Source organism: Thermosynechococcus sp. B1 (genome assembly GCF_030322985.1).
Classification (GTDB): domain Bacteria; phylum Cyanobacteriota; class Cyanobacteriia; order Thermosynechococcales; family Thermosynechococcaceae; genus Thermosynechococcus.
Genome location: NZ_CP096573.1, coordinates 2048908 through 2163484, shown reverse-complemented (window position 1 = coordinate 2163484; position 114577 = coordinate 2048908). Strand labels below are relative to the sequence as shown.

Genomic DNA, 114577 nt, shown 5'->3' with positions numbered 1-114577 from the left:
AGCCGCGATCGCCTGCTGCACGTCCTTGGCATTTGCCGAGAGAAATAGGGACACATTAAAGGCAGGAATGTAGGGATGGGGGGATTTGCCGCCCAAAAATGCGGCGCGGGTAATGTTCAGACCGTAGTGCTGAATTGAATAGAAGACCCGCTGACCGGTATCGGGATCGTTTCTCGAAAGAAGCACGACCTCCACGGGCTCTTGTTCGGGATAGGCACGGTTGAGATTTAAGAAGCGGCGAATAAAGGGAAATGCCACCCCCTTCGGCAAGACATCGTATTTCCTTTCCCGCTGAAATTGGCGGTACTTTTCGGTCCCCTCATTGCGAAAGACATCATCCGCCTCCCCCAAATCAAAGAGGGCACTGGAGGCCACTGCAATCACTAATTTCTGCTCAATTGGGTATCCCATTGCTGAGCATCCGATAGTGGGATTGAAGCGCAGTCCGCAATTGGGCGATCGCCCCTTGCCAATCACCCCGCTGGGGCTGGCGAATTAACTGCGCCGAAGGATACCAAGGCGATCGCGATCGCTGCCAGAGCCACCGCCAATCCGCCACAAAGGGCAACAGGATCCACAGGGGCTTCCCTAGGGCACCCGCCAAGTGTGCCACAGCCGTATCAATTGTTACCACAGCATCCAACTGCTGGATCAAAAGCGCCGTATCCAGAAAATCCCCCATATAGGGCTGGCAATCAATCACCCCCACCTCCTGTAACTGTTCAGCTTCCGCTGGCGATCGCTCCTTTTGCAGGCTATACCATTGCACCTCAAATTCCCGCAGCAGGGGTAGGACATACTCAAGGGGACAAGACCGCTGCGCCGTTGTGCGTGTTTGACTATGGCTGGCCCAAACCAGACCGATCCGAGGTTTAGAGATATTAAAGATACTGTGGGGTGGGTGGGCGGGCAAAGGGAAATAGGGCTTGAACTTAGGAAAGTGGTCTTTATCAATGCCTAAGTAGCGCGGCAGACTCAGCAGGGGGGTATGGCAATCAAAGGGGGGAGGCGTCTCCTCGGTGCTTATCACTTCAATCCCCGGCAGTGTTTGACACAGGCGCACCAAGGGCGGATAGGCAGCAAAAATGAGCCGTTGGGCACGCCGCGCCATCAAGGGCAGTAAGCGCACAAACTGAATGCAATCCCCTAGCCCCTGCTCACTATAGACAAAGAGGGTTTTCCCCTCTAGGGATTGACCTTGCCAACGGGGTTGCGCATAGGTGCGTAATCCGCCCGTGGGTTGTTGCCAGCGCCATTCGTATTCCTCCCATCCCTCTTGAAAATGTCCTAGCATGAGCAGGACAAGGGCAAAGTTGAGGCGCACATCCGCCCCATTGGGGTCTAGGGCAACGGCTTGGCGAAAGTGGTGGAGGGCCGCCTCTGGGTTTCCTGTTTCCAGAAGCGCTGTGGCCAAGCCCGCTTGGGCAGAACCGTTGCAAGGGTTGAGGTCAAGACAGCGTTGGTAGTAGCGGATGGCTCCCGTAAAATCCGCTTCGCTGAGGCAAATTTGCCCCAGTTGCAGGAGTGCCTGTGGATGTTTATTTTCCCGCAGCAAGACCTCTTGATAGCGATCGCGGGCCGCTGCAAGGTTGCCCTGTAAATGGAGGGCATAGCCCAGATTGTAGTGCGCTGCCAATAGTTCTGGATTGGCGCTGAGGGCAGCTTGAAATTGACGAATCGCTGCCCTGTAGTTCTTGAGTTCGAGATAAACGCTGCCCAGATTGTTGTGGACATCCGCTTGACCGGGTTTAAGATACAGCGACTGTTCATAGCAGGCACTGGCCTCTGTAAGTTTGCCTTGGGAGTGCAGACACAGTCCCAAGTTATACAGGGTCGTCGGTAAGTCCGGATTCAGGGAAAGGGCTTTTTGATAGCAGGCGATCGCCCGCTCAATCTCCCCTAAGTCCAAATAGGCATTCCCTAGGTTGCTGTGGGCTTCCACCCACTCTGGCTGCACCTCAAGGGCGCGTTGATAGTGGGGTACAGCAGCGGCCGGTTGCGACAGCAGATCGTGGAGAACAATCGCCAGCCGATAGTGGGCAGCAGCATGCCACGGATCAAGGGCGATCGCCTGTTCATAGGCCGCTTGCGCCCCAAGGGGTTGCCCCCGTTCCTCGGCAATCACCCCCAACAAATAGTAGGCCTCTGGCTGCGGGGAACGTTCAATGACTTGACGAGCCAACTGCTGTGCCCTGCGCCAGTGCTGTTGCTGATAAAGCTGCCAAGCCTTTTTTAAAAGCGAGGCTGTTTGCCATCCAAAGATACCCACGGCAATTGCTACGAATAGGAATTGTGTTGATTCAAATAATAAGCAACAGCGGTAGCGATCTTAGAATTGCCATCAAGATCAAGCGGTGTGGGGTCTAAAGGCGGCTGAGGTTCCGCTGCCAAAAAGTGCCAGTGGCCACCAAAAAATTCTTCATGACTGAGGATCTGATGGTAGTGATGAGCCTGCAATCCGGCCACTAAAATTGGCCCCTCGGCAAAATCATCACGACGAATCGTTGCCACCGGTACCCCCAAGCGACAGGCCTCCGCGTAGGTGCCATAGCCGGGCTTGGACACGACTCGACCACAGAGAGGCATCACATCCAGCGGGCGGAGTTGACGGCCACAGAGCTTCAGTAGGTTTGGCAGATCCTCTGGTGCAGCCCCATCGAAGGTGAGAAACTGCCAATCGGGAAAGTCCTTGAGGGCTTCATAGGGAATGGCCTGCAGGCTCAACCCGCCAAAGGTCAACAAAACCGTGCGATCGCGGGGAGTGGTGAGGCCAAGGCGCTGCCGCAACTCCTCTGGTTCAAAACGCGGTTCGGCTCCCGTCAGTCCCACGGGTTCTTTGTGGGGAAAAGCATTGAGGGGTTCAGCAAAGGGCAGTTGAAACAAGCGATCGCACCCGCTATAAAGATTACTCACCCAATCCGCAATCTCGCTAAAGTCATCGCCAAAGGAGCGATAGATAAAATCCCAGCCAAAGTTACTAACCATCCAACAGGGCACCCCCGCTGCATGGGCGATCGCCACCGCCAAAGGGGGAATATCCGCTAGCACCAACTGTGCCCGATTTTGCTGAATAAAATCTGCCTCGGCGTGGATCAACTCAGGGGCTGCCGCCTGAAGTTCCAAGAGCTTGGCACGGGTTGCGGGCAAATCCATTTGCAAACTATCGGCTTGCACGACCCCCAGATCAAGGGCACGGGGACGATGAATAAACTCCCCCTCCAGATTCGCCTGCAACAACCAATAGGGAGCTGCCGTCACGATCAGTGGCAAGAGATCAGGCACTTGGCGGCGAATGGCATTCACCAGCGCCGTTGTCCGCGCCACATGACCAAAGCCATGATTGGTGATTGCTACGTAGAGGGTTGGTCGAGCCACAGCAGTGTTCCTGCCAAAACCGATGCAATCTTAACATTTGTAACAACCCACCATGGAGGTTGCTAACTGCTTTTTTGCGCAAGAGGGCAACAGCGGGATTAACTAGGACATGTCCTTGGGTTTAGCCCTCTACAATGTATTGAGTTTATTCTATTTGATTAACATATAAGATAGATTTATTGTCGGTATTTATAAACTTGTGTTGCTTTTTATGAAGATATGTAACATACTGTTGACTAGGAGGCAGAGATAACCCTAGCGACAGACTAGACATTTAACATCTCTGAAGCGATATGACCTACACCACCGATACGCGTTTCAATCCCACCACCCTAGCCACAGCGGTTCAAGAGGTAACCACTCTCTTTAACTGCCTGAGCGTGGATGACAAGTTGGGACTCCTGTGGTTTATCTACACAGAAACGGGTCGTTCGATTACAGCCGCCGCCCCCGGTACGGCTCGCCTACAACTGGCGGAAGGGCTGCTCAATCAGGTCAAAGCACTCAGTTTTGATGATCAACTTCAATTCATGCGCGACTTGGTGGCCAATGTGGACACCCCTCTCACCCGTGCCTACGGTGTCTTTAGCCCCAACACCAAGCTCGCCTTCTGGTATCAACTGGCAGAACTGATGAAACAGGGGTTTGTGGTACCTGTGCCCCCCGGTTATACCCTCAGCCGCGATGCCGATCGCGTGTTTGCAGCCATCAAAGCCCTTGACTTTGGTCAGCAGATTACTGTCCTGCGGAATGCAGTGGTCGCCATGGGTGTGGATCCACTTGCCGTCTAATTGAGATGCCATGGGTTACGCAAGGGGGCAGCTCGCTCCCTTTTTTTGTCTCGATTCAAACCACTGAGGAACTGCAACCATGACCCATCTTGTTCAAGGAAGTCCTGTTCTCGGCATTGATGAACCGACGCTGATCGCCTATTTTGCTGCCCTCAATGAGGAACGCTACGAAGATGTGGCCGCCCTGTTTGCTGAGGCGGGAGTTCTCTATCCGCCCTTTGAGGATGCTGTCATTGGCCGCGGGGCGATCGCCCATTATCTCCACCTTGAAGCCGTGGGTATGCGGGCAGAACCCCTTAAAGGAGAACTACTAAGCACAGAGGGCACAGAACGTCGCTACCGCCTTGTGGGTAAAGTTACACTCCCCCTTTTTAGCGTCAATGTGGCTTGGCAATTTGGCCTCAATGCTGAGGATCAAATCACATTTGTGAAAGTGGATTTGCTGGCAACCTTGGAGGAACTCCTCAACTATCAGCCTCTACGTCAGCAGCGCTAGGGCGACCGGGAAACACCTCGGACTCTAAGGCCTCCACGCGATCGCGCAAATTGTGGAGAATGCCCGAATGACTCAGGCGCACCGCTGCCAACTGTTCCCGTAGGCGATCGTAGTTTTCGGGCAGTTGTTGGCGCAGATGAATCACTTCACGGCTGAGGGCATTCACCCGTCGCTCTAGATCCGCCAGCCGTTCAGGCAAATGCTCCGCTTGAATATAAAACTTGCAGACAATGTCAACAATTGCCGCTTCAAGGCTAGTAAATTGATGCTCCCGCTGATAGGCATACAGCCAACTGAGAACATCGGGCGGTAAATGCTCCGTAATTTCCGACTCAGAATTCACGATTCTATCCTGTGGCAGGCTGTACTTCTATTTTGTCGCTTTAGGGAGAGCAGTGGCGAGAGGGTCGAAGCATCGGAATGGACACCTGTAGTCAGGCAAGGCCACTGCCATTAAGTAAAAACTTGGGAGGCGTCAGCCAAAAAAGTTGACTATTACCAAGGGGATCGGTTTCTGGAATCAGCAGGCCAATAATGCCGGCTTTCTTGAGCTGGAGGTGTCCCAAGGCTTTACCACAGATGAGCAGTTCGGTCCAGTGACTGAGATTGGGTTCATGACCCACCGCTATAAGGGCACCCTCATGGTCTTGACGCCAGTGGCTGAGCCAATGGAGCCAATCTAGCAAACGACCGCTTGGAGCCAACAGGTCAGAAATCATCAGATCGGGGGCAACCCCCACTTCAAGGAGAATTTCTGCCGTTTGCCGTGCCCGCACCAGTGGGGAGGAGAGAATCAGTTCTGCCTCAATGCCTAGATCAAGTAACCGCCGCGCAATCTGCTGGGTTTTCTTTTCGCCTTTGGCCGTCAGGGGGCGATCGCTATCACTGCCTTCAAACACTTCCCGTTCGACCGCGATTCCGTGGCGGAAAAAAAGGACTGTTAGCTCCGTCATAAAGACCTAAAACTTGATTACTACGAACAGTGTCTTACTCCGTACCGTGGAGGACATTGTTCTTCGGATTGACGAGGTGGAGGAGCTTCTGCTTAATCTGCGTATCGTAAACGCTCCACTTGAGTTTAGCGTATTCTGGATTCTCATTGAGACCCGACAAGAAGCCCACGGGAATTTCAAAACCGCCGGCTTGGGAGCGACCCCCACCAAAGAAGCGTCCTTGGCGATCCTTACCAAAGGCCTCTTTGATAAATTCGTCGGGGTCAAGGGTAATTTTTGTTGTGCGCAGCGAACCGATAATCAGTTCCACCTCTTCGTCTTCGTCGTGGACAAGGCCATAGACAACGGCAGTGTGGACGTTCTCTTCAGTCACAAGGAAATCCGCCGCTTGGGGAATGGCATCGCGGTCTTCGTAGCGGATATAGCCCACGCCAGAAATTGAGAAATTGTTGTGAATGGAGCGGTTTTTCAGCGATCGCTCGATCACATCCATCACCTGCTTCGAGCGGTGGGACTGCAAAATGGTGTTCAGCAGTTGATAATCAATAAAACGACTCAGGAAGGCGGCTGCGAGAAAGTCCTCTTCTTTGGCTTGTTTGAGGCAATCGGTGTCAGAGCGCAGGCCATGCATCAGAGCCGTGGCACATTTCACGTGAACTGGGTTGCTACTGTCGAGGGTGAGTAGCCCCGCTTGCAGGTATTGGGTAAAGATGGTAGCCGTGGCGCGGGTCGTGGGTCGAATGTCTGTAAACTCGGCTTGAATGGCTTCTTGGAGACTGTGGTGATCAATGATGGCGATCGCCGGCAGGCCTGCCTCCTGTACCATGGGCAGCAATTGACTGGTGGTGCCTTGGTTGTCAATGAGAACGTAGCCTTGGTAACAGGTACAATCCCGCTGATCTTTATTTTTCGTACCTTGCACGGCCCAGCGCACAAGGGGCATCCCCGTCAGCCGCACTAGGGTGATATTCTCCTGATGGCTCAGGGCACCGGCGTAGGCAATATCGCACTGAATCTCAAACTGCTCAGCAATGAGTTTATAGGTCCATGCCGAAGAGAGGGCATCGGGGTCAGGAAAATCTTGGAGAATAATCAACTGCCGCGTACCGCGATGGCGTTCCAACATTTGCCGCAGCGCTTCGGCACGGGGGTCACTCAAGCGAACTTCCGCCTTGGCCAATTCTGTAGAGGTCGTCTCCGATTTCACCAGTGCGTTACCATTCAGTTCAGGATGAGTGGAACCGACGTCACTGGCAGCGGGGTCACTGAGTTCAAGTGGATAGGGAGATTGCATAGTTGTTTCAGCGTTGGATAACAGGGTTGAACCCAATGGGGAACGCGCAGAAGATAATTGTCGTCACCATACCGTCAACGACTCTATCTCGATCTTGGCAGATATTTTATCGTTTGGCATCCCCCCTTGGACAGCGGTTGCGCCAGTGGCGATCCTCCCCTGCTTGGCAGCCTTTAGCTTTTACTTTAGCGATCGCCCTTTTGGTCGCGGGAACCCACAGTGTGAAAGCGCAGCAGGTCTGGCGGGGCAGTGAATCCGTCCCCCTGCAAAGAGCCTATGCCGACTGGCAGCAAAAGCACATCCTCTATTTGGGTGAAACCCACGATAGCGTGGCCGATCATCAGGCACAACTGCAAATTTTGCAGGAATTGCAACGGCGGGGTCGCCCCCTAGCGATCGCCCTTGAAATGATTCAGCGTCCCTTTCAAGCCGCCCTCGATGCCTACATTGGCGGTGAAATTACCGAGATGGAATTGCTGGAGCAAACCCAATATGCCCAGCGCTGGGGCTTCCCTTGGTCGCTGTATGCACCGATTTTTCGCTTTGCCAAGGAGCAGCAGATTCCCCTGATTGCCCTGAATACGCCCACCGAAGTCACCCGCCAAGTGGCACGCCAAGGTCTAGAGAGCTTAGGGGAAGATGATTTTCGCTATATTCCACCCCTAGCAGATATTGACTTGAGCAACACTGCCTATCGCGATCGCCTGCAGGAGATTTTTGTTGCTGCCCATCAAGGGATGAGCCACAGGATGAATTTTGACTTCTTTTACCAAGCTCAAGTCCTTTGGGATGAAACGATGGCCAAAGTCATTGCTAAACAGCATCAGCGGCATCCCGATCGCCTGATTCTGGTGCTGACGGGGCGGGGTCATGTTTATTTTGGCGATGGCATTCCCCAACGGGTACAGCGACGGCTGGCCCCCAACCTCCGCCAAGCCATTATCCTCCTCAACCCGACAGCAACGGAAAAAGCCAAACCCCGCATTGCCGACTGGTTCTGGCAAAATGATCCCTCTCTCTAAACCTAATCAGCCAAGCCATGTTCAAGGGCAAAGCGCACGAGTTCTGTGCGGCTACTGGTACCGGTTTTCACAAAGAGGCGACTGACATACTTTTCAATATTGCGAACACTGGTATTCAGTTGGCTGGCAATTTCCTTATTCATCAGACCCTTGACCACCAGTTGCAGCACACTGGCTTCGCGGGGGGTGAGATCCAGTTGAATTGGGGGAGCCGTGGGATTGCGTTTGCCCTGTTGGACGAGCATTGCCCGCAGTTCGGCAATTTGTTGAGCTAAATTGGCCAGATTGGGTTCTCCCTCATCGCGAGCAGCCGCTTGCCGCCGCAGCAGATTTTTGATAATGGCCACCAGTTCATCGGGGTCAAAGGGTTTGGCTAGGTAGGCATCACAGCCAGCATCATAGCCTTGGATGCGATCGCGCTTCATGCCCCGCGCTGTGAGGAAGATAACGGGAATATGGTTGAGATGGGGTTGTTGGCGCACTGTTTCCAAAAAGGCATAGCCATCCATCTGCGGCATCATAATATCCGTAATAATCAGGTCGGGTACATTGGTTTCTAGATACTCCAGAGCCGCTTGACCATTGGCCACCGCTGTCACCTCAAAGCCACTGTCCTCTAAATAGGCCGTTACCGCCTCGCGCACCCCCGGCTCATCATCCACCAGCAATAATTTTGCTGTCATTGGCTGTCTCCTATGCCAGTAGGACTTAATTTACAGCCCTTTTCACACGGATGGAATACGCTCAGTCAGTGCTCATCTGTGTACCCCAGAAAAGGACTGTATTTATGCTCTAACATAATTGGCAGTACCTAGGTGGAATAATTGAATGGCGATTATTGCGCTGCGGGCATGGTACCTACCGCAGTATGAACCCCTCGAACACATCGAGCAACGTCCCCACGATCTACGGCTCAACAAAAGTAGCTTGCTGAAAACGGCACTGCGGGCAGATTTTCTCGATGACTTAGAAACGGTGCAGCGTTCGGAGTGGTTTCAACGCTATCGCCTTGGGGAAACCGTGGAATTTTATATTGAGGGGAGCGGCAGCTATACGATCGCCAACATTGATGTTCTCAGTCATGAAATCTATTTCATCAAGAGCGATCGCCTGAGTTACTTGGAACCGACCCTCTTTTTCAGTCCCGCCGATAGCCCCAGTAGTGACGAGATTCGCACCGCCCTCAAAGCATTTGTGACCAATACCCCTAGTCGCTTCCCCTTGGAACTGGTCGAAAGCCCACGCTCAGCCACGGCTCCTCTGCGTCTGGATAGTCCCGTGATCACCCAATTGCGTCGCTCGCTCCTGTTTGTTGCCGATGGCACAGCGGTTGAGAATGGCCAGTTGTCCACCATGATTGCCCTAGAACTCGGCTACGCCCTTGCCAGCAAACGCCGCAATCAAATCCTTGTCATTCAGCAGGAGCACCCCAGCCAGCGGGCGCCTCTTCCCATTGAAGTTCCCAGTCGCCAGCGCCTCATCTATAGCCATTCCCAAGAGCTAGCCGAGAAGTTGCCCACCGTGCTGCAAACGCTCCTAGAACCTTTTGATTTCCATTGATATTTGCATAGGGAAGCCCGTTTCGGGAATAACCTGACCGTTAACGAACGAGATCGTAGAGCAGGTGGGAAGGAACTCCTGCTGCCAAGAGAAGGCGCGGTAGAGTGGGCAGGACACGACAGCAATGCCGAATGAAATCATGGATCCACCGTTGCAAGGTTTCGACTTCATAGTTGGTTAAAAGTTGATCGTGGGGCGTGAAGTTACGGTTGTGGAACTGCTCCACTTGAATTTGCGCCAGCCAGCTTTCACGGGGTCGTGTCAATAACCAATAGTTAGTGACAATCATTTTGCCAAGGTAGCGTACCGTTACTTCTGTAATTCGCCGACAGTATTCATAGTAATCAGCAAGGTTTGTCGATTCATGGTTTACGCTAGGCACAGGAATCTGCTCTTGAGTTTCCGCAACCTGACTAAAGAAAGACATCAAATCTGTTAAGGCACTGTGGGAGACAGGAAGTTGAATACCAATGAGGTCAAAAATTTTCTGCTCAATCTGTTGAAGCTGGTGAGTTTGATGTGGTTCGTTAACTTTTATTTTTTGATGTAACTCAATGAGAAATTCTAATTGATTCAGTTGTGGATAGGTTAAATGATCTAGATTAATGTAACGCTCTAGGTATTCTTCCTCAATGCCCAGTGGGTGTGTGTCACGGGCAACATAGGATTGAATGGCGGGATGCTCTGCCAGTAAGCGCCGCATATAGTAGCGAGTGACTGGAGAAATATTCATAGGGGGAACCCTCACAGTTAGGACGGGACATAGCAGCAAAAGGGAGAGAGGCACGTGACATGCACGTACTTTCAGATGTGTAAGAAGTTAAGTCAATGATGAATACTTAATACTTGTTTAACAAACGCAGGGACTAGGGAAGCAAGTTAATATAACGAAATAGTTATTCAAAAAAACTAATCATCATCAGGGAAACACCAATTACTTTAGTTTTACAGGTTAATTTAAGGTATTTAAGTGAAAGACAACCCTAACTGCCTTGAATGAAACATGTTTCTGTTATAAATGCTGAGATCTGAGATCGTCAAGTATTGCTTGATACAAATAGTTTTTGCGTCACCATTCTGTAACATAGCCGCTACGTGACACTGCAAAATTTAAGAAATCGTTTACATTAGTTCATATTGAGCCTAAATTTGGTAGCTAAGGCTACAAATGTTGTCAATAAAGCTGTAATAATAATTTGATTTTTTTATATTCTGATTACAACTCTTTACATTAATTTTTATTAATTGCAGCAGCTCCATTTCTATCCACAGACGGGGATCATTCATCCCCTTGGTTGTAGGGTTGATCGGCAAAGATACAGTCAGAAAATTTCTGGGGCGATCGCGAGTGGCCTGCCAATGCAGCAATGGTATCCGCTGTTCCGAGAAATCAGCGATGATTGTCTTACCCTTGATGCTGTTTAACCTCTCATCTCGTTATTGAGCCGCCTATGCTTGCTGTTTATCCTGGAAGCTTTGATCCCATTACCCTAGGGCACTTGGACATTATTGAGCGGGGTGCTCGTCTCTTTAGTGAAGTGATTGTGGCGATCGCCCACAACCCACAAAAAAAAGCCCTCTTTAGCGTCAGCCAACGGATCAAACAAGTAGAGGCGGCTACCGTTCACTTAAAAAATGTGCGGGTGGATACCTTTGATGGCCTGACCGTTGAGTACGCGCGATCGCAACAAGCAACAGTTCTTCTGCGGGGGCTACGGGTTCTGTCGGACTTTGAATACGAGCTGCAGATGTCCCACACCAATAAAAGCCTCTGGCCAGAGATTGAGACCGTGTTCCTCACCACGTCCAATGAGTATAGTTTCTTAAGTAGTAGCTTAGTAAAAGAAATTGCCCGATTTGGCGGTAATGTTCGTCATCTAGTACCAGCCACTGTTGCAAAGGATTTAGAAGCATGCTTTACTCAAACGCCGATCCCATCTCAACGACCACTGGAGTAAATGAAGCGCTTGATGTCCCTTCCGTACCGCTGCAACTCCTGCAACAATTGGAAAAGCTGGAAGAACTCCTAATTCTCGAAGGGACGAAGATCCCGCTGACCGGCCGCAAACTCATTGATGAAGAGCAGATCCTGAATCAGCTTACCCACATTGAACAGGCGATCCCCGAATCATTGAAGGCCGCACAGCGGATTCTCAATCAGCGGGATGAGATCATTAAACACGCCCAGCACCGCGCCCAAGAAATTATCCGTGCCGCAGAGCAACGGGCTGCCCAAATTGCCGATGAACTGCGGATTCGCCAGCAGGCAGAACTCGAAGCCCAGAAAATTCGCCAGCAGGTGCAGCAAGAGGTGGAGTTTATGCGCCAGCGCGCGATCGAGGAAATCAATCTGCTACGGCAAAACACAGAAAAAGAACTAGCCCATCTGCGCCAAGTGACCCGCCATGAATGTCAAGAGCGGCAACAGGAAGCGGATGCCTATGCCGATCGCACCCTTGCGGAAATGGAACGCCAATTCAAGGAAATGCTAGCGGTGATTCAAAATGGGCGCCAATACCTCAAGCAGCACCAAGCCCACCGTCAACCCTAGGAAATACCCCAATTCAATTGTCACGCTAGCGGGCTTTCACAGGCTCTAGGGTAAAGAACGTTTGAAAAATTTGCGTATCCACCTCATTCATTTGCTGCTGCAAGTGATCGAGGAACTCGTGCATGCCTTGGCCAATAATTTCATCAATCGTCAAATAGTCCAGTTGCGATCGCAGGCGTCCCAGTTGGCGTTCCACGGGCTGGTGCCAGCTCCCTAAGGGCGTTCCTGTAATTTTGTAGAGGGATTTTTCCACCTGCAACAGACAAAAGCGGATCGCGCGGGGAAACTCGGCATCGAGAATCAAAAACTCTGCGACCCCTGCGGGTGTAATCCGATGCGAACCCCGTTTACGATACATCTCATAGGCACTGGCGGACTTGAGGAGCGCAATCCAACCCAATTCATCAATGGGTGTGCCCACATCTTCCACTGAGGGCAACAGCAGATAGTATTTCACATCAAGAATCCGCGAGGTTTTATCGGCTCGCTCCAGTAGCCGCCCCATTTGACCAAAGTGCCACGCTTCATTGTGGCTCATCGTACTATCCATCACGCCGGCAAAAAGGTGACTGGCCTGTTTCACTTGCTCCAAAAAGCTGGCAATCTCCAATTGATCCGGGGCTTTAGCCGCCTCCCGCACCATCGTATAGAAGGCATTCACCTGCTGCCACATTTCTGAGGAAATCACCTCGCGAATGGATGTGGCATTCTCCCGTGCCGCCCGCAGACAGGAGATGATCGAGTTGGCATAGGTGGTGTCAAAGGTGAGGAACTGAATCACATTTTCAGCCGTGGCCGTGCCATAGTGTTCCTGAAAAAAGGACAAATCCCCCGTTGTTAGCACTAGGGGATCCCATTGACCTGAAAGACTCGTGGGCAGATCCAGCAGCATGTTCAAGTTGACATCAACAAAACGAGCAATATTCTCTGCCCGCTCAATGTAGCGATTTAACCAATAGACCGCATCGGCAACACGACTTAACATATACTGGCAAGCATTCACTCTCTGCCCACCCTAGCAACCTTTTCCCGTCCTGAGTATATGCAGCAAACCCGTCTTAATACCCTGCTTGATCGTCTAGGCGCTGGGATTCAGGAGCAGTTAAAAAATCCGTGGCGACGGCTAGCGACACTGACTATTGCCTTTCTTTTTGGGGTGTTCTTGGGCTTGGCCATTTCCTCGAGTGCAGGTCAATTGGGCTATTTAGATATTGTGGCCTCGAGCATCGTAGCAATTATTGCTGAAGTGATTAGTGCCTTGTTCTATAGCGATCGCTGGAAACTGCGGCAAACTCTCTTTGGTCAAATTCTCAATGCCCTGAAGTTTGGTCTGCTCTATGGCTTGTTCCTCGTTGCCTTCCTTCTGGGAAGTTAGTTGCTGATTACCTCGATCAAGTTTACTGGGGACTTCTGAATGAGTATTGCTGCAATTTTAATCGCCATTCCCGACAATGAACCGCCAACAGACCTTGAAGCGCTCATCGTAGCTGCAGAGGAAGGAGACTTACCCAGTTGCATCCTAGAAACTGCATGGCACGGTCTGCAAACGACCCTAGCAAAACGTTTTGACCCAGAGGCAATGGCTGCTGCCCACATCTATCCTGCTTCTCTTTTTAGCAAACCAGCAGGGGGCAGGAATACTCATTTACTGTGATTAGCCGAGGCTGGCATTCCCTTGTCACTCCCATATTTAAGAAAAGGGCTGTAATTTGAGTACAATAGTGTGATGCCAACGGCGGCTTGCCCTGTTGGTACGGCGTTTACCCTAGGTTGATCACTGCCTACTATGGTTCAAGAGCGTAGTCTGCCCTCTTTGTCCATTCCCCAAACCACGATTACCCGTGAGCAGGGGTTAATGCTCTATGAAGATATGGTACTGGGGCGCACCTTTGAAGATAAGTGTGCCGAAATGTACTACCGAGGGCGGATGTTTGGCTTTGTCCACCTCTACAACGGTCAAGAGGCAGTCTCTACAGGTGTGATCAAGGCGATGCGTCCCGATGATTACGTCTGCAGTACCTATCGCGATCACGTTCATGCCCTGAGCGCCGGTGTTCCTGCCCGTGAAGTGATGGCTGAACTCTTTGGCAAGGCAACGGGGTGTAGCAAAGGCCGGGGCGGCTCAATGCACCTCTTTTCTGCCAAGCATAATCTCTTGGGGGGCTTTGCCTTTGTCGCTGAGGGGATTCCAGTCGCAACGGGGGCAGCATTTCAGACGATGTACCGCCGTCAGGTGATGGGCGATGCCAAAGCCGATCAGGTCACCGCCTGTTTCTTTGGCGATGGTGCCAGCAATAATGGCCAGTTCTTTGAGTGCTTGAATATGGCGGCACTCTGGAAATTACCTATTCTTTTCATTGTAGAAAATAACAAGTGGGCGATCGGTATGGCCCATGAGCGTGCCAGTTCCGAAACAGAAATCTACAAGAAGGCCAAGGTCTTTGGCATGGTAGGTGAAGAAGTGGATGGCATGGATGTGCTGGCGGTGCGTACAGTGGCTGAGGCGGCGATCGCCCGTGCCCGTGCCGGAGAAGGCCCCACCCTCATTGAAGCGTTGACCTACCGTTTCCGGGGGCACTCCCTTGCCGATCCCGATGAACTGCGCTCCAAAGAAGAGAAAGAATTTTGGCTGAAGCGCGATCCCATCAAAAAGCTGGGTGCCTACCTCGTGGAGCAGGAATTGGCCACTAGCGAAGACCTGCGTGCCATTGAGCAAAAAGTACAGGCAATTGTTGATGATGCTGTGGCCTTTGCCGAGGAAAGTCCTGAGCCTAAGCCCGAAGAACTCTACGACTACATCTTTGCAGATGAATAGGTTGGGCCGCTCCTAGCAAATAACCAAACATCTAGGAGCGTTCGAGGTATCGCACCGTTACTAAGTAAATCGCATCGCCCACACAGTAGCCTGCTAATACATCACTCACCCAGTGGGCACCTACATAAACAGAGCTGATGCCCATTAAAATCATCAGGGCGATCGCTTTCATAGGGAAAAGCCCTTTGCGACTTTAGTTGTAGGAGTATGTCAAAATGGAGTAAAGACCTAAATTCGGTGAAAAACCCGAACAGTAACTACGATAGTCACTAGAATGAAAGGAGCTTTCCCCAGAACCTTGGCATGTTGTTGACTCCTCCTTTATTTGCTTGGCTGGATGGTCTCTGGGATGGGGTATTCTCCACCCAGGGGATTATGATCATGCTGCTGATGGGCTACGCAGGGGCAATGTGGCTCTTTTTGTCCAGTGCCCCCAAAGTCTATACGATCATGGTTTCGGATCTAGAGCACGCGCGGCAGTTCTACGAGCAGGAGTTGCATTTGCCGATCGCTGATGTACCGCTGCACTACTACTACAACTATGAGCAAACCCTTGGCGTGGCTTCGATGGATCCGCTCTATGTGCCCTCGGCCTTGAGCTACAGCAGCCCCAAGCGCCCCAGCCCTAGGGATGGGTTGTGGTACCAACTCAAGAAAAATACGCAACTGCATGTCATTAGTGGTGCCAGCAAGGGGGAACGCAACCGTCAGCGCCATGTCTGTTTTGACCGTGAGTGCCTCGAGCTCCTATTGCTGCGGATTCAGCGGCGGCAGTTGCGCTACAAAATGCGCAGCGATCGCCCCCTCAATTTCCTTGTTAAGGACTACGACGGCACTGTGATTGAAATGGCAGAAATTTCAGCGCGGCCATGACAGACCTCCAAGAACTCCCTAGTCGTGGTCATCTCTTGACGGAGCAGATCAATCCCGCCAGCCAGAATCTGGATCAGCTCACTCCCTTGGAACTAGTTGATCTTTTTAATCAGGAAGATGCCCAGACGCTGCGGGCGATCGCCCAAGCCCGCGAGGCCTTAGCCCAAACCATTACCGCCACAGCAGCCCGCCTTCGCCAAGGGGGACGCCTCTTCTACATTGGTGCCGGCACCAGTGGTCGCTTGGGAGTTTTGGATGCTGCCGAATGTCCGCCCACGTTTTGTACACCGCCCCATTTGGTTCAAGGCATTCTGGCTGGCGGTGAGGCTGCCCTTGTGCGCAGTTCTGAAGGCCTTGAAGATTGCTACGAAGATGGCGCTGCCGTGGTGGGCGATCGCCAGATCACTGCCCAAGATGTCTTGATTGGGATTACCGCTGGCGGAACCACTCCCTATGTCCATGGGGCACTGGATGCAGCGCAAGCAGTAGGGGCACTTACGGTCTTTATGGCCTGTGTTCCCTCGGATCAGCTACAGCGGGCTGCCGACATTGACATTCGCCTGTTGGTGGGGCCTGAACTCCTTGCCGGATCCACCCGTTTGAAAGCCGGTACTGCCACAAAGATGGCATTGAATATCATTTCCACGGGAGTGATGGTGCAGTTGGGCAAAGTCTATGGCAACCGCATGGTGGATGTAGCCGTCAGCAACCGTAAGCTTTTGGATCGTGCCCTGCGGATTCTTACGGATCTCACGGGAATTGATCGCGCAGCAGCAGCAGACCTTCTCGAACGCAGTGGCTACCAAGTGAAGCGTGCTCTGCTCATGTACTGGACAGGACTGGACGCCCTTGCCGCTCAAGCTCTACTCGATCAACACAATGGCCAACTGCACGCGGCCAAAAGTACTGCCCTGAATCCCTAGATGCCCACTTTGAAGCCAAGACCGCGATTATTACGCGGCTCTTCAAACTGCCTGTACACCTTTGGATCGGGGCGAGTAGGCACAGGCGAAATCTCTAGGCTGTTTTCAATCTCTGCCATATTACTCGCAGGTTGGACAGCATTGGGGTTTGCCGTAGGATCGGGGGCTGATTGCAGTGCCGATCGCAAGTCGGGGCTAACTTGAATCGTGCCAATGGCAGCGGAATTAGCAAAGACAGGTACAGCAGGCAGCATACTGGCAATTACTATCCAAGGGATTGAGGAGAAACGCATAGTAAAGAATCCTCAAGGGGGTTAGAAATTAAGCACTTAAGAACCCCTAACTGCGTTGGGAGTATTCTCTATGTTTTCTATTTTAGGGCAGCTACCTCTCCCTTGGTTGCCGCAAAGGATACCCCCTGTAGTGGCAAGATAACAATAGGACGGAGAGAGAGGGATTCGAACCCTCGGTGAGTTGCCCCACACAGCATTTCCAGTGCTGCGCCTTCGACCACTCGGCCATCTCTCCACGTTTAGGCAGTTCTACTATCCTATCAGAAGTCCTGTGTCTCTGCTGCATCCCATTGCCCAAGCCAGTTTTGCCATCATTGATCGCGAGATCGGTCCTCACCCTTTTGATGCCCCAAGCTATGCGATTTTGCGGCGAATTATCCACAGCACAGCAGATTTTGAGTTTAAGAACCTGCTGGAGATTTCGCCGGGGGCGATCGCCCACATCACACAGGCCCTGCGCTCAGGTGTGCCGATTATTACCGATGTGGCCATGGTCAGGGTCGGCATTCAAACCATGGTCAGCCGTACCTTTCAGAATCCAATTATTACCGCCCTCGACGATGGCAGCCACACCGCCCCTAGTCAAACCCGCAGCGAAGCAGGGATGATCCGCGCTTGGCAACAGTGGCCCTATGGCCTGTTTGTGGTTGGGAATGCGCCAACGGCGCTCCTTGCCCTGTGCGATCGCCTGCAACAAACCCGTGTACCGCCGGCGGGCGTCATTGGTGTCCCCGTTGGCTTTGTCAATGTTGTAGAGTCAAAAGCAGCCCTTGCCCAACTGCCCGTGCCTCAAATTCGCGTTGCCGGTCGCAAGGGGGGGTCGCCTGTGGCGGCAGCGATTGTGAATGCCCTACTGGAGTTGGCCGATAGTGAGGAGTCAGCGTGACCCCGATTCATGTAGTCGGCATTGGCCTAGAGGGGCTGGCAGGGTTGGGGGCAACAGTTCAGGAAATTATTCGCACAGCGACGCTCTTGGTGGGGAGCGATCGCCATCTTCAGTTGATTCCCCATGGAGACGCCCCCCGCTTGTCTCTACGAGACTTTAACGCCAGTTTCAAGGCGATTCAAACCCACTTGGCAACAACCCCCGACCCCCAAGTGGTCATTCTCACCAGTGGCGATCCCCTGTTTTACGGCTTGGGACGCTGGCTCCTTGAAGTTTTTACCCCGGATCAGTTGACGTTTCATCCCCACCTCAGTGCGGTGCAGTTGGCCTTTAGTCGCCTCAAGCTCCCTTGGCAGGATGCCGTGATCTACAGTGCCCATGGTCGCGATTTAGCGGGGTTGGTGCCGCTGTTGCAGCGGGGGGTGGAGAAAATTGCCATCTATACCGATGGTGAGGCTAATATTGCTGCCATTAGCCGCTTATACCAAGCATTGCACCTGCCTGTGTCCTATCGGGCGTGGGTGTGTCAGGCCTTGGGTAGTGCAGAGGAAGCCATTCTGCCGTGGGACTTAGCCCAACCGGTGACAACGCTTCCGCCGGTACATCCGCTGAATTTGGTGGTGCTCCTGCGTCAACCCCAGCACCTACCCCCTCGGGAACAGCCCGTTTTTGGCTTAGGGGATGATCAATTTTTCACCTTTGGCGATCGCCCCAGCCTGATGACAAAGCGGGAAGTGCGGGTATTGGCCTTGGCGGAACTTGCCCTCACCAGCACTGTTGAAACCGTTTGGGATATAGGCGCCGGCACCGGCAGTGTCGCTGTGGAAATCGCCCGCCTTGCTCCCCAAGCCACCATCTATGGGATCGAGAAAACGGCGATTGGCTGCCAACTGATTGAGCGCAACCGCAAGGCTTTTGGTTTGACCAATCTGATCCCAATCCAAGGGGCGGCTCCCCAGAGCCTCAGTGGCTTGCCGCAACCGGATCGCGTGTTTATTGGCGGCAGTGGTGCCCAATTACTGGCCAATCTTGACTATTGTTGGTCACACTTGAAAGCTGGCGGCCGGGTGGTGCTGGCGATCGCCACCCTTGAACACCAAGGCCAAGTTCTCCACTGGTGTCAAACCCAGCAAATCAGCCCGCAAGTGCTACACGTGCAACTCAGCCGCTCCGTTCCCTTGGGTCAAGGCCACCGCCTCCATCCCCTCAATCCAGTCACCCTCATCACCCTGAGTCAGGGGTAAAAATAGCCATCGGGATAAACCGTGGTGCGATCGCACACCGCAGCCGACAGATCAACACCCGTTGCCCGAAAAAAATTACACCGCTGTACCTGTGCTGCCGTTAAATCTGCCTGCTCTAAATTGGCCTGTTGCAGGTTGGCCCCTTGGAGATTCGCTTGTCGCAAATTGGCATAGCGCAGATCCGCCCCCTGAAGATTAGCGCCTTGCAGGTTTGCCCGTTCCAAATTGGCCGATCGGAGGTTGGTGCGGACAAGGTTGGCTCCTTCAAGATCTGCTGCCGCAAGGTTCGCTTGATACAACTGAGCATCCCCTAATTCACTGTGGCGTAGATTGGTGGCAGTCGCTTGAATTCGATTCAACTGGCAATAGGGCAGATAGGCATTCTCCAGATCACTGTCACTAAAATCGGCATCGCTGAGATTGGTGTCAAAAAGGCTCAGACCCGTCAGATCGCTGCCCCGAAAATCTCGTTCCCCCGCTGCATAGGCTGCCAATAGTTCCTCATTGCTGAATTTGGCCATAATGGTATAAAGAGCGTTGTACTGTGACTAAGTATTTCTACCTAAACCTTTTTGACTGTAGGGGGATTTATTGAAGAAGTTCATTTTATTTAATGGTTTCTTAACTTGGTGAGGCACCACAATGGGGTTTCAACCGCTTTCCTTGGCACAGCATTACCACGAACGCACCAAGTACGCCCCTGAGACCTTAGCCCAACAGGCAGCACCGCTCGATTTTAGTCGCCAGCCCAGTCCCTTCAAAACCTATCCCCTTGGTCAGTCCTTCTCCCTCAAGCCGTTTTTAGAACCTGAGCAGGGGGCAGCCCACCCCCACTGGCAGCGACTCTCACGGTTGTTGTACTGTACCTATGGCATTACTGGGGTGGTTCCCTATCCCGATCAGCCCTTTTATATGCGGGCAGCACCTTCTGCCGGGGGGCTATATCCAGCGGAAATCTATCTCCTCACTCGCAACGACACCGCCATTCCCGCTGGCATTTATAACTACCAAGTGAAAGACCATGCCCTTGTGCAGGTGTGGCAAAGCTATTCTTGGTCAGCCCTACAGGCCGCTTGTCTTTGGCATCCAGCGCTAGAAAGGACGCACATTGCGCTGATCGTGACAGCCGTCTTTTACCGTTCCGCTTGGCGTTATGGCGATCGCGCCTATCGCCGCATTTGCCTCGACATTGGGCACCTTTTGGGGAATGTGGAACTGGCCGCCAATATCCATGACTTTCGCGCTCACTTCATTGGTGGTTTTGTGGATGCCCAAATGAATGAACTGCTTTACCTTGATCCAGAACAGGAGGGAGTGTTGGCGGTGGTTGCCCTTGCCAATTTACTCGAAGTGGGTGAAAACTTGTCCACCTTCCCCGCAGTGTTGGCCTCTGCCACCTGCTATGACTATGGGGCGATCGCCAGTGGCGAGCTACTGAAGGCTTACCATCGTGCCAGTGCCCTCACCAATAGTGACATGATCTACGGCATGGCCAAAGAGACCCCCAGCCCCCCTGCCAAGGAGCCTACTGAACCCCCTGCTAGTAAATACAACTTTCCCTTTGGTCTGCGGGTGAGTCTCAGCAAAACCATCATTGACTGGGAAACCCATCTAGCCGCTCTCCAGCAAACCATTCTGCAGCGGCGCTCGACTCGTCAGTACAGTGGCCAAGGGATTGAGGTGGATCAACTGGCTGCCCTGCTCACCTTTGCCTACCATCCTCAGGACTACCGCGATCAAGGCCTAGATGAAGCCCCTAGTTTCTTTGACCCGACATTGGTGGAAACCTTTATTGCCGTGACGCGGGTCAAGGATCTGGAGGAGGGCTGCTACTACTATGCTGTGGCCGAGCATGAGTTACGCCAAATTCGCTTCAAGAACTTTCAAGAGCAGTTGCATTTCCTCTGCCTCAATCAAGACCTCGGTCGCGATGCCGCCGTGGTGATTTTCCATACCGCCAATCTGGAGCGGGCGATCGCTCGCTATGGGGAACGGGCTTATCGCTACCTCCACATGGATGCTGGCCACCTTGGACAGCGGATCAATTTGGCTGCCACCGCTTTGGGGCTAGGGGTCAGTGGCATTGGCGGTTTCTTTGATGATCAGGTCAACGATCTCTTGGGCATTCCCCCGCAAGAAGCGGTTCTGTACATTACCACCGTTGGCAAAGCAGCGTGACCCTCACCACCCGTGGCCACTACAGTATCAAGGCTCTATTGGACTTGAGTTTGTTACCCAACTATGGGCCTGCCTCCGTGCGCGCCATTGCTGAGCGGCAAAAGATTCCTGCCTCCTATCTGGAAAAACTCTTGATTGAATTGCGGCGGGCTGGCTTGGTGCGATCGCTGCGAGGCGTCTATGGGGGCTATCAACTGGCCCGTCCCCCGGCGGCCATTTCCCTGCGGGACATCCTCACTGCCGTTGGTGAATCGCCAACCCCCCTGTTTTTGCATCCTCCCCAACCAGAAGACAGCACAGCAGATTGGGTAACCCTCAGCCTCTGGCAACGTCTGCACCAAAAACTTCAAGATGCCTTGGCCAGTATTTCCCTTGAGGATTTATACTTTGATGCCCGTAGTTGGCAAGCGGCTCAAGGGGATGGGGCAACGTTTGTCATCTAGGCGATCTAGGCTAAGGGCATCCCAGAGTGGGGGGAGACACCCATGTCAGCACCAACCTACCCCAAAGCATGGCTGATCATTCGCGAACGTGGTTTGCCGAAACGGGAAGTTATTCTCAGTCCCGATCGCCAGTGGACGATTGGTCGCCAACTGGATTGCAGTATTCTCCTCAAAGATACCTACGTCTCGCGAGTGCATGCCGTCATCAACGCCTTTCTCTTTAAGGGGCAGCCCCTCTATTTCATTAGTGATTACCACAGTCGCAATGGCACGCTCCTCAATGGCCTGCCAATTCAGCACAGCACCCTCCTCCACCATGAAGATGTCATTTGTGTGGGTACCACCCTCATTGTTTTTTACTATCCAGACATGTTTAAGGACATCTCCCTCGATGAGCGCCCCAAACTGAGCAAACGTTCAACCGGCAGTCTGCCTTGGGTTGGCTAGGGGTTTGACAGCCACAGGGGATAAATTTTATGATGGAAAATTGTTGAGTTTGCACGGAACAGGTTTTGCAAGAGGCACGCATCCCCTCACCTGCACGGCAAGGAGTTTTTTAGTTTCTATGGCATACGCAATCATTGAGACCGGTGGCAAGCAACTGCGCGTTGAAGCCGGGCGCTTTTACGATGTGGAGCGGCTCCCCGTCGAGCCAGAGGGCACAATTGATCTAGAACGGGTGTTGCTGGTGCAAACCGATAGCCAAGTCCACGTCGGTCAACCCTACGTTAGTGGTGCGGTTGTCTCTGGTACGGTGATGGAGCATCGTCGCGGCCCCAAGGTGATTGTCTATAAAATGCGTCCGAAAAAGAAAACCCGCAAAAAACAAGGCCATCGCCAAGAACTGACCCGCATCATGATCAACGAGATTCGTCTCAACGGTGAATCCCTAGGAGGTTAACATGGCACACAAGAAAGGAACAGGTAGTACCCGCAACGGTCGTGACTCCAATGCCCAGCGTCTGGGGGTCAAGCACTTTGGCGGTGAAGTGGTTAAGGCCGGTCACATTCTTGTACGGCAGCGGGGGACAAAGTTTCACCCCGGCGTCAATGTCGGTCGCGGCAGTGACGATACTCTTTTTGCAACGATCGCGGGTGTGGTCACCTTTGAGCGCTATGGCAAAAATCGCAAGCGCGTGAGTGTCTATCCCCTAGCCGAGGGCTAAAACCACTCCTCGATAAACATTCAAAAATCATCTAATTGGGTCAATCCTCTGGGTTGGCCTTTTTTGTTGTCTTAGCCCATGACACCCCTAAGGAAGTGTTGACCCGAGTATTGTAAATTTCTATGAACAGCTTGCTTTAAGGTCGAGAAATTGTTAAATTAGATACAGAAATAAATCGTTCATCTCTCGCAGGACATCAGTAAACGCTTTTCAGACCGAGTTTAATTGTCAGCGTTGTACCTTCGCGAGGGACGGAAGTAGGGCAACAGATCCCGAAGGAACGCGCCTCAATCAGTCCACCTTGTAATAAAAATGGGGCGAAAATTATGACGACTCTTACTTATCGCGGCGTTCAATACAACTACGTTCCTCCAGCGATCAACAGCCAAGCAACGGATGTCGTGGCCAAGTATCGCGGTAGCACCTATCGTGTGGCTGCTCCGACAAATCCACCGGAAGACTCCTTAAAAATCATGACCTATCGGGGTGTCAAGTATCAAAAAGGCAAACAACCCGCCGGTGTTCCCGCTGCTCGCTTGGCCGATAATGTGGCTTCTGTGCCCGTGACGGCAACGGTTAACGAAATGGCTCGCTCCTTGGCGATGGCACATCATGTGATGATTAAAAGCCGTGAACAAACCCTCCTTGCCCGGATGGCAGAAGCAATCGGCATGCCGGTGGCGGCAGCCCATTACTGGAACCAAATCCAAGGGAAAATTAACCCCGTCTTTGGTGCCACCTACGATCGCTCCCCTGTGGCGCTGAGCTAAGGCAGCAATGACACTGGGTTGAAGTGTTGAGTTGAGTCAGTAGGAAAATAACGAGGGAGTCAGGTCATTCTTGGCTCCCTTTTGCTGTGGGCATTAACCCCGCCGATCCCAGGGCCCCCAAATGGCAAAGGTCATCCCCGGATGGTAGAGATTGACAAACATGGTTTGGCCGTCGGGTGAGAAGCAAACCCCTGCCAGTTCTTGATCATTGAGGGCATTGCGCGCAAAGGTGTATAGCTCTCCTTGGGGGGTGATACCAATGAGGCGATTAATGGCATCGTCGCCATCTTCGCAGCAAATGAGATCTCCCCAAGGGGCCATCGTCAAGTTATCGGGATAATCAAGAACCTCTTTGCCGGGGGACTCGACAAACAGCTCAATCGTGCCACCATCTGCTGCGGTGCGACCGGGGCGGTATCGCCAGATTTGGCCTAGCCGCTTTTCACCACCACTGGTGGCTGTAAAGTAAAACTCGCCATTGTGGTAGCAGAGGCCTTCACCGCGTACAAATTGGGCTGCCCCCTTGTCATAGCCCTCATAGCGCACGGTGTCTAGGGGAGGGTCAGGCTGGGTGATATTTACCCATTCCACCTCGAAGGGTTTGCGTAGGGGAAAATCCTGACCGGTGTTAATTTTCGGGTAGCGTTTGATTTTCAAGGCTTGGAGTTGGCCGCCAGCAGCAAGGTTGGTGGGTTCCTTGGGAATAAAGCGATAAAAGAGACTATCGCCGCGATCCTCTGTTTGATAGACGATATGCGTTTGCGGGTCGATGGCGATCGCCTCATGTTGAAAGCGCCCCATTGCCTTGAGGGGAACTGGCGTCACGGGGCCTTGGGCACTGATCGGTACTTCAAAGTTGTAGCCGTGGCGTTTTTGCACCGGACCGCGGTTGGCAGGATGTTCGGGCGTGGAAATGGTTTCCTCGCAGCTAATCCAACTGCCCCAAAGGGTTTTGCCGCCACCACAATTGCGCGAGGTACCGGCCAAAGAAACGTAATGCTTGAGGAGTTGCCGATCTTTACTCACCACGAGTGTAGTGGTACCGCCGGGGGCAATGGGGTCATACATCCGCTCCTTGGGAGCCACCACCCCCTGAAAGGCACGGGGTAGCCCCGGATACATCTCATGGTTGCGCACAAGGATGGTCGTGCCATCGGGGCCGGGGAAGGCGGCCATGCCATCATGGAGCGTCGGGACGGGGGCACCATCACTCAGGCGATCGCCCAGCTTGGAAAACACCCGATACTGAAAGCCTGCCGGCAAATCCAACAGGCCATTGGGATCCTTCACCAAGGGGCCAAATCCGCGTGTGGTCAGCAGTTCACCTTGGGCTGCCCGTTGATAGAGAAGCTGTAATCCTTGGGGAAAAAGTGCTGCCCCCATACCGGCGGCGGCAAGGGTGAGGAAGCGACGACGTTGCAAACCCATAAAAAACCCATGTAAACTGCACAACCAACGGCTAAAAGCCGACCCCTATTGTCTTACTGCAAACTTAGGAAGTTATTCAAGGGCGTTTTGTGGCCGATTGCAGATCGCTTGCTAAAATAAAGTCATAATGAGTTTGGATAAGTCAATGCGAGTGATCGATTTGCCCCTCAATGCCATTCGTCGTCCCCTGATGCGGCAAACGGATCCTGCAAAAGTCGCAGCCTTGATGGCCTCCATTGCGGAAATTGGCCAGCAGGAACCCATTGATGTCCTTGAAGTCGAAGGGCAGTACTATGGCTTTTCGGGGTGTCATCGCTACGAAGCCTGTCAACGGCTCGGACTGCCGACGATTCGGGCACGAGTCCGCCGTGCGCCCCGTTCGGTACTGAATCTGCACCTTGCCTAGGTGTCTTGTCAGATTCGCCTCAGTGTGGGATTCTAGCCAATTAGTCCCTCTAGGATAGCGATCGTGACCGGTGTACGCCTTGAAAAACTGACCAAGGTCTATCGCGACCCCCAGCGCGGGCATGATGTCACGGTGCTGCAAGGGATTGATCTGAGGGTCGGTGCGGGCGAGTTTTTGGTGCTGGTGGGGCCTTCGGGGTGTGGCAAAAGTACCCTGCTGCGGCTGATTGCGGGTTTGGATGAACCAACCACGGGCACAATTTGGGTGGGCGATCGCGTGGTCAATGGTTTACCCCCCAAAGCGCGGGACATTGCCATGGTTTTTCAAAGCTATGCCCTCTATCCCCATCTCACGGTTTATGACAACTTGGCCTTTGGCTTGCGCCGCAACTCGCAAATGAATGGCCTGTTACCCGCCCCCATTGAAGCGACCCTGACCCGCTGGACGCGATCGCTCCCCAAGGGGATGCAACTTTCTTTTCCCCGCGAGCGGGCAATTCACCAACGGGTGATGCAGATTGCGGCGATGTTGCAAATTGGTCACTTGCTCTATCGCTATCCCAAACAACTGTCGGGTGGTCAGAAGCAGCGGGTGGCCCTCGGACGAGCCATGGCCCGCAATCCCCAAGTGTTTTTGATGGATGAACCGCTTTCAAACCTTGATGCCAAGCTGCGCACCGAAACCCGCGCTCAAATTGTCCAACTTCAGCGGCAATTGGGCATCACAACCATTTATGTGACCCATGATCAAACGGAAGCGATGACGATGGGCGATCGCATTGTGGTGCTGCACCAAGGTCAAATCCAACAAATTGCCAGCCCCCTCGACCTGTATCAACGCCCTGCCAATCGCTTTGTCGCTGAGTTTATTGGCTCACCGCCAATGAATTTCTTAGCCGTGACCCTCAACCAAGGGAAGATTCAGTACCACCATTGGCAGTTGTCCCTAAGCCAGCCCTTACCCTCGGTATCCAAGGCATGGTTGGGGATTCGTCCTGAGCATTTTGTGCTGGCGACGGCCGATGCAGAGAATACGCTGCCCGTTGAAGTAGATCTGGTGGAAGCCCTTGGCCATGAAACGGGGTTGACGGTTCACCTCACTGCAACAGGAGAATTGTTGCGGGTGCGCTTGCCGGGACAACAGCCGATTCAGCGGGGCGATCGCCTGTATTTGCGCCCTGATCCCCAGCATTTCCACTTCTTTGATGAGCAAACGGGGCAGCGCCTAGAACCATGAGCCAGCGTCTGCAAGCCCGCCTCGCCATGGCCGGCATTACCCGCAAGAGTCAACTACGCCGTAAAGGATTTAGCCGCCAGCAAGCCAATGCCATTTGGTCTGGCGACCTACACCAACTGCGCCTAGAAACCCTCGAACACCTTGCCCAAGTTCTGGGGGTGACTCCCTTGGAGTTGTTTCAGTGGCTCTATGGTGAATCGGCTGCTGAGGCGGCGCTCCAACACCAAGCCCTTCAGATCCTGGAGCCGTTTCTGCGCTTCTGGCCCACTGCCGCTTATGCTGCTAGCCAAAACCCCACCGCCCCCGCCCAGCGGATTTTGCCCCTAGTAAAGCCAGTGTTTCAACTCCTCGAGCAGTGGGGGATTCGGTTGATTGGTGAGGTTGGAGCCTGTGTTCCCTTTGATCCGCACCAGCACCAAAGCGATCGCGTGCCCTTAGAGGAAGGGACACCGGTGCGCATTACCCATGCGGGCTATTGGTGGGGCGATCGCCTGCTCTTTCGGGCGGTGGTGACGCCAGTAGATACTCTTGGACAATCTGCCCCCTCAGCACATGCTCCTGAATCACCCGCTCAATAACTGCTGGCGTTGCCGAGTGATACCAGACGCCATCGGGATAGACCACTAAAATGGGGCCTTGTTGACACACCCGTAGGCAATTGGCCTTTGTGCGAAAAATACAGCCCTCTGGGCGCGGTTGATCCAAGCCCAATTCCTTGAGGCGTTTTTTCAAATACTCCCATGCTTCTAAACCCACTGCCTTGTCACAGCACAGGGGTTTGGTTTGATCAGCACATAGGAATAGATGCCGCTGAATGTGATCAATGCCGAGAGCTGCTACTTGCTGCGCTAACGAAGGAGATGTCATAGTTGGCTTTTTCTAATCTGCAACAAGGGTTTCCGGTGTTGGTAGCACCATTGAGGACGTGGGGGAGGGTTGACGCCGATTCCATTCAATGTCGGGCATTTCCTCAAAAGCCCGCCGCAGGGAGGCCTCCCAGAACTGCCGCACCTTCGACAAAAAAGGATCACCCAAGACAAATTCGGCGCGGTGACAGATCTGAAAGCTATCGGTGCGGTACATGATCAGGTCAAGGGGGGGGCCGACGGAGATATTGGATTTCATCGTTGAATCAAGGGAGAGCAGTGCATACTTTGCCGCCGCATCTACCGGCGTATCGAAGCGCAACGTGCGGTCTAAAATCGGCTTGCCATATTTTGTTTCACCAATTTGAAGAAAGGGAGTTTCGGGGGTCGCTTGCAGAAAGTTGCCCTGACTGTAGATCAGGTAGAGGTAGGGTTCCTCGCCACGAATTTGCCCCCCCACCAGAAATGTGCATTGGTAGTCAATGTTATCTTTGGCCAACCAAGGGCGATGACTATCGGTGACCTCCCGCAGCTTACCACCGACATAGCGGGCTACCTCGTACATATTGGGCAGTGAGTTGAGACTGTGCTCCAACTGACCCTTGAGATCACGGCGAATGAGCGTGAGCACTTCCTGAGTAATTGAAAGGTTACCAGCGGTACAAATGACAATCACCCGCTCCCCCGGCACCGAAAAATCAAAGAGTTTCTGATAGGTGGAAATATAATCCACCCCCGCATTGGTGCGAGAGTCTGCCGCCATCACCAGACCCGACGTGGTGAGAATTCCCAAGCAATATGTCATTTTGCCTATGCTCCGCCAATAACCAAGCACTATAGAGCATATAAGGAATTTGCAGCGATCGCTACGGACGCTGGGCATTGGAAATTGACCTGATCATCCGATAGGGTAGGGTTCGGTGTCACAGCGAAGTTTGCAGCAATGTCAGCCATTCTAGAAACCCTTGCCCTGATTCTCCTGCTGGGATTCTTTGCGGGTCAGTTGGCACGGCGACTAGGGGCACCGGCCTTGATCGGCATGATTCTCGTGGGGATTGTCCTCGGGCCTGCGGCCTTGAATCTGTTGCAAACCAATGTCCTAACGGCAGCCCCCACCTTCCGGGCCGTGGCGGTGATGGTGATTTTGATGAAGGCGGGGCTGGGCTTGGATCGCCAGAAGTTGGCACAACAGGGCACGGTGGCGCTACGCCTCGGTGTATTACCCGCACTGTGTGAAATGGTCGTTGTGGCTGGGGTGGCGATGCTGCTACTGGGATTTGATGTGCGCCAAGGGCTATTGTTGGGGGCGATCGTGGCACCGGAGTCCCCGGCTGTCATTGTGCCGGGCATGCTACGGCTAAAAAGTTTGGGCTGGGGCGTGGACAAGGGGATTAGTGATGCAATTCTCTCGGGCAGTGCTATTTCCGATGTAGTCATACTGCTGCTGTTTAGTCTGCTGATGGGGTCTGAGCATGAGGGAGGATTCCTAGGGGCTTTGCCGCCCGCCTTGGGGGTGAGTGTGCAGGCACTCCTTGAAATTGGTGGTGGCTTGATCGTGGGCTATGGCTTGGCCTGGGCGCTGGTCTTTTTGTTGGTCAAGCAAAACTGGAGTCAAAATCGGGTGCAAACAACCCTCGTGGCAGCAGCAGTGGCCTTGGGAGCAGTGGGCTTGGCCGATCGCCTGCCGTTGTTTTCCGGCTACCTTGCGGTGATGAGTGCCGGCTTCTTCTTGATTGAGATGGATGCCCCCCTAGCGCGGCAATTGCGGGGCGGCTTTGATGTGCTGTGGCAGGTGGCAGAGATTTTTCTCTTCGTGCTGTTGGGTGCCAGTGTCCAGTTGGGGGTGTTGCAAAGTTCCCTCGGTGTGGGTTTGGTGATTTTAGCGGTGGGTACCTTGATTGGGCGGGGCATCGGTTGGTATCTTTCCACCTTAGGCAGTAATTGGACACTCTCCGAACGCCTCTTTTTGCTGCCGGGGAATTCCGCAAAGGCAACGGTGCAAGCGGCGATCGGTGCTTTGCCCTTATCCGCTGGGGTGGCGGGGGGTGAAACGATGCTGGCGATCGCGGTTCTCTCGATCCTGATTACGGCTCCCTTGGGGGCATGGGCAATTCCCACGTTTGCGCCAAAACTCCTGCAAAAGGGCGAGGTGGATCCCACCAAAGTCCTGCTACAACCACGCGTAGTCCTCTTAGCACCGGTGGATGTTTCGAGTGTCACCCCCTACGTTCTCCAAAAGACGGCGGAATTAGCGCGGCGTGCTGATGCGGAAGTGATTGTGCTCCATGTGCAGGACGTACCTGACCCCAAGGCAGTGGCCACACTCGAAGCTCAAATTAAGCAGTACCTCGCAGACATTCGCTATCGTTTCATTGTGACCGCTGGCCCGATTACCGAAGCCATTTTGGATACCGCTGCCCTGTACAACGTGACGGAAATCATTCTTGGCAAACATGGTCAAAAGGGTCTCAAGCGTGTTCTCATGGGGTCTGTGTGTCAGAGTATTCTTGAGACCTCAACTCGACCCGTGTTGATTGTGGAGGAGCCACGCTCGTGATCTCGATTCATCCTCGGTTGCGCCCTGCGTTGGCCGTTAGTCTTGGAGCCATCCCCGCTGCCTTGAGTCGCTTCTTACTGGAGGCCTATTTGGAACCCTATCTTGCGGGTAATGTGCCCTTTGCTACCTTGATTGTGAATGTCACTGGCTGTTTTTTGCTGGGGGTGATTGCTCCCCTTGCCTTTGCCCGCACGTTTGTACTGCACCCCGATTTGCGCTTGCTATTGACAACGGGGTTTATTGGTTCCTACACAACCTTTTCATCCTACGAGTTGGATAACGACAAGCTCTTGGGGATCACAGATGCGGCAGTCGAGGGTTTTTACTGGCTCGGCAGTACGGGGCTGGGATTGCTGGCCTTGGAGTTGGGCAGCCGCTTAGTGCTGCGGGGGTTAGCCGATTGGGAGAAATGGGATGATCTCACCTGAAGGATTGTTGGCGATCGCCCTTGGGGCTGTGCCCGGCGCTTTGACACGCTACTACGTCGGTTTATGGAGCGATCGCCGCTTTGGCACCCTTGTCTTCGGTACCCTGAGCGTGAATCTCATGGGTGCCTTTCTTATGGGCTTTTTGAGCCATGTTTTAGTCCGTTGGGGGGCACCGCTGTGGCTTAGCTATGGCATCACCGTCGGCTTTTTGGGGTCTTTGACCACCTTTTCTACGTTTATCCTGGAGGTATCGAACCTGCGTCGTGAAGGCTACCCCCGCATTGCGTGGCTGTACTGGCTGAGTACGCCTATCCTCGGGTTTCTCTGTGTGGAAGCCGGCATTGGCCTCTCCCATTGGATGTAGATCAACGGCTAGCCGCCAATACTGGCCAGTAGCTTCGCTTCCTCCTCCTTGGAAATGAGGCGACCTTGGTTTTCGTAGTCGGGAATTTGGTCAAAGTAGAGGTAGCGATAGAGATCTGCTGCAAAGGGATCAATTTTCCGCGTCACAATCTCTAGGTACTCCTCGCGGGTGGGAATGCGCCCCAGTAGGGCACAAACTGCTGCTAGCTCTGCAGAACCAAGATAGACCCGTGCCCCTTTGCCCATGCGGTTATTAAAGTTGCGGGTGGAGGTGGAGAAAACCGTGGTGTTATCAGCAACACGGGCTTGGTTGCCCATGCACAGGGAGCAGCCCGGCATCTCCATGCGGGCGCCAGCAGCAGCAAAAATACCGTAGTAGCCCTCTTCGCGCAACTGCTGCTCATCCATGCGGGTGGGGGGTGCAATCCAGAGGCGAACCTTCACCGCCCCCTCTCCTTCCAGTACCTTGGCAGCGGCACGGTAGTGGCCAATATTGGTCATACAGGAGCCAATAAAGACCTCCTGCACTGGATCGCCGGCACATTCGGAGAGGGTTTTGATATTGTCGGGGTCATTGGGGGCAGCCACAAGGGGTTCCTTGATTTGATCTAGATCCACCTCAATCACATCGGCATACTCGGCATCCGCATCCGCCGAGAGAAGACTGGGATTAGCCAGCCATGCCTCCATCTTTTTCGCCCGCCGTAGAATCGTACGCGCATCGCCGTAGCCACGAGCCACCATATTTTTCAGGAGGGCTACATTGGAGCGCAGGTAGGTTGCCACCGTTTCTTCACTCAGTTTAATCGTGCACCCTGCGGCCGATCGCTCCGCTGTGGCATCGGTGAGTTCAAAGGCCTGCTCCAGTTGCAAGTCCGGCAGCCCCTCCATTTCCATGATCCGTCCGGAGAAAACATTCTTCTTATTCTCCTTGGCGACGGTGAGCTTACCCTGCTGAATGGCCACATAGGGAATGGCATTGACAATGTCCCGCAGCGTCACCCCCGGTTGCAACGCACCTTTGAAGCGCACCAGCACCGACTCCGGCATATCCAAAGGCATCACCCCCAAGGCTGCTGCAAAGGCGACCAAGCCAGAACCTGCTGGGAACGAAATGCCCAAGGGAAAACGGGTATGGGAATCCCCCCCCGTGCCCACGGTATCGGGCAGTAGCATGCGGTTGAGCCAAGAGTGAATAATGCCATCCCCCGGTCGCAGTGAGACGCCCCCCCGCGAGGTCATAAAGTCCGGCAGTTCTTTGTGGGTTTTGATGTCAACGGGCTTGGGATAAGCCGCCGTATGGCAGAAACTTTGCAAGACCAAATCCGCACCAAAGCCAAGGCAGGCCAGTTCCTTGAGTTCATCGCGGGTCATTGGGCCTGTCGTATCCTGGGAGCCAACCGTTGTCATCACGGGTTCACAGTAGGTGCCGGGGCGCACGCCAGGCAGACCACAGGCTTTACCGACAATCTTTTGCGCCAAGGTATAGCCCTTACTGCTCTCAACGGGGGGCTTGGGACGAGTAAAGAGGGGACTGGGTTCTTGGCCAAGGGCAGCCCGTGCTTTGTCGGTGAGGGTACGGCCAATCAGCAGGGGAATGCGCCCCCCCGCTCGCACTTCATCCAAGAGGGTCTCGGGTTTGAGGGTAAACACACTGATAACCTCCCCCGCTGCATTGGTAATTTCGCCGCGGTAGGGGTAGATCGTGATCACATCCCCCATATTCATTTGGGTAACATCGCACTCAATGGGCAGGGCGCCGGAGTCCTCCATGGTGTTGAAGAAAATGGGGGCAATTTTGCCACCGAGACAGACGCCCCCGGTGCGCTTATTGGGGACGTAGGGAATGTCGCGACCAATGTGCCAAATCACGGAGTTGGTGGCGGATTTGCGGGAGGAACCGGTGCCAACCACATCACCGACATAGGCAAGGGGGTAGCCCTTTTGCTTCAGTTCGGCAATGATTTGCAGTGCTCCCGGCAAGCGGCTTTCCAGCATCACCGTAGCGTGCAGCGGAATATCGGGGCGAGTGGTGGCATGGGGGGCAGGGGAAAGATCATCGGTGTTGGTTTCACCCGCCACTTTGAAGACAGTGACGGTAATCGCTTCTGGAAGGGGTTCACGGCAGGTAAACCAGTCACCATTAGCCCAAGATTCCATCACTTGACGGGCATAGGTATTCCCTTGGTGCATCAGGTCTTGGACATCGTGAAAGGCGTCATAGACCAAGAGGGTATGACTGAGGGCAGTGGCCGCCGCACGGGCAAGTTCTGGGTTCTCATGGCGCAGCAGCTCAATGAGGGATTGAACGTTGTAGCCCCCCAGCATTGTCCCTAGGAGTTCCACCGCTGCCACGGGGGTGATGAGGGGACTGGTGAGTTCTCCTTTGGCGATCGCCGTCAAAAAGCCGGCTTTAATGTAGGCCGCTTCATCGACACCGGGGGGCACGCGATCGCGAATTAGGTGCAGTAGGTAGTCTTCTTCGCCCGCTGGGGGGTGTTGCAGGAGATCACAAACCGCCGAGGTTTCTGCCGCCGTCAGGGGCAAGGGGGGAATTCCCAAGGCAGCACGCTCTTGGGTTTGCTGACGGTATTGGCTGAGTACGGTTGTGTCCACGCGCTGTTGACCTCAATTTGGCTCCAAGGAAAAACAAAATCATTTAGGTGCGGATCTAGATTTTAGAGTACAGATTCCCCTTTGGTGGTTTAATTGCCTGCCATGCCCCTATCGCCAGTCCCGTTGTAACTCTTCAGCAACGCGGCGGTAATCCGCTTGAGCTTCCTTCGCCTGCTTGCCCTTCCATTGGGTAATGGGAACCCCATCGAGAGCTGCCCGTTCATGGGCTTTGTAGGCGCGGATAAAGGAGTGACAGGCTGCTACCCCCAACTGCAAGAGCGTATTTTGGGCTTCGAGGGCTTCATTGACACAGCGGGGGTCAACGCGGGTGAGCAGGACGCGGTGGGGAACGTTAGACGGTTGCACCACTTGCTTCACCGTTTCAATGAGGGCGGCAAGGTCAATGGGGGCGGGGGGGGTGGGCAGCACCAGATAGTCGGCGATCGGTACCACCGCTGCTAGGGCACTGGAGGCTAAGGCCGGCGGCGTATCGACAACAATCAGGTCATAGCCAGAAAGCTGGCGTACCCTGCTGAGGAGTTTGGGGTTAAGCTCCTGGGCGAGATCGAAGCCCATGGATTGGCCACTGCGCTGAAACCACCACGTGGCTGAGGCTTGGGGATCCGTATCCACCAACAACACCCTGTACTGCTCGGCATAGGTGGCTGCTAGGTTGATTGCCGTTGTGGTTTTACCAACGCCTCCCTTACCGTTCAGGACAGCCAGCAGACGGGGTTCAGCCAAGGCTCTATCCTCCTAAAACTGCCGCAGAAAGCGCAAATCGCTGGTGTAAAAGCGGCGAATATCATCAATTTGATGCAGCACCATGGCAAACCGCTCCACACCGAATCCGGCAGCAAAGCCCGTGTAGACCTCTGGATCGTAGCCGACATTTTTGAGCACAGCGGGATCCACCATGCCACAGCCCATCACCTCTAGCCAGCGTCCCTGCCACTGCACATCCACCTCCGCCGAGGGTTCCGTAAAGGGGAAATAGCTGGCACGGAAACGAATGGGAACATCGCCAAAGAGTTCCGCCAGAAACGTCGTGACGGTACCCTTGAGGTCGGTAAAGGTCAGCCCCTCATCCACTGCCAAAATCTCAACCTGATGGAACACAGCCGCGTGGGTGGCATCCTCCGTATCCCGCCGATAACAGCGGCCGGGAGCAACAATGCGAATGGGGGGATCATTGAGTTCCATGTAGCGAATCTGCACCGAGGAGGTGTGGGTGCGCAGCAGATTGCCATCGGGCAGGTAGAAGGTGTCCTGCATGTCGCGCGCCGGGTGATCTGCAGGTGTATTCAGCGCCTCAAAGTTGTAGTAGTCAGTTTCCATTTCGGGGCCATTGGCAACGGTATAGCCGAGACCCACAAAAATATCGAGGATGCGGTCAATGGTGCTATTGAGGGGATGAATGTGCCCTTGGGGACGATAGACGCCCGGCAGGGTGACATCAAGGCTTTCAGCCGCCAGTTGGGCAGCAATTTTTTCGGCTTGCAGGGTTTCGCGGCGGGCTTCTAGTTCTTGGAGCAGTTTTTCCTTGAGGGTGTTGGCGAGGGTACCGATGGTGGGGCGATCGCTAGGGGGCAGTTTGCCCATAAGGGCGAGAATTTGTGAGAGTTCGCCTTTTTTGCCCAAGTAAGCCACGCGCAGTTGCTCTAGGGTATCGAGGGTGCGGGCTGCAGCGATCGCCTGTAGGGCTTTGGCTTCTAAATCTTTAAGTTGTTGGCTGAGCCGATCACGATCAAGGGTGGGGGTCGTCATGGCAAAATGCAGTTGCGGGGTGCACAAATGGCAACAATTTCGGTCAAGATAAAGCATTCCCACCTGTTGGGAATAAGCCTTGATTATAACGCTATGCCCGCAGTTGCGATCGCGATGGTTCTCGAATGCCGATTCCCAACCTCACCAGCCAGCCTAAACAGACGGTCAGTCAGTGGCTAGCCAGCGCACCCCAAGCCTTTCTCCGTTCACCGCGGTTTTCTACGAACCGCGAGCAACAGATGGCGATCGCTGCCTGTGGGCTGTGGTTTTGGGCACAACTCCTTTACCTGCACGATTTGTCTGCAACCCCTTGGCCGTGGCTCGAAAGTGTGGTGGAGGCCGCCGCCGTCGTCATCATTGGTGGTTTCCCAGTGCTGTGGTGGGCAAGGGGCCAGCGGGATTTTAATAAGATGGCTCAACGGTGGCCGGGGCGGTTACTCCTCAGTTTGGCACTGTACATTGCCATTGGCTTGATTCTCCCCCAAGCAGGCCGCTTTCCTTGGCAGCGGGTTCTCACCAATTTAATCTTTGCTGATCAGCCGTGGCTGAACTTGCTGATCTTTCTCGGAGGCGTCTGGGCCATGGTGCGCGTCCCTTTCCTCTTGCGGCAGCAAACCACACCGCCACCAGTGTTGTGGGCTTGGATCAGTGGAGCAGCGCTTTATTTGTTGCTCAGCCACAGTGGGTTGATTTCGCCAGCCTTCCCCAAGGCGTACACGGAAGGATTCATCATTACCCCTATCTATCTGCTCCTATGTGCTTGGGGCGATTGGCAGCGGCGACACCCCCCACGGGCGACCCCCACGGGATTGGGACTACACGACCTTCCCCTAATTGCGGTCTCGCTTTTTAGCCTCTACTGGTTCTCGACCCCCTACTTTCGCTTTGGCCCTTTTGTGGCACTGCAACTGTTTATTTTGGTGATCATTTTTGGCGGTGGGCTGGGGCGATCGCACTTTGGCTATAGCTTTGAACCCCGCTGGCGCGATGCTCGTTTATTGGCGGCAATGTTCTTGGCAGCTTTGGTAACCATGGTGCCCTTGGGGAGTCTATTGGGCTTTTTGCCCTTGGCGAAATTTAACTTGACGCCTTCGCCTTTGGCGGTGTTTGTCTATGTCACCCTCTTTGCAATGCGGGTGGGCATTTTTGAGGAGGTGCTCTTTCGCAGTGGTTTGATGATTTTCGTGCGGGATCTGTGGCAGCACTATGGGGGCGATCGCCAGCGGCCGGTGGTCATTGCTTGGGGTGCCATTCTCATTTGTTCGCTGCTTTTTGGTATTCTCCATGTAGGCAATGAGCCGAATGCCGATATTCAACTGCCCCTCATGGCCTACCGAGCGGTGTATATCATCATGGCAACCTTGGCCTCCCTCTTTTACTGCCTCACCTTTGCCTGTACCCAGCGCCTCTGGGCGGGCGTTCTCCTGCATGGTCTGGTGGATGCGATCGCCGTCGTCTTTTTTGGCGCTGCCCTTGTTGCCCCTTTCTAGCGCACCACAATCACAGGCACACCCGGCTTGACTTTCTCAAAAAGCTCCTCAATGTCGCGGTTGTACATCCGCACGCAACCGTGGGAAACCGCCTGACCAATGGAATCCGGATGGGGGGTACCGTGCAGCCCAACCCAATTGGTGCCATCACTCCAAAAGCCAATCCAACGCCGCCCCAAAGGGTTCCGCGGATGGCCGCCGGCAATCACTGCCCCGGTAAAGGGATTTTTCCAAGCGGGATCGCGAATCATCTCCCGCACTTGAAATTGACCTGTGGGGGTTTCCCACCCCGGACGACCCACGGCCACGGGATACCGGCGCAGGGGAGTTTGTCCTTGATAGAGGGTCAATTGGCGCCGTGATAGGCTGATTTCTAGGCGCAGGGGAGCGGTGACCGCTGGGGGAGGAGCAGTAGCAAGGGCAAAGGGGAGACGACCCCAAAGACTCAAACTCACCCAGCCAACAACCGCGATCGCTCGCTGGCCAGCTTTTAGGAAGCCTTGCGCTTTCATTACTCAATTCACTCCTACCACTGTGAGATTGGCATTGGGGAATAATAGATAGCTACGTTGCCACTGAAAAATTTTTCAAAATTCTAGATGAATGACCAAGTTCTCCGCTATTTACCCCTTGCAACGGGGGTTTTGGGGGGCACACTTCTCCTCATCAATCGCCTCTTGACCCCCACCCTGACCCCTTCCCAAGCCCGTGCCGATGTCGTGGGGGTGATCCTTGCGGCGGTGCTCATTTTAACGACGCTAATTTGGCAGCGGGTGCAGCCCCGACCGCCAGAAGCCGTGATTCTTGAAGGGGAAGAGGGATTTGAACTTGCCGATGATCTGGATGCTGCCCTGAAAACAGAGCTGGCCTGGCTGTCCTATACCTTGCTGAAGAATACGCCCACAAAGTCCATTGTCATTTGGCGGGCCGATCGCCCCCTCCTGCGGCGCGGTATTCTGGGGCCCAAACCAATGACGGCCACGGGTGCCATTGTCCAGCGCGCCCTGCAAACCCAACGCCCCATCTATTTAGTGAATTTAGCCCTTTACCCCGGACGCATTGAATTTGACTATTTGCCCCCCAATACCCAAGGGGTGATCTGCCAACCGGTGGATGCGCAAACGGTGATGATTCTCGGCACCAATGCCCCCCGCCGCTATACCAAACAGGATGAACAGTGGGTAGCTGCCCTTGCCGCAAAATTCGCCCAAGTGCTGGCAGAACAGTACAATAAAGCCTAGACACGCTTTGCAGCGACTTTTTTTTGACACTGAAGACCGTTGATTAGGATTTCGATATTTACTATGACTGTTGCCACTTCTGCTACCCCTGCTGTGCCCAGCGACTCGCGTCAACGGGCAGCGACTTTTTTGAAAGACCTCCAGGATCAGATTTGTCAGGCCCTAGAGGCAGCCGATGGCGGTGCCCAGTTTCAAGAGGACAGTTGGCAACGTCCCGAAGGGGGGGGCGGTCGCTCGCGGGTGATGAAAAATGGCCAGCTCCTAGAGCAGGGGGGCGTTAATTTCTCAGAGGTGTGGGGAGAGCAGTTGCCCCCCTCAATTTTGACCCAGCGGCCGGAGGCGGCGGGGCATGGCTTCTATGCCACGGGTACCTCCATGGTGCTCCATCCCCGCAATCCCTATGTGCCAACGGTGCATTTGAACTACCGCTACTTTGAAGCTGGGCCGGTGTGGTGGTTTGGCGGTGGCGCAGATTTGACCCCCTACTACCCCTTTGCTGAGGATGCGAAACACTTCCATCAGGTGCATAAGGCTGCCTGCGATCGCCACCACAGCGAGTACTACCCCGTGTTCAAACGCTGGTGTGATGAATACTTCTACCTCAAGCATCGCGGCGAAACCCGTGGCGTGGGCGGCATTTTCTTTGACTACCAAGATGGCAGCGATCGCGAGCTTTACCGCGGCCCTGATCCCCATGGCGAAGCTGCTCGCTATAGCCGCCAAGTGGGGTCTGTGGGCAATCGGTCGTGGGAAGACCTGTTTGCCTTTATTCAAAGCTGTGGCCAAGCCTTTCTAGAAGCCTACCTACCAATTGTGGAACGGCGGCGTCACCTCGAGTATGGCGATCGCGAGCGGCAATTTCAGCTCTATCGGCGCGGGCGCTATGTGGAATTCAACCTCGTCTATGACCGCGGCACCATCTTCGGCCTGCAAACCAATGGCCGCACCGAGTCTATTTTGATGTCCTTACCCCCCCTTGTCCGCTGGGAATATGGCTATACCCCGGAACCCAACAGCCGCGAAGCGGAACTGTACACCACCTTTCTCAAGCCCCAAGACTGGGTGAATTGGCCAAGCTAAATGAGGATCAGTGCCCCTGTGTTGCGCCGTGTGCTTGCCCTCCTAGGTGATCTGCGCCTAGCAATTCTCCTGTTGCTGGTGATTGCGATCGCCAGTATTGCCGGCACCGTGATTGAGCAGGGGCAATCCCTCAGCTTCTATCAGGCCAATTATCCCGAAGACCCTGCCCTGTTTGGTTTTCTCAGTTGGCGGGTGCTGCTGGCCCTAGGGCTAGATCATGTCTATCGCACCCCTTGGTATCTCACTCTGTTGGTGCTCTTTGGGGCGAGTTTAACGGCCTGTACCTTCAGTCGGCAGGTGCCTGCCCTCACCACGGCCCAACGCTGGCAGTACTACTCCCAACCGCGTCAATTCACCAAACTGGCCCTGAGCACCACGATTCCCCAAGGCTCCCTCAAGGAACTGGCCGCTGCCTTGAGCGCAAAGGGCTACCGCGTCTGGCAAACCGACAATCAACTCTATGCCCGCAAAGGCATTGTTGGTCGCATGGGCCCGATTGTGGTTCATGCCAGTATGATTCTGATTTTGCTGGGGGGGATTTTGGGGGCGCTGACGGGCTTTATGGCGCAGGAACTGATTCCCAGTGGTGAAACCTTTCATCTTCAGCACCTTGTGCAGGCGGGTCCCTTGGCGCGGGTTCCCCAACACTGGTCGGTCAGGGTAAATCGCTTTTGGATTGATTACACTGATGCGGGGGAGATTGATCAGTTCTACTCAGACCTCTCGATACTGGATGCGCAAGGCCAAGAGGTGAAGCGGGGCACGATCCATGTCAACCAGCCCTTGAAGTATGGCGGGGTCACCCTCTATCAGGCGGACTGGAGTATTGACGCCATTCGCTTTCGCCTAAACAACAGTCCCGTGCTGCAACTGCCCATGGCCCAGCTAGACACAGAAGGCAAAGGTCGTCTTTGGGGCACATGGCTGCCCACGAAACCGGATCTCTCGGAGGGGATTTCCCTGATTGCGCGGGATCTCCAAGGCACGGTGCTCATCTACAGCCCCAAGGGCGAGTTTCTCACCAGCTTGCGCACCGGCATGAGTACAGAAATCAATGGGGTCAGGCTGACATTGGTTGAACTGGTGGGCAGTACAGGGCTACAAATGAAAGCCGATCCGGGGATTCCCCTGTTTTATGCGGGCTTTGCCCTGTTGATGGCGGGGGTGATCATGAGCTATGTGTCCCACTCGCAGGTGTGGGGGCTGCAGGAAAACGATCTCCTCTATGTAGGTGGCCGCACCAATCGGGCGCAGTTGGCCTTTGAGCAGGAATTGGTGGCGATCGCCCGTCAATTGGCACCCCAAAGCCAAACCACAGAAGTGGAAGTTTAGCCCCTTGACTCTCTAGTTGACTGGAGACTTGAAGATTCTCAATAGGGAGTGCTCTAGGGGAATCTCACCATGGTTCTCAAGCTGCGCGTGCCCGACATGGCCTGTGGCGCCTGTCGTGATGCCATTATCCAAGCGATTCAAGCGGTTGACACCCGTGCCACTGTTAGCGCCAATCTCGCAACCAAAGAGCTAGAAATTGACACCCAAGCGCCAGCGGCAGACATCCGCAGTGCCATTCGCCAAGCCGGTTATACACCCCAATGATCACCCAGCTCACCTTCAGGGTGCAGGGGATGCAGTGCGCCGCTTGCGCCAATGTCATTGAAACTGCCCTGCGATCGCTACCGGGCGTCAGGGACTGTGAAATTTATTTTGCCGCCGCTCAGGCCACGGTCACCTACGATCCCCAGCAAGTGACCTGGTCAGATCTACAGGGGGCGATCGCCAAAGCCGGCTATCACGCAGAGCGACTGCCTGAAGAAGGCTTGGTAACTGACACCGCCACCGCAGAATTGACCTATCGGGCTGAGCTGCGCCGTCTCAAACGCCGACTCCTCTTTGCCGGTAGCGCCACCCTACTCCTGCTAGTGGGGAATCTACCCATGATGACGGGCTGGCATCTCCCTTGGATCCCCCCATGGCTGCACCATCCTTGGCTGCAACTGTTGCTGACAGCGCCGATTCAGTTTTGGAGTGGTGAATCCTTTTATGAGGGCGCCTGGCGAGCACTGCGCTATCGCACAGCAACGATGGACACCCTAGTGGCTCTGGGCACCAGTGTCGCCTTTTTCTACTCGCTCTTTGTGACGCTCTTTCCCCAAGCCTTCCATGCCCACATGCCAGAGGTCTATTACGAAGTCTCAGCCGTCGTCATTACCCTGATTCTCTTGGGACGCTTTCTCGAAAGTCGCGCCAAACGGGAAACTGCTGCCGCTATTCGCAAACTCCTCGCCCTGCAACCGAAAACGGCACGGGTAATTCGTAACGGAGAAGCGGTGGAGGTGCCCCTGATTGAAGTGCAAGTGGGGGATCGATTGCTGGTGCGTCCGGGCGAAAAGATTCCCGTCGATGGTGAGATTGTGGCTGGGGCCTCAACCGTCGATGAATCCATGGTAACGGGGGAAAGCTTACCAGTGGAAAAGCGCGAGGGGGATGAAGTCATTGGTGCCACCCTCAATCAAACCGGAAGTCTGCAGATCCGAGCCACGCGGGTGGGGTCGCAAACCTTTTTGGCACAAATGATTCGACTGGTGCAGCAGGCCCAAGCCTCAAAAGCCCCCATTCAAAAACTAGCGGATCGCATCACGGCTTGGTTTGTGCCGGCAGTGTTGGCGATCGCTCTCCTGACGGGGTTGCTGTGGCTGACCATTGGCCGCAATCCCACCCTTGCCCTATTGACCACCATTGGCGTTTTGATCATTGCCTGTCCCTGTGCCCTTGGCTTGGCCACCCCCACCTCAATCATGGTGGCCAGCGGCAAAGCAGCGGAGTATGGCATTTTGATTAAAGATGCCCGCAGTCTCCAGCTGGCCGATCGGGTGCAAACCGTGGTTCTCGACAAAACGGGCACCCTCACCCAGGGCCATCCCAGCGTCACCGATTTTTATCCTCAGGCGGAGGCCACAACCCTTTTGCGGCTGGCCGCCAGTGTGGAATGGCACTCGGAACATCCCTTGGCTGCCGCTGTGGTCGAGTATGCCCAAGGGCAGGGGGTATCGCCGCAAGCGGTTCGCGACTTTGGGGCCACGATTGGTCAAGGGGTACAGGGCATGGTTGAGGATCAATGGGTGCTCATTGGTACCCCCGCCTTTCTAGCAGGCCACGGCATTGCCACCGCCCCTTGGCAGCCTCAAGCTCAAACCCTTGCACAGCAGGGGAAAACGGTCATCTGGATAGCGGTGGATGCCCAAGTCAGGGGGCTGATCGCCCTTGCCGACACGCTGAAACCCGAAGCCCCAGGGGTAGTGGCTGCCCTGAAGCGCATGGGATTAGAGGTGATTCTCCTCACGGGCGATCAGGCCGTAACCGCTGCGGCCATTGCCCAGCAAGTGGGAATTGAGCATTACGTTGCCAGTGTCCGCCCCGATCAAAAGGCAGCGATCATTGCTGAACTGCAACGGCAAGGGAAGTGCGTGGCCATGGTGGGGGATGGCATGAATGATGCCCCCGCCCTCGCCCAAGCCGATGTCGGCATTGCTCTGGGCACGGGTACCGATGTAGCGATCGCCAGCAGTGACATCACCCTCATTGCCGGTCATCTTCAGGGCATTGTCACCGCCCTGCAACTCAGCCGCGCCACAATCCAAAATATTCGCCAGAATCTCTTTTTCGCCTTCCTCTATAACGTGGCTGGCATTCCCATTGCCGCTGGCATCCTTTATCCCTTAACGGGCTGGCTCCTCAATCCCATGGTGGCCGGTGCAGCCATGGCCTTTAGTTCCTTCTCCGTAGTGATGAATGCTCTGCGCCTGCGCTCTTTTCGACCAAGACTGCCAGCTCTCAGTTAATACATAGATAATTAATACATAGATAACAAAGATAACAAAAAACAACCTTAGGAACAATCGGCACCCCTACGGGATCGGATCGTCCCCAACAGCGTCACTACTTGTACACAGCGTTGGCTGCCGACAGCAGTATTACCCTTTGGTCGGAATGTAATTTGTTGCGGTGGCGTATGAGTAATAGCGACACGACCATTAAATTCATAGGTGAGCCGATAGGAACCATCAATTAGGGGCAGTGTTGTCTGACTAGGGACAATTTCGATTTTGTCAGCATCGTTCTCTAGCAAATTTTGCCACTGCCACTGAGTTACTGGCATAGTGGCTCGATTGACAGTCCACTGCACCTGATTATCATGGGTACGAAAAGCTACTGTCCAGCGTAAATTTTCTCGCCGTGCCCCTGCCTGTGCCAAACGCATTGCAGACATGGCTTCGTTAACTCCGGAACGCATGCGTTGCTCGTTGAGCAATGAAAACCAAGATACACCTGCTAAGCTCCCCAGTAGGCCAATAATTAGCACAACAACTAAAATTTCAATGAGTGTAAACCCTTGTTGGGTAAGCCTTAGCCTTGCCATATCTATCCTCCCTTAGTTACTGGGGACTTTCTGATACACTCCCCGACTCAGTACTGTTGTTGTCAGCACTGGACGCACAGCCTCATCTTGGGGACGAATTGCTGGTTTACCGCGAGGATTAGCCCGCAAATAGACGAATGTTGCTGTATTGAAATTAGAACCGCGACTCAGGACACATCCATAAAAGCTATTGGGTGGTGTCGTTGTCTCCAATGGTGTGCGCACATAAGCACCAATTCGTGGATTAGTAACCTCACCTTGACAGGCAATTGGGGTAGGATCTACTTCGCTCCAGTTACCATCAATAAAATCAGCCACAACTGGTAAATTACTCAAGTCATTACTGGGAGATGTAGCTTGAAGGTTTGCCCCCGTGTTAATATTCAGAGGCCAAGCAACAAAGTTGGTGTTTTCAGTGGGATCTACGTAACCGGGCGTTTGTGTAATGTTTGTGCCGTTAATAGTTGCATACTGTCGTAATTGATAGCGCCGTAGGCGAGCAGCACCCTGCCATTCACTACTAGTATTTGTATCTAAGTAATAAACAACTAACGTGTAAGAACGACGCGAGTTTTGAATCCGCAAGCACGTAGTATTCTCGGGCGGACAATTCGTGGGCATGACGAAAGCAGGATTGTTATCATAGGGCAAATGCTCTAAAATCCACATTGCTAAAATAGGACGGATATTTGCACCAAAATTCGGTAAGTAAGAAGTAATAGGTGTACGTGCACTACCATTTGAGTTAGCGCAAAGCCCGCTACCTTGAAGGCAATCACCATCATAGACAAAAGTTGCTTGGGATAAATCAGCAATAATAAAATTCATTGCCGACTGTAGTTCTTGTCTGACTTCGTTGAGAGATGCCTCACGCGATTCAGTTTCAATCATGTCAATGAGGATAGCTCCAAGGGAAACTGTGATCACAGAGCCAATCAACAATGAGATCAATATCTCAATAATCGTAAATCCTTGGGCTGCTCGCCGCCACTGCCGCCATTTCATAGGCACCTCAACTGATTCTTAAGAGCATTGACTAATTGAGCAAAGCGCTGTGCTAGAGTCACCTTGGACAATATCTGTCGTGATTACAGCAAGGGGCAGTTCTAAATTTCCAATTGAGGTCGTCATTGTTGCCGGCTGCTGACCAATTGGAGTTGCAGTGCTAGGAGAACCATTTGTAAATGTTGCGCGATTATAGACTCGAACCTGCATTGGATAGCCCACAATGCGGTTATTGGGGCCAAAGGTAATGCTACCCCGATAAATTTGAACAACAAACTCCCTGTTATTAAATACGCGAAGACAGCCTTCAGTTGCTGAAGTGGGTAGTGCCATCCCACCACCAGTGCAGGTAACCACTGTTGTTGGTGGAGGTTGATTTGAGAGCAGTTCGGGTTGCCCTAAACTAGCCGTGACAGAGCTAGGCGGTGGGATGACTGCGGTAGTAACATTAACCCCCTGTTCCATGAGTACTCGCATGCGATCGACCTCAGAAAGAGCAAGAGCGCTTGCTTGGGAGATACGATCGTTCTGCACCCGTGTGGCTGCTACCAACATCAAGGGCGCCACAAGCGCGGCAACCGCAACGTTAACTAGTAGGATGGCAACAATACATTCAGCAAGTGTTAAACCCTGTTCGGCACTATGTAATTGTGATTGTCTTATTTGCGTGATTTTCATTAGAACCCACCTCCATTTACGGACAACCTGTTACTGAAGGATCTACCGTACCACCGCCTCCTGGACGGGGAGCGCAGCGCAACCGCAGGATATAGGGGTCATCCGCCGGTAATTCCCTATAGTATTCGCTACGTTGGCGGGCAGGTGTAATAAAGCGCGACGCCACTGGCCCTGCCGGTGCCAGTTGCAGACCCACGTCATAGCCCCAACGACGGTTAGGCGGAGAGTAATATCTAATCCACTCAGCAGCCTGAGCCGCACAGTTAAATGCGGTATTGACATCTCGACACGCAGCCGTGTTTGGTACTTCCCACTGATCTTGATCAAAAGGACCTGTGGCTTGAGTAGAGAAGTTCAGTTGAATAAATGCTCCTTGGATCCATAGGTTATTCCAAGCTTCAATGAAGCGAGGGAAGTTATGCATCCCACCGTAGGACTGTGTGGGTCGCGAAGGCACAGTGCCACTGATGATTACCGCATTGACTTGGGTATCCGTTGCTGCGTTGCGGCTACGTTGAGAACCAAAGTCATAGTAGCTGTTGTAAGGGTTACTGGCTTGGCCCTGTTCACCATCGGGATAGCTTGTGAGGGGAGTACCATCGCGATCCACCCGTTTACCTGTTTGGTAATTAATCGCCCAAGGCGTGCCATTACGATCCACGTAAATCGGTGAACTGGGATCAAAGGGACTTTCCCGCAGCCAAACTGTATTGTTAGGTAAGTTGTCACTAGGACGGTTGGCATTCAGGAATGCAGGCTGTAAGGAGCTATTGTTACCACACGTAGGATAGATGCGGTTGTTACCAACATTACTCACAATAGCATTACTAGAGGTACCAACATTAGTTTGGGGGTAGTTTGTGCTTAGATTTTCAGGAGAGCTATTCCCCATGTTCGATACAGGGTCATTGTAGGCATTGGCAAAATAATCATTGGCAGAGCCATTGCAGAAATTGTCAGAGAGAATTGTCACCGCATCCCCGAGGATTTCTGCGGGTCGCCAAGTGTCGGAGTTAGGCCGAGCAAAGCGATTATCGAGCGTATCACGGCTATAGAAGTTGCTCCAGTTTGCGTCTAGGGTTGTGGTAAATTCCTCCAGATTGTTTGTTGTGCCGTTGGTACTGTGGAGGTTAAAGTTCCCCTGAATATACACGGGGTTATCGCTGATAAAGGAGAGACCAGCGATATTCTTCTCGGCAGGAATTCCTTGGCGGTCAAGGCGCCGGCCATTCCACAATCGAAAGCCATTGGGTCGCCGCATTGGATCCGCAAAGAAATCCACTGGTTTTGTCGAAATGCCGTTGGCGGCTCGGATGGGATCATGAGGATTGCTGGGATTAGTATTCATCCAGTTTTGACCTGTAATGGCAGGTCGGGCAATGCCATCTTCGCGCACTGCATCTTCCCGGAAGGCATAGACAATGCCCCCCATCGGCAGCCATGTATCCCCACCAATAGGAGTGCGCCGCAGCAGGTCAAGGTCAATATCCATTTCCCGCACCGCCATCTCTTCACGACCATTGAAGAGGGTGTTATCAAGGAAAGCGACATTGCGAGCATTGCCGTCAAAGCCAATGATTTGATTCAGGCGGCTGGGATAGCGGATATTACTCACTAGAGTCCCAGTAGCTGGCTCGGTAGGGGTAAGGAAATTTGTTGGATTCATACGTGGGTTTGCTTTAATATCACCCGGAGTTACAGACGGCCCCCCCGGCGGGTTGAAGATCTCCCGCAACGCTGGATATTTAATCACCGTATTAAAGGTACCGAGAATCGGTGCGGTGGGGTTGTTATGTCGGCGTGCGAGCACCACCAGTGTCGAGTTCACAGCAATGGGAGTTGTACCCCCACCCGTACGTTCTGTGCCGCCAATGTAGCGTAGGGTTGCTGTAGCTGTTGCAGGAGTGGCAATGACCACAAAGCGTCCCTCTAGGACACCAAGACCAGTGGTGGGACGGCGAATTTCAATAATATCCCCTACCTGCAGTTGTAGTCCTGTGTAGGTGATCGTTACCGTGGAATTACCATTTGGATTGGCAAGGTTTAGAGTGGGGTTATTCGGAAATCCAACAGCAGCGGTAATGGTACCTGTTTCCAGACTGTTAGTGGTCATAAGGGAAGCCGAAGCTCCTGCTGGAATTTTCTTTCCTGGTGGCGCATTACCTTCTGGGACGGGGTTGGGGTTTTTTAGAGTGACGGTGAGAACTTTACCTCGGTTATCAGTGGTGAAGTCTTCCAAAATCATCCGCCCCGCACCAGTGACATAGACACTTTTGCCCTTATCAGAGTCGCGCAGGTCAAAGTTATAGCTGGGGGCATCTTCAAGCTTGACACGAGGCACTGTATTGACAGTCACTATTCCATCGGGGTTCGGCATCTCAAACTCCTGGCCAATCACAAATCCTCGTTTGTCTTGCCCTAGGCAAAAAGCATTCCGCAAGTTGCTATACTGATTAGGAATTTCACACGTGTACCCTTGTGGATTAAGGTCATATTTCACCTGCTCCGTGAGGGCAATTAAGCGGGCAAGACGGGCATTGACATCGGCATTAGTTTCTTGCAGCGGGCGCTGACTCCAGCGAGCATTAGGGATCAGGGCGGTGATGTAGGCATTGGCATCCCAATAGCCCCCGCGATAGGAGAGGCTCTGATTAGCACTGAAGCCTTGCCGAATGACTTGCACAGTACTTGTCGTTGCACTGTCGCGTAAGGGAATCACTTCCCCATCGGCGAGGGGACTAGACCCTGGATTAGGTTGCTGCAATTGATCTAAATTGAGAATAGCAGTGTTCAGATTACTGAGCTGTTGTTCGTTCAAATCCTCATAGCGAAGACTTTCCAGCGTATCCACACTATGAGCCAGCATTCCCAACATACAGCCTGCGGTGTGGATTGTACTTTGATCGGCCAAGCTTAGAGCGCTCAAGCTGCCTCTTTGCTCTAGGAGTTGAAGCGCGCGGGCAAGGTTCGAGAAATTCCCAGCACGGGTCTTATCAGGATTGGGGTGAATTGTGGTTCCCCCTATTTCCTGTTTGGGCGGAAACGCTCCATCCACACCATCACCCGCATAGTCCACGAGGTTCCGCATCGCTTGTTGCATCTCTGGACTGTTGAAATTAGGAGGCTGAAACTCCCAACCATTGGTGCCGCGCCCAGTAAAGAAGTCAAAGAAGCGGAAATTAGGGGACAAGCCTGGAATGCCATCGTACTGGTTGAACATGATGCTGCGCAGGGCAGTTTGCGGTGTGCCGTGGTGGTGAGTAGTCGCCAAGCAGGCGATCGGCTCATAGCCCCCGCTGTTTTGCCCTGGATAAGGCTCCGTGAACGGATCGGGAATACTGGGGTAGATCGTTGTTCCCCTCGCTTTGTAGTGATAAACGGCTGTGGCCTGCACGGCCGCCAAATCATCCCGCAGTGTGCGGTGCTGATAAAACTCATTGCGGCGGCTGATATTAGCGGTATCACCCGCAGGTGGATCAAGAGGTTTGCCTAGTTCCAAGCGTTCCCCCACAATGATTCGTAGGCCTTCTTGGCGTGCCCGCCGCTCCCAGTAGCCATCTAGACCAACTTCTGTCCGTCGATCCGCTTCAGCAGATTCAGGAACAGTATTACGCAATAACAGTTGGTTAGAGGAGGGAATTTGATCACCAATGCGGCTTCCAGACGGAATCACACGATCGGCAAATTCTGCGGCTACAGCGGGATCATTTTCAAGGGCATCACGGCTAACATTGGCATAGATTGGCTTGGGGCCGTAGCGATCGTCGGCACGGTACGTATCATCCACGTATGGCTTTGAAACCTGCTGATTGGAAAATCGACCCGTACCACCACTGTCAGCAGGCCCGTAGAATTGCTGTACCCAGTTAGGATCACGGTAGCTAGCATTACTGGTGTCAGATGCACGGGAGCGACTGCGATCTTCAGTAACGATTAAGACAGGGTTGAGGGCTAGTTGAGCTGGTTGATTAACAGAGCTAACAACTGAATCCCGATTGCCGTTAAAGATTACATTTTGTCCGGGTGGATCATTGTCACCTGTAGTGAAGGGAAGTGCAGGTGATTCACGGTAGGAATGAACAGTAGTACTGCCGCTAATAGTATTGTCCCGTAAGGTGCCCGAAATAAACTGGCCTTGAAATATTGGCTCGGACGTGTTGCCGTCATTGTCAAAATCATATGTGTCGGGAACCTGGGCTGTAGTAATTTCGGAAGCAGCTCGAGTATAGATACATGAACTGGGAGCGCTCACGAGAAAGGCCGAGAAACTGCTACCACCACCCATAAAAATACTTCCCTCGGTGTGCATGGCACCATTCCAACGGAAGGCAGGCCCCGGGAAAATCTCTAAGTCGTTTCGAAACCATGCTCCCCACTTGTTCCCACGGTCGAGTTCACGTTCTTGAACAAAGTCAAGGGTGGCAAGGGCTTGACCACCATTGCGATTTTCATAAACAAAGGCGTTAACTTGGAAGTTTTTGCGCAGGCTAGCTGTGCCCACACTATCCCAACCTGCTTCTGCCGTTTGTGCTGCAACTCCACCTGCGCTGGCACATTGGCCACTCATTTCTGAAATGTTGAGGGGACGGTTGCGAGTGACTAGGGCTGCGGCCTTTTGAGCATCGCTTTGATTAATTTGGGTATTGTTGGGGCGGGTCATTAAAATGGAGTACGCCACAATTGAGTTGGGGGTCGGCTGGAAAACCCAAGCGTTATCGACATTACCGTCACCATTGATGTCAATCCGTTGTTCATCGGCAAGAGTGTAGGGATCGGGGTTTGCACCCACATTCAACATCAGGTCTCGTAGGCGATCTTCCCCTGGCACGCCACTGGGGCGACGTGGATCCCGAGTAAAGAGATACTCTAGTTTGGCCTTGGCGCGATCAATAGCAGGCGTAGCAGCATTGAGTACTTGAATATCTTGGCGTTCTCCCGCCACTTGAGTAGTGCGGTTCAGTGTCCGCAGCATCAAGGCACCCACTGTAATAGTGAGCACTAAGATAACGATAATAACGGTCGGCAACACAAACCCCCGACGCCCAAACCGCAGTTGCCGCCCCCCTAGGGGTGTCAGCCGTCGCTGTACCCACAGGCGCAACTGGTAAAGCAAATGACGAATTGCGCGAGTCAGCTTGCGATACTGCCGTTTCGAGAGGCCAAAGCGTCGGTCATTCTTTTTCATAGGGGCACCTAGTCAACGCACGGGAGCAATAACCTACCACTAGTTATGGAGCGATCAATAGATCTGAAATAGGCTAGTAATTAGTATGGTTTTTCCTTGGTAAAAAATTTCAGCCTCCAGACAATTTTTCGGATTGTTGCGCACAGCAATCATCCTTAAAGATCAAAAACACAATTGTTCAAAAGTCCAAACTAGCGATTTATGATGCCTAGGAAGAGCGATTTAGCCATGCAAAAACTTCCTCTAGGTCAGTGAAGTCCAGAAGAGCTTCTGCCAAGGCTTCAATCTCATGGACAGGGAGCTGGCGAATGCGCTCCTCAAGGCCAGCTGGTAACTCGCCAAACCGCCGTCTTAGGAGACGCAGCACAACGAGGGTCTCTCCCTGCTGCAATCCCTGCTGCAATCCCTGCTGCAATCCCTGTTGCAATCCTTGTTGCAATCCTTGTTGCAATCCCTGCTGTAATCCCTGCTGCAATACCTCTTCCCGTACCTCAGCATAGACCTCTTCCCGTACCTCAGCATAGACGTCCCGATAAAACCGCGTCCGCTTCAACTCTTCCGTGGTAAACCCCAGCATGCGCAGCACCTCCTCCCGACTCAGCTCCGTGAACTTGTACAACACAATGGTGGTGATTAACTCTATTATGACTTCTGGCCTTGGCACTGCCTCTATGCGAGTGCGCTCTGCCAGCAACCGCGCTGCTGTCGGCATTTCTACTTCGGGTAACACTGTGAGCTGCATCAGCGCTAGGCTCAATGGCAATGCCTCAAGTGACCCGAGTTCATTCAGATAGACCCGATGCAGGCGATGACTATTCACCAACACCTCATAGGGGTCAAAAGACACTTGTTCTGCTTGACGATGGGGATAAATCACCACCGCTTGCCAGTCAGAAAAGGTGTGGCGATACAGCCGCAGATAGAGAAAGATTTCCGCAAAGAAGCGTTCATAGAAGCTGTTATCGCGCTGAAACTGCACCTCACAGAAATAGACGGTTCCTGAGGGGTCAGGGGGCATGAAGACGCCATCAATGCGAAAGGCCGTTTGCTTGAGTTCCACGGAGTCAAAGCGATACCCCTGCGGCGCTTCTCTGCCCAAAAGATCAAAAAGGGTTTGGGGTAGCTGGGCAAAGAGTTGATAAAAAAGGGAGTCGCGGCGCATGGGCTAGGTGGAGTGCTCTAGCCACGCAAAAACTTCCTCTAGGGTAGTGAAGTCCAGAAGAGCTTCTGCCAAGGCTTCAATTTGATGGACAGGGAGCTGGCGAATGCGCTCCTCAAGGCCAGCTGGTAAATCACCAAACCGCCGTCTTAACTGCCGCAGCACAACGAGGGTCTCTCCCTGCTGCAATCCCTGCTGCAATCCCTGTTGCAGCCCTTGTTGCAATCCCTGTTGTAATCCCTGCTGTAATCCCTGCTGCAATACCTCTTCCCGTACCTCAGCATAGACCTCTTCCCGTACCTCAGCATAGACGTCCCGATAAAACCGCGTCCGCTTTAGTTCGTCAGTGGTAAACCCCAGCATGCGCAGCACCTCCTCCCGACTCAGCTCCGTAAACTTGTACAACACAATGGTGGTGATTAACTCTATTATGACTTCTGGCCTTGGCACTGCCTCTATGCGAGTGCGCTCTGCCAGCAACCGTGCTGCTGTCGGCATCTCTGCTTCAGTTAGCACGGTGAGTTGCATCAGCGCTAGGCTCAATGGCAACGCCTCAAGTGACCCCAGTTCATTCAAATAGACCCGATGCAGGCGATGACTATTCACCAACACCTCATAGGGGTCAAAGGACACTTGTTCTGCTTGACGATGGGGATAAATCACCACCGCTTGCCAGTCAGAAAAGGTGTGGCGATACAGCCGCAGATAGAGAAAGATTTCCGCAAAGAAGCGTTCATAGAAGCTGTTATCGCGCTGAAACTGCACCTCACAGAAATAGACGATTCCTGAGGGGTCAGGGGGCATGAAGACGCCATCAATGCGAAAGGCCGTTTGCTTGAGTTCCACGGAGTCAAAGCGATACCCCTGCGGCGCTTCTCTGCCCAAAAGATCAAAAAGGGTTTGGGGTAGCTGGGCAAAGAGTTGATAAAAAAGGGAGTCGCGGCGCATGGGCTAGGTGGAGTGCTCTAGCCACGCAAAAACTTCCTCTAGGGCAGTGAAGTCCAAGAGAGCCTCTGCCAATGCTTCGATTTGAGGGGGAGAGAGCTGGCGAATGCGCTCCTCAAGGCCAGCTGGTAAATTGCCAAAGCGCCGTCTTAACTGCCGCAACACAACGAGGGTCTCTCCCTGCTGCAATCCTTCCTGCCGCCCTTCCTGTCGCCCTTCTTCCCGTGCCTCAGCATAGACTTCTTCCCGTACCTCAGCATAGACCTCTTCCCGTACCTCAGCATAGACGTCCCGATAAAACCGCGTCCGCTTCAACTCTTCCGTCGTAAACCCCAGCATGCGCAGCACCTCCTCCCGACTCAGCTCCGTAAACTTGTACAACACAATGGTGGTGATTAACTCTATTATGACTTCTGGCCTTGGCACTGCCTCTATGCGAGTGCGTTCTGCCAGCAACCGTGCTGCTGTCGGCATTTCTGCTTCAGGTAACACTGTGAGCTGCATCAGGGCTAGGCTCAATGGCAACGCCTCAAGTGACCCCAGTTCATTCAAATAGACCCGATGCAGGCGATGACTATTCACCAACACCTCATAGGGGTCAAAGGACACTTGTTCTGCTTGACGATGGGGATAAATCACCACCGCTTGCCAGTCAGAAAAGGTGTGGCGATACAGCCGCAGATAGAGAAAGATTTCCGCAAAGAAGCGTTCATAGAAGCTGTTATCGCGCTGAAACTGCACCTCACAGAAATAGACGATTCCTGAGGGGTCAGGGGGCATGAAGACGCCATCAATGCGAAAGGCCGTTTGCTTGAGTTCCACGGAGTCAAAGCGATACCCCTGCGGCGCTTCTCTGCCCAAGAGGTCGAAGAGGGTCTGGGGCAGCTGGGCAAAGAGTTGATAAAAAAGGGAGTCGCGGCGCATGGGCTAGGTGGAGTGCTCTAGCCACGCAAAAACTTCCTCTAGGGTAGTGAAGTCCAAGAGAGCTTCTGCCAAGGCTTCAATTTGATGGACAGGGAGCTGGCGAATGCGCTCCTCAAGGCCAGCTGGTAACTCGCCAAACCGCCGTCTTAGGAGACGCAGCACAACGAGGGTCTCTCCCTGCTGCAATCCCTGTTGCAGCCCTTGTTGCAATCCCTGCTGTAATACCTCTTCCCGTACCTCAGCATAGACCTCTTCCCGTACCTCAGCATAGACGTCCCGATAAAACCGCGTCCGCTTCAGTTCCTCAGTAGTAAACCCCAGCATGCGCAGCACCTCCTCCCGACTCAGCTCCGTAAACTTGTACAACACAATGGTGGTGATTAACTCTATTATGACTTCTGGCCTTGGCACTGCCTCTGTGCGAGTGCGCTCTGCCAGCAACCGTGCTGCTGTCGGCATCTCTGCTTCAGTTAGCACGGTGAGTTGCATCAGCGCTAGGCTCAATGGCAACGCCTCAAGTGACCCCAGTTCATTCAAATAGACCCGATGCAGGCGATGACTATTCACCAACACCTCATAGGGGTCAAAGGACACTTGTTCTGCTTGACGATGGGGATAAATCACCACCGCTTGCCAGTCAGAAAAGGTGTGGCGATACAGCCGCAGATAGAGAAAGATTTCCGCAAAGAAGCGTTCATAGAAGCTGTTATCGCGCTGAAACTGCACCTCACAGAAATAGACGATTCCTGAGGGGTCAGGGGGCATGAAGACGCCATCAATGCGAAAGGCCGTTTGCTTGAGTTCCACGGAGTCAAAGCGATACCCCTGCGGCGCTTCTCTGCCCAAGAGGTCGAAGAGGGTCTGGGGCAGCTGGGCAAAGAGTTGGTAAAAAAGAGAGTCACGGCGCATGGGCTAGGTGGAGTGCTCTAGCCATGCAAACACTTCCTCTAGGGCAGTGAAGTCCAAGAGAGCTTCTGCCAAGGCTTCAATTTGATGGACAGGGAGCTGGCGAATGCGCTCCTCAAGGCCAGCTGGTAACTCGCCAAACCGCCGTCTTAACTGCCGCAGCACAACGAGGGTCTCTCCCTGCTGTAATCCCTGCTGCAATCCCTGCTGCAACCCCTGCTGTCGTCCTTCCTGTCGTCCTTCTTCTCGCCCTTGTGCTCGCCCCTCTTGTAACCCCTCTTCCCGTGCCTCAGCATACACCTCCTGATAAAACCGCGTCCGCTTCAGTTCCTCCGTGGTAAACCCCAGCATGCGCAGCACCTCCTCCCGACTCAGCTCCGTAAACTTGTACAACACAATGGTGGTGATTAACTCTATTATGACTTCTGGCCTTGGCACTGCCTCTGTGCGAGTGCGCTCTGCCAGCAACCGTGCTGCTGTCGGCATTTCTGCTTCAGGTAACACTGTGAGCTGCATCAGCGCTAGGCTCAATGGCAACCCCTCAAGTGACCCCAGTTCATTCAAATAGACCCGACGCAGGCGATGACTATTCACCAACACCTCATAGGGGTCAAAGGACACTTGTTCTGCTTGACGATGGGGATAAATCACCACCGCTTGCCAGTCAGAAAAGGTGTGGCGATACAGCCGCAGATAGAGAAAGATTTCCGCAAAGAAGCGTTCATAGAAGCTGTTATCGCGCTGAAACTGCACCTCACAGAAATAGACGATTCCTGAGGGGTCAGGGGGCATGAAGACGCCATCAATGCGAAAGGCCGTTTGCTTCAGCTCCACGGAGTCAAAGCGATACCCCTGCGGCGTGTCTATGCCCAAGAGGTCGAAGAGGGTCTGGGGCAGCTGGGCAAAGAGTTGATAAAAAAGGGAGTCGCGGCGCATCGGCTAGGTGGAGTGCTCTAGCCACGCAAAAACTTCCTCTAGGGTAGTGAAGTCCAAGAGAGCTTCTGCCAAGGCTTCAATTTGATGGACAGGGAGCTGGCGAATGCGCTCCTCAAGGCCAGCTGGTAACTCGCCAAACCGCCGTCTTAGGAGACGCAGCACAACGAGGGTCTCTCCCTGCTGCAATCCCTGTTGCAGTCCCTGCTGTAATACCTCTTCCCGTGCCTCAGCATACACTTCTTGATAAAACCGCGTCCGCTTTAGTTCCTCAGTGGTAAACCCCAGCATGCGCAGCACCTCCTCCCGACTCAGCTCCGTAAACTTGTACAACACAATGGTGGTGATTAACTCTATTATGACTTCTGGCCTTGGCACTGCCTCTGTGCGAGTACGCTCTGCCAGCAACCGCGCTGCTGCGGGCATCTCTGCCTCTGCCATCACCATCAACTGCATCAGCGCAAGATTTAGCGGTAACGCCTCAAGTGACCCCAGTTCATTCAGATACACCCGCCGCAGGCGATGACTATTTACCAACACCTCATAGGGTTCAAAGGACACTTGTTCAGCTTGGCGATGGGGATAAATAACCACCGCTTGCCAATCAGAGAAGGTGTGGCGATACAGCCGCAGATAGAGAAAGATTTCCGCAAAGAAGCGTTCATAGAAGCTGTTATCGCGCTGAAACTGCACCTCACAGAAATAGACGATTCCTGAGGGGTCAGGGGGCATGAAGACGCCATCAATGCGAAAGGCCGTTTGCTTCAGCTCCACGGAGTCAAAGCGATACCCCTGCGGCGTGTCTATGCCCAAGAGGTCGAAGAGGGTCTGGGGCAGCTGGGCAAAGAGTTGATAAAAAAGGGAGTCGCGGCGCATCGGCTAGGTGGAGTGCTCTAGCCACGCAAAAACTTCCTCTAGGGTAGTGAAGTCCAAGAGAGCTTCTGCCAAGGCTTCAATTTGATGGACAGGGAGCTGGCGAATGCGCTCCTCAAGGCCAGCTGGTAACTCGCCAAACCGCCGTCTTAGGAGGCGTAAAACAACAAGGGTCTCTCCCTGCTGCAATCCCTGCTGCAATCCCTGCTGCAACCCCTGCTGTAATCCATCCTCTCGCGCCTCAGCATACACTTCTTGATAAAACCGCGTCCGCTTTAGTTCCTCAGTGGTAAACCCCAGCATGCGCAGCACCTCCTCGCGACTCAGCTTGGTGAATTTGTACAACACAATGGTGGTGATCAACTCCATTATGACTTCTGGCCTTGGAACCGCCTCTATGCGAGTGCGCTCTGCCAGCAACCGTGCTGCTGTCGGCATTTCTGCTTCAGGTAACACTGTGAGCTGCATCAGCGCTAGGCTCAATGGCAACGCCTCAAGTGACCCCAGTTCATTCAAATAGACCCGATGCAGGCGATGACTATTCACCAACACCTCATAGGGGTCAAAGGACACTTGTTCTGCTTGACGATGGGGATAAATCACCACCGCTTGCCAGTCAGAAAAGGTGTGGCGATACAGCCGCAGATAGAGAAAGATTTCCGCAAAGAAGCGTTCATAGAAGCTGTTATCGCGCTGAAACTGCACCTCACAGAAATAGACGATTCCTGAGGGGTCAGGGGGCATGAAGACGCCATCAATGCGAAAGGCCGTTTGCTTGAGTTCGACGGACTCAAAACGATACCCCTGAGGGGTGTCTCTGCCCAAAAGGTCAAAGAGGGTCTGGGGTAGTTGGGCAAACAGTTGGTAAAAAAGAGAGTCACGGCGCATGGGCTAGGAAGAGCGATTTAGCCACGCAAACACTTCCTCTAGGTCAGTGAAGTCTAGAAGTGCTTCTGCCAATGCTTCGATTTGATCGGGGGAGAGCTGACGAATCCCTTCTTCAAGGTCATTGGGCACACTACCAAACCGCCGCCTTAACTGCCGTAGGACAACGGCTGCTTCTCCTTGCTGTAGTCCTTGTTGTAATCCTTGCTGTAATCCATCCTCTCGTGCCTCAGCATACACTTCTTGATAAAATCGCGTCCGCTTTAGTTCCTCAGTGGTAAACCCCAGCATGCGCAGCACCTCCTCGCGACTCAGCTCCGTGAACTTGTACAATATGCCGGTAGTTGCTCTTCACCAACATCTCATAGGGTTGGACACTTGTTCAGCCTGGCGATGGGAATAAAAGCAAAAATTTTTTCAGGTTGCCAGTGTAACCGTTTGCCAAGATACCCCTGCCTTCATCGCACTCAACACGCCAATGGCCTCGGCATAGGACTGGCAAGGGATTGTCTCTATCCCCAAATCGGCAGCTGTAACATTGAGGGTTGTGGTATTGTTAGTCACCGTTAGGATGGGGACGCCCCGCTGAGCCAAGGCCAGAATTCCCCGTCCACCAAGAGCAGTGGCGGGTACAATCACCGCATCCACGTCCTGTCGCCACAGGGCCTCCCTAGCAGTTGGGCTATAGCGGGGAGCACGACTCAATCCCACCAACACCGAGGGCAAAAAGGTGTAGCCAATTTCCTCAGCTAGGGCGCGGGGATGTACAGTCTCCTCTAGGGGCAATGGTTGCAGGGCTGGGGCATGGGCTGCCGGAATCTGAAAGTGCTGGACAACCAAATGACTAATGACCGCTTCTGCCCCGGCGAGGGGATCGACACCTTGGCCACTGCGATAGTGCTGTAAGGCTGCCGTACCGGGATCGTCGGGAAAGCGGGTCACAATCGCGATCGCCTCCGCCTTGGCCTCTTGAATCAGTTTTTCTGCCGCCCGCAATAAACTAGCGGGGTTCGCCAGAGTCCCCCAGGTTGCCCCCGAGGCAGCGGTTTGCAACTGCACGCCCAAGGGTTCATCTGTAATCACAGGTTCAGTCATCATTAGACCCAAGGTGGCAGCACAGGCCGCCGCTGCTTGACGATGGCGCAGTTGGAAATCCGCTTCAATCGCCGCATCCAGTAACAGGCCAATGCGATTGGGATGGGGTGGCAGCAATCCCCAACGGCCAACAGCAAATTCATCAAGGGCATAGCCTTCCACATACCAAACATTGGGCAGCGGCCAATAGAGCATTGCCCCATTGAGAACGTTGGGATGGGTGATCAGGCGATCGCACACTTGAGCCAAAGCACGAACGACGGGAATCGCATCACCCGCATAGCCGCCAATGGCAGCCCCAATGCCGGTTGGAATGATCAGAACGGCCGTCAGCACGTTAGCGACTAGCTTGGGCAGGGAGGGGAGCCGGCTGCACGGCCACAGTTACAGTTTGGCCACTACGGCGCACTTCCAGTTCCATGGTGCGACCAATGCCTGTGCTTTCCACCATTTGCTGCACTTGATCCGCTTTGGTGATGTTTTGGCCATTGATGCGACGGATCACATCTCCGGGTTGCAAACCTGCACGGGCAGCGGGAGAGTTGGGCAAGACTTGAAAAATCAAAACACCCGAACTTTCCTGCACACGCACAGGACTATTGGGATTGGCGTTGAGGCGCTGCTGCATCTCAGGGGTGAGATTGGCCATGCGAATACCAAGGAAGGGGTGATCGACACGACCATTGGCAATCAGTTGGTTGGCAATCCGCTGAGCCGTGTTGATGGGAATGGCAAATCCCAAGCCTTGGGCACCACCAATGATCGCGGTATTCATGCCAATCACCTCTCCCCGTTGATTCAACAGGGGGCCACCAGAGTTGCCGGGGTTAATGGCCGCATCGGTTTGAATGAAGCCCACCCGCTTATCGGGCACGCCAATATCACCGCTAGAGCGTCCCGTCGCACTAATGATGCCCGCAGTCACCGTATTATCGAGACCCAAGGGATTGCCGATGGCGATCGCCCACTCACCGGGGCGCAAATGATCAGAATTGCCAAGACGCACCACTGGTAAATTGTTGGCATTCACCTTGACTACGGCCACATCCGTCAGTCGGTCTTGCCCCAAAACTTGACCCTCAAATGTGCGGCCATCCTTGAGTGTCACCCGTACGCGATTGGCACCATCCACCACATGGGCATTGGTCAGAATCAGGCCATCACTGCTAATGATGAAGCCAGAGCCTAAACCCCGCTCCTCGCGGCTGCGGGGGGGCATCATTGGCCCAAAAAACTCCTGAAAGAAAGGGTCATTAAAGATGGCTGGCACGCGGGTCTGCACCGTACGGGAAGCATCAATCCGCACTACGGCAGGTCCTACTTGTTCAACAGCACGGGCAATAAAGTTAATGTCATTTCCCGCTGGTAGCGGTGCCGGTAACTGCGCCAAACTGGGGGTCACCAAGGGCGTTGACGTTGGCATTAAGTGGGTGGCAAACATGGCAGCGGCTGCCCCCAACGCCATTAACGACAGATAAGTGACCGATTTACCAAGACGCACTGTCATAGGCCATTGCCCCTTTGCTGACACTGGTTCTTGAAAAGAAGACGACCATTCAGGGAGCCAAGTTCCAGTTTCTAGCCTACCACTTCAGGAGGTTGAATTTCTCCATGTCAACGGTCTGGCGGTTGCGATAGATGGCCAAGATAATGGCTAGACCTACGGCGGCTTCGGCGGCTGCCACCGTAATCACAAACACAGCAAAAACTTGACCCTTAATTTGCTCACCATCCAGATAGTTGGCAAAACCAATCAGGTTGAGGTTGACAGCATTCAGAAGCAACTCAATGGACATGAGCACGCGCACAGCATTGCGACTGGTGACGAGGCCATAGATGCCAATACAAAATAGCAGTGCTGCCAAGATCAAAACATAGGTTAACTGCATCGTCTTTCCCTATTTTTCAGACAAGGCTACAGGTTCACGGGGACGTTCCGGCAACTCCAAGGGGGGAACCACCTCTTCCCCTAAGAGGGGTTCAGGTTCCAAGACCAGTTCGCGGCGGGCGAGAACCACTGCCCCAATCAAGGCCATCAGCAGCAAGACCGAGGCCAACTCAAAGGGCAAGAGGAAATCGCTGAAAAAGTGCTGGCCAATCGTTGTGATGCTGTCAGTCGTAGGCGGCAGGGAACTGAGTTGCCAAGGGGTTTGCAAAATCATTTTTGTCAGCAGGGCAAAGACGCCAAGGGAGACTACTGCGGCACCCCCCTGACGCAGCCAACGCCCCGGCACTGGGGTATAGGCCTCGCGCTTATTGACGAGCATGATGGCAAAGAGGATGAGAACGTTCACCGCGCCGACATAGATGAGAATTTGTGCCGCTGAGACAAAGTCAGCATTCATGAGGATATATAGCCCAGAGATGCTCAGGAACACACCCCCCAGCAAGAAGGCAGAATAGACAACGTTGTTCAGGAGCACAACGCCAAGGGCAGCAACAATCACTGCAGCGGCAAGGGCAAAGAAGGTCATCGTTTGGGTCAGGGTGGCTAAGTCCACAGCAACAACTCCTAGTTCTCAGATGATTCAGCAGTGTTGGCGATCGCCTCCGGATGCTCTCCCGCCCGTTGGGCACCCGCAGGCAAATTATGACCAGACATTACCCCCGCCGGCAGGTAGGCAAACTCGCGGATCGGGGCCACCATCGGATCTTGGGTCACTTTATAGGGAATGCGTCCCATTGCCACACTGTCGTAGTTCAGCTCATGGCGATCGTAGGTGGCCAGTTCGTACTCCTCTGTTACCGAGAGGCAATTGGTGGGGCAGTATTCCACACAGTTGGCACAGAAGATGCACACACCAAAGTCAATGCTGTAGTGCTTCAGTTCTTTCTTCTTGATCTCTTTGTTGAAGACCCAATCCACCACGGGCAGGTTAATCGGGCAGACGCGCACGCACACTTCACAGGCAATGCACTTGTCAAACTCAAAGTGAATCCGTCCCCGAAACCGTTCCGAGGGAATGAGTTTTTCGTAGGGATATTGCACCGTCACCGGCCGCCGCCGCATGTGATCAAAGGTCACGGAGAGGCCTTGACCAATGTACTTAGCGGACTGCACTGCCTCTTTGGCATAGTTGGTAATCTGATTGAGGAATTTCATGGTGTCACCTCATGGAAATGGGGAGTTTCTTAACCGCCAAAGGCTACGGGAAAGGCGAGCTTCAAGCCAGCGGTCAGCAGCAAGTTCACTAGACCCACGGGTAATAGGAATTTCCAACCAAGGTCTAGGAGTTGGTCAATGCGCACACGGGGCACAGTCCAGCGCAGCAGAATCGCCAAAAAGACAAAGAAGTAGGCCTTCATCAGGGTCATCGTGATGCCCAGCACCGCAAAGGCAATCTGCAAAAAGGGATTGCTCTCACTCACCCCAAGAAGATTGGCAATGGTTTCTAGGGGAATGGGGAAGCTCCAACCCCCGAAGTAAAGAACACTGACCAAGAGTGCCGAAAGCACAAGGTTAACGTAGGCACCAAGGTAAAAGAGGGCAAACTTCATGCCAGCGTACTCTGTTTGGTAGCCAGCCACGAGTTCTTCCTCGGCTTCCGGCAAGTCAAAGGGGAGGCGCTCACACTCTGCCAGAGCCGCAATCCAAAAGATCAAAAAGCCGATGGGCTGCCGCCAGACATTCCAACTCAGGATGCCATACTCCGACTGCTGCTCGACAATTTCCACCGTACCCAAACCATTGGACATCATGGCCACCGCCAACACCGCCAAGGCAAGGGGAATTTCATAGCTAATGGATTGTGCCGCTGCCCGCAGTCCCCCCAGTAGGGAGTATTTGTTGTTGGAGGCATAGCCTGACATCAGTAGGCCAATGGGCGCAATACTTGAGAGGGCAATCCAGAGAAAGACCCCCATCGCCAAGTTGGAGATCAGTAGGTTTTGGCCAAAGGGGACAATAATATAGGACAAAAAGACAGGAATCACGACCACCGCTGGCCCAAGGGTAAACAGCCAGCGATCAGTATTCGCAGGGAGAACATCTTCCTTAAAAATGAGTTTCAGGCCGTCGGCCAAGGGAGCCAAAATCCCCAATGGGCCAATGTATTCCGGGCCAATACGCTGTTGCACAGCGGCAGAAATTTTCCGTTCTAGCCAAACGGCCACCAGCACACCCACGGTAGCCACAATGAGCATCATTAACATTGGCAGAGGTAGCCATAGCAGCTTGGCCAGATCATGGGAGAAGCCAAGGGATTCCAATGCACGAATAAACTGCCCCTGTAAGTCAATACCAGATTCCATAGCGATTCGATCGCGCCCCACCTACAGACACGCTCTACAGTATAAGGGTTTTATTTCCGTTACGAAGATAGATCTGGGGCAAATTTTTATCACCACAGGTATTACGGATGTTTATAGTTTATACCGCCTGTCTTTGGGTCTCAGATGTCAGTAGGATCAAGGGAGAGAGCCAATTTTGAAGGAGAACAGGGTGGCGATCGCAATCCAAAATGCGGTGATTTGTACCCCAGAGGGAGAACTGCGACAGCAACAGGTACGCCTTGAGGGCGATCGCATCACTGAAGTTGCAGAAACCGTCACCATCCAACCAGAAGATACAGTGATTGATGCCACCGGCCTCACGCTCCTGCCCGGTGTGATCGACCCCCAAGTCCATTTTCGTGAACCGGGCTTAGAGCACAAAGAGGATCTATTTACTGCCAGTTGTGCCTGTGCCAAGGGGGGGGTCACCAGTTTTTTAGAAATGCCCAATACCCGTCCCCTGACCATTGATCAGGCCAGCCTAGACGATAAACTCGCCCGCGCTGCCGCCAAATGTGTTGTTAATTATGGTTTTTTCATTGGCGCTACTAAGGATAACCTTGCCGTCCTCAACACCGTCCAGCCCGTCTGTGGCATCAAGATTTTCATGGGGTCAATGCACGGCCCCCTCTTGGTGGATGAGGAGCCAATTTTAGACCGCATCTTTAGTGAGGGTAAACGCCTCATTGCTGTCCATGCCGAAGATCAGGGGCGCATCCGTGCCCGTCGCGAACAATTTGCTGGCATTAGCGATGTGGCCGTACACTCGCAAATTCAAGACGAGATTGCTGCCCTCAACGCCACCCAGTTAGCAGTGAAGCTCTCCCGTAAATACGAACGCCGCCTGCACATTCTCCATCTGTCCACAGGAATTGAAGTGGACTTTCTGCGCGAGCACAAGCTTCCTTGGATAACGGTGGAAGTTACCCCCCAGCACCTATTGCTGACCACAGAGGCCTATGCCAACATTGGCTCCCTTGCTCAAATGAACCCGCCCTTGCGCACCGCAGGAGATAATGGAAAACTCTGGCAGGGACTATTGGATGGGGTGATTGACTTTATTGCCACGGATCATGCTCCCCACACCCTAGAGGAAAAGGCGCAGCCCTATCCCCAAAGCCCTTCGGGTATGCCGGGGGTGGAAACCTCTTTGCCCCTGATGTTGACCCAAGCCATGGCCGGTCGCTGTACGGTGCCCCAAGTGGTGCGTTGGATGTCCACTGCCGTTGCTGCGGCCTACGAAATTCCCAATAAAGGCAAAATTGCCCCCGGTTACGATGCGGATCTGGTGCTCGTGGATTTGCAGACCTATCGCCCAGTGCGCCGCGAGGAACTGCTCACCAAGTGCGGCTGGAGTCCCTTTGAGGGCTGGTCATTGACGGGGTGGCCAGTTTACACCTTTGTCAATGGTGAGATTGTTTTTAGCCAAGGGCGGGTGAATACCGCTGTGGGCGGCCGCCCCCTTCAATTTGGCGGCTAACGGGGAGCGATCGCGGACTGGCATTAAATATTGCTGGCTTCCTATGAACTCGTGCTAATCTGAGGCAAAGGAATAGCGTAACTCTATTTAGACAACACAATGCGTATTCTGGTTACTGGCGGTGCTGGGTTTATTGGTTCCCATCTAGTTGATCGGCTGATGGAAGCAGGTCATGAGGTCATTTGCTTAGATAACTACTTCACTAGTACAAAGCGCAACATTCTGCGCTGGATGGGTCACCCCAATTTTGAACTAATCCGCCATGATGTCACCGATCCGATTCGCCTTGAGGTGGATCAAATCTATCACTTGGCCTGCCCCGCCTCGCCAGTTCACTACCAGTACAACCCCGTCAAAACGATTAAAACCAATGTCATGGGCACCCTCCACATGCTGGGGTTGGCCAAACGTGTAAAGGCACGGTTTCTCCTTGCTTCCACCTCAGAAGTCTATGGTGACCCGCTGGTGCATCCCCAATCTGAGTCCTACTGGGGGAATGTCAACCCCATTGGTATCCGCTCCTGTTACGACGAAGGCAAGCGGGTGGCAGAGACCCTCACCTTTGACTACCACCGCCAAAATAATGTGGATGTGCGAGTAGCACGCATTTTTAATACCTATGGCCCGAAGATGCAGGTCAACGATGGCCGAGTGGTCAGCAATTTTATTGTCCAAGCCTTGCAGGGTATTCCCCTCACGGTTTATGGCGACGGCTCGCAAACCCGCAGTTTTTGCTATGTCAGCGATTTGGTGGAAGGGTTAATTCGGCTGATGAATAGCGATCACATTGGCCCTGTGAATCTGGGCAACCCTGATGAATACACCGTGCTGGAGCTAGCCCAAAAAATCCAAGCCCTGATTAATCCGGGGGTGGAAATTCAGTTTAAGCCCCTGCCCAGTGATGACCCCCAGCGCCGTCGTCCTGACATTACCCTTGCTCGCACGGTGTTGGGCTGGCAACCGACCGTCCCCCTCCTAGAGGGATTACAGCGCACAATTCCTGACTTTGCCGAGCGACTAGGCGTGCCCTATACGCCTATGATGGTGGAAGTTTAGGGAGGCCACAGGGAATGCGGGTATGTGTGATTGGCACTGGCTATGTGGGCTTGGTGACGGGAGTGTGCTTGGCACATATTGGCCATGAGGTGACTTGCATTGACAACAACATTGATAAAGTTAAGCTGCTGCAACAGGGGGAATCCCCTATTTATGAACCCGGTCTAACGGAGTTACTCCGTGGGTGCATTGCCAGTGGCCACATTCGCTTCAGTAGTGATCTTGGCGCTGGGGTGGAGTTTGGTGAAGTGCTCTTTATCGCCGTTGGTACACCCGCCTTACCCAATGGTGAAACCGATACCCGCTATGTAGAAGCCGTTGCCCGCGGTATTGGTGCCCATTTGCATCTGGGGTACAAAGTCATTGTCAACAAATCCACGGTGCCGATTGGCTCAGGGGACTGGGTGCGGATGATTATTCTCGATGGTGTGGTTGAGCGAGACCCCGATTTAGCCGATGCCATTAAAGGCGGGGCGACCCATCCGCCGTTGGATTTTGATGTGGTCAGCAACCCTGAATTTCTGCGGGAAGGCTCAGCGGTCTATGACACGTTTAATCCCGATCGCATTGTCTTGGGCAGCAGTAGCCGCAAAGCGATTCAAATCATGCAGGAACTCTATGCGCCGATCATTGAACGTAAGTATGCGGCTGATCCCACCTTGCCCCCCGTGCCGGTGTTGGTGACGGATCTCAGTTCGGCGGAAATGATTAAGTACGCTGCCAATGCCTTTTTAGCCACTAAAATCAGCTTTATCAACGAAATTGCCAATATTTGCGATCGCGTGGGGGCGGATGTGGTTCAAGTGGCCAAGGGGATTGGCCTGGATTCCCGCATTGGCGAGAAATTTCTGCAAGCGGGCTTGGGCTGGGGGGGTTCCTGTTTTCCCAAGGATGTTTCGGCGCTCATCCACACGGCGGAAGACTACGGCTACGATGCCCAGTTGCTCAAAGCAGCCGTTCAAGTCAACCAGCGGCAACGCTTTATTGTCATTGAAAAACTGCAACAGGTACTGAAAATCCTCAAGGGTAAAACGATTGGCCTTTTGGGGTTAACGTTTAAGCCCAACACCGATGATCTGCGGGATGCCCCTGCCCTGAATTTGATCGAGGAACTGTATCGCTTGGGTGCCAAGGTCAAGGCCTATGACCCCCTCGTGTCCCAGTCGGGTCTGCGATCGGGTCTCTCCCATGTGATTGTGGAAACGGATTTGCTACACCTCGCCGATGGCTGTGATGCTTTGGTGCTGGTGACCGACTGGCCACAGTTCCAAGAGGTGGATTATGGGGAACTGGCCAAGGTGATGCACCAACCCGTGATCATTGATGGCCGCAACTTCTTGGATCGCAAGGGGCTAGAGTCACTGGGCTTTCGCTATGTGGGGATTGGCCATTAAGCATGGAACCGCCCAGCCTCATCTATGAGCAGGCCTACTGGCAACAGGGCTATTGTCGCGTTGTCGGTGTGGATGAAGTGGGTCGGGGTTGTTTGGCAGGGCCAGTGGTGGCAGCAGCCGTAATTTTACCGGTAGACTGTGTGCCTCTTCCAGAGGTGCGCGACTCCAAACAGTTGAGTGCCCGCCAGCGATCGCGCCTCTTTAGGCAGATTTATAACCACGCGATCGCCATTGGCATTGGTAGTGCCAGTGTGGCGGAAATTGATCAGGTGAATATCCTGCAAGCCACCTATCGAGCCATGGCGCGTGCCCTAGCGCGGGTTGCCCCTTGGGATCATGCCCTGATTGACGGCAAATTAACAAAAACAGCACCCTTTGAAAAGGTAACGGCCATTATCGGGGGCGATCGCCACAGCTATAGTATTGCCTGTGCCTCAATTATTGCCAAGGTACGGCGCGATCGCTTCATGGCACGCTTAGCTCGGTGTTATCCCCAGTATGGCTGGGAACGCAATGTGGGCTACGGCACCCCCCAACACCGTCAAGCCCTTGAGCAGTATGGCCTGACCCCTTGGCATCGGCGATCGTTCTTGAAATCCTAGCTTCATACCGACTTACACTTGTGTAATGCCATCACAGGAGAGTAGGCTGAAAAATGGCAAAGTATGACGTTTTTTTGAGGGTTCCATGCGGGTTTCCCTTCGCTGGCTACAGGAATTGGTGGCTGTTGATCTCGATGTGACGACTTTGGCCGATCGCCTGACGATGGCGGGGTTTGAAGTCGAAGAAATTGAAGATCGGCGCACATGGGCGCAAGGGGTTGTGGTGGGTCATATTTTGGCCTGTGAACCCCATCCCAATGCCCAAAAATTACGGGTTTGCCAAGTGGATGTGGGTCAAGGGGAACCCCGCACGATTGTCTGTGGGGCACCCAATGCCGCTGCAGGCTTGTATGTACCTGTGGCACTACCGGGGGCATATCTGGCCAAAATTGATCTGAAAATTCGACCGGCAAAACTGCGGGGCGTGAAATCTGAGGGGATGATTTGCTCCCTTGCTGAGTTGGGGCTAACCAAAGAGTCTGAGGGCATTCACCCATTCGCTGATGCAGTAACCGTCGGGGAAGATGTACGTCCTCTCCTCGGCTTGGATGATGTGATTTTGCACCTGACCTCAACTGCCAACCGTGCCGATGCCCTGAGTATGGTGGGCATTGCCCGTGAAGTGGCCGCACTTACTGGTGCTCCCCTGACGCTACCCGCCCCAAAGGCGATCGCCCCCAAAAAGTCCCGTGCTAAGGCTCCTGTACAGCTTGCAATCGCTGATCCCCAAGCCTGTCCTGCCTACTGTGGCACACTGATCACCAATGTTCAGATTGCCCCTTCGCCCCCTTGGCTCCAGCAACGGTTAGAGGCTGCCGGTTTGCGTGCCATCAATAATGTGGTGGATATCACCAACTACATCCTGCTGAAGTGGGGTCAGCCCCTCCATGCCTTTGATTGGGATCGGTTGCAAGGGGTTGCTGCCCAAACCCCAGTGAGTGTTGGCGTGCGTTTTGCCAAGGCCGGGGAAACCCTGAAAACCCTCGATGGTGAGCAGCGGGTGCTGAGTGCCGACAATCTCCTGATTACCGCCGGGGATGTGCCCGTTGCCCTTGCCGGAGTAATGGGGGGCGAAGAGACTGAAGTTTACGAGGGTACGCAGAATGTCTTCCTTGAGGCGGCACTCTTTGCTAGTCCGGTGATTCGGCGATCGGCTCGCGCCCAAGGATTACGCACGGAAGCTTCGGCTCGCTATGAACGGGGGGTGAACCCCGCAGAACTAGAGGCGGCCACCGCTGAAGCGATCGCCCTATTGACTGAGGTGGCTCAAGGGACAGTGACCTACACTACACTAGCGGATCAGCGTCCGCCCCTCGAACGTACCCTCACCCTGCGGCTGGAACAAGTGCACCGGCTCTTGGGGGCCGTGGTTGCTGATGAAGCGGAGAGCGATGAACTCGCCTATTTGGGCGCAGAGACCGTTGAAGAGCTACTCAGCCGCCTTGGCTTTCACCTCAGCCGTCAAGAAACCTTTGAGGACGAGTTAGTGGTGTGGTCGGTGACGGTGCCCCCTTACCGCTTCCGGGATATTGAGCGAGAGGTGGATCTCATTGAGGAGATTGCGCGGCTCTACGGTTACGACCGCTTTGAGGAAACCTTGCCCGCTCAATCGGAATTGGGAGCACTACCGCTGGAACTCACCCTACTGCGGGAGCTACGGGCGGCCTTTCGCGGGGCGGGTCTGACGGAATTGATGCACTATTCTTGGGTAAAAGGTGGTCAGCCCAACCAAGTCACCGTTGTGAATCCGCTAGTGGCGGAGTTTTCGTCGCTGCGTACGGATCTAATTACGGGTCTAGTACAGGCCTTCCGCTACAACCAAGAACAGGGGAATCCGCCCCTCAATGGTTTTGAAATTGGCCGTGTTTTTGGTCAAGATGAAGAGGGTCTTTGGGAAAGCGATCGCCTTGGGGGCATCATCGGTGGCGATCCGTGGCAGGGGAAATGGGTACGCCGCTCACAGCAAGCCCAACCCCTCACATGGTATGAAGCCAAGGGGATTCTCGAGAGTGTCTTTCAGCGGTTTGGTTTGCATGTAGAATATCAGAGCGATCGCCAAGAAGAACGCTTGCACCCGGGGCGGACGGCGGCCCTGTGTTTGAATGGAGAACGGCTCGGTATTTTTGGCCAGTTACACCCGCAGTATGCGGCGACCCTCGACCTGCCGGCGGCGGTGTATGTCTTTGAACTGGATCTGGAGGTACTCCTGAGCCGCCTTGAGGAACGCTATCGCCAGATTATTTTTCAGCCCTTTTCAACTTATCCCGCCAGCGATCGCGACCTCGCCTTTTTTGCGCCGGCGGATCTCACTGTGGCAGAACTCAGCCGCACCATTTGGAAAGCTGCAGGCGGGCGCGACTCCCTCCTTGAGAGTGTCGAAGTCTTTGATGAGTACAGTGGCACTGGTGTCCCCGAAGGGCAGCGCAGTTTGGCCTTTCGCCTCACCTACCGCGCCAGCGATCGCACCCTCACCGAGGCCGAGGTGAATGAACTACATCAGCGCATTCGCGACAGCCTTGTGGAAAAATACGCCGTGACCCTCCGTAGCTAAGAAAAAACCATGAACACAGTATTGACGACCGATTGGCAGCACCTTGCCGATTTAGCCCTTGCCGATGAATGCCTCAGCCGCGATCAAGCGCGGGCGGTGTTACAAGCCGCGGATACTGAACTCCTGAATCAACTGGCGGCGGCCTATCGGGTGCGCTACCACTACTGGGGGAATCGGGTACGGCTGCACTATCTGCTCAATGCCCAAAGTGGTCTCTGTCCAGAGGATTGCCACTACTGCTCACAATCAAAAATCTCCACGGCTGAGATTGAAAAGTATCCCCTGCTCTCGCAGGAAAAAATTCTTGCTGCGGCCGATCGCGCTGCCCAACTCAAGGCTGGTACCTTTTGCATGGTCATTTCCGGGCGATCGCCCAATGAGAAGGTCTTTGAGCAGGTACTTGCTGCTATTCGGGCAGTTAAGGAGCGCTATCCCCTGAAAATCTGTGCCTGCTTGGGCTTACTCACCGCTGAGCAAACGGCACGGCTGGCAGCAGCAGGCGTCGATCGCGTCAATCACAACCTAAATACCTCGGAAAACTTCCACGGCGAAATTTGCACCACTCACACCTTTAGCGATCGCGACCAGACCTTGGCCAATATCCAAGCCGCTGGAATTACAACTTGCTCTGGCGGCATTTTGGGTATGGGGGAATCCGATGACGATGTCATTGATCTTGCCCTTTCCCTGCGGCAGCGTCAGGTGACCAGTGTACCAGTGAATTTTCTGATTCCCATTCCGGGGACACCCCTTGGCCAACAGCACAACCTCAATCCGCGCCACTGTTTACGCATTCTCGTGCTCTTTCGTCTGCTTTTGCCGCGCCAAGAGATCCGCATTGCTGGTGGCCGCGAAGTGCATCTGCGATCGCTGCAACCCCTTGGCCTCTATGCCGCTAACTCTATATTTGTGGGGGATTATCTAACGACCCGCGGCCAAGCTCCCCACCAAGACTGGCAAATGATTGCCGATGCTGGCTTTGTCCTTGAAGACCCCGAAGGGCGGGCGATCGCCCCATAACATGTGGGCTACCCATCGCTAAACTAGGGATTGGCGGCGCTACTGTTGCGGAGTCTCCGATGAGCATTTTTGGTGGCCTTTTGCTAATTGCGGCGATTGCCCTCTTTTTTGTACAGCGCCACTATCGCCTGAAGCTCCGTAGTCTTAAGCTAGCCACGCCATCCACCACGGCGGATCTCCATCAGCTCCAACAGCAGGTGGCACAGGAAATTGGCGGTGGCAACCTACGGGAATATGTGAAGGTTTCTGGTCAGATTGTTGTCGATCAGCCCCTGATCTCGGAGTTAAAGCAGGTGCCCTGCGTCCATTACCGCATGTGTGTCAGCCGCGAGTATGAAGAACAGGTGCGCGAAACCGATAGTGAAGGCCGCACCCGCTGGCGCACTGAACGCCGCTCCGACACGATTAGCAGCAATAGCCAAACCATTCCTTTCCGCGTGCGCGATCGCTACGGCGAGATTGAAGTGGATCCCCGCGGGGCTGACATGGAAACGATCCAAGTCATCGATGAATTTCGACCCGCCAATAACACTGCCCGCCTTGGCTTTGGCAGCTTTCAGGTAAACGTGGGCAGCCTCACCTTTGGCAGTGGCAATACCATTGGTTATCGCTATCAGGAATGGATCACGCCAGTGGATCGGCAGGTGTTGGTCGTGGGCACCGCCAGTGATCAAACGGGCACGCTACGCATTGAACGTCCCACCGTCAAGGGACAAAAGTTCTTTGTCTCCCTGAAATCAGAAGACAGCCTGAGTCAAGACACCAGCAATGCCGTGCTCTATTCAACCATTGGTGCTGCCGCCTGTGGTGGGTTGGGGATTTTGTTGATCTTGGTGGGACTGCTGTAGCAGTTCACTGAGGGCTAGCCAATCCTCGAGGCTGAGGGCTTCGGCGCGGCTATTGACATCTCGCCCCAACTGAAGCAGCGCTTGGCGCACTTGATCGGGTTCAACAAGGGACTTGAGGGCATTGGCCAGCATCTTACGGCGAGTGGCAAACCCCTGTTTCAGCAGCGTTTCTAACCATTGGGGCGATCGCACCCTTGGCAGTGTCGCGTGGGGTCGCAGACAGATCACCACAGAATCCACCTTAGGCGGCGGCTGAAAGGCGCGGGGGGGCACTGCACATACCTTCTCACAGGTGGCCAGAAATTGCACCCGTACGGAGAGGGCACCGTAGGCCTTGCTACTAGGCGTTGCCATCAGGCGATCGCCAATTTCTTTTTGCACCAGTAGAATCAACCGCTCAAAGGGCGGGCGACGCGGTCGCGCAATACTGCCAAGTAGGTGCCCCAGTAACGGCCCTGTGATGTTGTAGGGGATATTGGCCACCACTTTGTTGCACCCCAAGGGCGCTAAGTCCAGCCGCAGAATATCCCCCGCAATCAACTGGAACCGCTCACTGCCAAACTGCCGTTGCAATTGGCCACAGAGATCCCGATCCAGTTCAACGGCCACCACCTCAGCACCACTGGCTAGAAGAGGGCGAGTGAGGGCACCCCGACCGGGACCAATTTCTAGGATGCGATCGCCCGCGTGCAGTTCAGCCGCTGCAATGATCTGAGCTAAAACCGATTCGCTGCGCAGCCAATGCTGGCCAAACCGTTTGCGGGCACGAATCACCTAGCACGGCCCCAAGCCCACTGTGGGTGCATAGACTGCTTGATCCCCTAGTTCTGCTTCAATGCGCAACAGGCGATTGTACTTGGCAACCCGTTCACTGCGGCAGAGGGAACCGGTTTTAATTTGACCCGCACGGGTAGCTACAGCCAAATCCGCAATCGTGGTATCTTCGGTTTCGCCAGAGCGGTGGCTAATCACTGAGCGGTAGCCCTTGCGGGTTGCCAGATCAATGGTTTGCAGGGTTTCGGTTAGCGAGCCAATCTGATTGAGTTTAATCAAGATGGCATTGGCCACGCCATTGTCAATCCCCCGTTGCAAGCGCTTGGGATTGGTGACAAACAAGTCATCCCCCACGAGTTGAATACGACTGCCAAGGGTTTCGGTCAAGAGTGCCCAGTGATCCCAGTCCTCCTCCTGCAAGCCGTCCTCAATCGAGACAATGGGATAGTTGCTCACCAAGTCTTCATAGTAGCGAATTAACTCAGAGCCGGTGCAGCTGGCATTATCAAACACATATTTGCCGTCTTCATAAAATTCATTGGCCGCCACATCGAGGGCAAGGGCAACGTCAGTGCCGGGGGTGTAACCTGCGGTTTCAATCGCCTGAAGTAAAATATCCAAGGCTGCTTGGTTGGAGTCGAGGTTAGGCGCAAAGCCCCCTTCATCCCCCACCCCGGTCAGCAAACCCTTATCCGCCAGCACCTTACTCAGAGCGGCAAAAACCTCTGCCCCCCAGCGCAGCCCCTCCCGAAAACTAGGGGCACCAATGGGCATGATCATGAATTCCTGAAAGTCAATATTGTTGGCCGCGTGGGCACCCCCGTTGATCACATTCATCATCGGCACGGGGAGGACATTGGCCAGCGGCCCCCCCAAATAGCGGTAGAGGGGTTGACCGAGATATTCTGCGGCTGCTTTAGCCGTGGCAAGGGAAACGGCAAGAATGGCATTGGCACCGAGGTTGGATTTGTTCTCACTGCCATCCAGTTCCAAGAGACACTGGTCAATCACCGTCTGATCAAGGGCGTTGAGATCCACAAGGGCACTGAGAATGGTGGTTTCAATGTTTTCCACCGCTGTGAGGACACCTTTGCCACCGTAGCGCTTGGGATCGCCGTCCCGCAGTTCATGGGCTTCAAAACTCCCCGTTGAGGCACCACTAGGAACCTGCGCCAGTCCAACAATGCCACAATCCAGTTCAACTTCTGCTTCTACCGTGGGGCGCCCCCGCGAGTCGAGAATTTCGCGGGCACGAATCGTTGCGATCGCCGTATCCATCATCTGCTTGTTCCTCAATATGCAGCTAGATTGTACGATAGATGCCCGATAAAACTGAAATGGCTTAAGGATGACCTAAGCTATAAAGTGTCCTGTATTGCATTGCCTTTCTTGTCTGAGACTGGTTTAATTTGACTCAACTTTGGTGTACATCATCCACAATTGGGGGAAAAGATTACCAAGACTTTTAGCCAGCTTCACTTGCCCGACCATTCGTAGGAATCCATCATGACCACTATTGCCCGAAGTCGTTCCCCGCAGTCTGAAGTACTCACCCGCCCTATCACCACAGAGACCGTTCACTATCAAGTTGTGCATTGGATTAGGGGTCGCTTTCGGATTCGCATTCCTCGGCTGGGCTTTGATGCTGAATATGGGGCACGGCTGCTCTACATTGTGGGCAGTTTACCCGCGGTGACAACGGCACGCATTAACCCCCCTGCCCGCTCCCTTGTGGTGGAATATAATCCCAAGCTCTTTGGGGAAGCCCTAGCAACGATTCAAGGGCAAATTTTTGAGTCGATTCAAGTGGCGGCCAATCCAGATCTTCCCGCCCTAAGTACTGAGAAGGCCACCCCTGCGGCGGAAGCTCACGAAATTAACTATTGGGAACGCTTGGGCTTACCGGCTCTGGGTTTGGGGTTGAGTGTGGCCTCCCTGATGGGGGTACCGATTCCCGGCTATGTGATTGCCAGTGTGGTGATTGCCGGGGCAATGCCGGTGTTTCAGCGAGCATGGGAAGCGATTCAAGAGGAGAAACAGTTAACGATTGACTTCCTCGATGGCTTGGCAATTTCCCTCCACACCATGCAGGGGCACTATTTTGCCCCCTCCTTTATGCTGGGTCTGATTGAGGGGGGGGAAGTGATCCGCGACCTCACGGCACGGGGATCGGAGCGGGCGAACCTTGATTTGCTGGATTGCCTCGGCAAAACCGCCTTTGTGGAACGGGACGGGGTTGAGGTTGAAGTTGAAGTGAAAGACCTTGTCGAGGGCGATCGCGTGGTCGTCTATCCGGGGGATCAAATTCCCGTTGACGGCATTATTTTGCGGGGCACAGGCCTGATTGATCAGTGCAAACTCACGGGCGAGTCGGTGCCGGTAACGCGCAGCGAGGGAATGGAGGTTTTTGCGTCAACGCTGCTGGTCGAGGGGCAACTGGTGATCTTAGCGGAGCGAGTAGGCAACAATACCCGTGCAGGTGTGATTGTGAACTTAATGCAGTCGGCACCGGTGCATGACACGCGCATTGAAAACTATGCTGCCATGGTGGCCAACCAAGCCGTCATTCCAACCTTGGCCATTGGCACAGGTGTTGGCTTACTCTCAGGGGATCTCAATCGGGCGATCGCCCTGCTGACCCTTGACCTCGGTACAGGGATTCGGGTCTCGGTGCCTACCACGATTTTGTCGGCGCTCACCTATGCCGCTCAACATGGCGTCCTCATCCGCAGTGGTCGGGCGATCGAAAAACTGGCTCAGATTGACACCATTGTCTTTGATAAAACTGGCACCCTGACCCAAGGCCATGCAGGGGTTACCGAGATTAAAGTCATGGATCCGCGCTTCAGCGCCGATGACATCCTCAGTATGGCCGCCAGTGCTGAGCAGGGACTCACCCACCCTGTGGCTGAAGCCATTGTCCGCCATGCCCGCGAAACCCATCAGCCCCTCTTTGACTGTGAAGACTGGGAATACCGCGTTGGCCTCGGTGTGGCCACAAAAGTGCGGGGTGTGGATCTGCGGGTGGGCAGCCGCCGCATGATGGAGCAGGAAAACATTTGCCTAATTGATCTCAATGAACGTTTCCCCGATCTCGATTCTGGGCGGGCGTCAATTGTCTATGTGGCCGGGGATGGTCGCTTGATTGGGGTGATTCTCTACAGTGACCCAATCCGCAATGAAAGTCCTGAAGTCATCCGTGAACTCAAGGGGGCAGGCATTACTCCCCATATGCTGACGGGTGACATTGGCCGCGTTGCCCGTGCAGTGGCCAAAGACTTAGGCATTGCCCCCAACAATATCTACGCCGAAGCCTTCCCGGAAAAGAAAGTGGAGGTGGTGCGTGCCCTCCATGACAGCGGTAAAGTCGTGGCTTTCTGTGGCGATGGTATCAATGACTCTGCCGCTCTTGCCTATGCCGATGTCTCTATTTCCTTTGCCGGCGCAACCGATATCGCCCGTGAAACCGCCGATGTGGTGCTGATGGAGGATGACTTGCGGGGATTGACCCTTGCTATTCGGATTGCCAAGCAGGCGATGGAAATTGTCTGGCAAAATACAGCGATCGTGGCCATTCCTAATATTGGTGCGCTGCTGTCGGGGGTCTTCTTTGCCCTTGACCCGATTTTGGCGGTGGTTATTAACAACGGCACTGCCATTTTAGCGGAGTTGAATGGTTTGCGTCCCTTGGCAGGTCCCGGTGGCTCCTTGCCCTTACCGCCCGTCAAAGACACACAGGAATTTCTTGCGGAATGGGAAGCCACCCATCCCGATCATCCGGTGCAGCATATTCCACCCAAAATGACTGGCTCTCAGGCTGGGCCTTCACGGTTGGCTGGATAAGCAAGGGCGGCCAATTCACGGTGGCTGAGGGGACGAACGGCTCTGGGGCGAAGATTGCCGAGGTGAACCGGGCCGATCGCGATCCGTTGCAAGGCAACAACAGGATAGCCCAGCTGCTCGGCCACACGGCGAATCTGGCGGTTGCGGCCTTCGTGCAGGATGATTTCCAAGAGGGAGCGATCGCCCTCGGTGCGCAGGAGCTGAACCGCTGCGGGTAGCGTCATCACCCCGTCCAAGGGAATACCCTGTCGCCATCTTTGTAACACCCTTTCTGGCGGCTGTCCCTGCACCCAAACGCGGTAGGTTTTGGGGATGTGATGGCGGGGATGGCTGAGATAGTAGGTGAAAGCCCCATCATTGGTAAGCAGCAGCGCCCCACTGGAATCGGCATCTAAACGCCCCACAGGATGCAGACCGGCCACACACTGATACCTAGGCGGCAAGAGATCAAGAACGGTGGGGCGCCCTTGGGGATCGTGACAGGTACAGAGAACCCCCTTGGGCTTATGGAGGAGCAAATAGACCCGTCGGGGCGGGTGGGGGGGGTTCAGGCGCTGCCCTCGGTATTCAATGCGATCGCGCGCCGCATCCACTTTGTCCCCCAATTTTGCCCGCTGACCATTGACAAAGACCTGACCACTGCGGATCAGCATTTCGGCATGGCGGCGGGAGGCCACTCCCCAGTGGGCAAGGACTTTGTGTAACCGCTCCGTGGTCATCGTTGCTGTCTAGGGTGACGTTGCGTTCTTGAGGGGACTCTCTATAGACCCATTATTGCTGCAGAGTTGCCAATCCCCTAGCAGAATTGGTAGAAAAGAACTGTTCAATCCTTACCTATCATCTACCGTGAGGAGTTCTATGAAATCTCTTTACAAACTTGCCATCTTAGGGTTAGTTTTAGTTGGTTTTTCTACAACGCTGGTTGCCTGTGGCGGTGGCGGTGGTACAACCGATAACCAAACGCCAACCGAATCCCCCAGTCCGCAAACGCCAGGGCAGTAGTTCCTTTTAGCTTTTAGCGATATTGTCTATTCTTAATGATACTGAAGCTAGGGGTAGCCGTCAGGGTTGCCCCTTTCTAATGGGAAATTGGCATTCTCCAGCAGGCGATCCAGTTATCCAAGGGAGCTTTCCAGCTGATACCGCTGCCAAAGGGATTGATATAACCCCCCTGCTGCCACCAGTTCATCATGGGTACCCTGTTGAACAATCCGCCCTTGATCCATGACCAGAATGCGATCGCAGGTTGCCGCTGCCGACAATTGATGGGAAATAAAGAGCACCGTGCGTGTGTGCTGTTGCTGCCGCAGCGCTTGCAAAATTTGGCTAGCCGTTTGGTTATCAACGCTGGCGAGGGCATCATCGAGGACTAAAATTGGTGCATCCACCAGTAGGGCACGGGCTAAGGCGGTTCGTTGGCGCTGTCCCCCAGAGAGGGTAATGCCCCGCTCGCCCACAAGGGTGTCGTACTGCTGGGGAAAGTTGAGGATCTCATTGTGAATTTGGGCTTGGCTGGCGGCGGCAATCACCTTTAACTCCGTGGCATCGGGTTCGCCGTAGCGAATGTTGTTTTTGATTGTGGTGCTAAAGAGAAAGCTTTCTTGGGGCACGTAGGCGATCGCTGCCCGTAAGTCGCCAAGGTGCAAGCGCGTAATGTCAATGCCATCCAGAAAAATCTGATTGGGGGCAATCTCCAATAAACGGGGCAGGGCACTGGCCAAGGTGGATTTGCCGCAGCCAATGGGGCCGACGATCGCCACCATTTCCCCCGCTTGAATTTCAAAGCTGAGGTGATTGAGGGCAGGGGTGCGGCGATTGGGGTATGTAAAAGTTAGATTTTGACAACGCAGGTGCCCCTGAACGCGATCGCGGGGTAAGGCAACGGCATTTGGCGCATCTGTAATGCGGGGTTCCACACTTAAAATGGCCTCAATTCGGTCAATGCTCACTTCACCCCGTTGGTAGGTGGTAATCGTAAATCCCAATAATGCCGTCGGGAAAATCAGCCGCTCAATGTACAGCAGCAGGGCAATAAAATCCCCCACTTGAATCGTATTGGCAGCAATCATGCGGCTACCAAACCACAGCAAAATCAGCAAACTAAAGCTGACCATCCCCCCCAAGAGGGGAAAGAGAATGTTGCGGGTTTTGGCCAAAACCAAGTTATTGCGGAGTAAGTCTTGATTTAGCTGGTCAAACTGGCGTTGCTCGTTGGCCTCTTGGCCATAGATTTTAATTAGGGCAATGCCACTCATGTCCTCTTGGATGAGATCGCTGAGTTCCGCGAGGCTTTGTTGCACGTCCAGTTGTTCTGCCCGCAGGCGATCGCTAAAGGTTTGGACAATAAAAAGAACCGCTGGATAGACAGCGATCGCCCCCAAACTCAAGCCCGGATGAATGGCTAACATCACGGGCAGCGTCATACCGTAGGCAAACACGGTGTTCGCCGCACTCAAAAGGGCAAAACCCACCAGACGGCGAATATTATCCACATCACTGGTGGCACGGCTAATGAGATCTCCGGGGGTATTCTCCGCAAAGTAACTGGGTTCTAAACGCAGCAGATGTTCAAAGAGCCGTTGCTTGAGGTCAAATTCCACCAATCGCCCAGCACCAAAGATCCAGAGGCGCGAGGCCATGCGAATGAGCCACATCAACGAGGCTAAACCAATCAGCAGCAGGGCATAGAACACCACCCGCTGAAAGTCAAACTTGGCCTGCAATTCATCAACCGCAGTACCAATGAGCAGGGGCAAATAGGTGCCCAAAAGGTTGACGATAAAAAGCGCAACAATCCCCCCCCAAATTTTTGTTTGGTGAGGACGCAGATAGGCCAAGAGGCGACGAAAACGGCCAGAGCGGCCAGCTTTAGGAAGAGTAACCATATCCTCAACCTAACAGATGTTGTCCCCCTAGGGGGGAGCGCTTTCGAGAAACTGGTTGAGATCTTCCACGAGACGATTTAGCTCTGCTTCAGTGGTTAAGCGAATGCGGTCATCACGTACCGTCAAGAGGACTTTAGCGGCGTAGGGGTTAGCCCAGATATTCGGGTTGCAAAATACTTCAAAAAAGACTTCACCCACGTGTTGGTATTCCATGGCCGCTTGGGGAGGCAGAGGAGTCCCTGCGGTTTTGGCGGTGGCGATCGCCCGCATCCGTTCCATTAAAGTCTGAATCTCTTGCCGCAGGGCCTCTGCGGCTGCTGCAGAAAAGCAAAAACTCACCGAGCCTTCGACCAAGTTCACCCGCATTCGCTGCTCACTCATCGGCTCTGTCTGAACACGCCTGTTGTCATTATAGGGGGCATCTTATCAATCAAAAGGTGGGGAATCCTCTTGGGGGGGATCTACGCTCTGCTCCACCAGATATTCATAGCGCAGCAGTTCAAAACTCCGCTCACCGTAGCGATCGCGAATGTGTTCACAGCAGCACTGAATGGCAAATTCATCGAGTTCCTCGGACGTGACGCCGTACAAGTCCTCAAACACCTCTGGGGTGACGCGGCAAAAGCGGGGGCGATTCTCGTAGATACGACAGCGGTGACTGAGGGGGTCAAAGTGAATACACCAGCCATCGGCACCAATGAGGGATTGGTAGAGGGCAAATTCCTCTGCATTGAGAATGGTGGGCACCTCTGAGCGATCGCTCAACTCAAGGTAACAGCAGGCACCACACCCCTGCATACACTGCCACTTTTTCATGCTTTCAGGATAATGCAACGGTTTCTGTGGGCATCGGTGCCTCAGCAGGCACTTCCTCCAGCCAAATTTGATCACTGCGGGGATCAACACGACTCACCCGCACCAACACACACTCTCCCAAATTGGCCTGCCGTTGAAAGCGCATTGCCAGTTCTACCCCCAAATCCTCCAGCAGAACCAGCCCCAGCCCCTCCTCAGGACGCAACCAACGCAGTAAAATGCCCCGCCACACCTCTTCGCGATGCCGCCGCAGGTATTCCAAGCACCAATAGCGGTTGGTCTGCCGCTCCACAAGGGAGGACTCCTGAACTGACGACACCAGCCCCAATAAAATTTCATTCAGTTGCTCGGGTGTGAGGGGTGGGGTTTCCCCGCGGAGGTGGGCTTTAATCTGACGGTGCGCCAGCAAATCCGTGTAGCGGCGAATGGGGGAAGTCACTTGGCAGTAGGCATCAAGGCCAAGGCTGGCATGGGGATTGGGTTGGGTGCTCATTTCACTGCGGGGCATACAGCGACGAATGGCACAGTCCCGCACCATTCCAGCGGGCAGTTGCAACAATTCCTCCTCTGAGGGCAGTTCTGGCGGTGATTGACTGCGAAAGGGCAGAGGGATGCCCTCACGGGCGCCAAAATGGGCGGCTACTTCACCGGCAAGAATCATCATTTCTGCCACCAGTTGGCGGGCGGGGGAGTCATGGAGGGGCGAGATTTCCACCTCTTCACCAGCCACTTTAATGTTGGGTTCAGGGATATTAATGCGAATCGCTCCCCGTTGTTGCCGCCACTCACTACGCCGCTGTCCCCATTGGGCGATCGCCAGCAGATCCGCTTCCCCGGTCACCCCCTGCTCCAAAATCATGTCCACATCGTCATAGCTCAGGCGATAGGTGGGGCGAATCCAACTGGGGCAAATTTCGTACTCCAGCACTTCGCCGTTGTCGGCTAAAAGAATGCCAAAACTCAGCGCACAACAGGTTTGTCCCGCAACCAAACTCATCGGTCCTGTGGCCAACTCCGTGGGAAACATGGGAATCATCCCCGTCGGCAGATAGACCGTTGTGGCGCGGCGGCGAGCCTCCTGATCCAAGACATCATCCACCATCACCCAGCGGGTGGGATCGGCAATGTGGATCCACAGCTTTTGGCGATCGCCCACGACTTCGAGGCTGAGGCCATCGTCAATTTCTTGGGTACTTTCGTCGTCAATGGTATAGACCTTGAGATGGGTGAGATCGCGGCGCAGGGGAGCGTCAATATCTGTGGGGGGTGAGGTGAGGCGTTCATGGGCCACAGCAAGTACCTTGGCAGAGAATTCAACGTCAATTTGACTACGGCGCAGGAACAGATTTTCGTGCTCTGACCAGAGGCCGAGATCCACCAACAGTTGGAAAGCGCCCAAGGGTTGGGTGGGACGCTGCAATTCACTGAGGAGGTCAATGGCTGCTTGGTGTTGGCCACTGGGTTCAATGGCTATAGCATAACGTTCTAACTGCTCAAGGCGCTTGCGATCGCTGGCAGACCACGCCACAGTTTCCCCCTTCAGGGCTTGGGTCAAATGTTCACGGAAGCTGACTTCCTCCGCCAAGCGTTGGGCTTCCCGCTCGCTTTGATGTTTGAGTTCTGCCACTTGGGCAGCCGGTCGAGCCTCGTAGGTTTCCCCCTTGAGCTTGAAGTAGAAACGATCCTCACTAAGGAGATAGTAGGCCGCATAGCAGGCCACCGCCGATCGCTCCGAAAAAAGCAGCTCTGCTAGATCCGCTGGCGTAATGGCGCGGTTTTCCTCGCGGATAATTTCCCAAGCCACTTCTAAACTGTCGGCATCCAAGAGCGGCTGCACCTGCTGCCAAAATGTGGGAATCTCTTGGGGACGAAACCGCTCCTCGGGCACCGTAAAGGTCAGTTGGCGCGGATGAATGGTGTGGGCTTGCAAATGCTGATCAATGGCAATCCAATGCTTTTTACCTTCGGGGCGATCGATCACCGCCAAGCGACGCTGGTTATTGACCCGAAATTCAATGAGGGTGCCTTTCTCCACGGCTGCCGTGCTGTACCATAACCTGACAATTATAAAGTTTATTGCCTCTGACTGAGCAGTAGGGGATAACCACAGTAGCGTTCCAACAGCACAATGGCGACAATATCATCAATGGGTCGGGGGGGCAGGCGCAACCCCTTGGGAATCAGCCGCTGCCAACCGTGGGGCGGAAAGAGTTGCCAATAGCGATCGCGGGCGTCTAGGGTGCTATTGCGCTCATCCACTGGAATAATTTCTACAGCCAAAGCCGCTTGCAATTGCTGCTGCCACTGGCGAGAGGTGGTTTGATTGCCCATAATCACTTGTTCAAATGGGTAGGCTTGATGCCACTCTTGGACACGGGCGATCGCGCGATCGCTGGCCACCACTTCATAGCGCACCACTTCTTGACCGAGGGCAAGGGCTAACCCACACTTGTCCCGCCCTGGATCAAACCCCAATAAATACTTAGTGCGACCCATTTGCGTCATTTGCTAGAGTGGAAAGGTTATCGAATTGAGAGCGATCGCCCTGTGAGCCTACCCGCTGCGACCATCCGTCGTCTGTTGAATGTACCGCAAGTTGCCGCCACTTGGGTGGGTGGTGGCCGCAGACTCGACAGCAGCGAGGAAGTCTTTTGTGCGGCTTGGCTCGATCCCAAGGATCAGGGGGTACGCAGCATGGAGGTGGGTCAGTTTCCACCCACCCCAGAGCAACTCATGCGGCTGTTGGTGCAGGCGATCGAATATCCCCGCCATCCCCAAGCTCAGCCCTGCCGTCCCCACACCATCATCGTTGATGACCGCGAGTTGCAATTTTTTCTGCGCGGTGTGGTGGCTCCCCTCGATATTCAGGTGGAGTATCAAGCCCACATTCCCCTGCTGGATGAATTTTTTGAATTCATTGCGGCGGAAGTCACCAGTGATGATGTAGATATCGAGGTGCTCCCCCCTGAATATGTTTCCCTCTACACACAGAAAATTAGGGAATTTGCTCAACTGGACATCTGGCGGCGCCTAGACAGTCTTACCCCCCTTAAACTCCACTGCGACGCTTGGGACTCTCCCACCCTCTTTGCAGTACTGGTGAACCCCCAAGGAGCCAACCGTGACTTTGGTCTGATGCTCTACCGCGGGGAGGAGGCACTACGCAACTTTTGGCAGCAGATTGATCACGAGTATCCCTACATTGACGAAGACGATGATGAGCGTTTAGAGGAAACGGTTCTGCGCAACGATTGTCTCTTCTTGAATTTTTCCGAGGTTGGCGAAGAGGATTTAGGCAATGATCTCTCTTTTGTCCTCAAGGGGCATCTTTACACCATTGAACCGGGTGTCATCCATCCTTTGGAGGGAATGCGACCCTTTTATGCCCCTGAGGAAGCGGAAATGGTCTATGTGGCGATCGAGGCGCTGATCAAATTCTGGAAAAAGACCAAGAAACAGTTTGAGAAGGAGGAGTGCCCTGAACTAGACCTGAGGTTCAAGATTCCTTCACCCCGCCATTCTGCCCTTAGTTATCAGGTGCACGTGGCAACAGTGCCAGCGATGATGGCAGAAATCAATGGTGACCCTGAGGAGAGCAAATCACAGCACCAGATTCCCATTGATACGGAAGCAATTCCGGGGGAAGCCTATATCCTCTTTAAGTTGTTTCCGCCGAAAAAGCTTCAGGAATTACAAGCAGCCGTCTCTTACCATCAACGGGGGGAGATTCCCGAGGCGTTTGAGGGCTATCCCGTGTTGACGATTCAAACCAAAAAAGCCGCAGCGGCGGCGCTCGCCGCCAAAATTGCTGAGGAGGGCGGCATTCACCATCTAACGGTCTTTCCCCTCTCAGGTTCCGAGCAAATAGTCATGCTCCTTGCCCAAACCAATGCCAACCATCTTTGGCTTTTGGATACCTTTGACCCCGAAAGTGGTCCGCTGCTCCTCGATTGGATCAAGGAGGTCAATGACCTTGAGGGCGCCTGTGGCCTTGCTGTGGCCTATGGCATGACGGGCAAAACACGGATGCAGCCAACCCTCAAGCAAATCGTGGGACTTTTTGAAACGTCCCTTGTGTTTAGTTTCGTGGACACCCAACGTCCACCGACCCCTCAGCCCATTGAGATTTCTAAACGCTAGAGAACGGTGAAGTCTCTACGGATTCTACTGCTTCAGGCACGGGGCGATCGCACTACGCAGCAGGAGGAATTGGCAGAATTTATCCGCCTGAGCGGTTTGGCCGCCGAGCAATTTACAGTGCTCAATGGCTTTGAGTGTGCTGACTTTACCCCCGACTGTATTCAAGGCTTTGATGCCCTTTTTATCGGTGGCTCCAGTGATGCCACAGTGCTCAAGCCAGAGATCTATCGCTTTGTACCGCCGGCAATGGACTTAATTTTGGCCTGTATTGAGCAGGAGATCCCCGTGTTGGCCTCCTGTTTTGGCTTTCAATTGGCAGTGCAGGCCTTGGGAGGGCAGGTGATTGTGGATCGGCAGGGGATGGAAATGGGCACCTACCCTTTGTATCTCACGCCTTTGGGAGTTGCTGATCCACTATTTGCCGGCTTTCCCAATCCTTTTTTGGCGATTTCTGGACACCAGGAGCGCGCCTTGACCCTGCCAGCGGGAGCGACCTTACTGGCCTACAGTGAGTTGTGTCCCTACCATGCCTTTCGCTTGGAGGGTAAACCCTTCTACGCCTTTCAGTTTCATCCGGAGGTGGACGATCGCGACCTGATTGCCCGCATTAGCCGTTATTGCGATCGCTATCAATTGGGCACTGCCGAACTGGAAAAACTCAAGCAAACAGCCCGTCCTACCCCCTACGCCAATCAGTTGATCCGCCGCTTTGTTGAGGTGGTGCTGGGCTATATTCCCAGTTGTGCTTGAATCTCTGCTAGTTGCTCCTCTAGGGTGGTGGCTTGCAGCCAATGGATGCCGGGTTCTGCCCGAAACCATGTCCGCTGTCGTTTGGCAAATTGTTGGGTGTGCTGTACCGTGAGCGCAATCGCCGCCTCAAGGGTGAGTTCTCCCCGCAGATATTGGCGCATCTCGCGATAGCCCAGTGTATCTAATAGGGGCAGTTCATCACCGTACTGCGCTTGCAGTTGCCGAATTTCATCCAACCATCCCATGGCCAGCATTTGCTGGGTGCGCTCTTGAATGCGGCGGCGCTGTTGCTGGCGATCGCCCCCCGCTAGGGCAAAGTACCAAATCGGATAGGGAGGCGGTTCGCACCGCTGCTGCTGGCTGAGGGGTACCCCCGTTACGTAATAGACTTCCAAAGCCCGCAGGGTACGCACGTGATCGTGGGCATGGATGCGTTGCGCCGCCACAGGATCCACCTGCTGAAGCCATTGATAGCATTCCTGCTGACCTAGAGCCATCAACTGTGCCCGTAGATGTGGTTGCGGTGGGACTTGGGGCATCGTTAGCCCTTGGGTAATACTGCGGATGTACAATCCTGTCCCCCCCACCAAGAGGGGCGTGATCCCTTGGGAATGGTAGTGGGCAATCAAGGCTTGGGCTTTGGCTTGATAAATGGCCAGGGTCAGAGTATCGCGGGGGTCACAAATATCAATGAGGTGGTGGCGCACTTGGCGTTGTTGGGCTGGGGTGGGCTTGGCGGTGCCAACATCAAAGCCGCGATAGACTTGGCGGGAGTCGGCACTCAAAATCACACTGTTCAATTGCTGCGCGAGGGCGATCGCCAGTGCCGTTTTGCCGGTGGCCGTTGCCCCCCCAATAACAATTAGCCCTGCATCCCCCACTCAAATACAGCCTGAAAATTTCCTAGAATCGCCTATAACCCTTATGTGCTAAAATTTAGGTCAGATTTGACATTTAGGCAAGTGAAGACGCATTTGCCTCGATTCTATAGCAGTTAGGGAGTTGCCATGACCGCCGAGTATTCCTCTGCCCAGTTGCGGGTGCTCAAAGGCCTTGAACCCGTACGAACCCGACCGGGGATGTACATCGGCAGCACTGGCCCCAAGGGACTCCACCACTTGGTTTATGAAGTCGTGGACAACTCCGTTGATGAAGCCTTAGCAGGATACTGTTCCACCATTCTAGTTCAGATCAATGCTGATGGCTCCGTCACGGTCACCGACAATGGGCGCGGGATTCCAACGGATATTCACCCCGATACCGGCGTCTCTGGGGTTGAGACGGTGATGACGGTGCTCCACGCCGGGGGCAAGTTTGGCGATGGTGGCTACAAAGTCTCAGGGGGGTTGCACGGTGTGGGTGTCTCTGTGGTCAACGCCCTCTCGGAATGGCTAGAAGTGACGGTCTGGCGTAATGGTTTTGTCCATCATCAGCGCTATGAACGGGGGGTTCCCATTACTCCCCTCGAAAAGACCCCCGATAGTGAGGAACGGCGGGGTACCTCAGTGACCTTCTTTCCTGATCGCCAGATTTTCACAGAAACGATTGAATTTGACGCCAAGGTGCTGATGACACGGCTGCGGGAACTGGCCTATCTCAATGCCGGCATTCGTATTGATTTCAAGGATTTGCGCGTTACGCCCCCCTTGAGTGAAACCTACTGCTATGAAGGCGGTATCCGTGAATATGTCCGCTACATGGTGCAGGAAAAGGAACCCCTTCACCCAGAGATCATCTACATTCAGGGGGAAAAAAACGATGTGCAGGTGGAAGCAGCCCTACAGTGGTGTGCCGATGCCTACAGTGAAAACCTGCTAGGCTTTGCCAATAATATCCGCACCATTGATGGCGGTACCCACATGGAGGGGCTAAAGGCAGTCCTAACGCGGACCCTCAATGCCCTTGGCCGCAAGCGCAATAAACTCAAGGAGGGGGATGCCAATTTGGCGGGGGAAAACATTCGCGAAGGCCTGACAGCGATCATTTCCGTCAAGGTACCCAACCCCGAATTTGAAGGGCAAACAAAAACCAAGCTGGGCAATACCGAAGTACGCGGCATTGTGGATGCCATTGTGGGCGAAGCCCTAACGGAATACCTTGACTTTCATCCGACCGTCACCGACACGATTTTGGAAAAAGCCATCCAAGCCTTTAATGCGGCTGAAGCGGCGCGGCGGGCACGGGAAATGGTACGGCGCAAGTCGGTGCTGGAGTCTTCGACGCTGCCGGGGAAATTGGCGGATTGCAGTTCACGGGATCCCGCTGTCTCGGAAATTTTCATTGTCGAAGGTGATTCTGCCGGTGGCTGCTTTGCTGGTGATACAAAGGTGGCTCTCGCCGATGGCCGTTGCCTCAGTTTTGTGGAGTTAATGGCAGAACAAGCGGCAGGCAAGGAGCATTTTGGCTACACAATTCGCCACGATGGCACGATTGGTATTGAGCGACTGGTCAACGTCCGCAAAACCAAAACAAATGCTGAAGTCATTAAGCTCACCCTTGACAACGGCGAGGTGATTATCTGCACCCCCGATCACCGTTTCATGCTCCGCAATGGTGAGTATAAAGAGGCACAGGCGTTAACTCCCGATGATTCCCTAATGCCACTTTATCGAAAAGCATCTAGCAGCGCTGATTTGGGAATTACGATCGATGGCTACGAAAGGGTTTGGGATCCTCGATCAAATTCTTGGCTGTTTACCCACATGCTTGCAGATTGGTATAACCGCTGGCAAGGAAAATACACCTTAGAAAGTGGTGAGCATTGTCATCATGTTGACTTCAACAAGCGAAACAATAATCCCACGGATCTGATTCGTCTGTCTGCTGATGCACATCTTGAACTTCATCGCCAGCACATTGATAAAACCTTACATCGTCCTGAAGTTAAGGAGAAGTGCCGTCAGAAGCGGAAAGAAGCACTATCAAAGACCTACTTTGACAAGACAATTAAAGCCCTAAAGAAAATTGAGTTAGAACAAGCTAATATTGATTTAGAGTCTTATCGCGAATATCGTTGCCAAACACGTGATAAGTCGCTCTTACGCTTTAAAACTTTCTGTAATCGGTACTTTGATGGCGATTCAAATCGTGCCTTAGAAGCAATCAAAAACTATAACCATCGCATTGTCTCAATTGAGGTTATGGGTGAAAAGATTGATGTTTACGATTTAGAAGTGCCGGGAACCCATAACTTTGCGCTGGCCAGTGGCGTTTTTGTTCACAACAGTGCCAAGCAAGGGCGCGATCGCCGCTTCCAAGCGATTTTGCCGCTGCGGGGCAAGATTCTCAACATTGAAAAAACCGATGATGCCAAAATTTACAAGAATAACGAGGTACAGTCTTTAATTACTGCCCTTGGTTTAGGCGTAAAGGGAGAGGAGTTTGACCCTGCCAAGTTGCGCTATCACCGCATCATTATTATGAGTGTGGCCGGGGATGAACCCACCCTTGTCAGGAATGCCTACGGGCAGGTGGAATTGGTCAAAATTGGTGAGTTTATTGACGAGTGTATTGAGGAACAGCGGATTGCCCAGCACTATCAGGTGATGTCCTTTGATCCCAAGACGGGTCAGACTCGCTTTCAACCCCTGAAGGCAGTGATTCGCCATTCCCATGAGGAGCCAATGTATGCGATTCAAACCCGCTACCATCGCTCCATTAAGGTGACGGCCTCCCACAGTGTTTATGTCTATGAAGACGGCCAGATTAAGTTGAAAAAGGGCAATGAGATTCGGGTGGGCGATCGCCTTGTTGCCAGTCGCCGCTTACCGCGTCCCCCAATTGTTGAGCGCATTGATCTGCTGCACTTGTTTTACCAAGCGGGTCTCACGGAGGGGCTGTATCTCAAGGGGGAAGGTGTCAAAGCCCTGTGTGACCAACAACTCCTAGCACGGGTCGAGTGCTCCTCGGAGGGGCAACAACCGCGTGTTGCCTATGATCCCCAGCTGTGGGAACCCCTACGGCAGACCCGTCAAGTCCAAGGGCTCAGTCAACAGGCCGTTGCTGCCCAAGTCGGGGTCAAACAGGCCATCACTATTTCCCAATGGGAACGGGGTCAAACCACGCCCACACTGAAGCACTTCCTCAATTACCTCGAGGCCATTCAGTGGCATTACCCACTCCAATACCAAACGTTGCCGTCGCGGCTTGAGAGGATGCAGCATCAAAGTGACGACAGCAAAAATGCCCCCTACCGCCAAATCAGCGATTATCAGCCCCTCGATAGCTTTACCCTTGCGGAACTAGAGTGCCTCACTGGGGAGGTGCAACTTGTGCCCCATGCCCACCATGACAAAGCTTTTGGCCGATATTTAGAGGTCAATCGGGAGTTATTGTGGTTTTTAGGCTGGTATGTAGCCGAGGGAAGCCTGAGTCAACATCAAGTTAGCCTCAGCTTGGGGCGAAAAGACCAGCCCTTTATCCCTGAACTCTGCCGTACCATTGAAACCCTCTTTGGCGAGTCTCCTCACTGCGATGCTGACCCTGAAAGTCAAGGGCAAAAGCTCTACTTCCACAGTGTCTTGGCAGCCCGCTTGCTTAAAGCCTTGGGGGTGGGGGGCAAAGCCCACGAGAAGTGCCTGCCCTCCTTGGTGTGGCGGGTGCCCCTAGAGCTACAGTTGGCCTTTTTGGAGGGGTATTTCCTCGGCGATGGGGCGATCGCCCGCAGCCACATCTCTATGACCACCACTTCTCCTACCCTCAAAGATGGCCTCCTCTACCTGTTTGGTCAGTTGGGCTGGGTAGCAAGCTGGACAACGCTAAAACCAGAAGCCGTTGCCAATTCACAGCTACAAACCCGCCACGAAGTGCATTGCCTCACCCTGAGCGGCAAGCCCCAACTGGAAGCGGCGTTGCCCATTTGGCAGCGTCATCCCCACAGTGAATCCCTGACGGCCTATCTGGCTTCGCCCCACCACAAGCCACTGGCTTTTACCCCTATTAGTGAAGACTTAATGGCACTAGAGGTGACGCAAGTTGCGGAAATTCCACCCGTGGGTGAGTATGTCTATGACTTCTCAGTGGAGGGGGATGAAAACTTTATTTGCGGTGTCGGTGGGTTGTGTGCCCACAATACAGACGCTGATGTGGATGGTTCCCACATTCGCACCTTGTTGCTGACCTTTTTCTATCGCTATCAGCAGGAATTGATTAACCAAGGCTTTGTCTATATTGCCTGCCCACCCCTGTATAAGGTTGAACGGGGGCGACAGCACTTCTATTGCTATAGCGATCGCGAGCTGCAGCAGCAGATTGCCGCCTTCCCGGAAAATGCCAATTACACGATCCAGCGCTTTAAGGGTCTCGGGGAAATGATGCCTGAGCAGTTGTGGGAAACGACGATGAACCCAGAGACGCGCATTCTCAAACGGGTGGAAATTGAAGATGCTGCTGAGGCCGATCGCATTTTCACCATCCTGATGGGCGATCGCGTGGCACCTCGTCGCGAATTTATCGAGACCTATGGCCCCCAGTTGGCCCTAGAAAACCTCGATATCTAAAGCCAGCCCCCAGAGTAGATGTGCTATAGTAGCTCTGGTTTGGCTGCGACGTTGGTGACTGCCAATATTGTTTTGTGATCTACAATTGCAAAACATTTGGGAATCAACACTGTGGGCGGCAGTAAACTGGTCTTCGAGCCAGAAACTTCTAAGTCTGCGGTTAGCATTCCCCCCTAGTCTTTACTAGGTCATAAACTGAGGTAAAACGGCGTCGCAGTTAGACTTTTCCTAACGATGAACCATCGCTACATTCTCCTGTACAAGCCCTATCGGGTGCTTTGTCAGTTTCAAGATCAAGAGGGGCGATCAACCCTCAAAGATTACGTTCCCATTCCTGATATTTATCCCGCTGGCCGCCTCGACTACGACAGCGAGGGGCTGGTTCTCCTCACCAATGATGGCTGGTTGCAACACTGCTTGACGGATCCCCGCTATGGTCATCCGCGCACCTACTGGGTACAGGTGGAAGGTGAACCCAACCCCGCAGCCCTGACTGAGTTGGCCGAAGGCGTTGTCGTCCAAGGCTATCGCACGCGACCTGCGGTTGTCCAAGTACTGGAACAGGAACCCTCCTTACCCCCTAGGGAGCCACCCATTCGTTATCGTCGTTCTATTCCCACCCATTGGCTGAGTCTGACGTTGCGGGAAGGTCGCAATCGCCAAGTCCGCCGCATGACGGCTGCGGTAGGATTTCCCACCCTGCGCTTGGTACGGGTGGCGATCGCCAATTTGCAACTGGGTGACCTTGCCCCCGGACAGTGGCGAGAGATTCTGCCCTCAGAACGGCAAGCCCTTTGGCAATCCTGCGGTCGGCGACCTTAGTATTTCTTAATAACCTTGGAACTCTGTATTAGAATCAGGGAGTACTTATTGGTTTTGATTACACTGCATTTATTTACGAGGTCCTCCCATGGGACAGCCGTTTCTCAGCAAAATTGGTCGTCCATGGCTGATCGGGGGGGCGATCGCCATCGGATTAGGCAGCTTGGCATTCAGTTTGAACTATTGGCAGCAACGTCAACGGGTCAATGAAGAACAGGCAATTCAGGCAGCCCTTGCTAATCCCATGAGCGATCGCATTACCGCCCTTGGCCGACTCGAACCGGAAGGGGAAGTGGTGGCGGTGAGTGCCCCCTCGATGACGGAGCGATTGGGACAGTTGTTAGTGCGCGAAGGCGATCGCGTGGTGGCCGGTCAACCCCTTGCCTATTTAGATACCTACCCGGAACGCAAAGCCGAACGGGACTTGGCGGCCAGTCAGTTGCAGGAAGCCCGCCTACGCTATGAGGCCGAAACCCGCCTAGCTGTTGCTCAAATTGCCGAAGCCGAACGCCGTCGCGATCGCGCCAATGAACCGGCCATTGCCGCCATTCAAGCCCAGCAGGCCACAATTCAACGCATTCAAGCGGAATTAGAGACCGCCAATCGCGAGTACCAGCGCTTTGCCCAACTCTTTGCCGATGGGGCAGTGTCGCAACAGGATCTCGACGATCGCACTGTCCGCGTCCGGAGCTTACAGGAAGAACTGCGCAACGCCCAAGCCAACCTCGTTCGCCTACAGGAAGAGCGCCGCACAGAACTGGCCACGGCAAATGCCCAAGTGGACGCCGCCCAAGCCAATCTGGGACGGGTACAAACCCAAGTGCAGCTCCTCTCAGCAGAGCGCAATCTGCAACTGGCAGAAGCCCGCCTTGAGCGCACCATTATTCGCGCCCCTCGCAATGGTCGGGTGCTGCGGATTCACACAAGAGCCGGCGAAACTATCAATGAACGGGGGATTCTTGAATTGGGGAATACCGACCAAATGTATGCCGTTGCTGAGGTGTATGAGACCGATGTGCCTCGGGTTCGTGTAGGACAGCCCGCTGAAATTCGCAGCAGTGCCCTCAGCGCGCCGCTTAGTGGCCGTGTGGCGCAAGTAGGGCTGGTGGTGGCCAAGAATGACGTGACTGATACGGATCCAGCCGCCAAAACGGATGCGCGGGTTGTGGAAGTGAAAATTCGCCTTGACAACAGTGAGCCGGTGGCGGGTCTAACAAATATGCAAGTGGAAATTGCCATTGATCCACGCTGAGGTTCAAGGATGATTTTTGCAATTCCCTTAGCTTGGCTACAACTGATTCGAGAGCGCATTCGCCTATTGGTGGCGATCGCGGGCATTGCCTTTGCGGTTGTGCTGATGCTGATGCAGTTTGGCTTTCGCGATGCCCTCTTTAAGGCGGCAGTGCGCTTCCACGAGAGCTTAAACACCGATATTGTCCTCATTAGTCCCCAGTCGACGGCGCTGATTGCCATGCGCAGCTTTCCCCGGCGGCGACTCTACCAAGCAGCGGGCTTTGAAGGGGTCGAGTCGGTTTCTCCCCTCTACCTGAGTTTTGGTCTCTGGCGCAATCCCATTAACAAAAGTACTCGCCAACTGATGGTGATTGGCGTGGATCCGCTGGCGGTGTCCATTTCCGTATCCGATACCCCCCACTGGCAAGAGGCGATTAAGCTAGCGGATCATGTTCTTTTTGATGCCCAATCCCGCACTGAGTTTGGCCCGATTCCTGAGCTATACCGCCAAGGGGAAGAGGTCACGACCGAAGTCTCTGGCCGCAAAATCACCGTGGCAGGCTTGTTTCGCATGGGAGCCAACTTTGGTGCCGATGGTAATTTGCTCACGAGTGATTTGAACTTTTTGCGCCTTTTCCCCGAACGTCATCCGGGGCTGATCGATGTGGGTTTAGTACGGGTGCAGCCGGGGGTGAATACGAAAGCATTGGCACGGCGGATGAATGCTTCCCTCGGCAATGATGTACTGGTGATGACCCGTGAGGAGTTTGCTGAGTTTGAGCGCAGTTATTGGGAAAAGAGTACCTCCATTGGCTTTATTTTCTCCCTTGGTGCCCTGATGGGATTTATCGTTGGTTCCGTGATTGTCTATCAAATTCTCTACACCGATGTCACGGATCACTTGGCGGAGTATGCCACCCTCAAGGCCATGGGCTACCGCGATATCTTCTTCTATGGCGTGGTCATGCAGGAGTCCTTGATTCTCTCCTGTATGGGCTATGTTCCAGGCTTTATCGTGTCATTTTTACTCTACATCCTTATTGCCAGAGCCACGTCACTGCCAGTGTGGATGACCGTAGAGCGCGCCAGTTTGGTCTTTACCCTCACGGTCTTAATGTGTACCCTTTCGGGAGCGATCGCCATGCGGCGGATCCAAGCGGCTGATCCTGCCGATATTTTCTAGGATGGTGTTATGGAGCCAGTGATCCACATTCAAGGCCTCAATCACTACTTTGGTCAGGGGCAACTGCGCAAGCAAATTCTCTTTGATCTCTGCGCTCGCATTGAGGCGGGTGAAATTGTGATCATGACGGGGCCTTCGGGGTCAGGGAAAACCACACTGTTAACCCTGATCGGTGCCTTGCGATCGGCACAAGAGGGCAGTCTGCGGGTTCTGGGTCAGGAGCTACGCAACGCCACAAAAGAGCAGCAGATTCAAATTCGGCGGCAAACGGGCTACATCTTCCAAGGGCACAATCTGCTCCATGCCTTGACGGCTCGCCAAAATGTGCAAATGGCGCTGGATTTGCAACCCCACCTCAGTCCACAGGAAGTTCGAGAGCGGGTGGAAGCCATGCTCTGTGCCGTTGGCCTTGGAGAGCGCCTTGACTACTATCCCCATGAACTTTCGGGGGGGCAAAAGCAACGGGTGGCGATCGCTCGCGCTCTCGTGGGACATCCCAAAATTGTCCTTGCCGATGAACCGACGGCTGCTCTCGATAAAAAATCCGGTCGCGATGTGGTGGAAATTATGCGTAGCCTTGCCCGCGAACAGGGCTGCACCATTTTAATTGTGACCCACGATAACCGTATTCTTGATGTCGCCGATCGCATCATTCACATGGAAGATGGCCGCCTCTCAGAAACCACAATTGGCCTTTCCGCCTAGCCTAGAATAGAGGCAAGCAGTGCAGGGCAAATCCGCTGATCATGTTTGCAGCTCCGCAGGGGACAGTGCCAATGTTGGAGAGTGGCGATCGCCTCAGTCGCGAGGCCTTTGAGCGCCTGTATGCCCAATGTCCTCATATTAAAAAAGCTGAACTCATTAACGGAGTCGTGTACGTGGCCTCCCCTGTGCGGGTGAATTCCCACAGCCGTCCCCACAGTCTCGTCATGGGCTGGTTGATGGCCTTTGAAGTGGCAACAGCCAACGTCATGGTGCTCGCTAATGCCACCGTCCGCTTAGATGCCCAAACAGTGGTGCAACCCGATGCCCTGCTGCGCCTTGTCAATGGCACCTCCCGTATCAGCGAGGATGATTATCTTGAAGGGGCGCCTGAACTCATTGTCGAAATTGCCAGTAGCAGTGCCGCCTACGATCTCCACGACAAACTAGAGGTTTATTGTCGCTGTGGGGTTCAGGAATACTTGGTCTGGGTGGTACCGGAGCAGGATTTTCATTGGTATCTCAAGGAAGGAACAAGCTACCGCCGTCAAGCACCCGATGACCACGGCATTTTTCGCAGTGGGCACTTCTCTGGATTGTGGCTCCACTGGCCAGCCCTGAGAGACGGTCATTTAACGCTTGTTTTGGAAACCCTGCACACAGGATTGAAGTTGCAGCAACCCCCATAACTATTAGTGAACTGTGAACTGTCGCTTAACTGTAAGAACTCTGTGCTATGGTCATAGGTAGCGGCTTGCAAGCGCGGCAGTGACACTTGTCAACTCTTCTCGTTTCCAACAGCTTTATCTTGCCAGAGGTCTCCGGCGGCAGTGTTTGCCGTAAGCGGAGCTTTTGGTGTGCTTGACAGGGCAACGCCTCTTCATTTAAGATGCAAGATCCGCGTTTTAGCGATACCCTCTAGAGGATATACATGGCTAGTAATCAGATTTACACGCCACCCGCTTTTACCTTGCCAGACCTTGTCGAGATTCAGCGGGCCAGCTTCCGATGGTTTCTGGAAGAAGGACTCATTGAAGAGCTAGAGAGTTTCTCCCCCATTACTGATTATACCGGCAAAATTGAGTTGCACTTTTTGGCCAAGGACTACCGACTCAAGGAGCCGAAGTATAGCGTCGATGAGGCCAAGCGGCGGGATGCCACCTACTCAATGCAAATGTATGTCCCGACTCGCCTCATTAACAAAGAAAACGGCAATATCATTGACCAAGATGTGTTCATCGGCGATCTGCCCCTGATGACCGATCGCGGGACATTTATTATCAATGGTGCAGAGCGCGTCATTGTCAACCAGATTGTCCGCAGTCCCGGCGTTTACTACAAATCAGAAACCGACAAGAATGGTCGCCGTACCTACAATGCCAGCCTGATTCCCAACCGGGGCGCTTGGCTGAAATTTGAAACCGATAAAAACGATCTGCTCTGGGTACGCATTGACAAAACCCGTAAGCTCTCAGCGCACGTTCTCCTCAAGGCCTTGGGGTTAACCGATAGCGAAATTCTAGAGCGGCTGCGTCACCCCGAGTACTACCAAAAAACTGTTGAAAAAGAAGGCAAATTCTCCGAAGAAGACGCCCTTATTGAACTGTACAAAAAACTGCGCCCAGGGGAGCCGCCCACGGTTTCAGGGGGACAACAGCTTCTGGAGTCGCGCTTCTTTGATCCCAAACGCTACGACCTTGGCCGGGTAGGTCGCTATAAGCTCAACCGCAAGTTGCAGTTGAATATTCCCGACTCGGTGCGCATCCTCACCCCAGAAGATATTCTTGCGGCCATTGATTATCTAATTAACCTCGAGTTTGATCTGGGCACGATTGATGACATTGACCACTTGGGCAACCGCCGCGTCCGTTCTGTGGGTGAATTGCTGCAAAACCAAGTGCGCGTTGGCCTCAATCGCCTAGAGCGCATCATTCGCGAGCGGATGACGGTGTCTGACACGGATTCTTTGACGCCCACTTCGCTGGTCAACCCGAAGCCCTTGGTGGCGGCCATCAAGGAATTCTTTGGTTCTAGCCAGCTTTCCCAATTCATGGATCAGACCAACCCCCTCGCGGAACTCACCCACAAACGGCGCTTGAGTGCCCTAGGCCCCGGCGGTCTCACTCGGGAGCGGGCGGGCTTTGCGGTGCGGGATATTCACCCGAGTCACTATGGTCGCATTTGCCCCATTGAAACTCCTGAAGGTCCCAACGCTGGGTTGATTGGTTCCTTGGCCACCCATGCCCGCGTCAACGAATATGGCTTTATTGAGACGCCTTTCTATCCAGTGGAAAATGGTCGGGTGCTGAAGGATCGCCCCCCCGTTTACATGACCGCTGACGAAGAGGATGATAAGCGGGTGGCGCCGGGGGACGTGCCCACCGATGAAAACGGCTACATCCTTGGGGATGTGGTGCCTGTACGCTATCGTCAAGATTTCACCACCACCACCCCCGATCAGGTGGACTACGTAGCAGTTTCGCCAGTGCAGATTATCTCTGTGGCCACCTCGCTGATTCCCTTTCTAGAGCACGATGACGCCAACCGTGCCCTCATGGGATCCAACATGCAGCGGCAGGCGGTACCCCTGTTGCGACCGCACCGTCCCTTAGTGGGTACCGGTCTAGAGGCTCAGGCAGCACGGGACTCTGGGATGGTGATTCTCAGCCAGACCAATGGTGTGGTCACCTATGTGGATGCCAATCAAATTCGCGTCAAAACCGATAATGGCCCTGAGATGACCTACACGCTGCAAAAGTATCAGCGCTCCAACCAAGATACCTGCTTGAATCAACGACCGATTGTCTTTGTCGGCGATCGCGTGCAGGCAGGACAGGTGATTGCTGATGGCTCCGCCACTGAGGGGGGCGAACTAGCCCTTGGCCAAAACATCCTTGTGGCCTATATGCCTTGGGAAGGCTACAACTACGAAGACGCCATCCTGATCAGCGAACGGCTAGTTCAAGAGGATGTCTATACCTCCATCCACATTGAGAAGTACGAGATCGAGGCGCGGCAAACCAAACTAGGTCCTGAGGAAATTACCCGCGAAGTGCCCAACGTCTCTGAAGATGCCCTGCGGCAGTTGGATGAAAACGGCATTATCCGCATCGGTGCCTTTGTAGAAGCAGGCGATATTCTCGTCGGTAAAGTCACCCCCAAAGGGGAATCGGATCAGCCCCCCGAAGAAAAACTCCTGCGTGCCATCTTTGGTGAAAAAGCGCGGGATGTGCGGGATAACTCCCTGCGGGTGCCCAATGGTGAAAAAGGGCGCGTTGTCGATGTGCGCGTCTTTACCCGTGAGCAGGGAGATGAACTACCCCCCGGTGCCAATATGGTGGTGCGGGTCTATGTGGCCCAGAAGCGCAAAATTCAGGTGGGGGACAAAATGGCTGGCCGCCACGGCAACAAGGGGATTATTTCCCGCATTCTCCCTGTGGAGGATATGCCTTTCCTACCCGATGGTCGCCCCGTGGATATTGTCCTCAATCCCTTGGGGGTGCCTTCACGGATGAATGTGGGGCAAGTCTATGAGTGTTTGCTGGGCTGGGCTGGGGAGTGCCTTGGTCGTCGGTTCAAAATTACTCCCTTTGATGAAATGCACGGCAAGGAAAAATCCCGCGAAACCGTCCATGCCAAGCTACAAGAGGCCAAAGAAGTCACGGGTCAAGATTGGGTCTTTAATCCTGAGGATCCGGGCAAAATGGTCGTCTATGATGGCCGCACCGGTGAACCCTTTGACCGGCCCGTGACGGTGGGGATGGCCTATATGCTGAAGCTCGTGCACTTGGTGGACGATAAGATCCACGCCCGCTCCACAGGGCCTTACTCTTTGGTTACTCAACAGCCCCTCGGTGGTAAAGCCCAGCAAGGGGGTCAGCGCTTTGGCGAGATGGAGGTGTGGGCATTGGAGGCCTATGGTGCCGCCTATATTCTCCAAGAGTTGCTGACGGTCAAGTCCGATGATATGCAAGGACGCAATGAAGCCCTCAATGCCATTGTTAAAGGGCAATCCATTCCACGACCGGGCACGCCAGAGTCCTTCAAGGTGCTGATGCGGGAGCTGCAATCCCTGTGCTTGGATATTTCCGTGCGCAAGGCCAGTATTCCCAGCTTTGATGACGATGGCGAAATGAAACCTGACCCCGAGGTGGATTTGATGGTGGATGTCAGCCCTCGCCGTACCCCGGCACGACCCACAATTGACTACAGTGCCCTCGACGACACGGACGACAAAGAAGGGGCAACGACATTCTAAACACTCAGAACTGAGTCAGCTTGTTTGGGGGCGATCGCCCCTTTGATCTATTCACCGCCAAAGGATTTGTGAGTTTATGCCCAGAATCGAGCAACGCTTTGATTATGTAAAAGTGTCTCTCGCGTCACCGGAGCGCATCATCCAATGGGGGCAGCGCACGCTCCCCAACGGTCAAGTGGTGGGCGAGGTGACTAAACCAGAAACCATTAACTATCGCACCCTCAAGCCAGAGATGGACGGCCTCTTCTGCGAGCGGATTTTTGGTCCTGCTAAGGATTGGGAGTGCCACTGCGGTAAATACAAGCGGGTGCGCCATCGTGGCATTGTCTGCGAACGTTGTGGCGTTGAAGTCACCGAATCGCGGGTGCGCCGCCATCGCATGGGCTACATTAAGTTGGCTGCCCCAGTGACCCATGTTTGGTATCTGAAGGGGATTCCCAGCTACATGGCGATCCTGCTGGATATGCCCCTGCGGGATGTGGAGCAAATTGTCTATTTCAATTCCTATGTGGTGCTAGATCCGGGCAATCACCCTAGCCTCAGCTACAAGCAGCTCCTAAGCGAAGATCAGTGGCAGGAAATTGAAGAAGAGATCTACAGCGAAGACTCGGAGCTAGAGGGTATTGAGGTGGGCATTGGGGCTGAAGCCATTCAACGCCTACTTCAGGATTTAGATCTGCAAAAAGAGGCCGACCAACTGCGGCAGGAAATCCTCAACTCCAAGGGGCAAAAACGCGCCAAGCTCATCAAACGGCTGCGGGTCATTGACAACTTCATTGCCACTGGAGCAAAGCCAGAGTGGATGGTTTTGACGGTAATTCCCGTGATTCCACCGGATCTGCGGCCAATGGTGCAGTTAGATGGTGGGCGCTTTGCCACCTCTGACCTGAATGACCTGTACCGCCGCGTCATTAACCGCAACAACCGCCTTGCCCGCCTGCAAGAGATTCTCGCCCCCGAGATTATTGTTCGGAATGAGAAGCGCATGCTTCAAGAGGCGGTGGATGCCCTGATTGATAATGGTCGTCGCGGTCGTACGGTAGTGGGCGCCAACAACCGTCCCCTGAAGTCCCTTTCCGACATTATTGAGGGGAAACAGGGTCGCTTCCGCCAAAACCTGCTGGGGAAACGGGTGGACTACTCCGGTCGTTCGGTGATTGTGGTGGGGCCAAAACTGCAAATGCACCAGTGCGGCCTGCCTCGGGAGATGGCCATTGAACTCTTCCAGCCCTTTGTGATTCACCGCTTGATTCGCCAACAAATTGTCAACAACATTAAGGCAGCGAAGCGGATGATCCAGCGCAATGACCCCCAAATTTGGGATGTGCTGGAGGAGGTGATTGAGGGTCACCCGGTGCTGCTCAACCGTGCCCCAACCCTCCACCGTTTGGGGATTCAGGCCTTTGAGCCAATTCTGGTGGAAGGGCGTGCCATTCAACTGCACCCCTTGGTGTGTCCTGCCTTCAACGCCGACTTTGACGGGGATCAAATGGCGGTGCACGTCCCCCTCTCGATTGAGGCCCAAGCGGAGGCGCGGATGCTGATGCTAGCCTCAAATAATATTCTGTCGCCGGCCACGGGCAAGCCGATTATTACCCCCAGCCAAGACATGGTTTTGGGTTGCTATTACTTGACGGCAGAAAATCCGAAGCTGCCAGATTATAGCGATCGCTACTATGCCAACTTCCAAGACGTGGTCATGGCCTACGAACAGGGACACTTGCCGCTCCATGCCTTTGTCTGGGTGCGCTACGACGGTGAGGTGGACGATGGCGACAGCAGTGAACCTCAGATTACGACCTATGAAGATGGTTCCCGTTTACTGGAGTATTCCCTGCGGCGAGTCAAGGAGGATGCCAACGGTCAACTGATTTCCCAATACATCCGCACCACCCCCGGTCGCATCATCTACAACCAAACGATTCAAGAAGCCCTAGCCAGTTAATTTGGGAGACCCCAACACCATGACTGAGAAAAAGCCTGTTTTCTTTAACCGCATCATTGACAAAAAAGGCTTGCGGAACCTAATTGCTTGGTCGTTTAGCAACTTTGGCACCGCCCGCACAGCGGAAATGGCCGACAAAGTCAAAGACCTTGGCTTTCGCTATGCCACCCGCGCCGGTGTCTCCATCAGTGTTGATGACCTGCTCGTGCCCCCGAAAAAACAGGAACTCCTCGAAGCCGCTGAAAAGGAAATTAAAACCGCTCAGGAGCGCTACTCGCGGGGTGAAATTACGGAGGTGGAACGCTTCCAGAAGGTGATTGACACTTGGAACACCACCAACGAAGAACTGAAAAACGAGGTGGTGCGGCACTTCCGTAATACTGATGTCCTCAACTCCGTGTACATGATGGCCTTCTCGGGGGCACGGGGAAACCTCTCGCAGGTGCGCCAGTTGGTGGGAATGCGGGGGTTAATGGCCAATCCCCAAGGGGAAATCATTGACCTGCCGATTAAAACCAACTTCCGCGAAGGGCTGACGGTGACGGAGTACATTATCTCCTCCTACGGTGCGCGTAAAGGACTAGTGGATACAGCACTGCGGACGGCGGACTCCGGTTACTTGACCCGGCGCTTGGTGGATGTCTCTCAAGATGTGATTATCCGCGAAGAGGATTGTGAAACGGAGCGGGGCATTACGCTGCGCAGTATGACGGTGGGGGATAAGGTACTAGCGCTAGAGGATCGGCTTTTGGGTCGAGTGGTGCTCAATGATGTCTGCCATCCGGAAACGGGCGAAGTGCTGGTGGCCAAAAATCAAGCCATCTCTGCTGATCTAGCGAAGAAAATTGTTGATGCGGGTATCGAAGAAGTAGTGGTGCGATCGCCCCTCACCTGCGAGGCCACTGGCTCTGTGTGTCGTCTTTGCTACGGCTGGAGCCTTGCCCATGCCCAACTGGTGGATATGGGAGAAGCGGTGGGCATTATTGCCGCTCAATCCATTGGTGAACCCGGTACGCAGTTGACCATGCGCACGTTCCACACTGGTGGGGTGTTTACGGGGGAAGTGGCTCGCCAAGAACGCGCTCCCTTTGCTGGCACGGTGGAGTACGGCAAGAAATTACGGGTACGTCCCTACCGCACTCGTCACGGGGATGATGCCTTTATTGTCGAAACCGCTGGCAAGCTTGTGATCAAAAGTGGTCAACAAAGCCAAGAATTTGACCTCTCCCAAGGGTCAATTGTGCTAGTGGCAGAGGGTGAAACCGTTGAAGCGGGTCAATTGTTGGCGGAAGTGGCGCAGGCCTCCCGCAGTGTCCGCAAGTCCACGGAGAAAGTGACCAAGGATGTGGCCTCGGATTTGGCGGGTCAAGTGAAGTTCGTCAACCTCGAGGCAGAGGAGAAGCGCGATCGCCAAGGCACCACAACGCGCATTGCCCCCAAAGGTGGCTTGATTTGGGTACTGTCTGGGGAAGTCTATAACCTGCCCCCCGGTGCGGAGCCGGTGGTGAAAAATGGCGATCGCATTGAAGCCGGGGCCGTGCTTGCAGAAACCACGGTGAAAACCGAGCATGGCGGTGTCGTGCGTCTCCCTGAGCAACAGGATAGCAAAGGCGGTCGCGAGGTGGAAATTATTACTGCCTCGGTGATGCTCGATAAAGCCAAGGTGCTCAAAGAAACCCAGCAGGGACGCGAGCATTACATTATTGAAACCGCCACTGGTCAGCGCTTCTCCTTGAAAGCTGCCCCCGGTACGAAAGTCGCCAATGGTCAAGTGGTGGCCGAACTCATTGACGATCGCTACCACACCACGACTGGCGGTATCCTCAAATATGCCGACATTGAAGTGGCCAAAAAAGGCAAAGCCAAGCAGGGCTACGAAGTCCTCAAGGGGGGGACGCTCCTGTGGATTCCCGAAGAAACCCATGAGGTAAATAAAGACATTTCGCTGCTCATGGTAGAGGACAACCAATACGTCGAAGCAGGGACGGAGGTTGTCAAGGACATCTTCTGTCAAAACAGCGGTGTCGTCGAAGTCATCCAGAAAAACGACATTCTGCGGGAAATTATTATCAAGCCCGGCGAACTGCACCTTGTGGATGATCCGGAAGCCGCGCGGCTGAAGCATGGTGTGTTGGCGCGTCCGGGTGAAGAGGTACTCCCCGGCCTTGTGGTTGAAACCCTCTCGCAAGTGGATTATCTGGAGGACACTCCCGAAGGACCAGCGATTCTGCTGCGCCCCGTCCAAGAATTTAGCGTGCCTGATGAGCCATCGGTACCCAGCCAAGACTCCAGTGATAGCTCAGGGCAGTCCATTCGCCTGCGGGCTGTGCAGCGGTTGCCCTACAAACACGATGAGCGAGTTAAATCCGTTGATGGCGTTGATCTGCTGCGGACACAGTTAGTCCTTGAAATTGGCAGCGAAGCCCCCCAACTGGCTGCTGACATTGAAATTGTGACGGATGAGGTGGATCCAGAAGCCCGGCGCCTCCAACTGGTGATTCTGGAATCCTTGGTGATTCGCCGTGACATTGCTGCCGATCAAACCCAAGGCAGTACGTTTACTTCCCTCTTGGTCAAGGATGGCGATCACATTGGCCCCGGTGCCGTGATTGCCCGCACGGACATCAAAGCCAAGCAGGCAGGTGAAGTGCAGGGGATCTTGCGCAGTGGGGAATCGGTTCGCCGTATTCTGGTCGTTACTGAGAGCGATCGCCTGCGGATCGAGACCAACGGGGCTAAACCCACGGTCAAAGTTGGCGATCTCGTGCGTCCCGGCGATGAACTGGCCAAGGGGGTGACTGCCCCAGAAACAGCAGCGGTCATGGCGGTGGCCGATGACCACGTGATCCTGCGCTTAGCCCGTCCCTACCTTGTCTCGCCGGGGGCAGTGCTGCAAATTGAGGACGGTGACCTTGTGCAGCGCGGGGATAACCTCGCCCTGTTGGTGTTTGAGCGGGCGAAAACGGGGGACATTATTCAGGGGTTACCTCGGATTGAAGAACTCCTTGAAGCGCGCCATCCCAAAGAAAAATGCGTGCTGGCTGTGCGCCCCGGCACCTGTCAAGTCACCTACAACAGTGATGACAGCGTAGATATCAAAGTCATTGAAGAGGATGGCACGATTCAGGAATACCCTGTCCTGCCGGGTCAAAACCCCTTGGTGGTGGATGGTCAAAAGGTCAATCTCGCTGACCCCCTCACCGATGGCCCTGTGGATCCCCACGACATCCTCTCCATTTACTTTGAGTACTACAAACCCCAAGGGTTGCTCAAAGCCGCCCAAATTAGCCTTGAGAAGGTGCAATCCTTCTTGGTCAACGAGGTGCAGTCGGTGTATCTCACCCAAGGGATTGAGATTGCCGATAAACACATTGAGGTGGTTGTCCGCCAGATGACCTCGAAGGTACGGATTGATGATGCCGGCGATACAATCGTTCTCTCTGGGGAACTCATGAGTCTGCGCCAAGCGGAGCAAGCCAACGAACCCATGGCACTCACCGGTGGTGCACCTGCCCAATATACCCCTGTCCTCTTGGGGATTACCAAGGCTTCACTGAATACCGATAGCTTTATTTCAGCCGCCAGTTTCCAAGAGACAACACGGGTACTCACGGAAGCGGCCATTGAAGGCAAGTCCGATTGGCTGCGGGGACTCAAGGAAAACGTCATCATTGGCCGTCTCATCCCAGCGGGCACCGGCTTCAACAGCTACGAGGAAAGTAGCAACGGCGACGAAGAGTGGGAAGAGGGTGAAGATCGCTTGGGTCAAACCCACGTTATCAGCCCTGAACCCGAACCCCCCTCAATGACGGTCAATGTGACCGCTGACCTCGGTGAGGATGTCCTCATTGACGATGAAACGGCGCCCCACGTGATTGAAAAAATCACTGGACGGACTCGCGATTTTGAATTCGCCAGTAGTGATGCTGACGATGAAGAGGACGAACTCGTAGACGAGGACGATGACTATGGGGAGGAAGAGGAGGATGACGCCTTTTAACTAAAACTCCCTTGACTAAAGAAGGCTACGGTAGAGGTGAGCACCTAATCTAGGAGCAAGCGATGGGTGCACTTGCCGTAGCTTTTTTTGGTCTCAGGTCGCAGATCATGCCGAACACCGCCGAACGTTTTGGCAGGGATGCGAGAAACCTGTGCCATACCTTAAAATTGGCAGTAGAGGGGTCAAAGTAAAAATCACGATTTCATGCCTGTTCCAGCGTATTCCAGCCTGAGGGCTGATCAGTTTCGTCATCCCCGCGATCGCGAGGCCACCCAAGCCCTCCAACAACTGCCGGGGTTAGATCTTCTCGTGCGATCGCTCCTAGGTTCGGTGGCGGAGCAGGCCTTTTATCTTGAAAATATTGGCAGCAGTCTGCGCCTAAGTGAACAGCAACTTCCAGACATTTACGGGCTTCATATCGAGGCTTGCCGCATTTTAGGCCTAGAGCCACCCCAACTGTATCTGAAACAGCATCCTGTCCCCAATGCCTATACCTTTGCCATGCGGGGCAAGCAGCCCTTTGTTGTACTGCACTCCTCCCTTGTGGAATTGCTGACACCCAAGGAATTGCAGGCAGTACTGGCGCACGAGTTGGGACATCTGAAGTGCGAGCATGGCGTGTATCTGACGATCGCCAACCTGCTGCTGTTTGCCACTAGTCAACTCTCCCCTTGGGGCTTGCTCTTGGCGCAAGGACTGCAAACCCAATTGATGCATTGGTTGCGCTGTGCTGAACTCACCTGCGATCGCGCGGCCTTGTTGGTGACTCAAGACCCGCGTATTGTGGCCTCGGTGCTGATGAAACTCTGTGGTGGCTCGCCGCAGTGGAGCGATCGCCTGAATCTCGATGCCTTCATTGCCCAAGCGCGTGACTATGAGGCCGCTGATCGGGGTTGGTACAACCTTTTCAAGGAATTGCAGGCCAGTCAACTGACTCACCCACTACCGGTGCTGCGGGCACGGGAAATTCTAGATTGGGCGGAAACGCAGCAGTACGATCGCCTCGTCAAGCAATTACACCCTGTTCATCAATAACGATGGCCAAACCGATTCCCTATCAACCCCTTCTGCTACGCCTTGCCCATGGGGCGATCGCGATTTTGGCACTCCTCGCTCTCATCTCAGGGTTTTGGGTCTACAACACCTACGATGGCCGCTGGGGATCACTGCCCCTACCCAAGATTCCCGATATTCAAGGCCTCCACGGGACGATTGCCCTCGTCCTTTTATTGCTGTTTCCCCAGAAGTGTTGAATCCTGCAACAAAACTTAACATTTTAAGTGACCAGTAGCTCTGGCTGCCAATCAAAGCTCCAATGCACTATTGAGCAGCGACGACTGAGTTCCAGTTGCAAATATCGCAATTTGTCTAATAGCTTCTTCCCAAAGTATTCAGGTATCTCCACCAGCTCTAAAATTAAATAGGCAATTAAAACCATATAAATCTGATTTATCACCCCGTTCAAACTCTTCGTAATCAACTTGTCTAATGATAAATGCATCTTCAGAAATTTCCATAGGTTCTCAATCGCCCACCGATGCCGATATAACTCACTCACTTCCTCATCACTCAGCTCCTTTAGATTTGTCGCTATACGAAACTCCGTTTGATTCTCGTCAAAAAATTGAACCACGCGATATCTCTCATGATTGAGCTTCATTCTCATGTTATTCTTGATACGTACAACAAATGGGCACTTCCTCTCACTTAGTCGCTCTAAAAATTGCCAGCTCGCAAACCCTCTATCCATGATTACAACAGCATTCTCAGGGATCATTTCTAGAATCTCCTCTTGAAAGCTCAGGTCATGTCTCTCCCCAAAAGAAATCACCGCTTTACCCATGATGTTCTCTGTTAAATCAAATCCCGTAAGTAACTTCACTTGATGATATTTATAGAACCAAAAGAGTTTACTCGTCAGGGTAATGATGGTTGAATCGATAGGAAACAGCGTCATGCTTGAAGTACGATGTCTCTTTTGAGCTTGAGACATCAGTTGAGTGTAAATCCCCTCAAATAAGCTGGTTGTCCGAGTTTTGTTGGCTTTGGAAAACGTGGACATATCCACTGTAATCCCTGCATGATTCAAGCGATAAAATAAGGCTCTCATACTGGTTAACCCTTGGTCGAGAACGTAGGTCAACCAGATTTTGAAGAACAATTGAGAGTTCAGCACGGGGTAGTCACAGGGGCTGAGCCGATTGAGAATGGACTTGACAAGAGTTGCAAAAGATGCCATAGTAAATTGATTTTTTCTTCTTCTTTTAAGGGAAGAATATGACATTTCTTCCCTTTTTTCTAGCCTCTCAAACTATCTTTCAACACTTCTGCTGTTTCCCTTCTTTGCGCTCTACTGCTTTCATTGGGGCGATCGCCGGCTGTTGCACAAGAAATCCTTGGCGCAACTTTCCCAAGGGAATTGGCACGCTTGGCAACGGTTGGCAAATACCCTAATGCTGGTGGCGGTCACGTTTGCCCTTATCAGCGGGCGGATGATGCAGGAGGAGTGGTTGCCCACAGGCGAGCTAAATCGAGGCTGGTACTTGGCTCATTTAGGGGCTTGGAGTGTGGTGCTCCTGAGTTTGCTGTCTCACTTGATTCTGGGGGCAAAGGCAGGGGGGCGGCCACTTTTGGTTTCAATGGTGAGTTTTGCAATCCGCCCAGAGGATCGGCGGATCGGGAACTGGTGGCGTGGCGGTAGGCTCAAGCCTTCCAATCAAGTGTTGTTGGGCCTAGAAATTGTTATTTTGCTGGGGATTGTGATTGCTTTTGTTTTGCCCGCTATCATAACTGCTCGATAATGCCCCGCAGGCGATCGTAGTCATCCTTGAGGAGTCGGTTCAGGTATTGCGCTGCCTGCACCAGCCACTGGCGATCGCGCTGGCGGAGTTGATACAAGGAACGCAGCGTTGCCGCCACCAAAGCATCGCCGGGACCATAGCGCAGGGTCAACAGTGTTCGCAAAAAGGTCAATGTGCCACTGAAGGCAATCACTTCCTCAACAGGACAGCCATAGACCTGCTGGTGCATTTGGGGTGGGTGGGGGGGCAAATGGTGATAAAAGTGTTCTTGTTCCTGAAAGCCAGTGATGGCGATCGTGATCTCAGTTTTCAACATGGCAAAAATATGGGGCTGCTCTTGCCGTAGTTGCTCTAGGGATAGCCCCAAGGCGGTGGCACGGTGAATGGTGTCAATGGGAGCCGTTACTACATAGGCAACAACGCCATAAATGACGCGATCACCTTCAGGAATCCGCACCCAACTACCCAAGGCGGGCACTAGGGGAAAATCGAGGCTAGCGGGTTCGTGGCACTGGGCAATGCAGTGATCCGTTGCGGTTTGGATAATTTCCGCAAAGGGCTGGGGGGGAGGCGATCGCCGCGCCATCGTTTACTTTTTCGCTTTCGCTTTTTCCTTGGGCGTGGTCACCACTGGCTCTAGCTCACTAGTCTGAAAAGTAACCAATTTATCCCAGTTCCCGCCTTCAAAGAGCACTGCCACTTTGCCATCTGTAACCCGCTGTACAATCCCCTGAAATTGGTAGTAGGTATCGTTGGGATTGGTGACCTTCACGGTCATACCAGGGAGAATTGTCATTGCTAAGTCGCTGGCCATCGTCTTATCCCAAAGATGTTTATGTGAATTTATTATCTCCTGCCCTTGCCCCGTTCGCGCTTTGCTGAGGGGTAGCAAAGGATAAGTGTCAGCTATTGGTTTGATGATCTTTTCTTCAACGGAGAGGGAGGGATTCGAACCCTCGGATAGGAGTTACCTGCCTATCAACAGATTAGCAATCTGCCGCTTTCGACCACTCAGCCACCTCTCCTTTTTGAGGGTTCCTTATTGTAGATCAGTTTTCTCCCCCTTTTCAATCCTCGTGGTCTGCGGCTGTTGCTCTAGGGGGCGATCGCAATCGAGAATCCATGCTAGAGTTTTGCAGAATGGGTGTGTTGTGGGAGTGAAGCACATGGCTGTATGCTGGCAATCTTCAGCAGTGCTTAGGCGCAGTCCTACCGTGGCTAAGTTGAGCAGGTTGCACGTCTAAGTTCTCATGTTGAATGATCTTGCCCTGAATCCCCAAAAAATGCTGGTGTCGGGACTCCTCGCGATCGCCCCCGTGACGCTGTCTAGCTCGGTTCAAGCTACACCCACCACGACTCCAATGGCACAGGCATCTTCCCAAACGCCAGCCTCGGATGTCCTCACGCCTCTCGACCCCAATCCCGATAGACTGGCGCTTCCTGAGACGGTCAAGATTGATCTCAATCAACCCCTCACCCTCGAGCAAGCGATTGAGGTGGCGATTCGCAATAACATTGGCCTACAGATTAGTGAGCTACAACTACAACGGGCACGGGCACAACTGCGACAGGTGCAAGCACAGCTTTATCCCACCCTTGTGTTTCAAGCCAGCATTGGCCAAAATACCTCCCCCGGTGGCCAGCCTGCCTACCTGCCCCTCAACTTTCAGCAGCAACTCTCTTTACAACAGCAGCAACAGCAACAGGCGCAGCAACAGCTTCTCGCTCAGCAACTGGCCGCCAGCAGTATTTTGAATACTCAGGTGCAACGACTGCAACAGCGATTTCAAGGCCCCCAACTCACGGCGTTTTCGGATCAGCAAAACCTTGAGCTGCAACAGCAACTGCAACAACTGCAAAATAGTGCCAGTCAGGCGGCTACCCCCTCCAACTTCACTCCCATTACCCTTGCACCAGTAAATCAACTCAACTTTACGAACTTTTTCACCAATCTTTTTGGGGCGACGAGTGGGGCAACGTCGAATGCAGCCTTGGTGATGAACTATACGTTGTTTGCGGGGGGCGGGCGATCGGCGGCCATTGCAGCAGCTCGTGACCAAGTGCGCCTCAGTGAACTCGAGGTACAACGCCAACGCCAACAACTGATCCTTGATGTAACGAATGATTACTATTTGGCGCAACAGGCCAAGGTTCAGGTGCAAATTGGTGAAGCTGCCGTAGCCAATGCCCAAGTGACCCTGCGGGATGCGACGGCCTTTGAGCAAGCAGGGATTGGGACGCTCTTGGATGTGTTGACCGCAGAGGTGAGCCTTGCCAATGCCCAGCAAAACTTGAGCCAAGCGCGCAATTTGGAAATCACCACCCGGCGACAGTTGGCACAGCGATTGAATGTGAATCAGACGGTGGATGTGGCGATCGCTGACCGCGTTGAACCCGCTGAAGAATGGTCACTTTCCCTTGAGGATAGTATTCTCCTTGCCTATCAGAACCGTGTTGAGCTAGAGCAGCGGCTGCTACAGCGCACGATTGCCCTGAACAATCGTCAGGTAGTATTGGCGGCTACCCGTCCCCAACTGAGTCTCTTTGCCAGTGGCAATCTGCTGGACAAGGTCACGGATGATCTCGCACCTCGCTTTGGCTATGGGGTAGGACTGCAAATGCAATTAGACCTCTTTGATGGCGGCAATGCCCGTGCCAGTGCGGCTCGCCAAGAAGCCCTTGCAGCAACCGCTGAGGAACAATATGCCAATCAGAAAAACATCATCCGCCTAGAGGTGGAAACAGCCTACACCAATCTCAGAGCCAATGCGAAAAACATTGCTACAGCACGGACAGCGGTTACCCAAGCCACTGAAGGGCTGCGCCTCGCTCGGCTGCGTTTTCAAGCGGGGGTAGGAACGCAACAAGAAGTCACCAATGCCGAAACGAATTTGACCCAAGCCCAAGGGAACCTTCTTGCTGCCATTTTGAACTATAATCGCTCCCTAGCCGCATTAAAGCGGGCTGTGGGCTATCCAGAACAAACACGTTTAGGCGCAAGGCAATAAAGGATGGGCGATCGCAAGCGGGCATTAATTACGGGCATCACCGGTCAAGATGGATCTTATCTGAGTGAGCTACTCCTTGAGAAGGGCTATGAAGTCCACGGCATTATTCGCCGCACCTCCACATTTAACACCGATCGCATTGATCACATTTACGTTGATCCCCACCAAGAGGGGGCGGCCCTGCGCCTGCACTATGGCGATCTCACCGATGGCGGCACCCTACGGCGGATTTTAGAGTTAAGCCAGCCCGACGAAATTTACAATTTGGGGGCGCAATCCCATGTGCGGGTGAGCTTTGATGCGCCACAATACACCGTCGAAACGGTGGCCATGGGCACCCTGCGACTGCTAGAGGCCATTCGTGAATATCAAGAGCGCACGGGCAAACAGGTGAAGTTTTACCAAGCGGGGTCTTCCGAGATGTTTGGCTTGGTGCAGGAGGTGCCGCAGCGGGAAACAACGCCCTTTTATCCCCGCAGTCCCTATGCCTGTGCCAAGGTCTATGCCCACTGGCAAACGGTGAATTATCGCGAGGCCTATAATCTTTTTGCCTGTAATGGGATTCTCTTTAACCACGAGTGTGTGACTGGCACCACACCAGTGATTCTGCGGCGGCGGGGACTGATGGATATTCGGCCTATTGCCGATGTTGTTCCCCATCGCAGTGATCCCAAGCAGGGTAAACGCTACACAACCGACTTGGCACCCGAGGATCGCTTTGAGGTCTGGGATGCCGAAGGCTGGACCAGTGTGACCTGCATGACGGCCACTTGGAATGGCGGCGATAAAACCGTTCATCGGATCATGGCAGGGGCGGCTCTCTACGAAACAACTGCTGATCATCAAGTTTTTGTCCTCGATAGGGAAACGCCCTGCGCGAAGGAGACACAGCAGGTCCAGGTGGGCGATCGCCTTGCCCTCATTGATCTGCCCCCCGCTACAGAGCAAGTGGATGTCAGCCCCAGCGAAGCTTGGCTCCTCGGGATTCTAGTTGCAGAGGGGCATATTACCCCTGAAGGTAAAGTGAAAGTCGCTAACCAAGACCCAGAATTATTGGCGCGGGTCAGTGCCACATGGCGAAAAGTTGCCGCAGGATATACCAGTGAGTACACCGCTGCGAGCGGCTTCCCAAACGGTCAGCCTGTGACCCAACTGCATCTCAATGGCAATTGCGACTATGGCCGCTACCTCTACCCCCAAATCTATACCCGTGAGGGTCACAAGCGGATTCCCCAACGCATTCTCAACGCTGATCATGCGGCTCGCTTGGCGTTTCTTGAGGGCTTTAGCGCTGGGGATGGTTTGCGCAGTACCCCTTGTACCTATGAATTTCAGGGCTTTTGCACGGCTTCACCCGTATTGGCGGCAGGCCTCTATTGGTTGGTGAGCACCACCTTAGAGCAGCGTATTACCCTTTGCCTCGAAGAACGGGGCGATCGCATCTACTACAAGTTGAATTTGAACAGTCCCCAGACCACCCAATCGGGACAGCATCTCTGTAAACCCAAGGACGAAGTCATTAAAGCCCACGCGATCGCCCATGAAGGATGGGTATTCGATTTGGCAACCACCTCTGGCACCTTTCATGCCGGTATTGGCCAAGGCTGGATCCATAACTCCCCGCGGCGGGGTGAAACATTCGTGACCCGCAAAATTACCCGTGCGGTGGCTCGCATTGTCGCTGGCCAGCAAAACAAGCTCTATTTGGGCAACCTAGAAGCGAAGCGAGATTGGGGCTACGCCAAGGACTATGTGCGTGCCATGTGGCTGATGCTGCAACAGGAGAAACCCGATGACTATGTGGTGGCCACAGGTGAAACCCACTCCGTGCGGGAATTTTTAGAACTGGCCTTTGGTTATGTTGGTCTCAACTGGCAGGACTATGTGGAGTTTGACCCCCGTTATTTGCGTCCCACAGAGGTGGATTTACTCTTGGGGGATCCAACCAAAGCCAAAACCGTTTTGGGTTGGCAGCCCTCGGTTACCTTTCCGGAACTGGTGGCGTTGATGGTGGAAGCGGATCTCCATGCCGTGGGGATTCAAGGAACAACCCCCAAAACCACCTCCGACACCGTGCTGGATCTCATTGCCCAGCGGCAGTTTATCAGTAAGGCAGACTAGTGATGGATCTCAGTAAAAAAAGGATTCTTGTCACCGGTGGGGCGGGATTTTTGGGACGCCAAGTGGTGGCGCAGTTGCAAAACGCCGGGGCAGTGCCTGAGCAAATCACAGTGGTGCGATCGCGCGACTACGACCTACGCCAACTCTCTGCTTGCCAAGCCGTCGTTCAAAACCAAGATATTATCATTCACCTTGCTGCCCATGTGGGGGGAATTGGCCTCAATCAAGTCAAGCCCGCTGAACTCTTTTATGACAACCTGATGATGGGGGCACAACTCATTGATTGTGCCTATCGCGCGGGAGTCGAGAAATTCGTCTGTGTGGGGACGATTTGCGCCTATCCCAAATTTACCCCTGTTCCCTTCAAAGAAAGCGATCTTTGGAACGGCTACCCCGAAGAAACCAATGCCCCCTACGGCATTGCTAAAAAAGCCCTTCTCGTGCAATTGCAAGCCTATCGGCAGCAGTATGGCTTTAATGGTATCTATCTCTTGCCCGTGAATCTTTATGGGCCGGGGGATAACTTTGACCCCCTGAGTTCCCATGTGATTCCTGCTTTAATTCGCAAAGTTTACATTGCTCAGCAACAGGGGGAGAGGGTGATTCCCGTGTGGGGGGATGGCAGCCCTAGCCGCGAATTTCTCTATGTTGAAGATGCTGCCCGCGGGATTGTCATGGCCACCCAAGCCTACGATCATCCTGATCCGATTAACCTCGGTACGGGTGAAGAAATCACCATTAAGAATTTAGTTGAACTCATCTGCGACCTGATGGACTTTCAAGGCCAGATTGAATGGCAAACCGATAAGCCCAATGGTCAACCCCGCCGCTGCCTAGATACCACTAAGGCAAAAGAGGCCTTTGGGTTTCGTGCCCAAGTTTCCCTCAAAGAAGGCTTAGAACGTACAATTACTTGGTACCGTCAGCACGCTACGTCCCTATGAGACACTGGATCCAGCTTATTCAAGAGATTGCCCAAGACATCTTCCAAGAATTAGGCAGTGGTTTCAGCGAAGCCATCTATCAAAAAGCTTTTGAGGTTGCCCTGCGGGAACGGCAAATTGATTACGAAGAACAACGCAAGGTACCGATTTTCTTTCACGGTTATTTTGTGGGGGAGGCCATTCCCGATCTCATTGTGCGTGACAATGGCCAAGCGGTTGTAGTCGTTGAACTCAAGGCTGTTCAGAACATTGGCGATAAGGAAGTCAAGCAAGTCAAGAAGTATATAGAAACCCTCAAAATTCCTGTAGGGGTTGTCGTCAACTTTTCCACTTCTACAGCAGGGGATCGGCCGCAAATCATTGAAGTGAACCTATAGCTGTTCCAATAAAGAATGAGATATCATCCAGCACAATACTTGCGAATCACTTCATCAATCGAACTGTTTGACCCTGCATACATCCGCGCTCGCTTCAGCGCACTGAAGTCGTGCTCAATCACATTCAAATCAAGAGAGTATTTCGGTAAAAATAACACCTCGTGACCCGCCGCTTTCACCACTGCCTGAATCGCTCCTTTCGGATGAATCGGTGCATGATTCATACACCGTTCTTGGTAACGCATTTGTTTTTTTCGGGTGATGCCCATCTGGTCGAGGGCGTAACTAACAGCGATGGATGGTGGCGCGGCTCACCTGAAAGATTTGAGTCGCTTCACTGATTTTACCACCTTTCTTGATATATGAGACAACCCGCTCTCGTAAGTCCAAGGTATAGCTCATGTTCTTGAGTGATATTCATGAATTTTTGAGTATAGCCTATCCTTCTTGAAAATATCTCATTCCCTTTCGAAATGGCCATAGGTGACAACCAGCAGCTCGCTAATCTTACCGCGTTTGTGGTGATTGGAGTTGATCACACGGCTAGCTTTCAGTTCAATGCAGCGCCAAGATTGATACAGTTGCAGCATCGGTTCTACCCAAGCATTGCTGAGCATGACGTAGCATCCCCGTTGAGCCAACTCACCAACAACCTTAGCTAAGGCAATCTGTTCTGCTTCACCAAAGGGTTGATCGGTGTAGCTGGTGAAGCTGGCCGTTTTGGAAAGGGGATAGTAAGGCGGATCAAAGTAGATAAAATCCCCCGCCGTTGCCCAAGTTAAGACCTCTTGAAAATCCGCCACACTTAATGTCACGTTTTGCAGAGCAATGCTCGCTTGGCGCAGAGCCTCTGGATCAAAAATCTGGGGATTGCGATAACGACCCATGGGAACGTTGAACTGCCCCGCACGATTAACACGATAGAGGCCGTTAAAACAGGTTTTGTTCAGATAGATGAAGCGAGCCGCTCGCGCGAGGGGATCAAGTTGCTGCTGATCTAAGCTACGAATGTGGTAGTAAAAGGCTTCGCTGTGCTGCTGGCGATATGCCGTGAGTTCTTGAATTAAGTCCTCCACGCGATCGCGCACAATTTGGTAGCAGTTCATTAGTTCAGGGTTGCGATCGCTCAGCCGCGCCT

107 protein-coding genes, 2 tRNA genes, 1 other RNA gene, 6 pseudogenes and 1 riboswitch (2 of these 117 running past the window's edge) are annotated in these 114577 nt (G+C 53.7%); of the genes and pseudogenes, 61 read left to right on the top strand and 55 right to left on the bottom strand.

Features of this window, described 5'->3' with window-relative positions; all coding sequences use genetic code 11:
* The 3 genes in view from M0644_RS10755 to M0644_RS10745 are tightly spaced (at most 8 nt apart) and all read right to left on the bottom strand, a layout consistent with a single transcriptional unit that may run on beyond the window.
* Nucleotides 1–411: the 5' portion of a 5'-nucleotidase gene (locus M0644_RS10755; protein ID WP_286625670.1), read on the bottom strand. The gene continues 543 nt to the left of window position 1, outside the view; 411 of the gene's 954 nt are visible here — the first part of the coding sequence; the start codon lies at nucleotides 409–411; its stop codon lies off the left edge, out of view.
* Nucleotides 395–2269, bottom strand: a complete 1875-nt coding sequence (locus tag M0644_RS10750; RefSeq protein WP_286625669.1) for a tetratricopeptide repeat protein — start codon at nucleotides 2267–2269, stop codon at nucleotides 395–397. The genes M0644_RS10755 and M0644_RS10750 overlap by 17 nt, the downstream gene beginning before the upstream one ends.
* An 8-nt stretch (nucleotides 2270–2277) precedes the next feature.
* Complete coding sequence (locus tag M0644_RS10745; protein ID WP_149820717.1) at nucleotides 2278–3375, bottom strand: glycosyl transferase; 1098 nt, start codon at nucleotides 3373–3375, stop codon at nucleotides 2278–2280.
* Between the two features lie 293 nt (nucleotides 3376–3668).
* Here M0644_RS10745 and M0644_RS10740 point away from each other — a divergent pair, with 293 nt between their 5' ends.
* Together M0644_RS10740 and M0644_RS10735 are read left to right on the top strand one after the other, a co-directional pair.
* Nucleotides 3669–4166: an orange carotenoid protein N-terminal domain-containing protein gene (locus tag M0644_RS10740; RefSeq protein ID WP_286625668.1), complete on the top strand. Its 498-nt coding sequence runs from the start codon at nucleotides 3669–3671 to the stop codon at nucleotides 4164–4166.
* A 79-nt stretch (nucleotides 4167–4245) separates the two neighbouring features.
* The gene (locus M0644_RS10735) at nucleotides 4246–4662 is read left to right on the top strand and encodes a nuclear transport factor 2 family protein (protein WP_149820714.1); all 417 of its coding nucleotides are present in this window, start codon (nucleotides 4246–4248) and stop codon (nucleotides 4660–4662) included.
* Here the strand turns inward: M0644_RS10735 and M0644_RS10730 are convergent.
* From M0644_RS10730 to M0644_RS10720, 3 genes are all read right to left on the bottom strand, one after another.
* On the bottom strand, nucleotides 4631–5005 hold the full coding sequence (locus tag M0644_RS10730; RefSeq protein WP_286625667.1) for a hypothetical protein: 375 nt from the start codon (nucleotides 5003–5005) through the stop codon (nucleotides 4631–4633). The two genes, M0644_RS10735 and M0644_RS10730, sit on opposite strands and share 32 nt — an antisense overlap.
* 91 nt (nucleotides 5006–5096) lie before the next feature.
* Nucleotides 5097–5615: a phosphohistidine phosphatase SixA gene (gene sixA / locus M0644_RS10725; protein WP_149820710.1), complete on the bottom strand. Its 519-nt coding sequence runs from the start codon at nucleotides 5613–5615 to the stop codon at nucleotides 5097–5099.
* A gap of 34 nt (nucleotides 5616–5649) precedes the next feature.
* Complete coding sequence (locus M0644_RS10720; RefSeq protein ID WP_149820708.1) at nucleotides 5650–6909, bottom strand: bifunctional oligoribonuclease/PAP phosphatase NrnA; 1260 nt, start codon at nucleotides 6907–6909, stop codon at nucleotides 5650–5652.
* A gap of 113 nt (nucleotides 6910–7022) precedes the next feature.
* Here M0644_RS10720 and M0644_RS10715 point away from each other — a divergent pair, with 113 nt between their 5' ends.
* Nucleotides 7023–7931 (top strand): ChaN family lipoprotein, encoded by a 909-nt coding sequence (locus M0644_RS10715; RefSeq protein WP_286625666.1) that lies wholly within the window; start codon nucleotides 7023–7025, stop codon nucleotides 7929–7931.
* Nucleotides 7932–7933: 2 nt separating this feature from the next.
* Here M0644_RS10715 and M0644_RS10710 read toward each other — a convergent pair whose 3' ends face one another.
* Nucleotides 7934–8614: a response regulator transcription factor gene (locus M0644_RS10710; protein ID WP_149820706.1), complete on the bottom strand. Its 681-nt coding sequence runs from the start codon at nucleotides 8612–8614 to the stop codon at nucleotides 7934–7936.
* A gap of 145 nt (nucleotides 8615–8759) precedes the next feature.
* Between M0644_RS10710 and M0644_RS10705 the strand changes: the two genes are divergently transcribed.
* Nucleotides 8760–9491 (top strand): hypothetical protein, encoded by a 732-nt coding sequence (locus M0644_RS10705; protein ID WP_149820705.1) that lies wholly within the window; start codon nucleotides 8760–8762, stop codon nucleotides 9489–9491.
* A gap of 40 nt (nucleotides 9492–9531) precedes the next feature.
* On the opposite strand, the gene M0644_RS10700 is transcribed toward M0644_RS10705, so the two are convergent.
* Complete coding sequence (locus tag M0644_RS10700; RefSeq protein WP_286625665.1) at nucleotides 9532–10224, bottom strand: hypothetical protein; 693 nt, start codon at nucleotides 10222–10224, stop codon at nucleotides 9532–9534.
* Between the two features lie 718 nt (nucleotides 10225–10942).
* Between M0644_RS10700 and coaD the strand changes: the two genes are divergently transcribed.
* Nucleotides 10943–11449 carry a pantetheine-phosphate adenylyltransferase gene (coaD, locus tag M0644_RS10695; RefSeq protein WP_149820703.1) on the top strand — a complete coding sequence of 169 codons (507 nt, stop codon included), beginning with the start codon at nucleotides 10943–10945 and terminating at the stop codon, nucleotides 11447–11449.
* Nucleotides 11404–12042 (top strand): ATP synthase F0 subunit B, encoded by a 639-nt coding sequence (locus M0644_RS10690; RefSeq protein ID WP_286625664.1) that lies wholly within the window; start codon nucleotides 11404–11406, stop codon nucleotides 12040–12042. The genes coaD and M0644_RS10690 overlap by 46 nt, the downstream gene beginning before the upstream one ends.
* A gap of 25 nt (nucleotides 12043–12067) precedes the next feature.
* On the opposite strand, the gene M0644_RS10685 is transcribed toward M0644_RS10690, so the two are convergent.
* Nucleotides 12068–13027: an alpha-E domain-containing protein gene (locus tag M0644_RS10685; RefSeq protein WP_190278071.1), complete on the bottom strand. Its 960-nt coding sequence runs from the start codon at nucleotides 13025–13027 to the stop codon at nucleotides 12068–12070.
* Nucleotides 13028–13084: 57 nt separating this feature from the next.
* Between M0644_RS10685 and M0644_RS10680 the strand changes: the two genes are divergently transcribed.
* The 3 genes from M0644_RS10680 (at nucleotide 13085) to pdhA (ending at nucleotide 14857) form a co-directional block, all read left to right on the top strand.
* On the top strand, nucleotides 13085–13417 hold the full coding sequence (locus M0644_RS10680; protein WP_286625663.1) for a DUF565 domain-containing protein: 333 nt from the start codon (nucleotides 13085–13087) through the stop codon (nucleotides 13415–13417).
* Nucleotides 13418–13456: 39 nt separating this feature from the next.
* Complete coding sequence (locus M0644_RS10675) at nucleotides 13457–13696, top strand: hypothetical protein (protein ID WP_286625662.1); 240 nt, start codon at nucleotides 13457–13459, stop codon at nucleotides 13694–13696.
* Between the two features lie 132 nt (nucleotides 13697–13828).
* Nucleotides 13829–14857, top strand: coding sequence for a pyruvate dehydrogenase (acetyl-transferring) E1 component subunit alpha (gene pdhA / locus M0644_RS10670; RefSeq protein WP_149820695.1), 1029 nt, complete (start codon nucleotides 13829–13831; stop codon nucleotides 14855–14857).
* Nucleotides 14858–14888: 31 nt separating this feature from the next.
* Here the strand turns inward: pdhA and M0644_RS10665 are convergent, their stop codons facing one another.
* Nucleotides 14889–15029, bottom strand: coding sequence for a phosphatase PAP2 family protein (locus tag M0644_RS10665; RefSeq protein ID WP_149820693.1), 141 nt, complete (start codon nucleotides 15027–15029; stop codon nucleotides 14889–14891).
* Nucleotides 15030–15160: 131 nt separating this feature from the next.
* Between M0644_RS10665 and M0644_RS10660 the strand changes: the two genes are divergently transcribed.
* Nucleotides 15161–15730 carry a glyoxalase-like domain protein gene (locus tag M0644_RS10660; RefSeq protein ID WP_149820691.1) on the top strand — a complete coding sequence of 190 codons (570 nt, stop codon included), beginning with the start codon at nucleotides 15161–15163 and terminating at the stop codon, nucleotides 15728–15730.
* Complete coding sequence (gene murQ / locus M0644_RS10655; RefSeq protein ID WP_286625659.1) at nucleotides 15727–16653, top strand: N-acetylmuramic acid 6-phosphate etherase; 927 nt, start codon at nucleotides 15727–15729, stop codon at nucleotides 16651–16653. The genes M0644_RS10660 and murQ overlap by 4 nt, the downstream gene beginning before the upstream one ends.
* On the opposite strand, the gene M0644_RS10650 is transcribed toward murQ, so the two are convergent.
* Both M0644_RS10650 and M0644_RS10645 read right to left on the bottom strand, forming a co-directional pair.
* On the bottom strand, nucleotides 16650–16946 hold the full coding sequence (locus M0644_RS10650; protein WP_286625658.1) for a hypothetical protein: 297 nt from the start codon (nucleotides 16944–16946) through the stop codon (nucleotides 16650–16652). The two genes, murQ and M0644_RS10650, sit on opposite strands and share 4 nt — an antisense overlap.
* Nucleotides 16947–17096: 150 nt before the next feature.
* A tRNA-Ser gene (locus tag M0644_RS10645) sits at nucleotides 17097–17181 on the bottom strand.
* Nucleotides 17182–17217: 36 nt separating this feature from the next.
* On the opposite strand from M0644_RS10645, the gene M0644_RS10640 reads away from it, so the two are divergent.
* Nucleotides 17218–17832: a cobalt-precorrin-8X methylmutase gene (locus M0644_RS10640; protein ID WP_149820685.1), complete on the top strand. Its 615-nt coding sequence runs from the start codon at nucleotides 17218–17220 to the stop codon at nucleotides 17830–17832.
* A complete protein-coding gene (gene cbiE / locus M0644_RS10635; protein ID WP_286625657.1) occupies nucleotides 17829–19076 on the top strand; it encodes a precorrin-6y C5,15-methyltransferase (decarboxylating) subunit CbiE in 1248 nt (415 codons plus the stop codon). Before M0644_RS10640 ends, cbiE begins: the two co-directional genes overlap by 4 nt.
* Here the strand turns inward: cbiE and M0644_RS10630 are convergent.
* Entirely contained in the window at nucleotides 19067–19597 is a 531-nt protein-coding gene (locus M0644_RS10630; RefSeq protein ID WP_149820681.1) for a pentapeptide repeat-containing protein, read from the bottom strand. The two genes, cbiE and M0644_RS10630, sit on opposite strands and share 10 nt — an antisense overlap.
* 121 nt (nucleotides 19598–19718) lie before the next feature.
* Between M0644_RS10630 and M0644_RS10625 the strand changes: the two genes are divergently transcribed.
* The 6 genes from M0644_RS10625 to M0644_RS10600 all read left to right on the top strand — a co-directional run bounded on the left by M0644_RS10625 (nucleotide 19719) and on the right by M0644_RS10600 (nucleotide 23633).
* Complete coding sequence (locus tag M0644_RS10625; protein WP_286625656.1) at nucleotides 19719–21254, top strand: SagB/ThcOx family dehydrogenase; 1536 nt, start codon at nucleotides 19719–19721, stop codon at nucleotides 21252–21254.
* Complete coding sequence (locus M0644_RS10620; RefSeq protein WP_286625655.1) at nucleotides 21251–21697, top strand: Rrf2 family transcriptional regulator; 447 nt, start codon at nucleotides 21251–21253, stop codon at nucleotides 21695–21697. The genes M0644_RS10625 and M0644_RS10620 overlap by 4 nt, the downstream gene beginning before the upstream one ends.
* Nucleotides 21698–21739: 42 nt before the next feature.
* Nucleotides 21740–22144 carry an FHA domain-containing protein gene (locus M0644_RS10615; RefSeq protein WP_149820675.1) on the top strand — a complete coding sequence of 135 codons (405 nt, stop codon included), beginning with the start codon at nucleotides 21740–21742 and terminating at the stop codon, nucleotides 22142–22144.
* 118 nt (nucleotides 22145–22262) lie between these two features.
* A complete protein-coding gene (gene rplU, locus M0644_RS10610) occupies nucleotides 22263–22598 on the top strand; it encodes a 50S ribosomal protein L21 (protein WP_149820672.1) in 336 nt (111 codons plus the stop codon).
* A 1-nt stretch (nucleotide 22599) separates the two neighbouring features.
* Nucleotides 22600–22863 carry a 50S ribosomal protein L27 gene (rpmA, locus tag M0644_RS10605; RefSeq protein WP_149820670.1) on the top strand — a complete coding sequence of 88 codons (264 nt, stop codon included), beginning with the start codon at nucleotides 22600–22602 and terminating at the stop codon, nucleotides 22861–22863.
* Between the two features lie 174 nt (nucleotides 22864–23037).
* Nucleotides 23038–23150, top strand: a riboswitch (Glutamine riboswitch).
* A gap of 39 nt (nucleotides 23151–23189) precedes the next feature.
* Nucleotides 23190–23633, top strand: coding sequence for a DUF4278 domain-containing protein (locus tag M0644_RS10600; RefSeq protein ID WP_149820668.1), 444 nt, complete (start codon nucleotides 23190–23192; stop codon nucleotides 23631–23633).
* Between the two features lie 93 nt (nucleotides 23634–23726).
* On the opposite strand, the gene M0644_RS10595 is transcribed toward M0644_RS10600, so the two are convergent.
* On the bottom strand, nucleotides 23727–25061 hold the full coding sequence (locus tag M0644_RS10595) for an alkaline phosphatase PhoX (protein ID WP_149820666.1): 1335 nt from the start codon (nucleotides 25059–25061) through the stop codon (nucleotides 23727–23729).
* Nucleotides 25062–25206: 145 nt separating this feature from the next.
* Between M0644_RS10595 and M0644_RS10590 the strand changes: the two genes are divergently transcribed.
* The 3 genes from M0644_RS10590 (at nucleotide 25207) to M0644_RS10580 (ending at nucleotide 27281) form a co-directional block, all read left to right on the top strand.
* Nucleotides 25207–25467 carry a ParB N-terminal domain-containing protein gene (locus M0644_RS10590; RefSeq protein ID WP_149820664.1) on the top strand — a complete coding sequence of 87 codons (261 nt, stop codon included), beginning with the start codon at nucleotides 25207–25209 and terminating at the stop codon, nucleotides 25465–25467.
* Nucleotides 25468–25530: 63 nt separating this feature from the next.
* Complete coding sequence (locus M0644_RS10585; RefSeq protein ID WP_315863000.1) at nucleotides 25531–26703, top strand: ABC transporter ATP-binding protein; 1173 nt, start codon at nucleotides 25531–25533, stop codon at nucleotides 26701–26703.
* Nucleotides 26700–27281 carry a helix-turn-helix domain-containing protein gene (locus M0644_RS10580; protein ID WP_286625652.1) on the top strand — a complete coding sequence of 194 codons (582 nt, stop codon included), beginning with the start codon at nucleotides 26700–26702 and terminating at the stop codon, nucleotides 27279–27281. Before M0644_RS10585 ends, M0644_RS10580 begins: the two co-directional genes overlap by 4 nt.
* Here the strand turns inward: M0644_RS10580 and M0644_RS10575 are convergent.
* Both M0644_RS10575 and M0644_RS10570 read right to left on the bottom strand, forming a co-directional pair.
* The gene (locus tag M0644_RS10575; RefSeq protein ID WP_149820658.1) at nucleotides 27163–27570 is read right to left on the bottom strand and encodes a ferredoxin; all 408 of its coding nucleotides are present in this window, start codon (nucleotides 27568–27570) and stop codon (nucleotides 27163–27165) included. The two genes, M0644_RS10580 and M0644_RS10575, sit on opposite strands and share 119 nt — an antisense overlap.
* Before the next feature lie 12 nt (nucleotides 27571–27582).
* Nucleotides 27583–28374 carry a proteasome-type protease gene (locus tag M0644_RS10570; RefSeq protein WP_190278070.1) on the bottom strand — a complete coding sequence of 264 codons (792 nt, stop codon included), beginning with the start codon at nucleotides 28372–28374 and terminating at the stop codon, nucleotides 27583–27585.
* A 138-nt stretch (nucleotides 28375–28512) separates the two neighbouring features.
* Between M0644_RS10570 and M0644_RS10565 the strand changes: the two genes are divergently transcribed.
* Genes M0644_RS10565 through M0644_RS10555 form a run of 3 tightly spaced genes read left to right on the top strand, consistent with a single transcriptional unit; the run spans nucleotide 28513 to nucleotide 30918 of the window.
* Nucleotides 28513–30126 (top strand): sodium:proton antiporter, encoded by a 1614-nt coding sequence (locus M0644_RS10565; RefSeq protein ID WP_286625651.1) that lies wholly within the window; start codon nucleotides 28513–28515, stop codon nucleotides 30124–30126.
* Nucleotides 30123–30554, top strand: coding sequence for a fluoride efflux transporter CrcB (crcB, locus tag M0644_RS10560; RefSeq protein ID WP_226971950.1), 432 nt, complete (start codon nucleotides 30123–30125; stop codon nucleotides 30552–30554). Before M0644_RS10565 ends, crcB begins: the two co-directional genes overlap by 4 nt.
* Nucleotides 30541–30918 (top strand): CrcB family protein, encoded by a 378-nt coding sequence (locus M0644_RS10555; RefSeq protein ID WP_286625649.1) that lies wholly within the window; start codon nucleotides 30541–30543, stop codon nucleotides 30916–30918. The genes crcB and M0644_RS10555 overlap by 14 nt, the downstream gene beginning before the upstream one ends.
* Nucleotides 30919–30926: 8 nt before the next feature.
* Here M0644_RS10555 and acnB read toward each other — a convergent pair whose 3' ends face one another.
* From acnB to pheS, 3 genes are all read right to left on the bottom strand, one after another.
* Nucleotides 30927–33533: a bifunctional aconitate hydratase 2/2-methylisocitrate dehydratase gene (acnB, locus tag M0644_RS10550; RefSeq protein WP_286625648.1), complete on the bottom strand. Its 2607-nt coding sequence runs from the start codon at nucleotides 33531–33533 to the stop codon at nucleotides 30927–30929.
* A 108-nt stretch (nucleotides 33534–33641) separates the two neighbouring features.
* Entirely contained in the window at nucleotides 33642–34277 is a 636-nt protein-coding gene (locus tag M0644_RS10545) for a ParA family protein (protein WP_190278069.1), read from the bottom strand.
* A gap of 12 nt (nucleotides 34278–34289) precedes the next feature.
* On the bottom strand, nucleotides 34290–35300 hold the full coding sequence (gene pheS / locus M0644_RS10540) for a phenylalanine--tRNA ligase subunit alpha (protein WP_286625647.1): 1011 nt from the start codon (nucleotides 35298–35300) through the stop codon (nucleotides 34290–34292).
* Nucleotides 35301–35425: 125 nt separating this feature from the next.
* On the opposite strand from pheS, the gene M0644_RS10535 reads away from it, so the two are divergent.
* Complete coding sequence (locus tag M0644_RS10535; RefSeq protein ID WP_286625646.1) at nucleotides 35426–36790, top strand: CPBP family intramembrane glutamic endopeptidase; 1365 nt, start codon at nucleotides 35426–35428, stop codon at nucleotides 36788–36790.
* Here M0644_RS10535 and M0644_RS10530 read toward each other — a convergent pair.
* Complete coding sequence (locus M0644_RS10530; protein WP_286625645.1) at nucleotides 36787–37302, bottom strand: L,D-transpeptidase; 516 nt, start codon at nucleotides 37300–37302, stop codon at nucleotides 36787–36789. The two genes, M0644_RS10535 and M0644_RS10530, sit on opposite strands and share 4 nt — an antisense overlap.
* 87 nt (nucleotides 37303–37389) lie before the next feature.
* On the opposite strand from M0644_RS10530, the gene M0644_RS10525 reads away from it, so the two are divergent.
* The 5 genes from M0644_RS10525 to M0644_RS10505 all read left to right on the top strand — a co-directional run bounded on the left by M0644_RS10525 (nucleotide 37390) and on the right by M0644_RS10505 (nucleotide 42950).
* Nucleotides 37390–38031: a cofactor assembly of complex C subunit B gene (locus tag M0644_RS10525; RefSeq protein WP_286625643.1), complete on the top strand. Its 642-nt coding sequence runs from the start codon at nucleotides 37390–37392 to the stop codon at nucleotides 38029–38031.
* 63 nt (nucleotides 38032–38094) lie between these two features.
* The gene (gene hemF, locus M0644_RS10520) at nucleotides 38095–39111 is read left to right on the top strand and encodes an oxygen-dependent coproporphyrinogen oxidase (protein WP_286625642.1); all 1017 of its coding nucleotides are present in this window, start codon (nucleotides 38095–38097) and stop codon (nucleotides 39109–39111) included.
* Nucleotides 39112–40443, top strand: a complete 1332-nt coding sequence (locus tag M0644_RS10515) for a cytochrome c biogenesis protein (RefSeq protein ID WP_286625641.1) — start codon at nucleotides 39112–39114, stop codon at nucleotides 40441–40443. It abuts the gene before it with no gap.
* 69 nt (nucleotides 40444–40512) lie between these two features.
* On the top strand, nucleotides 40513–40707 hold the full coding sequence (locus tag M0644_RS10510) for a heavy-metal-associated domain-containing protein (protein WP_286625639.1): 195 nt from the start codon (nucleotides 40513–40515) through the stop codon (nucleotides 40705–40707).
* Nucleotides 40704–42950, top strand: coding sequence for a heavy metal translocating P-type ATPase (locus tag M0644_RS10505; protein WP_286625638.1), 2247 nt, complete (start codon nucleotides 40704–40706; stop codon nucleotides 42948–42950). The genes M0644_RS10510 and M0644_RS10505 overlap by 4 nt, the downstream gene beginning before the upstream one ends.
* Nucleotides 42951–42997: 47 nt before the next feature.
* On the opposite strand, the gene M0644_RS10500 is transcribed toward M0644_RS10505, so the two are convergent.
* The 19 genes and pseudogenes from M0644_RS10500 to nuoH form a co-directional block, all read right to left on the bottom strand.
* Nucleotides 42998–43378, bottom strand: a complete 381-nt coding sequence (locus M0644_RS10500; protein WP_226972061.1) for a hypothetical protein — start codon at nucleotides 43376–43378, stop codon at nucleotides 42998–43000.
* A 66-nt stretch (nucleotides 43379–43444) separates the two neighbouring features.
* A pseudogene (locus M0644_RS13240) lies at nucleotides 43445–43528 on the bottom strand (prepilin-type N-terminal cleavage/methylation domain-containing protein); the annotation flags it as partial.
* 12 nt (nucleotides 43529–43540) lie between these two features.
* Nucleotides 43541–44533: a prepilin-type N-terminal cleavage/methylation domain-containing protein gene (locus M0644_RS10495; RefSeq protein ID WP_149820632.1), complete on the bottom strand. Its 993-nt coding sequence runs from the start codon at nucleotides 44531–44533 to the stop codon at nucleotides 43541–43543.
* Nucleotides 44534–44551: 18 nt separating this feature from the next.
* Nucleotides 44552–45211, bottom strand: coding sequence for a hypothetical protein (locus M0644_RS10490; RefSeq protein ID WP_149820630.1), 660 nt, complete (start codon nucleotides 45209–45211; stop codon nucleotides 44552–44554).
* A 16-nt stretch (nucleotides 45212–45227) separates the two neighbouring features.
* Nucleotides 45228–50396, bottom strand: coding sequence for a hormogonium polysaccharide biosynthesis protein HpsA (gene hpsA, locus M0644_RS10485; RefSeq protein ID WP_286625636.1), 5169 nt, complete (start codon nucleotides 50394–50396; stop codon nucleotides 45228–45230).
* A gap of 208 nt (nucleotides 50397–50604) precedes the next feature.
* Nucleotides 50605–51558: an Rpn family recombination-promoting nuclease/putative transposase gene (locus M0644_RS10480; RefSeq protein WP_286625635.1), complete on the bottom strand. Its 954-nt coding sequence runs from the start codon at nucleotides 51556–51558 to the stop codon at nucleotides 50605–50607.
* Nucleotides 51559–51561: 3 nt separating this feature from the next.
* Nucleotides 51562–52503, bottom strand: a complete 942-nt coding sequence (locus tag M0644_RS10475) for an Rpn family recombination-promoting nuclease/putative transposase (RefSeq protein ID WP_286625634.1) — start codon at nucleotides 52501–52503, stop codon at nucleotides 51562–51564.
* A gap of 3 nt (nucleotides 52504–52506) precedes the next feature.
* Complete coding sequence (locus tag M0644_RS10470) at nucleotides 52507–53424, bottom strand: Rpn family recombination-promoting nuclease/putative transposase (protein WP_286625632.1); 918 nt, start codon at nucleotides 53422–53424, stop codon at nucleotides 52507–52509.
* A gap of 3 nt (nucleotides 53425–53427) precedes the next feature.
* Complete coding sequence (locus M0644_RS10465) at nucleotides 53428–54333, bottom strand: Rpn family recombination-promoting nuclease/putative transposase (protein WP_286625631.1); 906 nt, start codon at nucleotides 54331–54333, stop codon at nucleotides 53428–53430.
* 3 nt (nucleotides 54334–54336) lie between these two features.
* On the bottom strand, nucleotides 54337–55266 hold the full coding sequence (locus M0644_RS10460) for an Rpn family recombination-promoting nuclease/putative transposase (protein WP_286625629.1): 930 nt from the start codon (nucleotides 55264–55266) through the stop codon (nucleotides 54337–54339).
* 3 nt (nucleotides 55267–55269) lie between these two features.
* A complete protein-coding gene (locus M0644_RS10455; RefSeq protein ID WP_286625628.1) occupies nucleotides 55270–56139 on the bottom strand; it encodes an Rpn family recombination-promoting nuclease/putative transposase in 870 nt (289 codons plus the stop codon).
* 3 nt (nucleotides 56140–56142) lie between these two features.
* Nucleotides 56143–57024, bottom strand: coding sequence for an Rpn family recombination-promoting nuclease/putative transposase (locus M0644_RS10450; RefSeq protein ID WP_286625627.1), 882 nt, complete (start codon nucleotides 57022–57024; stop codon nucleotides 56143–56145).
* A 3-nt stretch (nucleotides 57025–57027) separates the two neighbouring features.
* A complete protein-coding gene (locus tag M0644_RS10445; protein ID WP_286625626.1) occupies nucleotides 57028–57312 on the bottom strand; it encodes a DUF4351 domain-containing protein in 285 nt (94 codons plus the stop codon).
* A 126-nt stretch (nucleotides 57313–57438) separates the two neighbouring features.
* Entirely contained in the window at nucleotides 57439–58452 is a 1014-nt protein-coding gene (locus M0644_RS10440) for a DUF3326 domain-containing protein (RefSeq protein ID WP_286625625.1), read from the bottom strand.
* Nucleotide 58453: 1 nt separating this feature from the next.
* Nucleotides 58454–59623, bottom strand: coding sequence for an HhoA/HhoB/HtrA family serine endopeptidase (locus M0644_RS10435; RefSeq protein WP_286625624.1), 1170 nt, complete (start codon nucleotides 59621–59623; stop codon nucleotides 58454–58456).
* A gap of 76 nt (nucleotides 59624–59699) precedes the next feature.
* The gene (nuoK, locus tag M0644_RS10430) at nucleotides 59700–60005 is read right to left on the bottom strand and encodes an NADH-quinone oxidoreductase subunit NuoK (protein ID WP_286625623.1); all 306 of its coding nucleotides are present in this window, start codon (nucleotides 60003–60005) and stop codon (nucleotides 59700–59702) included.
* Between the two features lie 9 nt (nucleotides 60006–60014).
* On the bottom strand, nucleotides 60015–60617 hold the full coding sequence (locus M0644_RS10425) for an NADH-quinone oxidoreductase subunit J (RefSeq protein ID WP_149820602.1): 603 nt from the start codon (nucleotides 60615–60617) through the stop codon (nucleotides 60015–60017).
* Nucleotides 60618–60628: 11 nt separating this feature from the next.
* Nucleotides 60629–61219, bottom strand: coding sequence for an NAD(P)H-quinone oxidoreductase subunit I (ndhI, locus tag M0644_RS10420; protein ID WP_286625622.1), 591 nt, complete (start codon nucleotides 61217–61219; stop codon nucleotides 60629–60631).
* A gap of 29 nt (nucleotides 61220–61248) precedes the next feature.
* Complete coding sequence (gene nuoH, locus M0644_RS10415; RefSeq protein WP_286625621.1) at nucleotides 61249–62367, bottom strand: NADH-quinone oxidoreductase subunit NuoH; 1119 nt, start codon at nucleotides 62365–62367, stop codon at nucleotides 61249–61251.
* Nucleotides 62368–62557: 190 nt separating this feature from the next.
* Here nuoH and M0644_RS10410 point away from each other — a divergent pair, with 190 nt between their 5' ends.
* The 7 genes from M0644_RS10410 (at nucleotide 62558) to M0644_RS10380 (ending at nucleotide 71339) form a co-directional block, all read left to right on the top strand.
* The gene (locus tag M0644_RS10410; RefSeq protein WP_286625620.1) at nucleotides 62558–63868 is read left to right on the top strand and encodes a dihydroorotase; all 1311 of its coding nucleotides are present in this window, start codon (nucleotides 62558–62560) and stop codon (nucleotides 63866–63868) included.
* Between the two features lie 99 nt (nucleotides 63869–63967).
* Nucleotides 63968–64924: a UDP-glucuronic acid decarboxylase family protein gene (locus M0644_RS10405; RefSeq protein ID WP_286625619.1), complete on the top strand. Its 957-nt coding sequence runs from the start codon at nucleotides 63968–63970 to the stop codon at nucleotides 64922–64924.
* Nucleotides 64925–64938: 14 nt separating this feature from the next.
* Nucleotides 64939–66318 (top strand): UDP-glucose/GDP-mannose dehydrogenase family protein, encoded by a 1380-nt coding sequence (locus M0644_RS10400; protein WP_286625618.1) that lies wholly within the window; start codon nucleotides 64939–64941, stop codon nucleotides 66316–66318.
* Nucleotides 66319–66320: 2 nt separating this feature from the next.
* Nucleotides 66321–66920: a ribonuclease HII gene (locus tag M0644_RS10395; RefSeq protein ID WP_286625617.1), complete on the top strand. Its 600-nt coding sequence runs from the start codon at nucleotides 66321–66323 to the stop codon at nucleotides 66918–66920.
* 85 nt (nucleotides 66921–67005) lie between these two features.
* Entirely contained in the window at nucleotides 67006–69471 is a 2466-nt protein-coding gene (pheT, locus tag M0644_RS10390; RefSeq protein WP_149820588.1) for a phenylalanine--tRNA ligase subunit beta, read from the top strand.
* 9 nt (nucleotides 69472–69480) lie between these two features.
* Nucleotides 69481–70491 carry a biotin synthase BioB gene (bioB, locus tag M0644_RS10385; RefSeq protein WP_149820586.1) on the top strand — a complete coding sequence of 337 codons (1011 nt, stop codon included), beginning with the start codon at nucleotides 69481–69483 and terminating at the stop codon, nucleotides 70489–70491.
* A 59-nt stretch (nucleotides 70492–70550) separates the two neighbouring features.
* Entirely contained in the window at nucleotides 70551–71339 is a 789-nt protein-coding gene (locus M0644_RS10380; RefSeq protein WP_149820584.1) for an E3 ubiquitin ligase family protein, read from the top strand.
* Here the strand turns inward: M0644_RS10380 and rsmA are convergent.
* Nucleotides 71274–72110, bottom strand: coding sequence for a 16S rRNA (adenine(1518)-N(6)/adenine(1519)-N(6))-dimethyltransferase RsmA (gene rsmA, locus M0644_RS10375; RefSeq protein ID WP_190278343.1), 837 nt, complete (start codon nucleotides 72108–72110; stop codon nucleotides 71274–71276). The genes M0644_RS10380 and rsmA overlap by 66 nt on opposite strands.
* A 3-nt stretch (nucleotides 72111–72113) precedes the next feature.
* The gene (gene eno / locus M0644_RS10370; protein WP_286625616.1) at nucleotides 72114–73394 is read right to left on the bottom strand and encodes a phosphopyruvate hydratase; all 1281 of its coding nucleotides are present in this window, start codon (nucleotides 73392–73394) and stop codon (nucleotides 72114–72116) included.
* Between the two features lie 225 nt (nucleotides 73395–73619).
* On the opposite strand from eno, the gene M0644_RS10365 reads away from it, so the two are divergent.
* Nucleotides 73620–75956 (top strand): heavy metal translocating P-type ATPase, encoded by a 2337-nt coding sequence (locus tag M0644_RS10365; protein WP_286625615.1) that lies wholly within the window; start codon nucleotides 73620–73622, stop codon nucleotides 75954–75956.
* Here the strand turns inward: M0644_RS10365 and M0644_RS10360 are convergent.
* Nucleotides 75926–76675, bottom strand: a complete 750-nt coding sequence (locus M0644_RS10360) for a pseudouridine synthase (protein ID WP_286625614.1) — start codon at nucleotides 76673–76675, stop codon at nucleotides 75926–75928. The genes M0644_RS10365 and M0644_RS10360 overlap by 31 nt on opposite strands.
* Before the next feature lie 139 nt (nucleotides 76676–76814).
* Between M0644_RS10360 and M0644_RS10355 the strand changes: the two genes are divergently transcribed.
* A complete protein-coding gene (locus M0644_RS10355) occupies nucleotides 76815–76958 on the top strand; it encodes a hypothetical protein (RefSeq protein WP_190278068.1) in 144 nt (47 codons plus the stop codon).
* Nucleotides 76959–77071: 113 nt separating this feature from the next.
* Here M0644_RS10355 and M0644_RS10350 read toward each other — a convergent pair whose 3' ends face one another.
* The 5 genes from M0644_RS10350 to M0644_RS10330 are packed head-to-tail and all read right to left on the bottom strand — an operon-like array spanning nucleotide 77072 to nucleotide 82162.
* The gene (locus M0644_RS10350; protein WP_149820574.1) at nucleotides 77072–78841 is read right to left on the bottom strand and encodes an ABC transporter ATP-binding protein; all 1770 of its coding nucleotides are present in this window, start codon (nucleotides 78839–78841) and stop codon (nucleotides 77072–77074) included.
* A 27-nt stretch (nucleotides 78842–78868) separates the two neighbouring features.
* The gene (locus tag M0644_RS10345) at nucleotides 78869–79222 is read right to left on the bottom strand and encodes a hypothetical protein (RefSeq protein ID WP_286625613.1); all 354 of its coding nucleotides are present in this window, start codon (nucleotides 79220–79222) and stop codon (nucleotides 78869–78871) included.
* A 45-nt stretch (nucleotides 79223–79267) separates the two neighbouring features.
* Entirely contained in the window at nucleotides 79268–79657 is a 390-nt protein-coding gene (locus tag M0644_RS10340) for a YkgJ family cysteine cluster protein (RefSeq protein ID WP_149820570.1), read from the bottom strand.
* Between the two features lie 4 nt (nucleotides 79658–79661).
* Complete coding sequence (locus M0644_RS10335; RefSeq protein WP_286625612.1) at nucleotides 79662–81692, bottom strand: ribonuclease catalytic domain-containing protein; 2031 nt, start codon at nucleotides 81690–81692, stop codon at nucleotides 79662–79664.
* A gap of 38 nt (nucleotides 81693–81730) precedes the next feature.
* Nucleotides 81731–82162, bottom strand: coding sequence for a resolvase (locus M0644_RS10330; protein ID WP_149820566.1), 432 nt, complete (start codon nucleotides 82160–82162; stop codon nucleotides 81731–81733).
* A gap of 42 nt (nucleotides 82163–82204) precedes the next feature.
* On the opposite strand from M0644_RS10330, the gene M0644_RS10325 reads away from it, so the two are divergent.
* On the top strand, nucleotides 82205–83797 hold the full coding sequence (locus M0644_RS10325; RefSeq protein WP_286625611.1) for a DUF6930 domain-containing protein: 1593 nt from the start codon (nucleotides 82205–82207) through the stop codon (nucleotides 83795–83797).
* Nucleotides 83798–83803: 6 nt separating this feature from the next.
* On the top strand, nucleotides 83804–84547 hold the full coding sequence (locus tag M0644_RS10320) for a type 1 glutamine amidotransferase (RefSeq protein WP_149820564.1): 744 nt from the start codon (nucleotides 83804–83806) through the stop codon (nucleotides 84545–84547).
* On the opposite strand, the gene miaA is transcribed toward M0644_RS10320, so the two are convergent.
* Nucleotides 84526–85428, bottom strand: coding sequence for a tRNA (adenosine(37)-N6)-dimethylallyltransferase MiaA (gene miaA, locus M0644_RS10315; RefSeq protein WP_149820562.1), 903 nt, complete (start codon nucleotides 85426–85428; stop codon nucleotides 84526–84528). The two genes, M0644_RS10320 and miaA, sit on opposite strands and share 22 nt — an antisense overlap.
* A 126-nt stretch (nucleotides 85429–85554) precedes the next feature.
* On the opposite strand from miaA, the pseudogene M0644_RS13235 reads away from it, so the two are divergent.
* From M0644_RS13235 to M0644_RS10255, 13 genes and pseudogenes are all read left to right on the top strand, one after another.
* Nucleotides 85555–89743, top strand: a pseudogene (locus M0644_RS13235) (ATP-binding protein); the annotation flags it as partial.
* Between the two features lie 113 nt (nucleotides 89744–89856).
* Nucleotides 89857–90045 (top strand): hypothetical protein, encoded by a 189-nt coding sequence (locus tag M0644_RS13230; RefSeq protein WP_399374387.1) that lies wholly within the window; start codon nucleotides 89857–89859, stop codon nucleotides 90043–90045.
* Nucleotides 90046–90082: 37 nt separating this feature from the next.
* Nucleotides 90083–90269, top strand: a non-coding RNA gene (ssrS, locus tag M0644_RS10305) — 6S RNA.
* Between the two features lie 10 nt (nucleotides 90270–90279).
* On the top strand, nucleotides 90280–90867 hold the full coding sequence (locus M0644_RS10300) for a pseudouridine synthase (RefSeq protein WP_149820558.1): 588 nt from the start codon (nucleotides 90280–90282) through the stop codon (nucleotides 90865–90867).
* An 88-nt stretch (nucleotides 90868–90955) separates the two neighbouring features.
* On the top strand, nucleotides 90956–92119 hold the full coding sequence (locus tag M0644_RS10295; protein WP_286625605.1) for an ABC exporter membrane fusion protein: 1164 nt from the start codon (nucleotides 90956–90958) through the stop codon (nucleotides 92117–92119).
* 9 nt (nucleotides 92120–92128) lie between these two features.
* Nucleotides 92129–93283 carry an ABC transporter permease DevC gene (devC, locus tag M0644_RS10290; protein WP_286625603.1) on the top strand — a complete coding sequence of 385 codons (1155 nt, stop codon included), beginning with the start codon at nucleotides 92129–92131 and terminating at the stop codon, nucleotides 93281–93283.
* 9 nt (nucleotides 93284–93292) lie between these two features.
* Nucleotides 93293–93988, top strand: coding sequence for a DevA family ABC transporter ATP-binding protein (locus M0644_RS10285; RefSeq protein WP_149820552.1), 696 nt, complete (start codon nucleotides 93293–93295; stop codon nucleotides 93986–93988).
* A gap of 41 nt (nucleotides 93989–94029) precedes the next feature.
* The gene (locus tag M0644_RS10280; RefSeq protein WP_286625601.1) at nucleotides 94030–94674 is read left to right on the top strand and encodes a Uma2 family endonuclease; all 645 of its coding nucleotides are present in this window, start codon (nucleotides 94030–94032) and stop codon (nucleotides 94672–94674) included.
* 242 nt (nucleotides 94675–94916) lie between these two features.
* Nucleotides 94917–98243, top strand: coding sequence for a DNA-directed RNA polymerase subunit beta (rpoB, locus tag M0644_RS10275; RefSeq protein ID WP_149820548.1), 3327 nt, complete (start codon nucleotides 94917–94919; stop codon nucleotides 98241–98243).
* A 76-nt stretch (nucleotides 98244–98319) separates the two neighbouring features.
* Nucleotides 98320–100188, top strand: a complete 1869-nt coding sequence (locus tag M0644_RS10270; RefSeq protein ID WP_286625599.1) for a DNA-directed RNA polymerase subunit gamma — start codon at nucleotides 98320–98322, stop codon at nucleotides 100186–100188.
* A gap of 19 nt (nucleotides 100189–100207) precedes the next feature.
* On the top strand, nucleotides 100208–104188 hold the full coding sequence (locus M0644_RS10265; protein WP_286625598.1) for a DNA-directed RNA polymerase subunit beta'': 3981 nt from the start codon (nucleotides 100208–100210) through the stop codon (nucleotides 104186–104188).
* Between the two features lie 204 nt (nucleotides 104189–104392).
* On the top strand, nucleotides 104393–105223 hold the full coding sequence (locus M0644_RS10260) for a M48 family metallopeptidase (protein WP_286625595.1): 831 nt from the start codon (nucleotides 104393–104395) through the stop codon (nucleotides 105221–105223).
* A 2-nt stretch (nucleotides 105224–105225) separates the two neighbouring features.
* Nucleotides 105226–105429, top strand: a pseudogene (locus tag M0644_RS10255) (cytochrome b/b6 domain-containing protein); the annotation flags it as partial.
* Between the two features lie 35 nt (nucleotides 105430–105464).
* Here the strand turns inward: M0644_RS10255 and M0644_RS10250 are convergent.
* The gene (locus M0644_RS10250; RefSeq protein ID WP_399373867.1) at nucleotides 105465–106472 is read right to left on the bottom strand and encodes a transposase; all 1008 of its coding nucleotides are present in this window, start codon (nucleotides 106470–106472) and stop codon (nucleotides 105465–105467) included.
* Between the two features lie 97 nt (nucleotides 106473–106569).
* Between M0644_RS10250 and M0644_RS10245 the strand changes: the two genes are divergently transcribed.
* On the top strand, nucleotides 106570–106989 hold the full coding sequence (locus tag M0644_RS10245; RefSeq protein ID WP_286625592.1) for a hypothetical protein: 420 nt from the start codon (nucleotides 106570–106572) through the stop codon (nucleotides 106987–106989).
* On the opposite strand, the gene M0644_RS10240 is transcribed toward M0644_RS10245, so the two are convergent.
* The 3 genes from M0644_RS10240 to M0644_RS10230 form a co-directional block, all read right to left on the bottom strand.
* The gene (locus M0644_RS10240; RefSeq protein ID WP_149820538.1) at nucleotides 106973–107575 is read right to left on the bottom strand and encodes an HAS-barrel domain-containing protein; all 603 of its coding nucleotides are present in this window, start codon (nucleotides 107573–107575) and stop codon (nucleotides 106973–106975) included. The two genes, M0644_RS10245 and M0644_RS10240, sit on opposite strands and share 17 nt — an antisense overlap.
* A gap of 3 nt (nucleotides 107576–107578) precedes the next feature.
* Complete coding sequence (ndhS, locus tag M0644_RS13225) at nucleotides 107579–107911, bottom strand: photosynthetic/respiratory NAD(P)H-quinone oxidoreductase subunit S (RefSeq protein WP_286627186.1); 333 nt, start codon at nucleotides 107909–107911, stop codon at nucleotides 107579–107581.
* An 11-nt stretch (nucleotides 107912–107922) separates the two neighbouring features.
* A tRNA-Ser gene (locus M0644_RS10230) sits at nucleotides 107923–108014 on the bottom strand.
* 225 nt (nucleotides 108015–108239) lie between these two features.
* Between M0644_RS10230 and M0644_RS10225 the strand changes: the two genes are divergently transcribed.
* From M0644_RS10225 to M0644_RS10205, 5 genes and pseudogenes are all read left to right on the top strand, one after another.
* The gene (locus tag M0644_RS10225; protein WP_286625590.1) at nucleotides 108240–109997 is read left to right on the top strand and encodes a TolC family protein; all 1758 of its coding nucleotides are present in this window, start codon (nucleotides 108240–108242) and stop codon (nucleotides 109995–109997) included.
* 3 nt (nucleotides 109998–110000) lie between these two features.
* A pseudogene (locus tag M0644_RS10220) lies at nucleotides 110001–110576 on the top strand (GDP-mannose 4,6-dehydratase); the annotation flags it as partial.
* A gap of 1032 nt (nucleotides 110577–111608) precedes the next feature.
* Nucleotides 111609–112118: pseudogene (locus tag M0644_RS13220) on the top strand (GDP-mannose 4,6-dehydratase); the annotation flags it as partial.
* A 2-nt stretch (nucleotides 112119–112120) separates the two neighbouring features.
* The gene (locus tag M0644_RS10210) at nucleotides 112121–113062 is read left to right on the top strand and encodes a GDP-L-fucose synthase (protein WP_286625588.1); all 942 of its coding nucleotides are present in this window, start codon (nucleotides 112121–112123) and stop codon (nucleotides 113060–113062) included.
* Complete coding sequence (locus tag M0644_RS10205) at nucleotides 113059–113439, top strand: GxxExxY protein (RefSeq protein ID WP_286625587.1); 381 nt, start codon at nucleotides 113059–113061, stop codon at nucleotides 113437–113439. Before M0644_RS10210 ends, M0644_RS10205 begins: the two co-directional genes overlap by 4 nt.
* A 23-nt stretch (nucleotides 113440–113462) precedes the next feature.
* Here the strand turns inward: M0644_RS10205 and M0644_RS13215 are convergent.
* The 3 genes and pseudogenes from M0644_RS13215 to M0644_RS10195 form a co-directional block, all read right to left on the bottom strand.
* A pseudogene (locus M0644_RS13215) lies at nucleotides 113463–113663 on the bottom strand (transposase); the annotation flags it as partial.
* A 61-nt stretch (nucleotides 113664–113724) separates the two neighbouring features.
* A complete protein-coding gene (locus M0644_RS13210; RefSeq protein ID WP_399362138.1) occupies nucleotides 113725–113841 on the bottom strand; it encodes an IS630 transposase-related protein in 117 nt (38 codons plus the stop codon).
* 56 nt (nucleotides 113842–113897) lie between these two features.
* Nucleotides 113898–114577: the 3' portion of a DNA adenine methylase gene (locus M0644_RS10195; protein WP_149820525.1), read on the bottom strand. 190 nt of this gene lie beyond the right edge of the window; 680 of the gene's 870 nt are visible here — the last part of the coding sequence; the start codon falls outside the window, past its right edge; the stop codon is at nucleotides 113898–113900.

Excerpts from the sequence above, each read along its gene's own strand:
- M0644_RS10740 (WP_286625668.1), top strand. The coding sequence starts at position 3,669 with ATGACCTACACCACCGATACGCGTTTCAATCCCACCACCCTAGCCACA.
- M0644_RS10735 (WP_149820714.1), top strand. The coding sequence starts at position 4,246 with ATGACCCATCTTGTTCAAGGAAGTCCTGTTCTCGGCATTGATGAACCG.
- sixA (WP_149820710.1), bottom strand. The coding sequence starts at position 5,615 with ATGACGGAGCTAACAGTCCTTTTTTTCCGCCACGGAATCGCGGTCGAA.
- M0644_RS10720 (WP_149820708.1), bottom strand. The coding sequence starts at position 6,909 with ATGCAATCTCCCTATCCACTTGAACTCAGTGACCCCGCTGCCAGTGAC.
- M0644_RS10710 (WP_149820706.1), bottom strand. The coding sequence starts at position 8,614 with ATGACAGCAAAATTATTGCTGGTGGATGATGAGCCGGGGGTGCGCGAG.
- M0644_RS10705 (WP_149820705.1), top strand. The coding sequence starts at position 8,760 with ATGGCGATTATTGCGCTGCGGGCATGGTACCTACCGCAGTATGAACCC.
- M0644_RS10700 (WP_286625665.1), bottom strand. The coding sequence starts at position 10,224 with ATGAATATTTCTCCAGTCACTCGCTACTATATGCGGCGCTTACTGGCA.
- coaD (WP_149820703.1), top strand. The coding sequence starts at position 10,943 with ATGCTTGCTGTTTATCCTGGAAGCTTTGATCCCATTACCCTAGGGCAC.
- M0644_RS10690 (WP_286625664.1), top strand. The coding sequence starts at position 11,404 with ATGCTTTACTCAAACGCCGATCCCATCTCAACGACCACTGGAGTAAAT.
- M0644_RS10685 (WP_190278071.1), bottom strand. The coding sequence starts at position 13,027 with ATGTTAAGTCGTGTTGCCGATGCGGTCTATTGGTTAAATCGCTACATT.
- M0644_RS10680 (WP_286625663.1), top strand. The coding sequence starts at position 13,085 with ATGCAGCAAACCCGTCTTAATACCCTGCTTGATCGTCTAGGCGCTGGG.
- M0644_RS10675 (WP_286625662.1), top strand. The coding sequence starts at position 13,457 with ATGAGTATTGCTGCAATTTTAATCGCCATTCCCGACAATGAACCGCCA.
- pdhA (WP_149820695.1), top strand. The coding sequence starts at position 13,829 with ATGGTTCAAGAGCGTAGTCTGCCCTCTTTGTCCATTCCCCAAACCACG.
- M0644_RS10665 (WP_149820693.1), bottom strand. The coding sequence starts at position 15,029 with ATGAAAGCGATCGCCCTGATGATTTTAATGGGCATCAGCTCTGTTTAT.
- M0644_RS10660 (WP_149820691.1), top strand. The coding sequence starts at position 15,161 with ATGTTGTTGACTCCTCCTTTATTTGCTTGGCTGGATGGTCTCTGGGAT.
- murQ (WP_286625659.1), top strand. The coding sequence starts at position 15,727 with ATGACAGACCTCCAAGAACTCCCTAGTCGTGGTCATCTCTTGACGGAG.
- M0644_RS10650 (WP_286625658.1), bottom strand. The coding sequence starts at position 16,946 with ATGCGTTTCTCCTCAATCCCTTGGATAGTAATTGCCAGTATGCTGCCT.
- M0644_RS10630 (WP_149820681.1), bottom strand. The coding sequence starts at position 19,597 with ATGGCCAAATTCAGCAATGAGGAACTATTGGCAGCCTATGCAGCGGGG.
- M0644_RS10625 (WP_286625656.1), top strand. The coding sequence starts at position 19,719 with ATGGGGTTTCAACCGCTTTCCTTGGCACAGCATTACCACGAACGCACC.
- M0644_RS10615 (WP_149820675.1), top strand. The coding sequence starts at position 21,740 with ATGTCAGCACCAACCTACCCCAAAGCATGGCTGATCATTCGCGAACGT.
- rplU (WP_149820672.1), top strand. The coding sequence starts at position 22,263 with ATGGCATACGCAATCATTGAGACCGGTGGCAAGCAACTGCGCGTTGAA.
- rpmA (WP_149820670.1), top strand. The coding sequence starts at position 22,600 with ATGGCACACAAGAAAGGAACAGGTAGTACCCGCAACGGTCGTGACTCC.
- M0644_RS10600 (WP_149820668.1), top strand. The coding sequence starts at position 23,190 with ATGACGACTCTTACTTATCGCGGCGTTCAATACAACTACGTTCCTCCA.
- M0644_RS10595 (WP_149820666.1), bottom strand. The coding sequence starts at position 25,061 with ATGGGTTTGCAACGTCGTCGCTTCCTCACCCTTGCCGCCGCCGGTATG.
- M0644_RS10590 (WP_149820664.1), top strand. The coding sequence starts at position 25,207 with ATGCGAGTGATCGATTTGCCCCTCAATGCCATTCGTCGTCCCCTGATG.
- M0644_RS10580 (WP_286625652.1), top strand. The coding sequence starts at position 26,700 with ATGAGCCAGCGTCTGCAAGCCCGCCTCGCCATGGCCGGCATTACCCGC.
- M0644_RS10575 (WP_149820658.1), bottom strand. The coding sequence starts at position 27,570 with ATGACATCTCCTTCGTTAGCGCAGCAAGTAGCAGCTCTCGGCATTGAT.
- M0644_RS10570 (WP_190278070.1), bottom strand. The coding sequence starts at position 28,374 with ATGACATATTGCTTGGGAATTCTCACCACGTCGGGTCTGGTGATGGCG.
- M0644_RS10565 (WP_286625651.1), top strand. The coding sequence starts at position 28,513 with ATGTCAGCCATTCTAGAAACCCTTGCCCTGATTCTCCTGCTGGGATTC.
- M0644_RS10555 (WP_286625649.1), top strand. The coding sequence starts at position 30,541 with ATGATCTCACCTGAAGGATTGTTGGCGATCGCCCTTGGGGCTGTGCCC.
- pheS (WP_286625647.1), bottom strand. The coding sequence starts at position 35,300 with ATGACGACCCCCACCCTTGATCGTGATCGGCTCAGCCAACAACTTAAA.
- M0644_RS10535 (WP_286625646.1), top strand. The coding sequence starts at position 35,426 with ATGCCGATTCCCAACCTCACCAGCCAGCCTAAACAGACGGTCAGTCAG.
- M0644_RS10530 (WP_286625645.1), bottom strand. The coding sequence starts at position 37,302 with ATGAAAGCGCAAGGCTTCCTAAAAGCTGGCCAGCGAGCGATCGCGGTT.
- M0644_RS10525 (WP_286625643.1), top strand. The coding sequence starts at position 37,390 with ATGAATGACCAAGTTCTCCGCTATTTACCCCTTGCAACGGGGGTTTTG.
- hemF (WP_286625642.1), top strand. The coding sequence starts at position 38,095 with ATGACTGTTGCCACTTCTGCTACCCCTGCTGTGCCCAGCGACTCGCGT.
- M0644_RS10515 (WP_286625641.1), top strand. The coding sequence starts at position 39,112 with ATGAGGATCAGTGCCCCTGTGTTGCGCCGTGTGCTTGCCCTCCTAGGT.
- M0644_RS10510 (WP_286625639.1), top strand. The coding sequence starts at position 40,513 with ATGGTTCTCAAGCTGCGCGTGCCCGACATGGCCTGTGGCGCCTGTCGT.
- M0644_RS10505 (WP_286625638.1), top strand. The coding sequence starts at position 40,704 with ATGATCACCCAGCTCACCTTCAGGGTGCAGGGGATGCAGTGCGCCGCT.
- M0644_RS10500 (WP_226972061.1), bottom strand. The coding sequence starts at position 43,378 with ATGTCTGCAATGCGTTTGGCACAGGCAGGGGCACGGCGAGAAAATTTA.
- M0644_RS10495 (WP_149820632.1), bottom strand. The coding sequence starts at position 44,533 with ATGAAATGGCGGCAGTGGCGGCGAGCAGCCCAAGGATTTACGATTATT.
- M0644_RS10490 (WP_149820630.1), bottom strand. The coding sequence starts at position 45,211 with ATGAAAATCACGCAAATAAGACAATCACAATTACATAGTGCCGAACAG.
- hpsA (WP_286625636.1), bottom strand. The coding sequence starts at position 50,396 with ATGAAAAAGAATGACCGACGCTTTGGCCTCTCGAAACGGCAGTATCGC.
- M0644_RS10480 (WP_286625635.1), bottom strand. The coding sequence starts at position 51,558 with ATGCGCCGCGACTCCCTTTTTTATCAACTCTTTGCCCAGCTACCCCAA.
- M0644_RS10475 (WP_286625634.1), bottom strand. The coding sequence starts at position 52,503 with ATGCGCCGCGACTCCCTTTTTTATCAACTCTTTGCCCAGCTACCCCAA.
- M0644_RS10470 (WP_286625632.1), bottom strand. The coding sequence starts at position 53,424 with ATGCGCCGCGACTCCCTTTTTTATCAACTCTTTGCCCAGCTGCCCCAG.
- M0644_RS10465 (WP_286625631.1), bottom strand. The coding sequence starts at position 54,333 with ATGCGCCGTGACTCTCTTTTTTACCAACTCTTTGCCCAGCTGCCCCAG.
- M0644_RS10460 (WP_286625629.1), bottom strand. The coding sequence starts at position 55,266 with ATGCGCCGCGACTCCCTTTTTTATCAACTCTTTGCCCAGCTGCCCCAG.
- M0644_RS10455 (WP_286625628.1), bottom strand. The coding sequence starts at position 56,139 with ATGCGCCGCGACTCCCTTTTTTATCAACTCTTTGCCCAGCTGCCCCAG.
- M0644_RS10450 (WP_286625627.1), bottom strand. The coding sequence starts at position 57,024 with ATGCGCCGTGACTCTCTTTTTTACCAACTGTTTGCCCAACTACCCCAG.
- M0644_RS10445 (WP_286625626.1), bottom strand. The coding sequence starts at position 57,312 with ATGCTGGGGTTTACCACTGAGGAACTAAAGCGGACGCGATTTTATCAA.
- M0644_RS10435 (WP_286625624.1), bottom strand. The coding sequence starts at position 59,623 with ATGACAGTGCGTCTTGGTAAATCGGTCACTTATCTGTCGTTAATGGCG.
- nuoK (WP_286625623.1), bottom strand. The coding sequence starts at position 60,005 with ATGCAGTTAACCTATGTTTTGATCTTGGCAGCACTGCTATTTTGTATT.
- ndhI (WP_286625622.1), bottom strand. The coding sequence starts at position 61,219 with ATGAAATTCCTCAATCAGATTACCAACTATGCCAAAGAGGCAGTGCAG.
- nuoH (WP_286625621.1), bottom strand. The coding sequence starts at position 62,367 with ATGGAATCTGGTATTGACTTACAGGGGCAGTTTATTCGTGCATTGGAA.
- M0644_RS10405 (WP_286625619.1), top strand. The coding sequence starts at position 63,968 with ATGCGTATTCTGGTTACTGGCGGTGCTGGGTTTATTGGTTCCCATCTA.
- M0644_RS10400 (WP_286625618.1), top strand. The coding sequence starts at position 64,939 with ATGCGGGTATGTGTGATTGGCACTGGCTATGTGGGCTTGGTGACGGGA.
- M0644_RS10395 (WP_286625617.1), top strand. The coding sequence starts at position 66,321 with ATGGAACCGCCCAGCCTCATCTATGAGCAGGCCTACTGGCAACAGGGC.
- pheT (WP_149820588.1), top strand. The coding sequence starts at position 67,006 with ATGCGGGTTTCCCTTCGCTGGCTACAGGAATTGGTGGCTGTTGATCTC.
- bioB (WP_149820586.1), top strand. The coding sequence starts at position 69,481 with ATGAACACAGTATTGACGACCGATTGGCAGCACCTTGCCGATTTAGCC.
- M0644_RS10380 (WP_149820584.1), top strand. The coding sequence starts at position 70,551 with ATGAGCATTTTTGGTGGCCTTTTGCTAATTGCGGCGATTGCCCTCTTT.
- eno (WP_286625616.1), bottom strand. The coding sequence starts at position 73,394 with ATGATGGATACGGCGATCGCAACGATTCGTGCCCGCGAAATTCTCGAC.
- M0644_RS10365 (WP_286625615.1), top strand. The coding sequence starts at position 73,620 with ATGACCACTATTGCCCGAAGTCGTTCCCCGCAGTCTGAAGTACTCACC.
- M0644_RS10360 (WP_286625614.1), bottom strand. The coding sequence starts at position 76,675 with ATGACCACGGAGCGGTTACACAAAGTCCTTGCCCACTGGGGAGTGGCC.
- M0644_RS10355 (WP_190278068.1), top strand. The coding sequence starts at position 76,815 with ATGAAATCTCTTTACAAACTTGCCATCTTAGGGTTAGTTTTAGTTGGT.
- M0644_RS10350 (WP_149820574.1), bottom strand. The coding sequence starts at position 78,841 with ATGGTTACTCTTCCTAAAGCTGGCCGCTCTGGCCGTTTTCGTCGCCTC.
- M0644_RS10345 (WP_286625613.1), bottom strand. The coding sequence starts at position 79,222 with ATGAGTGAGCAGCGAATGCGGGTGAACTTGGTCGAAGGCTCGGTGAGT.
- M0644_RS10340 (WP_149820570.1), bottom strand. The coding sequence starts at position 79,657 with ATGAAAAAGTGGCAGTGTATGCAGGGGTGTGGTGCCTGCTGTTACCTT.
- M0644_RS10330 (WP_149820566.1), bottom strand. The coding sequence starts at position 82,162 with ATGACGCAAATGGGTCGCACTAAGTATTTATTGGGGTTTGATCCAGGG.
- M0644_RS13230 (WP_399374387.1), top strand. The coding sequence starts at position 89,857 with ATGATGCCTGAGCAGTTGTGGGAAACGACGATGAACCCAGAGACGCGC.
- M0644_RS10300 (WP_149820558.1), top strand. The coding sequence starts at position 90,280 with ATGAACCATCGCTACATTCTCCTGTACAAGCCCTATCGGGTGCTTTGT.
- M0644_RS10295 (WP_286625605.1), top strand. The coding sequence starts at position 90,956 with ATGGGACAGCCGTTTCTCAGCAAAATTGGTCGTCCATGGCTGATCGGG.
- devC (WP_286625603.1), top strand. The coding sequence starts at position 92,129 with ATGATTTTTGCAATTCCCTTAGCTTGGCTACAACTGATTCGAGAGCGC.
- M0644_RS10285 (WP_149820552.1), top strand. The coding sequence starts at position 93,293 with ATGGAGCCAGTGATCCACATTCAAGGCCTCAATCACTACTTTGGTCAG.
- M0644_RS10280 (WP_286625601.1), top strand. The coding sequence starts at position 94,030 with ATGTTTGCAGCTCCGCAGGGGACAGTGCCAATGTTGGAGAGTGGCGAT.
- rpoB (WP_149820548.1), top strand. The coding sequence starts at position 94,917 with ATGGCTAGTAATCAGATTTACACGCCACCCGCTTTTACCTTGCCAGAC.
- M0644_RS10270 (WP_286625599.1), top strand. The coding sequence starts at position 98,320 with ATGCCCAGAATCGAGCAACGCTTTGATTATGTAAAAGTGTCTCTCGCG.
- M0644_RS10265 (WP_286625598.1), top strand. The coding sequence starts at position 100,208 with ATGACTGAGAAAAAGCCTGTTTTCTTTAACCGCATCATTGACAAAAAA.
- M0644_RS10260 (WP_286625595.1), top strand. The coding sequence starts at position 104,393 with ATGCCTGTTCCAGCGTATTCCAGCCTGAGGGCTGATCAGTTTCGTCAT.
- M0644_RS10250 (WP_399373867.1), bottom strand. The coding sequence starts at position 106,472 with ATGTCATATTCTTCCCTTAAAAGAAGAAGAAAAAATCAATTTACTATG.
- M0644_RS10240 (WP_149820538.1), bottom strand. The coding sequence starts at position 107,575 with ATGGCGCGGCGATCGCCTCCCCCCCAGCCCTTTGCGGAAATTATCCAA.
- M0644_RS10225 (WP_286625590.1), top strand. The coding sequence starts at position 108,240 with ATGTTGAATGATCTTGCCCTGAATCCCCAAAAAATGCTGGTGTCGGGA.
- M0644_RS10210 (WP_286625588.1), top strand. The coding sequence starts at position 112,121 with ATGGATCTCAGTAAAAAAAGGATTCTTGTCACCGGTGGGGCGGGATTT.
- M0644_RS10205 (WP_286625587.1), top strand. The coding sequence starts at position 113,059 with ATGAGACACTGGATCCAGCTTATTCAAGAGATTGCCCAAGACATCTTC.
- M0644_RS13210 (WP_399362138.1), bottom strand. The coding sequence starts at position 113,841 with ATGAGCTATACCTTGGACTTACGAGAGCGGGTTGTCTCATATATCAAG.